General features: G+C 71.5%; 104 protein-coding genes and 6 pseudogenes (2 of these 110 only partly in view). 45 read left to right on the forward strand and 65 right to left on the reverse strand.

All coding sequences use genetic code 11. The features are described from left to right. The 5 genes and pseudogenes from Phou_RS10005 to Phou_RS55410 form a co-directional block, all read right to left on the reverse strand. Positions 1 to 108: the 5' end (the start) of a DUF3291 domain-containing protein gene (locus tag Phou_RS10005; RefSeq protein WP_218578928.1), read on the reverse strand. The gene continues 387 nt to the left of window position 1, outside the view; the window shows 108 of its 495 coding nt (coding positions 1-108); it begins with the start codon at positions 106 to 108; the stop codon falls past the left edge of the window. 7 nt (positions 109 to 115) lie between these two features. Beyond that, complete coding sequence (locus tag Phou_RS10010; RefSeq protein WP_173055567.1) at positions 116 to 769, reverse strand: helix-turn-helix transcriptional regulator; 654 nt, start codon at positions 767 to 769, stop codon at positions 116 to 118. A gap of 38 nt (positions 770 to 807) precedes the next feature. Beyond that, a pseudogene (locus Phou_RS10020) lies at positions 808 to 1502 on the reverse strand (alpha/beta fold hydrolase). Positions 1503 to 1533: 31 nt separating this feature from the next. Beyond that, a pseudogene (locus Phou_RS55405) lies at positions 1534 to 3118 on the reverse strand (DNA translocase FtsK); the annotation flags it as partial. Between the two features lie 170 nt (positions 3119 to 3288). Beyond that, positions 3289 to 3991, reverse strand: a pseudogene (locus tag Phou_RS55410) (DNA translocase FtsK 4TM domain-containing protein); the annotation flags it as partial. Positions 3992 to 4252: 261 nt separating this feature from the next. Between Phou_RS55410 and Phou_RS10030 the strand changes: the two are divergent. From Phou_RS10030 to Phou_RS10045, 4 genes are all read left to right on the forward strand, one after another. Beyond that, entirely contained in the window at positions 4253 to 4690 is a 438-nt protein-coding gene (locus Phou_RS10030) for a type III secretion system chaperone family protein (RefSeq protein ID WP_173055573.1), read from the forward strand. 246 nt (positions 4691 to 4936) lie between these two features. After that, positions 4937 to 6754: an HSP90 family protein gene (locus Phou_RS10035; protein WP_173055575.1), complete on the forward strand. Its 1818-nt coding sequence runs from the start codon at positions 4937 to 4939 to the stop codon at positions 6752 to 6754. Between the two features lie 70 nt (positions 6755 to 6824). Continuing rightward, on the forward strand, positions 6825 to 8000 hold the full coding sequence (locus Phou_RS10040) for a hypothetical protein (RefSeq protein WP_173055577.1): 1176 nt from the start codon (positions 6825 to 6827) through the stop codon (positions 7998 to 8000). After that, on the forward strand, positions 7988 to 8392 hold the full coding sequence (locus Phou_RS10045) for a type III secretion system chaperone family protein (protein ID WP_173055579.1): 405 nt from the start codon (positions 7988 to 7990) through the stop codon (positions 8390 to 8392). The genes Phou_RS10040 and Phou_RS10045 overlap by 13 nt, the downstream gene beginning before the upstream one ends. On the opposite strand, the gene Phou_RS10050 is transcribed toward Phou_RS10045, so the two are convergent. The 9 genes from Phou_RS10050 to thyX all read right to left on the reverse strand — a co-directional run bounded on the left by Phou_RS10050 (position 8349) and on the right by thyX (position 16769). Further along, positions 8349 to 8780, reverse strand: a complete 432-nt coding sequence (locus Phou_RS10050) for a DUF2784 domain-containing protein (protein WP_173055581.1) — start codon at positions 8778 to 8780, stop codon at positions 8349 to 8351. The genes Phou_RS10045 and Phou_RS10050 overlap by 44 nt on opposite strands. A gap of 290 nt (positions 8781 to 9070) precedes the next feature. After that, positions 9071 to 10600 carry a S1 family peptidase gene (locus tag Phou_RS10055; RefSeq protein ID WP_173055583.1) on the reverse strand — a complete coding sequence of 510 codons (1530 nt, stop codon included), beginning with the start codon at positions 10598 to 10600 and terminating at the stop codon, positions 9071 to 9073. Between the two features lie 124 nt (positions 10601 to 10724). Next, entirely contained in the window at positions 10725 to 10913 is a 189-nt protein-coding gene (locus Phou_RS10060; protein WP_173055585.1) for a DUF397 domain-containing protein, read from the reverse strand. Positions 10914 to 11024: 111 nt separating this feature from the next. Next, positions 11025 to 11222, reverse strand: a complete 198-nt coding sequence (locus Phou_RS10065) for a DUF397 domain-containing protein (RefSeq protein WP_173055587.1) — start codon at positions 11220 to 11222, stop codon at positions 11025 to 11027. Between the two features lie 96 nt (positions 11223 to 11318). After that, the gene (locus Phou_RS10070) at positions 11319 to 12239 is read right to left on the reverse strand and encodes a helix-turn-helix domain-containing protein (protein WP_308784436.1); all 921 of its coding nucleotides are present in this window, start codon (positions 12237 to 12239) and stop codon (positions 11319 to 11321) included. A 208-nt stretch (positions 12240 to 12447) separates the two neighbouring features. Continuing rightward, positions 12448 to 13272, reverse strand: coding sequence for a hypothetical protein (locus Phou_RS10075; protein WP_173055592.1), 825 nt, complete (start codon positions 13270 to 13272; stop codon positions 12448 to 12450). 106 nt (positions 13273 to 13378) lie between these two features. Then, positions 13379 to 15067 (reverse strand): ribonuclease J, encoded by a 1689-nt coding sequence (locus Phou_RS10080; protein ID WP_173055594.1) that lies wholly within the window; start codon positions 15065 to 15067, stop codon positions 13379 to 13381. Next, positions 15064 to 15957, reverse strand: coding sequence for a 4-hydroxy-tetrahydrodipicolinate synthase (dapA, locus tag Phou_RS10085; RefSeq protein WP_173055596.1), 894 nt, complete (start codon positions 15955 to 15957; stop codon positions 15064 to 15066). Before dapA ends, Phou_RS10080 begins: the two co-directional genes overlap by 4 nt. Before the next feature lie 59 nt (positions 15958 to 16016). Further along, positions 16017 to 16769: an FAD-dependent thymidylate synthase gene (gene thyX, locus Phou_RS10090; RefSeq protein ID WP_173055598.1), complete on the reverse strand. Its 753-nt coding sequence runs from the start codon at positions 16767 to 16769 to the stop codon at positions 16017 to 16019. Between the two features lie 94 nt (positions 16770 to 16863). Between thyX and Phou_RS10095 the strand changes: the two genes are divergently transcribed. Both Phou_RS10095 and Phou_RS10100 read left to right on the forward strand, forming a co-directional pair. Next, entirely contained in the window at positions 16864 to 17340 is a 477-nt protein-coding gene (locus Phou_RS10095; protein WP_173055600.1) for a toxin-antitoxin system HicB family antitoxin, read from the forward strand. Between the two features lie 11 nt (positions 17341 to 17351). Beyond that, positions 17352 to 18158 (forward strand): DUF4097 family beta strand repeat-containing protein, encoded by an 807-nt coding sequence (locus Phou_RS10100; RefSeq protein WP_173055602.1) that lies wholly within the window; start codon positions 17352 to 17354, stop codon positions 18156 to 18158. Between the two features lie 130 nt (positions 18159 to 18288). Here the strand turns inward: Phou_RS10100 and Phou_RS10105 are convergent, their stop codons facing one another. Then, positions 18289 to 18786 (reverse strand): DUF2752 domain-containing protein, encoded by a 498-nt coding sequence (locus Phou_RS10105; protein ID WP_246273467.1) that lies wholly within the window; start codon positions 18784 to 18786, stop codon positions 18289 to 18291. 4 nt (positions 18787 to 18790) lie between these two features. Beyond that, positions 18791 to 19996: a winged helix-turn-helix domain-containing protein gene (locus Phou_RS10110; RefSeq protein WP_173055604.1), complete on the reverse strand. Its 1206-nt coding sequence runs from the start codon at positions 19994 to 19996 to the stop codon at positions 18791 to 18793. A 112-nt stretch (positions 19997 to 20108) separates the two neighbouring features. On the opposite strand from Phou_RS10110, the gene Phou_RS10115 reads away from it, so the two are divergent. After that, positions 20109 to 20912, forward strand: a complete 804-nt coding sequence (locus tag Phou_RS10115; protein WP_246273469.1) for a bifunctional DNA primase/polymerase — start codon at positions 20109 to 20111, stop codon at positions 20910 to 20912. Between the two features lie 44 nt (positions 20913 to 20956). After that, positions 20957 to 21508 carry a GNAT family N-acetyltransferase gene (locus Phou_RS10120; RefSeq protein WP_173055608.1) on the forward strand — a complete coding sequence of 184 codons (552 nt, stop codon included), beginning with the start codon at positions 20957 to 20959 and terminating at the stop codon, positions 21506 to 21508. Positions 21509 to 21517: 9 nt separating this feature from the next. Here Phou_RS10120 and Phou_RS10125 read toward each other — a convergent pair whose 3' ends face one another. The 4 genes from Phou_RS10125 to Phou_RS10140 all read right to left on the reverse strand — a co-directional run bounded on the left by Phou_RS10125 (position 21518) and on the right by Phou_RS10140 (position 25581). Beyond that, entirely contained in the window at positions 21518 to 22354 is an 837-nt protein-coding gene (locus Phou_RS10125) for a carbohydrate ABC transporter permease (RefSeq protein WP_173055610.1), read from the reverse strand. Continuing rightward, complete coding sequence (locus Phou_RS10130) at positions 22351 to 23361, reverse strand: carbohydrate ABC transporter permease (RefSeq protein ID WP_173055612.1); 1011 nt, start codon at positions 23359 to 23361, stop codon at positions 22351 to 22353. Before Phou_RS10130 ends, Phou_RS10125 begins: the two co-directional genes overlap by 4 nt. Further along, positions 23358 to 24311: a sugar ABC transporter substrate-binding protein gene (locus Phou_RS10135; RefSeq protein WP_246273470.1), complete on the reverse strand. Its 954-nt coding sequence runs from the start codon at positions 24309 to 24311 to the stop codon at positions 23358 to 23360. The genes Phou_RS10130 and Phou_RS10135 overlap by 4 nt, the downstream gene beginning before the upstream one ends. A gap of 298 nt (positions 24312 to 24609) precedes the next feature. Further along, positions 24610 to 25581: a substrate-binding domain-containing protein gene (locus Phou_RS10140; RefSeq protein ID WP_173055614.1), complete on the reverse strand. Its 972-nt coding sequence runs from the start codon at positions 25579 to 25581 to the stop codon at positions 24610 to 24612. Between the two features lie 131 nt (positions 25582 to 25712). Here Phou_RS10140 and Phou_RS10145 point away from each other — a divergent pair, with 131 nt between their 5' ends. Next, entirely contained in the window at positions 25713 to 27710 is a 1998-nt protein-coding gene (locus Phou_RS10145) for an amylo-alpha-1,6-glucosidase (protein ID WP_173055616.1), read from the forward strand. A 521-nt stretch (positions 27711 to 28231) separates the two neighbouring features. Here Phou_RS10145 and dapB read toward each other — a convergent pair. From dapB to Phou_RS10175, 6 genes are all read right to left on the reverse strand, one after another. Then, complete coding sequence (dapB, locus tag Phou_RS10150) at positions 28232 to 28993, reverse strand: 4-hydroxy-tetrahydrodipicolinate reductase (RefSeq protein ID WP_173055618.1); 762 nt, start codon at positions 28991 to 28993, stop codon at positions 28232 to 28234. 30 nt (positions 28994 to 29023) lie between these two features. After that, on the reverse strand, positions 29024 to 29935 hold the full coding sequence (locus tag Phou_RS10155) for an acetylxylan esterase (RefSeq protein ID WP_173055620.1): 912 nt from the start codon (positions 29933 to 29935) through the stop codon (positions 29024 to 29026). A gap of 79 nt (positions 29936 to 30014) precedes the next feature. Further along, the gene (locus tag Phou_RS10160) at positions 30015 to 31271 is read right to left on the reverse strand and encodes a M16 family metallopeptidase (protein WP_173055622.1); all 1257 of its coding nucleotides are present in this window, start codon (positions 31269 to 31271) and stop codon (positions 30015 to 30017) included. Next, on the reverse strand, positions 31271 to 33625 hold the full coding sequence (locus Phou_RS10165) for a polyribonucleotide nucleotidyltransferase (RefSeq protein ID WP_173055624.1): 2355 nt from the start codon (positions 33623 to 33625) through the stop codon (positions 31271 to 31273). The genes Phou_RS10160 and Phou_RS10165 overlap by 1 nt, the downstream gene beginning before the upstream one ends. 190 nt (positions 33626 to 33815) lie before the next feature. Continuing rightward, positions 33816 to 34085: a 30S ribosomal protein S15 gene (gene rpsO / locus Phou_RS10170; RefSeq protein ID WP_173042930.1), complete on the reverse strand. Its 270-nt coding sequence runs from the start codon at positions 34083 to 34085 to the stop codon at positions 33816 to 33818. A gap of 111 nt (positions 34086 to 34196) precedes the next feature. Then, positions 34197 to 35123: a bifunctional riboflavin kinase/FAD synthetase gene (locus Phou_RS10175; protein WP_173055626.1), complete on the reverse strand. Its 927-nt coding sequence runs from the start codon at positions 35121 to 35123 to the stop codon at positions 34197 to 34199. A gap of 74 nt (positions 35124 to 35197) precedes the next feature. Here Phou_RS10175 and Phou_RS10180 point away from each other — a divergent pair, with 74 nt between their 5' ends. Continuing rightward, positions 35198 to 38194 carry an NACHT domain-containing protein gene (locus Phou_RS10180; RefSeq protein ID WP_173055629.1) on the forward strand — a complete coding sequence of 999 codons (2997 nt, stop codon included), beginning with the start codon at positions 35198 to 35200 and terminating at the stop codon, positions 38192 to 38194. Here the strand turns inward: Phou_RS10180 and truB are convergent. The 10 genes and pseudogenes from truB to rimP all read right to left on the reverse strand — a co-directional run bounded on the left by truB (position 38181) and on the right by rimP (position 48392). Beyond that, on the reverse strand, positions 38181 to 39065 hold the full coding sequence (gene truB, locus Phou_RS10185; protein WP_173055631.1) for a tRNA pseudouridine(55) synthase TruB: 885 nt from the start codon (positions 39063 to 39065) through the stop codon (positions 38181 to 38183). The genes Phou_RS10180 and truB overlap by 14 nt on opposite strands. Positions 39066 to 39100: 35 nt before the next feature. Next, positions 39101 to 40402 carry an MATE family efflux transporter gene (locus Phou_RS10190; RefSeq protein ID WP_173055633.1) on the reverse strand — a complete coding sequence of 434 codons (1302 nt, stop codon included), beginning with the start codon at positions 40400 to 40402 and terminating at the stop codon, positions 39101 to 39103. A gap of 41 nt (positions 40403 to 40443) precedes the next feature. Then, positions 40444 to 40866 (reverse strand): hypothetical protein, encoded by a 423-nt coding sequence (locus Phou_RS10195; RefSeq protein ID WP_173055635.1) that lies wholly within the window; start codon positions 40864 to 40866, stop codon positions 40444 to 40446. A 423-nt stretch (positions 40867 to 41289) separates the two neighbouring features. Next, the gene (locus Phou_RS10200) at positions 41290 to 42342 is read right to left on the reverse strand and encodes a DHH family phosphoesterase (RefSeq protein ID WP_173055637.1); all 1053 of its coding nucleotides are present in this window, start codon (positions 42340 to 42342) and stop codon (positions 41290 to 41292) included. Continuing rightward, a complete protein-coding gene (gene rbfA, locus Phou_RS10205; RefSeq protein WP_173055639.1) occupies positions 42339 to 42824 on the reverse strand; it encodes a 30S ribosome-binding factor RbfA in 486 nt (161 codons plus the stop codon). Before rbfA ends, Phou_RS10200 begins: the two co-directional genes overlap by 4 nt. 95 nt (positions 42825 to 42919) lie before the next feature. Further along, positions 42920 to 43213: a DUF503 domain-containing protein gene (locus tag Phou_RS10210; protein ID WP_173055641.1), complete on the reverse strand. Its 294-nt coding sequence runs from the start codon at positions 43211 to 43213 to the stop codon at positions 42920 to 42922. 75 nt (positions 43214 to 43288) lie between these two features. Beyond that, the gene (infB, locus tag Phou_RS10215; RefSeq protein WP_173055643.1) at positions 43289 to 46318 is read right to left on the reverse strand and encodes a translation initiation factor IF-2; all 3030 of its coding nucleotides are present in this window, start codon (positions 46316 to 46318) and stop codon (positions 43289 to 43291) included. A gap of 106 nt (positions 46319 to 46424) precedes the next feature. Continuing rightward, on the reverse strand, positions 46425 to 46724 hold the full coding sequence (locus Phou_RS10220) for a YlxR family protein (RefSeq protein WP_371872100.1): 300 nt from the start codon (positions 46722 to 46724) through the stop codon (positions 46425 to 46427). A gap of 35 nt (positions 46725 to 46759) precedes the next feature. Then, positions 46760 to 47793: pseudogene (nusA, locus tag Phou_RS10225) on the reverse strand (transcription termination factor NusA). Next, positions 47790 to 48392, reverse strand: coding sequence for a ribosome maturation factor RimP (gene rimP / locus Phou_RS10230; protein ID WP_173055647.1), 603 nt, complete (start codon positions 48390 to 48392; stop codon positions 47790 to 47792). The pseudogene nusA and the gene rimP overlap by 4 nt, the downstream one beginning before the upstream one ends. 235 nt (positions 48393 to 48627) lie before the next feature. On the opposite strand from rimP, the gene Phou_RS10235 reads away from it, so the two are divergent. The 7 genes and pseudogenes from Phou_RS10235 (at position 48628) to Phou_RS10265 (ending at position 54511) form a co-directional block, all read left to right on the forward strand. Continuing rightward, a complete protein-coding gene (locus Phou_RS10235; protein WP_173055649.1) occupies positions 48628 to 49131 on the forward strand; it encodes a hypothetical protein in 504 nt (167 codons plus the stop codon). Next, complete coding sequence (locus Phou_RS10240; protein ID WP_173055651.1) at positions 49128 to 49553, forward strand: ferritin-like domain-containing protein; 426 nt, start codon at positions 49128 to 49130, stop codon at positions 49551 to 49553. The genes Phou_RS10235 and Phou_RS10240 overlap by 4 nt, the downstream gene beginning before the upstream one ends. Positions 49554 to 49601: 48 nt before the next feature. Then, positions 49602 to 50197 (forward strand): annotated as a pseudogene (locus tag Phou_RS10245) (PadR family transcriptional regulator). Then, positions 50194 to 50907, forward strand: a complete 714-nt coding sequence (locus Phou_RS10250) for an ABC transporter ATP-binding protein (protein ID WP_173055653.1) — start codon at positions 50194 to 50196, stop codon at positions 50905 to 50907. Before Phou_RS10245 ends, Phou_RS10250 begins: the two are co-directional and overlap by 4 nt. Then, a complete protein-coding gene (locus Phou_RS10255) occupies positions 50904 to 51923 on the forward strand; it encodes a hypothetical protein (RefSeq protein WP_173055655.1) in 1020 nt (339 codons plus the stop codon). The genes Phou_RS10250 and Phou_RS10255 overlap by 4 nt, the downstream gene beginning before the upstream one ends. Beyond that, positions 51869 to 53644 (forward strand): FtsX-like permease family protein, encoded by a 1776-nt coding sequence (locus Phou_RS10260; RefSeq protein WP_173055657.1) that lies wholly within the window; start codon positions 51869 to 51871, stop codon positions 53642 to 53644. The genes Phou_RS10255 and Phou_RS10260 overlap by 55 nt, the downstream gene beginning before the upstream one ends. Positions 53645 to 53797: 153 nt before the next feature. After that, the gene (locus tag Phou_RS10265; RefSeq protein ID WP_246273472.1) at positions 53798 to 54511 is read left to right on the forward strand and encodes a nucleotidyltransferase domain-containing protein; all 714 of its coding nucleotides are present in this window, start codon (positions 53798 to 53800) and stop codon (positions 54509 to 54511) included. Here the strand turns inward: Phou_RS10265 and Phou_RS10270 are convergent, their stop codons facing one another. The 10 genes and pseudogenes from Phou_RS10270 to Phou_RS10315 all read right to left on the reverse strand — a co-directional run bounded on the left by Phou_RS10270 (position 54512) and on the right by Phou_RS10315 (position 64526). Then, positions 54512 to 55225, reverse strand: a complete 714-nt coding sequence (locus Phou_RS10270; RefSeq protein ID WP_173055661.1) for a VIT1/CCC1 transporter family protein — start codon at positions 55223 to 55225, stop codon at positions 54512 to 54514. Beyond that, positions 55222 to 56082 carry a type I methionyl aminopeptidase gene (gene map, locus Phou_RS10275; protein WP_173055663.1) on the reverse strand — a complete coding sequence of 287 codons (861 nt, stop codon included), beginning with the start codon at positions 56080 to 56082 and terminating at the stop codon, positions 55222 to 55224. The genes Phou_RS10270 and map overlap by 4 nt, the downstream gene beginning before the upstream one ends. A gap of 31 nt (positions 56083 to 56113) precedes the next feature. Continuing rightward, positions 56114 to 56824, reverse strand: a complete 711-nt coding sequence (locus tag Phou_RS10280) for a gamma-glutamyl-gamma-aminobutyrate hydrolase family protein (RefSeq protein ID WP_173055665.1) — start codon at positions 56822 to 56824, stop codon at positions 56114 to 56116. A 10-nt stretch (positions 56825 to 56834) separates the two neighbouring features. Next, positions 56835 to 57506: a gamma-glutamyl-gamma-aminobutyrate hydrolase family protein gene (locus Phou_RS10285; RefSeq protein ID WP_173055667.1), complete on the reverse strand. Its 672-nt coding sequence runs from the start codon at positions 57504 to 57506 to the stop codon at positions 56835 to 56837. Between the two features lie 16 nt (positions 57507 to 57522). Continuing rightward, entirely contained in the window at positions 57523 to 58287 is a 765-nt protein-coding gene (locus tag Phou_RS10290) for a 3-oxoacyl-ACP reductase (protein ID WP_173055669.1), read from the reverse strand. 82 nt (positions 58288 to 58369) lie between these two features. Next, a pseudogene (locus Phou_RS10295) lies at positions 58370 to 59709 on the reverse strand (aldehyde dehydrogenase family protein). Positions 59710 to 59720: 11 nt separating this feature from the next. After that, positions 59721 to 61121, reverse strand: coding sequence for a glutamine synthetase family protein (locus tag Phou_RS10300; protein ID WP_173055671.1), 1401 nt, complete (start codon positions 61119 to 61121; stop codon positions 59721 to 59723). 38 nt (positions 61122 to 61159) lie between these two features. Continuing rightward, on the reverse strand, positions 61160 to 61981 hold the full coding sequence (locus tag Phou_RS10305) for a FadR/GntR family transcriptional regulator (RefSeq protein ID WP_173055673.1): 822 nt from the start codon (positions 61979 to 61981) through the stop codon (positions 61160 to 61162). A 3-nt stretch (positions 61982 to 61984) separates the two neighbouring features. Further along, positions 61985 to 63559, reverse strand: a complete 1575-nt coding sequence (locus Phou_RS10310) for an amino acid permease (protein WP_173055675.1) — start codon at positions 63557 to 63559, stop codon at positions 61985 to 61987. Positions 63560 to 63578: 19 nt separating this feature from the next. Continuing rightward, positions 63579 to 64526 carry a choline/ethanolamine kinase family protein gene (locus Phou_RS10315; protein WP_173055677.1) on the reverse strand — a complete coding sequence of 316 codons (948 nt, stop codon included), beginning with the start codon at positions 64524 to 64526 and terminating at the stop codon, positions 63579 to 63581. A gap of 107 nt (positions 64527 to 64633) precedes the next feature. On the opposite strand from Phou_RS10315, the gene Phou_RS10320 reads away from it, so the two are divergent. Further along, positions 64634 to 67048, forward strand: coding sequence for a GcvT family protein (locus Phou_RS10320; RefSeq protein ID WP_173055679.1), 2415 nt, complete (start codon positions 64634 to 64636; stop codon positions 67046 to 67048). On the opposite strand, the gene Phou_RS10325 is transcribed toward Phou_RS10320, so the two are convergent. Beyond that, the gene (locus Phou_RS10325; RefSeq protein WP_173055681.1) at positions 67041 to 67970 is read right to left on the reverse strand and encodes an NADP-dependent oxidoreductase; all 930 of its coding nucleotides are present in this window, start codon (positions 67968 to 67970) and stop codon (positions 67041 to 67043) included. The genes Phou_RS10320 and Phou_RS10325 overlap by 8 nt on opposite strands. Before the next feature lie 72 nt (positions 67971 to 68042). Here Phou_RS10325 and Phou_RS10330 point away from each other — a divergent pair, with 72 nt between their 5' ends. Beyond that, positions 68043 to 69038, forward strand: a complete 996-nt coding sequence (locus Phou_RS10330; protein ID WP_173055683.1) for a GlxA family transcriptional regulator — start codon at positions 68043 to 68045, stop codon at positions 69036 to 69038. Between the two features lie 272 nt (positions 69039 to 69310). Here the strand turns inward: Phou_RS10330 and Phou_RS10335 are convergent, their stop codons facing one another. After that, positions 69311 to 69580, reverse strand: coding sequence for a hypothetical protein (locus tag Phou_RS10335; protein ID WP_173055685.1), 270 nt, complete (start codon positions 69578 to 69580; stop codon positions 69311 to 69313). Positions 69581 to 69742: 162 nt separating this feature from the next. Next, a complete protein-coding gene (locus Phou_RS10340; protein ID WP_173055687.1) occupies positions 69743 to 70177 on the reverse strand; it encodes a VOC family protein in 435 nt (144 codons plus the stop codon). 173 nt (positions 70178 to 70350) lie between these two features. Between Phou_RS10340 and Phou_RS10345 the strand changes: the two genes are divergently transcribed. The 3 genes from Phou_RS10345 (at position 70351) to Phou_RS10355 (ending at position 73973) form a co-directional block, all read left to right on the forward strand. After that, a complete protein-coding gene (locus tag Phou_RS10345; RefSeq protein ID WP_173055689.1) occupies positions 70351 to 71940 on the forward strand; it encodes an ArnT family glycosyltransferase in 1590 nt (529 codons plus the stop codon). A 60-nt stretch (positions 71941 to 72000) separates the two neighbouring features. Beyond that, complete coding sequence (locus Phou_RS10350) at positions 72001 to 72780, forward strand: alpha/beta fold hydrolase (RefSeq protein ID WP_173055691.1); 780 nt, start codon at positions 72001 to 72003, stop codon at positions 72778 to 72780. 182 nt (positions 72781 to 72962) lie between these two features. Further along, positions 72963 to 73973 (forward strand): winged helix-turn-helix domain-containing protein, encoded by a 1011-nt coding sequence (locus tag Phou_RS10355; RefSeq protein ID WP_173055693.1) that lies wholly within the window; start codon positions 72963 to 72965, stop codon positions 73971 to 73973. Here Phou_RS10355 and Phou_RS10360 read toward each other — a convergent pair. After that, on the reverse strand, positions 73961 to 74692 hold the full coding sequence (locus Phou_RS10360; protein WP_173055695.1) for a hypothetical protein: 732 nt from the start codon (positions 74690 to 74692) through the stop codon (positions 73961 to 73963). The two genes, Phou_RS10355 and Phou_RS10360, sit on opposite strands and share 13 nt — an antisense overlap. Positions 74693 to 75063: 371 nt before the next feature. On the opposite strand from Phou_RS10360, the gene Phou_RS10365 reads away from it, so the two are divergent. Together Phou_RS10365 and Phou_RS10370 are read left to right on the forward strand one after the other, a co-directional pair. After that, complete coding sequence (locus Phou_RS10365) at positions 75064 to 77139, forward strand: HEAT repeat domain-containing protein (protein ID WP_173055698.1); 2076 nt, start codon at positions 75064 to 75066, stop codon at positions 77137 to 77139. Positions 77140 to 77142: 3 nt separating this feature from the next. Further along, a complete protein-coding gene (locus Phou_RS10370; protein ID WP_173055700.1) occupies positions 77143 to 78357 on the forward strand; it encodes a hypothetical protein in 1215 nt (404 codons plus the stop codon). A gap of 124 nt (positions 78358 to 78481) precedes the next feature. Here Phou_RS10370 and Phou_RS10375 read toward each other — a convergent pair whose 3' ends face one another. The 9 genes from Phou_RS10375 to Phou_RS10415 all read right to left on the reverse strand — a co-directional run bounded on the left by Phou_RS10375 (position 78482) and on the right by Phou_RS10415 (position 89388). Next, positions 78482 to 80335 carry a serine/threonine protein kinase gene (locus Phou_RS10375; protein ID WP_246273473.1) on the reverse strand — a complete coding sequence of 618 codons (1854 nt, stop codon included), beginning with the start codon at positions 80333 to 80335 and terminating at the stop codon, positions 78482 to 78484. A 114-nt stretch (positions 80336 to 80449) separates the two neighbouring features. After that, positions 80450 to 82669: a putative bifunctional diguanylate cyclase/phosphodiesterase gene (locus Phou_RS10380; RefSeq protein ID WP_173055704.1), complete on the reverse strand. Its 2220-nt coding sequence runs from the start codon at positions 82667 to 82669 to the stop codon at positions 80450 to 80452. Then, positions 82599 to 83417, reverse strand: coding sequence for an SAM-dependent methyltransferase (locus Phou_RS10385; RefSeq protein ID WP_173055706.1), 819 nt, complete (start codon positions 83415 to 83417; stop codon positions 82599 to 82601). Before Phou_RS10385 ends, Phou_RS10380 begins: the two co-directional genes overlap by 71 nt. 50 nt (positions 83418 to 83467) lie before the next feature. Continuing rightward, positions 83468 to 84661: a 3-oxoadipyl-CoA thiolase gene (gene pcaF, locus Phou_RS10390; RefSeq protein WP_173055708.1), complete on the reverse strand. Its 1194-nt coding sequence runs from the start codon at positions 84659 to 84661 to the stop codon at positions 83468 to 83470. Position 84662: 1 nt separating this feature from the next. Then, on the reverse strand, positions 84663 to 86093 hold the full coding sequence (locus Phou_RS10395) for a benzaldehyde dehydrogenase (RefSeq protein WP_173055710.1): 1431 nt from the start codon (positions 86091 to 86093) through the stop codon (positions 84663 to 84665). After that, on the reverse strand, positions 86047 to 86877 hold the full coding sequence (locus Phou_RS10400) for an ABC transporter ATP-binding protein (RefSeq protein WP_173055712.1): 831 nt from the start codon (positions 86875 to 86877) through the stop codon (positions 86047 to 86049). Before Phou_RS10400 ends, Phou_RS10395 begins: the two co-directional genes overlap by 47 nt. Before the next feature lie 14 nt (positions 86878 to 86891). Beyond that, on the reverse strand, positions 86892 to 87671 hold the full coding sequence (locus tag Phou_RS10405; protein ID WP_173055715.1) for an ABC transporter permease: 780 nt from the start codon (positions 87669 to 87671) through the stop codon (positions 86892 to 86894). Next, the gene (locus Phou_RS10410) at positions 87668 to 88453 is read right to left on the reverse strand and encodes an ABC transporter permease (protein WP_173055717.1); all 786 of its coding nucleotides are present in this window, start codon (positions 88451 to 88453) and stop codon (positions 87668 to 87670) included. The genes Phou_RS10405 and Phou_RS10410 overlap by 4 nt, the downstream gene beginning before the upstream one ends. After that, positions 88450 to 89388, reverse strand: a complete 939-nt coding sequence (locus Phou_RS10415; RefSeq protein ID WP_246273474.1) for an ABC transporter substrate-binding protein — start codon at positions 89386 to 89388, stop codon at positions 88450 to 88452. Before Phou_RS10415 ends, Phou_RS10410 begins: the two co-directional genes overlap by 4 nt. Before the next feature lie 223 nt (positions 89389 to 89611). On the opposite strand from Phou_RS10415, the gene Phou_RS10420 reads away from it, so the two are divergent. The 12 genes from Phou_RS10420 to Phou_RS10475 all read left to right on the forward strand — a co-directional run bounded on the left by Phou_RS10420 (position 89612) and on the right by Phou_RS10475 (position 98183). Then, entirely contained in the window at positions 89612 to 90430 is an 819-nt protein-coding gene (locus tag Phou_RS10420) for a CoA transferase subunit A (protein ID WP_173055721.1), read from the forward strand. Beyond that, entirely contained in the window at positions 90427 to 91176 is a 750-nt protein-coding gene (locus tag Phou_RS10425) for a CoA-transferase subunit beta (protein ID WP_246273475.1), read from the forward strand. The genes Phou_RS10420 and Phou_RS10425 overlap by 4 nt, the downstream gene beginning before the upstream one ends. A 116-nt stretch (positions 91177 to 91292) precedes the next feature. Further along, a complete protein-coding gene (pcaH, locus tag Phou_RS10430; RefSeq protein ID WP_371872176.1) occupies positions 91293 to 91916 on the forward strand; it encodes a protocatechuate 3,4-dioxygenase subunit beta in 624 nt (207 codons plus the stop codon). Further along, a complete protein-coding gene (pcaG, locus tag Phou_RS10435) occupies positions 91913 to 92461 on the forward strand; it encodes a protocatechuate 3,4-dioxygenase subunit alpha (RefSeq protein ID WP_173055723.1) in 549 nt (182 codons plus the stop codon). The genes pcaH and pcaG overlap by 4 nt, the downstream gene beginning before the upstream one ends. Continuing rightward, positions 92436 to 93731 carry a lyase family protein gene (locus Phou_RS10440; RefSeq protein ID WP_173055725.1) on the forward strand — a complete coding sequence of 432 codons (1296 nt, stop codon included), beginning with the start codon at positions 92436 to 92438 and terminating at the stop codon, positions 93729 to 93731. Before pcaG ends, Phou_RS10440 begins: the two co-directional genes overlap by 26 nt. Next, positions 93728 to 94492 carry a 3-oxoadipate enol-lactonase gene (pcaD, locus tag Phou_RS10445; RefSeq protein WP_173055727.1) on the forward strand — a complete coding sequence of 255 codons (765 nt, stop codon included), beginning with the start codon at positions 93728 to 93730 and terminating at the stop codon, positions 94490 to 94492. Before Phou_RS10440 ends, pcaD begins: the two co-directional genes overlap by 4 nt. Next, a complete protein-coding gene (gene pcaC, locus Phou_RS10450; protein ID WP_246273476.1) occupies positions 94489 to 94866 on the forward strand; it encodes a 4-carboxymuconolactone decarboxylase in 378 nt (125 codons plus the stop codon). Before pcaD ends, pcaC begins: the two co-directional genes overlap by 4 nt. Continuing rightward, on the forward strand, positions 94863 to 95666 hold the full coding sequence (locus Phou_RS10455; protein WP_173055729.1) for an IclR family transcriptional regulator domain-containing protein: 804 nt from the start codon (positions 94863 to 94865) through the stop codon (positions 95664 to 95666). Before pcaC ends, Phou_RS10455 begins: the two co-directional genes overlap by 4 nt. A gap of 633 nt (positions 95667 to 96299) precedes the next feature. After that, a complete protein-coding gene (locus tag Phou_RS10460) occupies positions 96300 to 96626 on the forward strand; it encodes a hypothetical protein (protein WP_173055731.1) in 327 nt (108 codons plus the stop codon). Continuing rightward, complete coding sequence (locus Phou_RS10465) at positions 96623 to 97027, forward strand: PIN domain-containing protein (RefSeq protein WP_173055733.1); 405 nt, start codon at positions 96623 to 96625, stop codon at positions 97025 to 97027. Before Phou_RS10460 ends, Phou_RS10465 begins: the two co-directional genes overlap by 4 nt. Positions 97028 to 97087: 60 nt before the next feature. Next, positions 97088 to 97657 (forward strand): RipA family octameric membrane protein, encoded by a 570-nt coding sequence (locus Phou_RS10470; RefSeq protein WP_173055735.1) that lies wholly within the window; start codon positions 97088 to 97090, stop codon positions 97655 to 97657. 88 nt (positions 97658 to 97745) lie between these two features. Beyond that, positions 97746 to 98183 carry a TIR domain-containing protein gene (locus Phou_RS10475; RefSeq protein ID WP_173055737.1) on the forward strand — a complete coding sequence of 146 codons (438 nt, stop codon included), beginning with the start codon at positions 97746 to 97748 and terminating at the stop codon, positions 98181 to 98183. 30 nt (positions 98184 to 98213) lie between these two features. On the opposite strand, the gene Phou_RS10480 is transcribed toward Phou_RS10475, so the two are convergent. Genes Phou_RS10480 through Phou_RS10490 form a run of 3 tightly spaced genes read right to left on the reverse strand, consistent with a single transcriptional unit; the run spans position 98214 to position 100244 of the window. Further along, positions 98214 to 99032, reverse strand: coding sequence for an ABC transporter permease (locus tag Phou_RS10480; protein WP_173055739.1), 819 nt, complete (start codon positions 99030 to 99032; stop codon positions 98214 to 98216). Beyond that, positions 98992 to 99798: an ABC transporter ATP-binding protein gene (locus Phou_RS10485; protein ID WP_173055741.1), complete on the reverse strand. Its 807-nt coding sequence runs from the start codon at positions 99796 to 99798 to the stop codon at positions 98992 to 98994. Before Phou_RS10485 ends, Phou_RS10480 begins: the two co-directional genes overlap by 41 nt. Beyond that, positions 99795 to 100244: a MarR family winged helix-turn-helix transcriptional regulator gene (locus Phou_RS10490; protein WP_218578933.1), complete on the reverse strand. Its 450-nt coding sequence runs from the start codon at positions 100242 to 100244 to the stop codon at positions 99795 to 99797. The genes Phou_RS10485 and Phou_RS10490 overlap by 4 nt, the downstream gene beginning before the upstream one ends. Before the next feature lie 697 nt (positions 100245 to 100941). Between Phou_RS10490 and Phou_RS10495 the strand changes: the two genes are divergently transcribed. The 7 genes from Phou_RS10495 to Phou_RS10525 all read left to right on the forward strand — a co-directional run bounded on the left by Phou_RS10495 (position 100942) and on the right by Phou_RS10525 (position 109243). Then, on the forward strand, positions 100942 to 101493 hold the full coding sequence (locus Phou_RS10495) for a response regulator transcription factor (protein WP_218578935.1): 552 nt from the start codon (positions 100942 to 100944) through the stop codon (positions 101491 to 101493). A gap of 117 nt (positions 101494 to 101610) precedes the next feature. Next, entirely contained in the window at positions 101611 to 103095 is a 1485-nt protein-coding gene (locus Phou_RS10500) for an amidohydrolase family protein (protein ID WP_173055743.1), read from the forward strand. After that, positions 103092 to 104240 carry an N-acetyl sugar amidotransferase gene (locus Phou_RS10505; RefSeq protein ID WP_173055752.1) on the forward strand — a complete coding sequence of 383 codons (1149 nt, stop codon included), beginning with the start codon at positions 103092 to 103094 and terminating at the stop codon, positions 104238 to 104240. Before Phou_RS10500 ends, Phou_RS10505 begins: the two co-directional genes overlap by 4 nt. Positions 104241 to 104272: 32 nt before the next feature. Further along, positions 104273 to 106348, forward strand: coding sequence for an ATP-binding protein (locus tag Phou_RS10510; protein WP_173055754.1), 2076 nt, complete (start codon positions 104273 to 104275; stop codon positions 106346 to 106348). Then, positions 106345 to 107337, forward strand: coding sequence for a guanitoxin biosynthesis L-enduracididine beta-hydroxylase GntD (gntD, locus tag Phou_RS10515; protein ID WP_173055756.1), 993 nt, complete (start codon positions 106345 to 106347; stop codon positions 107335 to 107337). The genes Phou_RS10510 and gntD overlap by 4 nt, the downstream gene beginning before the upstream one ends. Beyond that, on the forward strand, positions 107334 to 108143 hold the full coding sequence (locus Phou_RS10520; RefSeq protein ID WP_173055758.1) for an acetoacetate decarboxylase family protein: 810 nt from the start codon (positions 107334 to 107336) through the stop codon (positions 108141 to 108143). The genes gntD and Phou_RS10520 overlap by 4 nt, the downstream gene beginning before the upstream one ends. Then, the gene (locus tag Phou_RS10525; protein WP_173055760.1) at positions 108140 to 109243 is read left to right on the forward strand and encodes a citrate/2-methylcitrate synthase; all 1104 of its coding nucleotides are present in this window, start codon (positions 108140 to 108142) and stop codon (positions 109241 to 109243) included. The genes Phou_RS10520 and Phou_RS10525 overlap by 4 nt, the downstream gene beginning before the upstream one ends. Here the strand turns inward: Phou_RS10525 and Phou_RS10530 are convergent. Both Phou_RS10530 and Phou_RS10535 read right to left on the reverse strand, forming a co-directional pair. Beyond that, positions 109229 to 110422, reverse strand: a complete 1194-nt coding sequence (locus tag Phou_RS10530; RefSeq protein WP_173055762.1) for an acyl-CoA dehydrogenase family protein — start codon at positions 110420 to 110422, stop codon at positions 109229 to 109231. The two genes, Phou_RS10525 and Phou_RS10530, sit on opposite strands and share 15 nt — an antisense overlap. Positions 110423 to 110424: 2 nt before the next feature. Continuing rightward, entirely contained in the window at positions 110425 to 111540 is a 1116-nt protein-coding gene (locus Phou_RS10535; protein WP_173055764.1) for an aminotransferase class I/II-fold pyridoxal phosphate-dependent enzyme, read from the reverse strand. Between the two features lie 148 nt (positions 111541 to 111688). On the opposite strand from Phou_RS10535, the gene argS reads away from it, so the two are divergent. Next, positions 111689 to 113347, forward strand: coding sequence for an arginine--tRNA ligase (gene argS / locus Phou_RS10540; protein WP_173055767.1), 1659 nt, complete (start codon positions 111689 to 111691; stop codon positions 113345 to 113347). A 16-nt stretch (positions 113348 to 113363) separates the two neighbouring features. Here the strand turns inward: argS and Phou_RS10545 are convergent, their stop codons facing one another. Further along, a complete protein-coding gene (locus Phou_RS10545) occupies positions 113364 to 114362 on the reverse strand; it encodes a GSCFA domain-containing protein (RefSeq protein ID WP_173055769.1) in 999 nt (332 codons plus the stop codon). A 186-nt stretch (positions 114363 to 114548) separates the two neighbouring features. On the opposite strand from Phou_RS10545, the gene Phou_RS10550 reads away from it, so the two are divergent. Further along, positions 114549 to 115343: the start of a radical SAM protein gene (locus tag Phou_RS10550; RefSeq protein WP_173055777.1), read on the forward strand. Its footprint extends 1191 nt past the window's final position; the window shows 795 of its 1986 coding nt (coding positions 1-795); the start codon lies at positions 114549 to 114551; its stop codon lies off the right edge, out of view.

A 115343-nucleotide genomic window follows, 5' to 3' on the forward strand; every position in this document is an offset into this window, starting at 1 on the left:
GCGTGCGTTGATGAGCGCGAGCTCGTCGACGAAGCCCGCCATGGAGGGGTCGTCGAGCGGCGCGCGGGGATAGGCGACGTTGAGCTGGGCCAAGTGATATTCGCTCACGGCCGTACTATAAATCATCGCTCTTGTTTTTAGAAAGGCTCACGCAGCAGTGGTCCGGCACCGGATCCAGCCGGGCCGACCAGCCCTCCGCGGCGGCGCCCTCCAGCACTCCCTCGACGAGCGCCAGGTTCATGCCGCAGACCAGCGGCGGGAAGCGCTGGGCGAGCTGGTGGAAGGGGCAGTTGCGCAGGCGTACCAGCGAATCGTCGGTCTCGGGCTGGTAGCCGCGGCCGGCGAGCACCTCGACGGGGTCGGCGCCCACCCCGGCGGCCGCTCCCGCCTCCCGCCCGCGCCGGCGGGCGACGTCGTAGGCCGCCGCGTCGGCGCCGGCGCGCTCGATGCCCTCGGCGAGCAGCTCGGCGGCGGACAGGTAGGACCGCGGCGGCACGCTCACGGCACGCTCGCCGGCCGCCCGCCGGTAGAGCTTCGCGGGCCGCCCGGCACCCGGCCCGGAACGCCCGCTCCGCCGCGCGAACGACACCTCCAGCAGGCCGGCGTCGACGAGCTTGTCGAGATGGAACGCGGCGAGCGTGCGGCCGACCCCGAGTGCCGTGGCGACCTCGTCCCGCCCCAGCGGCTCGGCGCCGGCCTCGGCCACCACCTGGTACGCCGACCGCCGCACAGGGTCGGTCAGCAGCGCCAACGCCTCTAAATCCTCCACAAATTGACAATAGAGGGTGCGAGGCCCCTTGCGGCAGGTCAGGCGTTGGCCGCCGCGGTCGCGAGCAGCCGCGCGAGCTCGTCCGGCCGGGTGAGCATCGGCCAGTGTCCCGAGTCGATGTCGACGAGGTCGAGGTGCTTGGCCTTGGCCAGCTCGGGCGCGTCACCGCCGTCGATCCATCCGCGCGCCTGCTCCGGCGTGAACTCGGGGCACACGACAAGCACCGGCACGTCGTACCGCCGCTCGTCGGTCAGCCGCACCACGCCGCGGGCCACGGCCTCGGGCACCGGGATGGCGGCGGCGGCGAACCGCTGCCTGGCCTGCTCGTCGAGGTCGGCGGCGTCCGCCCCTCGAACGGGCCCCAGCCGGGAAAGGGCATGGCGCCTGCCTCGATCGGGAGGAAGTCGGCGTAGACCTCCCCGTCGCCGGACGGGAAGCCGCCGATGAGCGCGACCGTGGCCACCCGCTCGGGCCGTGCGTCGGCGGCCAGCCAGGCCAGCGTGCAGGCGGCCGAGTGCCCCACCACCATCGGCCTTCCGGACGCCGAGTCGACGGCGGCGAGCACGGCCGCCACCTGGTCGTCGAACGTCGCGGAGCCGGATCCGTCGCCCTGTCCCGGGAGGGTGAGCGGGATGGGGCGGTGGCCGAGCGGCTCGAGTGCGGAGGCGACACCGTCCCAGGCGGATCCGTCGAGCCAGAGGCCGGCGATCAAAACAATGTCCATGGCCGTCACGCTAGAACGGGTTCCGGACGTTTCGCTTCCGCTACTCGGGACGGAGCTGGGCCAGCGCCTCTTCCAGCTCGTCGGGCTTGACGAGCACGTCGCGCGCCTTGGAGCCCTCGCTCGGGCCGACGATGCCTCGGGTCTCCATCAGGTCCATCAGGCGGCCCGCCTTGGCGAAGCCGACCCGCAGCTTGCGCTGCAGCATCGAGGTCGAGCCGAACTGCGAGGTGACGACGAGCTCGATCGCCTGCACGAGCAGGTCGAGGTCGTCGCCGATATCCTCGTCGATCTTCTTCTTCGGGTCCTGCACGGGGCCAGCACGTCCGGCCGGAACTCCGGCTCGCGCTGGTCCTTGCAGAACTTCACCACGTCGGTGATCTCGGACTCGTTGACCCACGCGCCCTGGATGCGGATCGGCTTCGAGGCACCCATCGGCAGGAACAGGCCGTCGCCGCGGCCGATCAGCTTTTCCGCGCCGGGCTGGTCGAGGATGACCCGCGAGTCGGCCAGCGACGAGGTCGCGAACGCCAGGCGGGACGGCACGTTGGCCTTGATCAGGCCGGTGACGACGTCGACCGAGGGGCGCTGGGTGGCCAGCACCAGGTGGATGCCGGCAGCGCGGGCCAGCTGGGTGATCCGGACGACCGAGTCCTCCACGTCGCGCGGCGCGACCATCATCAGGTCCGCCAGCTCGTCGACGATGACCAGCAGGTACGGGTACGGGCGGATCTCCCGCTCGCTGCCCGGCGGCGGCTTGACCTGCCCGCCGCGTACCTTGCGGTTGTAGTCGTCGATGTGGCGCACGCCGGCGGCGGCCAGGTCGTCGTACCGCATGTCCATCTCGCGGACGACCCAGTCGAGCGAGTCGGCGGCCTTCTTCGGGTTGGTGATGATCGGCGTGACGAGGTGCGGGATGCCCTCGTACGCGGTCATCTCCACCCGCTTCGGGTCGATCAGGATCAGCCGCACCTCGTCCGGCGTCGCGCGGGTCAGGATCGAGACGAGCAGCGAGTTGAGGCAGGACGACTTGCCCGCACCGGTCGCGCCGGCGATCAGGATGTGGGGCATCTTCGCCAGGTTGGCCACCACGTAGCCACCCTCGATGTCCTTGCCGAGCGCCACCAGCATGGGGTGGTGGTCGGACGTGGCGGCGCGGGACCTGAGCACGTCGCCGAGCGCCACGTCTTCGCGGTCGGAGTTGGGGATCTCCACCCCGACCGCGCTCTTGCCCGGAATCGGGCTGAGGATCCGCACATCGGGGGACTTCACCGCGTACGCGATATTGCGCGACAGCTGCGTGATCCGCTCGACCTTGACGCCGTGGCCCAGCTCCACCTCGTACCTGGTGACCGTCGGCCCGCGGGTGAAGCCGGTGACCGCCGCGTCCACGTCGAACTGCTCGAACACGCCCTGCAGCGCGGCGATGACCTCGTCGTTTGCCTTGCTGCGGCTCTTGGCCGCCGCACCCTGCTTGAGCAGGTTGGGCGGGGCAGCTTGTAGTCGCCGGCCATGCCGGTGATGGCCAGCTGCTCGGCGCGGGTCGGCGGCGGCGAGTGCTCGGGCGGCTCGACGACCTTGCGGGCGGCCGGCACCGAGGCCGGTGGCTTGCGGGGCAGGAGCACCGTGTCGTGGACGATCTCCTCCTCGCCCGGCTCCCCGGACTCCTGGGGGTCGTCGGCCTTGCTCGCCACCCGGCGGCGGCTGCTGGACCGGCGCCGCACCGGCGGGGCCTCTTCCTCCTCTTCCTCCACCTCGTCTTCGTCGTCGGAGGAGGGCGGCAGCGGCCGGCCGAGGAGCGAGCCGACGAGCAGGCCCAGCCGCTCGGGGACCTTGTTGATCGGGGTAGCCGTGATCACCAGCAGGCCGAAGAGGAGCAGCAGGACGAGCAGCGGCATCGCCACCCACTCGGTCACCGCCCGCTCGAGCAGGCCGCCCACGCCGGCGCCGATCAGCCCGCCCGCGTAGTCGCGCTGGGCGTTGTCGATCGGGTCCTGCGCCAGGTGCAGCAGGCCGGCCGCGGACAGGATGAGCGCGGACCAGCCGACCAGGCCGCGGCCGCGGTGCTCAGGGTCGCTCTGCTCGCGCATGAGGCGGATCGCGGCGACCAGCAGCAGCAGGGGCAGCGCGGCGGCGATGGCGCCGAGGAAGAGCCGCACGGAGTCGGCCACCCGCTCACCGACCGGTCCGGCGCCGGAGAACCAGACGGCGACACCGGTCAGGATCGACAGGCCCAGCAGAAGCAGGCCGCCGCCGTCACGGCGGTGCTCGGGGTCCAGCTCGCGGGCGGTGGCGGCTTGGCGGCCGACGCCCCGGACCAGCCATCCGACGCTGTGTGCGAGGCCCATCCAGACCGCACGGACACCGCGGCCGACCAGAATGGCCGGGCTGGTCGTCGAGGTGCGGCGCCGGGTGCGGGAGGTCTGCCGGGCGCGACCACTCGCGGCGCGAGCGGTGGACGCGCCGCGCCGCCGACTCGCCTGGGTCGCGCGGCCAGCCATAGGCCCTAGGATCACACGGTAGCCACAAGGTACGACGGAAGCGCGCCCGGGGTGGCGTGTCATTTTTGGGCGCGGCGCCGGGCTGGTTGGGGGCCCAGCGGCGGGTTGGCCGGCTCGATCCAGGCGGGACATCTCGCGCCCGGGGGCTTTGATCCGGCGTTGGCACCGCCGTCGTATCGTGCCCCGGGGACTTGGGCACCGCTCGCCACGCGGTGAGCGACACCGGAAGACTGCAGCCACATCCGAAGGGACATTTCTCGCATGCCATCCGACGGCGAGGTGCAGACCCTCGCGCCGCTCACCAACGAGCTGATCGCGCAGGTGTTGAGCGCCCGCGAATACAACTTCGGCACTGACGACGACGGCGATATCGGCGGAATGTGGGACGACAACCTCATCTGGTTCTTCCGCCGCGGCTCCCAGGGCGAGATGCTCCAGGTGCGCACGCTCGCCGCGACCGAGTTCACCGTCGACGACGTGCCGCGCCTCTACGCGTTCTGCAACGAGTGGAACCACGACCGCCTGTGGCCGAAGGCGTTCGTCCACGTCAACGACGACGGCACCGTCCGCGTCTTCGGCGAGGTCACCACCGACCTCGAGCGCGGGGTCTCCCACCACCAGCTCGACCAGCTCATCGGCTGCGGCATCTCGACCGGCTGCCAGCTGGCCGAAGCCGCCGCGAGTCTGAAGGCACCGTGAGCGAGCGAGTTGGCGCGGCGGCGTCTGGACGGAGCCACCCCGCCGACGAAGTCGGGGTTTCGGGGTGGCGGAGGAAGACGTCGCCTCCAGCGCCGCACGAGCGAGCGAACCAGGGGGCACAGTGAGCGAGCGAGTTGGCGCGGCGGCGTCTGGACGGAGCCACCCCGCCGACGAAGTCGGGGTTTCGGGGTGGCGGAGGAAGACGTCGCCTCCAGCGCCGCACGAGCGAGCGAACCAGGGGGCACAGTGAGCGAGCGAGTTGGCGAGCATCGCTTCCAGGTTGACCTTCGCGGCGTGGTCGACCTGCTCAGCCACCACCTGTACGCGAGCCCGCGCGTCTTCGTACGCGAGCTGTTGCAGAACGGCACCGACGCGATCACCGCGCGTCGCGCCGCGGACCCGGAGGCCCCGGCCGGCCGCGTGGTCATCGAGCCGCTGCCCGGCGGCGCGCTGCGCGTGACCGACAACGGCATCGGGCTCACCGAGGCGGAGGTGCACACGTTCCTGGCCAGCGTCGGGCGCACCTCCAAGCGCGACGACCTGGGCTTCGCCCGGCAGGACTACCTCGGCCAGTTCGGCATCGGCCTGCTGTCCTGCTTCATGGTCGCGGACGCGATCGAGGTGGTCTCCCGCTCGGCCAAGGGCGGTGACGCGGTCAGCTGGACCGGGTACTCCGACGGCCGCTACACGGTCGGCACCGCCGAGGCCGCGGAGGTCGGCACGACGGTCACCCTCCGCCCGCGCACCGGCGCGGAGCACTGGCTGACCCCGGCCACCGTGCGCGAGCTCGCGTCGTCGTACGCCCACCTGCTGGATGTCGAGGTCACCGTCGGTGGCGAGCGGATCACCGAGCCGCAGGCTCCGTGGGAGGTCACCTACGACGATCCGGAGGTACGCCGCGCGGCGCTCCTGGAGTACGGCGCGAAGCTGCTCGGCAGCCGCCCGATGGAGGTCATCGACCTCGGCGTGCCCGAGGCGGGGCTGCGCGGCGTCGGCTTCGTGCTCGCCTCGCCGGCCCAGGTCGGGCAGGGCGGCCACCGCGTGTACCTCAAGCGCATGCTGCTCAGCGAGGACGCGTCCAAGCTGGTGCCGGAGTGGGCGTTCTTCGTGCGGTGCGTGGTCGACACGAGCATGCTGCGGCCGACCGCGAGCCGCGAGGCGCTGTACGAGGACGATCTGCTCTCCACGGTGCGCGTCGGGCTCGGCGAGCAGATCCGCACCTGGCTGCTGGACCTGTCGGTCAACGACCCCGACCGGCTGGCCGCGTTCCTGCGCGTGCACCACCTGGGCGTCAAGGCGCTCGCGGTGCGCGACGACGAGATGCTCAAGCTCGTCGACGCGTGGCTGCCGTTCGAGACGAGCCGGGGCACGATGCCGCTTCGGGTCTTCCGCCGCGGGCTGTCGATGATCCGGTACGTGGAGACGGTCGACGAGTTCCGCTCGCTGGCCGCGATCGCCAGTGCCGCCGGCACGCCGGTGGTCAACGCCGGCTACGCGTACGACACCGAGATCCTGGAGCGACTGTCCAGGGTGGACACCGAGGCGCGGGTGCGCCGCCTCGACCCCGGTGAGCTCGCCGCGCGGCTGGACCCGCTGCCGCCGGGCCAGGAGGCGCTGGTGGCACCGTTCCTGGAGACCGCGCGGGCGGTGCTGCGCGAGCTGGACTGCGTCCCGCAGATCCGCCAGTTCGACCCGGTGACGATGCCCGCCCTGTACGTGATGAGCCAGAAGGCGCGCACCCAGGACACCGTGCGGCGCAGCATCGAGGCGGTCGACGAGCTGTGGTCGGACGTGCTCTCGGCGTTCAACGACGTGACCGTGGAGCACCGGCCGGAGCTGGTCTTCAACTGGCGCCACCCGCTGATCCGGAAGATCACGTCGTACCCGCCGGGGCCCGCGCTGCGCCACGCCGTCGAGGCCCTGTACGGGCAGGCGCTGCTGGCCGGCCACCACCCGCTGCGCGCGGTCGACACGGCGGCGCTGAACCGGTCGTTCCTGGCGTTGCTGGATCGCGCCTTCACCGACATTCCTTCGCTTCCCTCGTCTGATCCGGAGAAGACATGAGCGAGCTTGCGAGCGAATCATCTGACCCAGCGATTCTGTGGCGGCGGACCGCAGGTATAGGGGAGACCGAATGACCACCACGCATGAGCTGCAGGAAGCCCTCGAAGAGGCGCGTGACCTGCCCGACGGCGACGGCAAGATCGCCGAGCTGGAGCGCATCGCGGCGCACGCCGACGCCGCCGGTGACGTGCGGCTGGGCTACGACGCCCGGATCGACCTGATCGACGCGTACAACAACCACACCGAGCGGTGGCGCATGCTGCCCGCGTTCGGGTGGTGCCTGGCGGCGTACGACCGCGACCCCTCGATGTTCGAGGAGTGGGACGGCGAGCAGCTGCGCTGGTACCACAAGTGGGCGGTCGCCACGCTGCGCAGCACGCCGCGCGTGGGGCTGGCGCAGACGCAGGCCGCGCTCGACGACATGGAGCGGCGCTTCCGGGCCGGCGGGCACAGCATGCAGACCATCTACAACCTCCGTTGCAAGATCGCCGACCACATCGGTGACGAGCCGGAGGCGCGCAAGTGGTTCGACCTGTGGCGCACCGCCGAGCGGGACGAAAACAGCGACTGCGCCGGCTGCGACCCCTCCCGCCAGGCCGAGCTGCTGGCCGGCTGGGGCGAGTGGAACGACGCCGTCCAGACCGTCGAGCCCGTGCTCAGCGGCGTGCTGGGCTGTGCCGAGCAGCCGGAGAAGGCGCTCGTCGCGGTGCTCATGCCGTACCTGAAGCTGGGCCGCTACGAGGAGGCGGCGAAGGCGCACGTGCGGGCGTACCGCCGCCACCGCCACGAGCGCGACGCCTTCTCGTTCCTGCCCGAGCACATGCGCTTCTGCGTGCTGACCGGCAACGTCGACCGGGCGGTCGACATCCTCGCCGAGCACCTGAGCTGGCTCGACCGGCCGTACGACGACGCTTCGGCGATGGAGTTCGCCGCGATCGGCGCGCTGGTGTGCCGGCTGGCCGCTCCGACCGGGCGGATCGTGCACCGGCCGGCTTTCGAGAGCCGTCCCGAGGCCGACCTCACGCTGGAGCAGCTCGGCGCCGACCTGGCCGCGCAGGCCCGCGAGATCGCCGGCCAGTTCGACGCCCGCAACGGCACCGACCACCAGTCCCGCCGCATGGCGCAGTGGATGTCCGCCGAGCCGATGCTGGAGAGCCTGGAGCTGCCGCCGGACCAGCCCACCCCGTCGTACATGACCGAGCCCGGCCTGCCCCCGAGGGGCGCGACGAGATCGTGGCGCCGCTGAGCGTGCAGGGCATCACGGCAGCCCTGGACGACCGCGGCGACCGCTACTACGTCGACGAGGACGGCACCATCGGCGGGCAGTGGGGCAAGGGCATGGTCACGTTCGACCGGATGGGCGAGCAGGGCGAGATCCTCCACGTGCGCGTGGTGGCTCAGCGCCGCCTGCCGGCCGACCGCCTCATGGAGGCGTACGCGTTCTGCAACGCCTGGAACCACGACAAGCTGCTGCCCAAGGCGTACGTGCACGACACCGGCCAAGGCGACCTCATCCTGGCCGGCGATATCACCACCGACCTGGAGCACGGCGTGGCGGCTCCCCAGCTGGGGGTGCTGCTGCACGCGGCGATCGTTACGAGCGCCCAGTTCGCCGACGAGGTGGCCGACCTGCCGTAGCCTGCACCACCGCCACGGCGCCGTCCCCGCGGGGGCGGCGCCGTCGCATTACCACCACGAACCCGACCCACGACCCGACGACCGCGGTGGCGGCCAGCACCTGCATCAGGGTGGTGAACCGCTCGGGGTAGACGACGCCTTCGATGTACCGGTCGATGAAGCCCCTGGTCAGTCCCGGCTCCCCCGCCTGCCGGCGGGACCAGTCCTCGGCGTAGGTGAGGGGGCAGGTCAGGCGCGCCGCGATCACCACGAAACCCCACGCCCCGGCGGCCAGGTGCAGCCAGATGGTGCGCGGCCATCGCCAGGCCAGGAAACCACCCACGACCACATAGGCCACGAACGCGAAGTGCAGCCCGAGGATCGCGGTGGTGAGCACGCGGTACCCCACCCGGCCAGCGTATGCCGCCCTTGCGCCGCCGCCCTGGTGTCGCGTACCTAGAAAGATTCAAAGACTGGATGCCGGCGCCCCGTACCTGGGCGCCGGCATCCGGCCCGCCCGCTCACCGCCGGCCCGAGATGGCGGTGTACGGGCTCTTTCCGTGACCGCCGCGGCGGCCGAGGAGGCGCGGTCCGCTCGCGGCGCGCCGCGGGCCCGGCTGGCAGGGGCCGGATGTGCCCGCAGCGCCTTGCTGAGATTCTTGTCGCGCCGCCCCCGCGACCGGGGGCGGCGCGCCTGGGTCATGGGGTGGAGAACCCCAACGTGTAGTCACCCGATCCGGTCTTTGACTGCACGCGGTACCGGTAGGTGCCCGCGTCGCCGTTGAAGGTCAGCGTCTCGTCCGCGTCGGGGCCGGTCGCGCGGGCCACGGTCTGCCAGGCACGGCCGTTCCAGCGCTGGAGGGACAGGTCGAAGTCGGCGCCGTCCGGGCCGTCGAGGCAGGCGGTCTGGCGCCCGGCGCCGGTGCGGAAGAAGCGGCCGTTCGGCTGGGACTGGCGGGCGCCGGTCCGGCTCAGCGCGCCGGCCACCGCGACCTCCTCGTCGGCGCACGCGCTGGTCGCCGGGGGCTCGGGCGCGGGCGGTTCGCTGGCCGGCGGGGTGCCGGTCGCGGGCGGTGGGGCCACCTCGCCGGTGGAGGTGACGAGGGTCAGCTGGTTGATCTGGAGGATCTCGGCCAGCGGCTGGAAGAACGTGGTGCCGCCCACCGTGCAGTTGCCCGAGCCGCCCGAGGTCACGCCCTGCGCCTGGTCGCCGGACATCCACGAGCCGCCCGAGTCGCCGGGCTCGGCGCACACGTCGGTGCGGGTCAGGCCGGTCACCGTGCCCTCGGGGTAGTTGACCGTCGCGTTCTTGGCCTGCACCACGCCGCAGAAGGTGCCGGTCGTGGAGCCGGAGCGGCAGATCGAGGCGCCGACCGGCGCTTCCTCCGCGCCCGCCACGGTGATCTCGCCGCCGTTGAAGTCGTTGACGACGGGACGCGGCGTCCAGTCACCGTTGACCTCGACCACGCCCCAGTCGTCGCCGGGGAAGGACGACGCCGCGAACGTGCCCTGCGCCTGCTGGTTGAAGCCCGTCGTCGTGGCACCGACCTGTCCACAGTGGCCGGCGGTCACGAAGCCGCCGACGACCGAGAAGCCGATCGAGCAGCGGGCGGCGTTGTTGATGAAGAACGGGTCGGCGCCGCGCACGTCGAAGAAGGGTGTCGGAGCCTCCTCCGTCGTCACCACCCGCACGCTGGAGGCCGGCGCGCCCGCGCCGCTCGCGAACTCGCGGGCCGCCGCCTCGCCGCCCTTGTTGGCGAGCACGACGACGGTGTTGGTGGCGACGTCCACGTACCAGCCGGGGAGGTTGGGCGTGGCCGCCTCCGAGCTCTGGTCGAGCGCGCGCTTGACCGTGTCGAGGTCGGCGGCGCTGCGGCTGACCACCTTGACCTCGGCGCCAGCGGCGCGCACCTTGCTGGCGAGCGCGGGGTCGGTCACCGCCACGGTCAGCGTGGTGGCGTCCTTGTTCAGCCAGGCACCGCCCCACGCGTCGGCCGCGGCGGCCTTGAGCTCGGCGATGGTACGGCCGGCAGCGCGCTCGGACGTCAACCGCGTCCGCGCCTGCGTCTGCGTCAGACCGAGGTCGCGCTGGAGCGCCGAGAGCATCTCGGGCTCGGGCGCGCCGGGCGCCGCGCCTCTCGTGGTCGCCACCGCCGGGATCGTCACCGCTGCCGCGGCTCCGGCTGTGGCCACCACCAGGCCTATGGTCAACGCCCGTCTGCGGTCCATCCGCAACACCTCCCACATAGCCGTACTGAACCGGCAAATCGGGGTACGGCCAGAGAGCTAGACGCGGATGAATGGGGAGCCGGTGGTGGATCTCACACGGAAACCGGGGAAAGTAGTGAACTGATCACTCTACGCGCTGATGCAGCCAGGCCACGAAAGTGATCCATTGCCGGGCCGAGAAGATCAGCCGCGGCCCATTCGGATCTTTTCCATCGCGAACCACCACCTCGTCCTTCTTTTGTGCAACTTCCACACACGCATTTGACTCGCAGTGCGCACTCCTGTGCCATTGAAGGCGTTCGGTGTCTGCCATCACCGACTCCGCTCTATGCAGGGGCATCCTCACGATACGTAATCGTCAGACCGAAAGGAAGAGGCGGCATCTTCGGCAGGCTCGCCGCTGATGCCGCCCCTCCATCAGGACTCAGTCGAACTGGAAGTCGCCGTCGTGCACACCACCCACGAAGGCGTCCCACTCAGCCCTGGTGAAGAGCAACGTCGGCCCATCTGGACGCTTCGAGTCGCGGATGGCGATGTCGCGGCCGGACTCGGCCACCTCGACACATGTGTTTGTGTCGCACCGCCCGCTCTTGCGCCAGACCAGCTCGGCGGTCTGCTCCATTCGGTTCTCCTCGGATTAGGTAAACAGAGAGTGTGTTACCCCCGGCCACGGGCGTCCGCGACACTGTTCTCGAGGATTACCGGGGCCGAAGCTTATCTAGCCGCCGCTATATCGCTCGCCGAGCATCTGCTCCGCGCGCGCAGCAATCAGGCTTGCCGACTCCGATTCGCTCAGCGACTCCTGCCAGAGGTGCTCGAAATAGCCGCGGTGGCGCATAAGCGCTTCGCCAGCGTGCACGACCTCGTCGAGAAGCAAAGTCTCCCGGTAGAGAACCGCATTTTCCTCATCGCCGAAATCGCAGATGAGAAAGGGGCCGAGCATCGCGACAAGCGCCCCCTTGGCGAACGGCACGACGCGAACCCGCACGTCCGGGCGGCTCATGATGGCGAGGAGCTGGCGCAGCTGCTCCGCCATCACCTCGACGCCACCCACGGGGCGGTGCAGGAGGGACTCGTCGAAGATGAAGTAGATTTCCGGCGGGTCGGCGCGGTTGAGCAGCTGCTCGCCACGGCGCAGCCGGGTCTCCAGCCGCGCTTCGCGGATGAGCGGGGCGAGCTCCGGCGCCCAGAAATCGAGCACGGCGCTCGCATACGCCCGAGTCTGGAACGGGCCGTGCACAAGCGTCGGCTGAAAGATGCGAATCGCTGTCGCTTCTGTCTCAAATTGCAGGAGCTGAAGCATCGGCGCGGTCAGGTGCTCGCGGTAGCGCGGCTCGTCCCACCATCCCCGCTGCCGCGACGAACGGGAGGCGCGCACCAACTCGTCGATCAGCCCGTCGTCATCGACGCCGAACAACTCCAGTAGCGCGAGCAGATCCGTCTTGGAGACGGTGACATCACCCTTTTCGATGCGGTTGACCTTGCTCAGCGACCAGTCAAGCTCATCAGCCACGTGCTGTTGGGTGAAACCTCTTGCCTCGCGTGCCGCGCGCAACGCGAGACGAACACGGCGGCGTGCGACCGCGGGCGGCTCAGGCGACGTCATGATCCAACCAGTGAGGTGGAGCAAACCTGCCATGTGGCAGATTGCGGTTCCGCCACAAGACACGATGCAGGACGTTACACGTGTCACTTCGGACACGCCAGGACGACACAGACGACTTTGCGGACGGCTAGTGCGCTGACCGCCAACCGTGGACCGGCTTCGCCGGCCGGGTGAACGTCGATGGCCACCGCACTAGAAAGCGACAGGTGCCGCCAGTATGGGCGGCACCTGGCCGAGATCGCTATGCGGTTGAGCCCACTCGCTCGCGGCCAATGCGGACCGCGACCGTGGCGAGTGCGGCTCCGCAGAGCGCGGCCAACGACCAGAGAAAAGCGCTTCCCAGCGTCACCGCCACCGCTCGGTGATCACCATCCGGCACCAGTGGCTGGAGCGCGACGGACACGGCGACGAGCATCGCCGGCCCGCTCACCGCGCCGATCACGGGGTGCGGGTCGGCGCGGCGGGCGGCCCACCAGCCCAGCAGCGCCGCCAGCAGTACGGCGAGTGCCACCAGCCGCACTCCCGGATCGGTGAGCGCCGGCACGGGCACGATGTGGTCCGTGCCCGGCCGGTGGTGTTCGTACGTGATCACCCCGGCCGCCACCGTGCACCAGATCCAGGCGACCCAGACGACGGCGGATCGACCGGCTCCCGGCCACCGCTGGATCGCCAGCGCCATCAGGCCGCCAAGGGCGGCGCCGATCACCACCGCTCGCGCCGCCTCCGCACCGGCGTCGAAGGCTGCCTGTGCCCTGGCCGCGGGCCCGGTCGCCAATCGCATCGCGGCCAGCGATCCCAGCACGGCCGCCGCCGTGACCAGGTGCCGCCACCGCAGATGCCGCGACAGCGGCGCGGCCACTGCGGCCCCCACCAGCACGGCACTCGTCGTGCACCAGGCTACGACGATCAACTGCGCCGGCCAGGCCGGGTTGCCGTACGACGCGTCGGTGGCGTGAAACGCCTGCTCCGGGTAGTAGACCCGGGTCCGCCCAGCCAGCCACAGCTGGGCCGACGCCACCGCGGCGGCCGACAACCCGGCTAGCGCGGCGGCGCCCAGCAGCCTCACAGCGCGTGCCAGGCCCTGCTTCGAAAAGCCTTGCCCGGACGGCGACCGACGGCGCCGGATCGCCGCCTGGATCCCGCCTCGCCTCGACACATCTGTTGAGACCGGCCTAGACCTCGACCACCGTCGGGACGATCATCGGGCGGCGGCGGTAGGCCTCGTTGACCCAGCGGCCGACCACGCGCCGCACGATCTGCTGGAGCTGGTGCGGGTCGGTGACGCCTTCCAGCGCGGCCCGGTCGAGTGCCTCCGTGATCAGCGGGATGACCGCGTTGAAGGCGGCCGGGTCCTCCGAGAAGCCCTTGGCCGACACCGTCGGACCGCCCACCACCTTGCCGGTCACCGAGTCGACCACGACCGTCGCCGCGATGAAGCCGCCGTCGCCGAGGATGCGGCGCTCGGTGAGCAGCGACTCCCCCACGTCGCCGACGGCGAGGCCGTCCACGTACACGTAGCGGCTCTTGACGTGGCCCACGAGCCGCGCACGGCCCTCGACAAGGTCGACCACGTCGCCGTCCTCGCACAGGACGACGCGGTCGGCCGGCACCCCCGACTCGATGCCCAGCCGGGCGTGCGCGCGCAGGTGCCGCCACTCTCCGTGTACGGGCATGAGGTTGCTCGGCCGCACGACGTTGAGCAGGTAGAGCAGCTCGCCGGCGGGCGAGTGGCCGGAGACGTGCACCTTGGCCACGTCTTTGTGGATCACGTTGGCGCCGGCGCGGGAGAGCTGGTTGATCACGCGGTACACGGAGGTCTCGTTGCCCGGCACCAGCGAGCTGGCCAGCACCACCGTGTCGCCCGGCGCGACCGTGATGTGCCGGTGGTCGCCGATCGCCATGCGGCCCAGCGCGCTCATCGGCTCACCCTGCGAGCCGGTCGACATCAGCACGATCTGGTCCGGCGGGAGCGTGGTCGCCTCCTCCAGGCCGACCACCAGGCCGCCCGGGATGCGCAGCAGGCCGAGGTCGCGGGCGATGCCCATGTTGCGGACCATGGAGCGGCCGATGAAGGCCACCTTCCGCTCGTACTCGTACGCCGAGTCGAGCACCTGCTGCACGCGGTGCACGTGCGAGGCGAAGCTGGCCACGATGATCCGGCCGGTGGCCTTCGCGAAGATCGAGTCGAGCACCGGCCCGATGTCGCGCTCCGGGGTGACGAAGCCCGGGATCTCCGCGTTTGTCGAGTCGGACAGCAGCAGGTCGACGCCCTCGGAGCCGAGCCGCGCGAAGCCTGCGAGGTCGGTGATCCGCCCGTCCAGCGGCAGCTGGTCCATCTTGAAGTCACCGGTGTGCAGCACGAGCCCCGCCGGGGTGCGGATGGCCACCGCGAGCGCGTCCGGGATCGAGTGGTTGACCGCGAAGAACTCGCACTCGAACGGCCCCAGCGGCTCGCGCCGCCCCTCGCGCACCGTCAGCGTGTACGGCTCGATGCGCCGCTCGGCCAGCTTCGCCTCGACCAATGCGAGCGTGAACTGCGACCCCACCAGCGGGATGTCCGGCTTGTGCGCGAGCAGGTACGGCACGGCGCCGATGTGGTCCTCGTGGCCGTGGGTGAGCACGATGGCCTGCACGTCTTCGAGCCGGTCGAGGATCGGCGTGAAGTCGGGCAGGATCAGGTCGACGCCCGGCTGCTCCACGTCGGGGAAGAGCACACCGCAGTCGACGACGAGCAGCTTCCCGTCGTACTCGAACACTGTCATGTTGCGCCCGATCGCGCCGAGGCCGCCCAGCGGCATCACGCGCAGGCCACCCGCGGGTAGCGGCGGAGGAAACTCCATCTCGGCGTGCGCCCCGGTCATAGAGGAAGCCCCGCGGCCCCGAAGTCTTCGCGCAGCTGCGCCATGTCCGCCTCGGTGGCGTCGACCAGCGGCGAGCGCACCGGACCGGCGGGCATCCCCTTGGCGGCCAGCGCCCCCTTGACCAGGATCGTGCCGGGGCTGCGGAAGATGCCCGTGAAGATCGGCATGAGGCGCTGGTGCAGGCTGAGCGCGCCCGCGACGTCGCCCCGCTCGTAGGACTGGATCATCTCCTGGGCGTAAACGCCGCTGAAGTGTGTCGACGTACCGACCAGGCCGACAGCGCCGATCGCGAGCAGTGGGAGCGTGAGCGCGTCCTCCCCCGAGTAGTACGCCAGGTCGGTGCGCTGGGTGACCCACGACGTCGCGATGAGGTCGCCCTTTGCGTCCTTGACGCCGACGATGCGCGGATGCTCGGCGAGGCGCACCATCGTCTCGGTCGCGATCGGTATGCCGGCGCGGTGCGGGATGTCATAGACGAGCATGGGCAGGCCGGTCGCGTCGGCCACGGCGGTGAAGTGGCGCAGCACGCCGGCCTGCGGCGGCTTGTTGTAGTACGGCGTGACGACCAGCAAGCCGTGCGCGCCCGCCTTTTCCGCTCCGGCCGCGAGCTCGATCGTGTGTGACGTGTCGTTGGTGCCTACGCCAGCGACCACCTTCGCGCGGTCGCCAACGGCTTCCACCACCGCCCGTATGAGCTGCTCTTTTTCCCCGTCGGAGGTGGTCGGCGACTCGCCAGTGGTGCCGTTGATCACCAGCGCGTCGTTGGCCTGCTCGTCCACCAGGTAGGTGGCGAGGCGGGCCGCTCCCTCAACGTCGAGCGAGCCGTCGGCGCGGAACGGGCTCACCATCGCGGTGAGCAACCGCCCGAAGGGTCGGTGGTCGTGCGTCATGCTTGACAACCTAGCGGACCCGCCCTGACCGGCCGAAGGGTTACGCCCGGTCGACGGCCTTATGACACCTGCGCGTACGGGCTCGACGCGATCTCGGTCCCGTCCGCTAGCCGCGAGATGGTGAAGTCGGCGAACACGTTGGGTGCGACGCCCTGCAACTGGCGCAGGCACTCGACCGCCAGTGCGCGGATCTCCACGTCGGCGCTCTCGGTCGCGCGCATCCCGACGAAGTGCCGCCAGGCGCGGTAGTTACCGGTCACCACGATCCGCGTCTCGGTCGCGTTGGGCAGCACGGCGCGGGCGGCCTGGCGGGCCTGCTTGCGGCGCAGCGTGCCGTTTTCCACGTCGGCGAACTTGCGCTCCAGCCCTTCCAGCAGCTCGTTGTAGGCGCGCAGGCTCGCCTCGGTCGCCTCGGCGAAGAGCTTGTGCAGCTCGGGGTCGTCGGCGATCACGTCGGGCTCGACCATCGCGGCCTCGCGCTCAGGCACATACCGCTGGGAGAGCTGCGAGTAGGAGAAGTGGCGGTGCCGGATCAGCTCGTGCGTGAACGAGCGGGACACCCCGGTGAAGTAGAAGGTCACCGAACCGTGCTCCAGCACCGACAGGTGACCCACCTCGAGGATGTGGGCGAGATAGCCCTCGTTGGTGGCGGTGACGGGGTTGGGCTTTTTCCACGACTGGTAGCAGGCGCGGCCGGCGAACTCGGCGAGCGCCTGACCCCCATCCGCGTCGGTCGACCACGGCACGTCGTCCGGCGCCTCGAAATGCGTCCAAGCGATGAGTTTGACCTGGGGCGGGACTACTTCCGGCATGGCCGCGAGCCTAGACCACCCCACCGACATCATCAGCACCGCCGTTTCACCACCGCGGCTTGCTATGACATCACGATGGTGTCATAGTGACGTCATGGACCTGGCACCGTACCTGGAGTCGCTGCGGCGAGACCTCGCCGCCACCGCCGCACCGGGCGGGCCTGACGTGGCCCGCACGGCTGACCTGCTCACCGGCGCGCTGGACGCGTCGATGCGGCTGTGCCTCCTGGAAGTGCTCTCCGACGCGGCGGACGAGATCACCACCAAGCTCCCGGCGGCGACCGTCGAGGTGCGGCTGCGCGGTGGCCAGGCCGATTTCGTGGTGACGCCGACTGACGTCGCACCCGCACCATCCATGACGCCACCCGAGCCATCCGGTGACGTCGCGCGGATCACCCTGCGCCTGCCCGAGTCGCTCAAGGACACGGCCGAGCGGGCCGCGGCCGCGGAGGGCGTCTCGGTCAACACCTGGCTGGTCCGCGCCGTGCAGGCCGCCGCGCAGGGCGGTCCGCCCACTCCACCGACCCGTGGCCCGACCGGCCGCCGGATCACCGGCTACGGCCGCGCCTGAGAGGAGCAGAAATGCCCGAGTTCACGACCCCTCGACCCGTCACCGCCGTCGTCAAGCTGCCCGGCGGAGCACTGGAGATCACCGCGGAGGAGCGCGACAGCGCCGTGGTCGACGTCCAGCCGTACGACGACCGTCCCGCCTCGCACGAAGCCGCCGAGCGCACCACCGTCGAGATGCACGGCGACACGCTGACCGTCTCGGCACCCGACGGCGGCTGGCTTGCCCGCCACCCGGCGGCGCTGCTGATCACGATCCGGGTGCCGCTGGACAGCCGGCTGCGCCTCAAGACCGCCTCCGCCGACGCCGCCTGCCGCGGCCGTTTCTCCGCCGTGGACGCGACCGGCGCCTCCGGCGACATCTACGTCGAGCACGTCACCGGCGACGCCAAGGTGAAGATCGCCAGCGGCGACGTCACGGCCGGCCGGGTCGACGGCGAGCTGCAGGTCAGCGGCGCGGCCGGCGACGTCACGGCACAGCACGTCGGCGGCCCGATCGACACGAGCGTGGCCAGCGGCAGCATCGAGATCGGCTCGGCCGGCGCGGGCGTAAAGGCCAAGACCGCCTCCGGCCACGTCCGGATCGGCGCGGCCCGGCGCGGCACGGTCAAGGTCCGCACCGCGAGCGGCGACGTCGCGGTCGGCGTGCGCACCGGCACCGGCGTGTGGCTCGACCTCGGCACGCTCTCCGGCCGCACCACGAACGACCTTGACATGACCGGCGGCGACGGCGGCGGGTCCGGCCACGAGCTGAGCGTCGAGGTCCAGACGGTCAGCGGCGACATCGAAATCAGCCGCGCACCAGCCGAGGCCGCGGCGTGAGTGCGCCGCCGCCCGCCCAGATCCCTTGACAGATCAGGCGAGCTACCGCGATGTCCGCGGTGGTCCGGACCGTTGCTCCCGCGGCCTCACCCTCCGCGGTGGCCAAGCCCAGAACCAAACCCCGGTCCGCCTAGACGTAGAACCAGGTGAACGGGGCCCACGGCAGGTTGCGCAGGATGCTGAAGCCCAGCCACACCGACAGGAACACGCCGATCATCGTGGGCGTGATGCGCAGCTTGGGCAGCGTCTTGCCGAAGACCCGCTTGCCGGCCCAGGCCACGTACACATACAGCAGGAACGGCACCGCGAAGATGAACAGCGCGTGGTGCCGGGCGGCGGCCGGGAGATCGCCGTTAATCATGTACCAGAAGGCGCGGGTGCCGCCGCACCCCGGGCAGTCGAGGCCCGTGGTGAGCTTGAGCAGGCAGGTCGGTGGCGCGTCGGCCGTCGACTCGGTCGGGTTGGCGATCGTCACGTAGCCGGTCGCGGCCGCCAGGCAGCCGAGCACCGCCACGGGGGCCAGCCACCGCGGTGACCGGGCCATCAGGCGGGTCAACCGGCCCGGTGGCGGCGGCACGAAATAGTGCGGGGGCGGCGGCGCGGATGTGGGGTCGGCCACGCTGGTCACCGGTTCACCGTACACCGAGGGCGCTTTTCAGCTTCAGGTCTCCACCCTCGGGCGGTGCCACCTCGGCGAGGCCCAGCCACCCCGCGAGCCGGTGCAGCTCGGCAGCGAGCGCCTCGGCGGTCGTGTCGTGGTCGGCGCCCGGCTCCAGCCACGCGGCCGGGATCCGCAGCACGCCGGCCTTGCGGTCGGCCTTGAGGTCGACGCGCGCGGTGAACCGGTCGCCCTGCAGGAACGGCAGCACGTAGTAGCCGTGGACCCGCTTGTGCGCGGGCGTGTAGATCTCGATGCGGTAGGTGAAGTCGAAGAGCCGCTCGGTGCGCGCCCGCTCCCAGACCAGCGGGTCGAACGGGCTGACCAGCGTGTCGCCCCGCACCCAGCGGGGCAGCTTTGCGTCGGCGTGCAGGTAGGCCGGCTGCCGCCAGCCGCGCACCTCGACCGGGACCAGCACGCCCTCCTCGACGAGCTCGGGGATCGCGGCCCGCGCGCCGGCCACCGGCAGCCGGAAGTAGTCGCGCAGCTCGAACTCCGCCGCCACGCCCAGCGAGCGGGCGGCCACCGCGACAAGCTCGCGGTATGCCTCGTCGGGCGTGGGTGTGGGCGCGGCCAGCACCGCGGCCGGCAGCACCCGCTCGGGCAGGTCATACACCCTGGCGAAGCTGCCGTTGCGCCGGGCGGCGACCACCTCGCCGGCCCAGAAGAGGAACTCCAACGCCCGCTTGACGGACGACCAGTTCCACCCCCAGTTGCCCTTTTCCCGCGGCGCCTCGTGCTCGATCTCGGCGGCGGTGAGCGGCCCGTTGACCGCGACCTCGTCGCGCACCCACGCGACGAGCGCGGGGTCCTCGTCGGCGATGCGCCGCACGTTTCCCCACGCGTGCGCGGCGGCCATGCGCCACCGCAGCGCGGGGTGCAGGGCGATGGGGATCAGCGAGGCCTCATGCCCCCAGTACTCGAAAAGCTCCGGGGGTCGCCCGTAGGCCGCACGGTCGAGCAGTGCCGTCGGGTAGGGCCCCAGCCGGCTGTAGAGCGGGAGGTAGTGGGCGCGCTGAAGCACGTTGACGGAGTCGATCTGGAGCAGGCCGGTGCGCGACAGCACACGGCGCAGGTGCCGCATCGTCACCGGCCCGGACGGCACCGGGTCGGCGAACCCCTGCGCGGCCAGCGCGATGCGGCGGGCCTGCGCGATCGACAAAGACTCTGGAACGGCCATCGGGTCGAACGCTAACCCACCGGTACGACATCTCCGCTCCGTGCTCGGACCATCGACGCTTAGTACATGTGTTCGATAGAATGTGGCGCATGGAGCCGCTGGAGGGCGCGTTGTGGTACGCGTCAGCGGGCGTGCCCGTCCTCCCCTGCACACCGGCCTCGGCGGTGGCCGCTGCTCGTGCCGCCGCCCGCACTGCGACCGCCCGGGCAAGCACCCGCGGTGGCACCCGCGCCTGATCACCGCCGGCCTGCACGAGGCCAGCACCGATCCGGAGCGGGTGCGCCGCTGGTGGGCCGCCTGGCCGGAGGCAAACGTGGGGCTGCGCACCGGCGTCGCCGTTGACGTGTGCGATGTGGACACGCCGGCCGGCCTGCACCTGCTGCGCGACCTCATCGGCGACGCGCTGGAGACGCCGCTGGTGCAGACCGGCTCGGGCGGCCTCCACCTGTACTTCGCGGCCAGCGGCGCGCCCAACCGCGTGCGCCTGCTGCCCGGCGTCGACTGGCGCGGCGAGGGTGGCTACGTGGTCGCCCCACCGTCCACACACGGCAACGGCATGCGCTACCGGTGGATCAGCCACGGCCCCGCGCCGCCCTGCCCGCCCGCGCTGCTGCGCCTTGTCATCCCGCCACCGCCGCCACCGCCGGCGGTGGTGCGCCGCCCGGGGCGGTATGCGGCCGCCGCGCTCGACAACGAGGTCACGCGCGTGCGCTTCGCGCAGGTCGGTGAGCGCAACAACACGCTGTACCGCGCCGCGCGCAGCCTCGGCCGGCTGGTGGCCTCGGGACTGCTCGACCCGTACGACGTGGTGAGCGCGCTGACCCCCGCCGCGCTCGCCGCCGGGCTGGGCTCCGCCGAGACCGCCCGTACCATCCACTCGGGCCTGACCGCGGGCCGCGGACGGCGGGTTGCCTGACCTACCGCGAGCGGCCGTTACCCACCTCCGTAGGCTGGTCACTCATGGCCACGGGGTTCGTCCGGCCGGCCCGTCCCGAGGACGCCGGCGAGATCGCACGCATCCAGCTCTCGACCTGGCGGACGGCGTACCGCAAGGTGCTGCCCGCCCGCGCGCTCGACCGGCTCGACGAGGCGTGGATCGCCGAGCAGTGGCGCGCCGCGATCGAGGCGCCGCCGTCGGCGCGGCACCGGGTGCTGGTCGCGTTCGAGCAGGCGGAGACCACCTACCTGGTCGGTTTCGCCGCCTCGGGCCCGGCCGACGAGCAGGCGCTGGCCCCCGACGAGCCGCCCTTGGGCGCGGACGTCGCCGCCTTCACCGACCTGCTTGTCGAGCCGCGCTGGGGACGCCGCGGCCACGGCAGCCGCCTGCTGGCGGCGAGCGTCGACCTGTGGCGCGAAGACACCCTGGCGACCGCGGTGGCCTGGGTCTACGACGGCGACCCGGCCACCCGCAAGTTTCTCGGCTCGGCCGGCTGGGAGCCTGACGGCGCCACCCGCGCGCTCGACGTCGACGACCAGCTCATCCCCCAGCACCGCCTCCACACGAGCCTCTGACGAGATCCCTCAGCCCTTCTCGGCGCCTTCCGTCGCGCCGCGGACGAAGTAGCGCTGGAAGATCACGAAGATGATGGCGACCGGGATCGTGGCCAGCAGGGCCGCGCCGAGCTTCAGCGGGTACTGCGTGCCCGTGCCCAGCGAGCCGCTGACCAGGTCGGCCAGGCCGCGCGGGAGGGTGAAGAGGTCGGGGTCCTGTACGGCGACGAGGGTGTGCGGAAACTCGTTCCACGAGCCCTGGAACGACAGGATCGTCAGCGTGATCAGCGCCGGCCTGGCCATCGGCAGCACCACCGACCAGTACGTGCGGAAGACGCTCGCGCCGTCGATGCGCGCCGCCTCCTCCATGCTGGCCGGCACCGACTCGAAGAACTGCTTCATGATGAACACGCCGGCCGCGTCCACGATGATCGGCAGGATCAGCGCCGTGTAGCTGTCGTAGATGCCCAGCTGGTTGAGCACGAGAAACTTGGGGATCAGCAGCACGACGCCGGGCACCGCCATCACCGCGATGACGCCCGCGAAGATCGCCCGCCGGCCACCGAAGCGCAGGCGGGCCAGCGCGTAGCCGGCCAGCGAGTCGAAGAACACGCGGCCGACGGTGAGCACGACGGTGACGAGCAGCGAGTTGCCCAGCCAGAGGGGGAAGTTGGTGCCCTCGAAGATCCGTTCGAAGCCGGCGAACGAGACCGGGTTGGGCACCGGCGAGAGCGGGTTGTCCGCCGCGTCCGGTTCGGTCTTGAAGGAGTTGGCCAGCTGGATCACGAAGGGGTACAGGAAGACCAGCGCGAAGAAGATCAGGATGGAGTACCCGACGAACGTGTTGACGAGCCCGCGCGGCTTCACGACGACCTCCGCTCGCGCAGCAGCCACCGCTGCAGCAGTGTCATCGCCACGATGATGAGAAACAGCACGAAGGAGATCGCCGCGCCCCGGCCGTACTCGAAGTCCTTGAAAGCCGTGCGGTACGACAGGAACGCCGGCGTCAGCGTGGTCTTCGCCGGGTTGCCCTGGCTCATCACGTAGATCTGGTCGAAGACCTGCCAGGTGCCGATCAGCCCCAGGGTGAGCACCAGGAAGAGGGTCGGCCGCAGCATCGGGAGCGTGACGTACCGCAGCCGCTGCCACGAGTTGGCCCCGTCGATGAGGCTTGCCTCCTCCACCTGCTGCGGCATCTGCTGCAGGGCGGCGAGAAACATCAGCATGAACGTGCCGGACGTGGTCCACACGACCAACGCGATGATCGCGCACATCGCCACGCTCGGGCCGGAAAGCCAGTCCCACCAGGTGAGGCCCAGCACGCCGTGGTTCGAAAGGGCACCGGGCGCGCTGTTGACGCCCACGGTGTCCAGCAGCAGGTGGATGAGGCCGCGCGAGTCGTCGAACCACACCGGCCCGTCGATACCCACCCCGGCGAGCAGCGCGTTGACCGCGCCGGAGTTGGCGAAGATGAACAGGAACACCACGCTGATCGCCACCGAGCTGGTGACCGACGGGAAGTAGAACGCGGTGCGGAAGAAGCTCTTGCCCTTGAGCATCCGCTGGTTGACCACGAGCGCGAGGCCGAGCGCCAGCGCCGTCTGTACCGGCACGACGAGCGCCACGTAGTACAGGTTGTTGCGGATGCTCGTCATGAAGTCCTGGCGGGGCAGGCCGTCCTCAGTGAACAGCGACGTGTAGTTGTCGCCGCCCACGAAGGGCACACCGGACCGGAACGGGCTGCCTTGCCCGTTCCAGCCGGTCAGGCTCACCCACAGCGCCATCACGATGGGCAGCAGCAGGAAGACGCCCAGGATCAGCACCACGGGGGCGACGAAGAGCCACCCCGCCAGGGTTTCGTTGCGCGTTCTCATTGCCCAAGTGCCGACTCGGTGTTCTTCTGCACCCGGGTCAGCAGCGCCTTGGGGTCACCGCTCGCCAGGCCCTGCAGCCCGGTGTCGAAGTCGGCGAGCACGCTGTCCATCTTGGGCGCGTTGACCGGACCCTGCGCGTAGGCGGCGCCGTCGATGAACGCCTTGTCCGCCGGGTACTCCTGGGTGAACTGGCCGCCGGCGGACTGGCGGGACGGCATCACGCCGAACGCCTTGGCGTACGCCATCTGCTGCTCGGCCGTGGTCATCGCCTCGACGAACTTGACCGCCGCGTCCTTGTTCTTGCTCTTCGCCGCGATGCCCCAGCAGTTGGTGAACGACAGCGTGCCCTGGCCCTTGGGGCCGGCGGGGAGGGGGTGCGCGGTGTACTTCACGTTCGGGAAGTCGGCCTGCAGCGCTCCCTTGATCCAGTTGCCTTCGATGGTCATCGCCGCCTTGCCCTTGCCGAACGCCTCGCCCGCCCAACCGGCGTCCAGCGCCTTCGGGTACTGGGCGTACTTGTTCTTCAGCAGCCCCTGGACGTACTGCAGGGCCTGGAGGTTTTCCGGGCTGTCGGCGGTGGCCGTCTTGCCGTCGGCGCTGGTGATCCAGCCGCCGGCCTGCACCATGAACGCGCCGATGCGGTCACGCGTGTCGCCGAGCGCCAGCGGTACCGTGCCGCTGGTCTTGATCTTCTGGGAGACGGCGGTGAGCTGGTCCCACGTGGTGGGGATGTCCGCCTCGGTGAGGCCGGCCTTGCTCCACAGGTCGGTGTTGACCACGAGGGCGAGGGTGGAAAAGTCTTTGGGCGCGCAGTAGAGCTTGCCGTCGTACGTGAACGTGGTGCGCAGGCTCTCGTAGAAGTCGTCCGGGTTACTGATCTTGTCGCCGTACGGCTCCAGCGCGCCCACGCTCGCGTAGTCGGCGAAGCGGCCGGCGTCCACATAGAACACGTCGGGCGGGCTGTCCCCGCGAACGCCTGGCCGAGCTGCTGGGTCAGGTCCTGCGCCGGCGTGACGGTGGCGGTGTTGCCGGACGAGCTGGCCCACTTCGCCGCGGCCTCCTGCACGGCGGTGGTCTCGGCCTGCCCGGACGAGCCGATGAGGATCTGCAGCGAGACCGGCCCGGACTGCTGCTGGGTTTCCGAGGAGTCGTCGTCGAAGCCACTGCCACAAGCGGCGCCGGCCAGCACCGCGCCGGCCGCCATCGCGGCGAGAACTGTCCTACGTATGGGTTTCACGTCGGTCTCCTTCAGGCTGACTGCCGGATCACGAGGGAAGGTTGGAGGAGCACGGGACGCGGCGCGGTGCCCCCGTCGAGCACGCCGGCGAGAAGGTCGACACAGCGGGCGGCCGCCTCGGCGAGCGGCTGCGCGACGCTGGTGAGCCCGAGCACGCGGGCGACGGGCGTGTCGTCGAAGCCGGCGACCGCGACGCCGGGCGGCGCGACCGCGTAGGCTCCGGCGGCCAGCGAGTCGCTCGCGCACACCAGGGCGGTGGGTGGGTCCGATATGGACAGCAGGTCGCGAGCGGCCGCCTCGCCCTCGGCCACACCGTCCACTGTGGTGCGGTGGAGGTGGGCCTGCTCGCGCCCGACGGCGCCGGCCCAGCCGGAGCGGCGGTCGTCGCCGACGCCGGAGCCTTCCGGCCAGCCGATGAAGCCGATCCGCCGGTGTCCGGCCGCGAGCAGGTGCCGCGTGGCGGCGGCGGTGCCGGCCGCGCCGTCGACGTCGACCCAGGGGTGGCTGTCCTGCGCTCCCCAGGGGCGGCCGAACGTCACGAACGGCACGCCCCGCTCGGCCAGCCACGACGTGCGCACGTCGCCGTGGTGGGTGCTGGTGAGCACGAAGCCGTCCAGCTCGTACGTGGCGAGCAGGTCGTCGTAGGTGGCGATCTCGGCCTGGTCGTCGGCGGCGGCGTAGAGCAGGATGCGGTATCCCGCCGGAGCCGCCGCCTCGGTCAGCCCGTGCAGGAAACGGTCGAGGACCGAGCCGTTGATCCCGTCGTGGGTCGGCTCGATCCGCACGGCCAGCAGGTGCGACCGGCCTGTGCGCATGAGCCGGGCGGCCTGGTTGGCTCGGTAGCCGAGGACGGCGATCGCCTCGCGCACGCGCTCCCGCGTCTCCTCGCGGACCAGATGCGGGGTGTTGAGCACGTTGGAGACCGTCTGCCGGGACACGTTGGCGTGCGCGGCAACCGTAGCGATCGTCACCTTATCGGCCATTCGTACCTTCTATCCTCTTGAACGTTCAAAGCGGTGTAGGGCATGATTGGATCGTTCAAGTTTCTGGGTTGTTTCGCACTTTGCTCTGCGCAGGCCGATCTGTCAAGACTGAGCACAGGAGGTAGCCGCTCGTGCCGGATCGCAAGCTGCAACCGCTGCTACACGACCTCGTCACCACGACGGTGGCGCCGACGACCGTGCTCAGCGGGGGCGGTGGGCAGGTCAGCGGCACCGGCGTCGAAGGCGTCTTCCACGCCGACACCCGCGTGCTCGCCGAGGCCCGGCTGCTGGTCGACGGCCGCGAGCCGGACGCGATCGGGCACACGGCGGCCGGGCCGGGCGCCACCCGGTTCGTCTCGCTCGTGCGCTGGCTCGGCACCCGCATCGCCGACCCCACCGTGCGGATCGACCGGACCCGCCGGGTGCGGCCGGGCGGCGTGGCCGAGGAGATCGTGGTCTCCTCGACCGCCGACGTGCCCGTCCACGCCACCGTGACGCTCGACCTGGCCTGCGACCTCGCGCCGATGGACGTGGTCAAGTCCGGCGGCACGGCGGCGCGCCTCGCCCCGGTGGAGCCGCTGGTGTGGCGCGCCGACGGGGTGACGGTGCGGGTGACCGGCGACGGCGCCGTCGACGCCGAACGCCTCACCTGGAGCGTCGACCTTCCGACCCGCGGGAGCGTCACGCTGCGCTGGCAGATGGCCGTCGACGATCCACGCGCCATGGTCGCCGCGCCCTCCGGCCCGGTCGAGTGGTCCCGCCCCGAGGTCACCGCCGACGACCACCGCCTGGTCCGCCTGCTCGACCGCTCGCTCGACGACCTGGCCTCGCTGCGGCTGGCCGATGGCGGCGACACGTACCTGGGCGCGGGCGTGCCCTGGTTTCTCACGCTCTTCGGGCGGGACAGCATCTGGGCCGCGCGCATGCTGCTCCCGCTCGGCACCGAGCTGGCCGCCGGAACGCTACGGGTGCTCGCCCGGCGGCAGGGCGCCCGCGAGGACGACCGCTCCGGCGAGGCACCCGGCAAGATCATGCACGAGCTGCGCCGCCACGACACCCGCCACCAGGGCGAGCAGATCGAGCTTCCCGCGGCGTACTACGGGACTGTCGACGCCACCCCGCTCTGGGTCAGCCTGCTGCACGACGCCTGGCGGTGGGGCATGCCGGCCGAAGAGGTGGCCGCGCTGATCCCGCACGTCGAGGTGGCACTGGGTTGGCTGGGCACACACACCGACTTCGTGCGCTACGTGGACCGCAGCGGCCGCGGCCTGGCCAACCAGGGCTGGAAGGACTCCGGCGACGCGGTGCGCTTCCGCGACGGCCGCCACGCCGAGCCGCCGATCGCGCTGGCCGAGGTGCAGGGCTACACCTACCAGGCGGCCCTGCACGGCGCCGCGCTGCTGGACGCCTTCGACCGCCCCGGCGCCGACCGCTGGCGTGAGCACGCGGGGGCACTGGCCGAGCGCTTCCGCGCGCGGTACTGGGTGGACGGTCCACAGGGGACGTACCCGGCGCTGGCGCTGGACCGCGACGGCCGCCCGGTGGACGCGCTGACCAGCAACATCGGGCACCTGCTCGGCACCGGCCTGCTCACCGCCAAAGAGTCCACGGCGGTGGCCGAGGCACTCGCCTCCCCCGCCCTCTCCGGCGGCTTCGGGTTGCGCACGATGTCCACACAGGACGCCGGATACAGCCCGCTGTCGTACCACTGCGGCTCGATCTGGGCACACGACACCGCGATCGTGCTGGCCGGCCTGGCCCGCGAGGGCTTCGGGCCGGCGGCGGCGCGGCTCGCCGACGGCCTCCTGACGGCCGGCGAGGCGTTCGGCTACCGTCTCCCCGAGCTCTACGGCGGCGACGACCGTACCGACTTCGCCCGCCCGATGCCCTACCCCGCCGCCTGCCGCCCGCAAGCCTGGTCCGCGGCGGCCGCTGTCGTCGTGCTGCACGCCGCGCTCGGCATCTACCCCGACATCCCCGCCGGCCGCGTCACCCTCCGCCCGTCCCTCCCGCTGGGCGCCGTGCACGCCCGCGGCCTGCAAATCGCCAGCCACAGGGTGGAAGCCTCCGTCGACGCCGCCGGCCACGCCCGCCTGACCGGCCTCCCAACCAACCTGACAATCCATTAGCGGGCTACCGCGACGTCCGCGGTGTTCCGGTCGCTCAGCTTGTTTTGATCAAGGCTGTGGTCTGCTCTTTCTCGACAGGTGGCGAGCAAGGGCCGGGTTCGTGGCGCTGCTGCGGCGCAGCCACCGAACGAAGCTCGGCCGGTGATCCCGGCCGTTGTGGAGCGCCCGGGTGCGGCCAAGACCGTGATCAACCCGACGTCAGAGGCGGCCGCAGGCCCCGGGGTAAGGCTCGGGGGCCGCGGAGGGTGAGGCCGCGGGAGCAACGGTCTGGACCACGACGGGCATCGCGGTAGCTCGGATCTGTTTTGGGTTGCCCTCACAAGAGCGCCGACGGCCCTGGGTGCGTGCTCAGGAGGCGGAGGCGACCTTCCACAGATGGCCGTCGGGGTCGGCCAGCGACGACGAGCCCTCGCGAGGGTGAGCAGCGCAAACCGGGGATGTCCTGCGTTACCGTCCCGCCCGGGCCGTCGGCGTAGAAGGTCTTCGCCCGCCGCGCATGATCGTGGTTACCGCGAACGACATCAGCTGTCCAGAAGCGGGGCCAGCCCGACCGTCAGGCCGGGGTGCTCGCGCACGTAGCGGACGGCCAGCAGCACGCCGGGCATGAAGGACGCCCGGTCGTACGAGTCGTGGCGGATCGTCAGCGTCTCGCCCGTCGTGCCGAACAGCACCTCCTGGTGGGCGACCAGGCCGGCCGCGCGCACCGAGTGGACGCGGACACCGTCGAGGTCGGCACCGCGCGCGCCGGCCACCTCGTCCTTGGTGGCGTCGGGCATGGCGGCCAGGCCGGCGGCGGCCCGCGCCTCGGCCACCAGGCGGGCGGTGTGGCTGGCGGTACCGCTCGGCGCGTCCACCTTGCCCGGGTGGTGCTGCTCGATGATCTCGACGGACTGGAAGTAGCGGGCGGCGCGGGCGGCGAACTCCATCATCAGCACCGCGCCGACGCCGAAGTTGGGCGCGATGACCACGCCGACCTCGGGCTTGTGCTGAAGCCAGGCGCGCACCCGCTCCAGGCGCTGCTCGGTGAAGCCGCTCGTGCCCACCACGCAGTTGATGCCCTGGTCGATGCACCAGTGCAGGTGGTCCATCACCACGTCGGGGTTGGTGAAGTCGACGACGACCTCCGCACCCGCGTCCGAGGCGTTGAACAGCCAGTCGCCCTGGTCGATCATCGCGACCAGCTCGAGGTCGTCCGCGCCGTCGACGGCCTTGCAGACCTCCACGCCCATGCGGCCGCGGGCGCCGAGCACGCCGACACGGATGGGTTCGGGCTTCTCACTCACGGGGAGAAACTTAACCCACGACGGCACACCTCACGCGAAGAAGGCCGCCAGCTCACGGTCGCGTGCCGCGCGCTCGGTGGACTCGGTCGGGTACGGCATGTGTCCGGCGCTGAGCACGTAGAGCCGCTTCGGGCCGGCGAGGGCGTGGTAGACGGCGAACTGCCCGATCGGCGGTACGGCCGGGTCGCGGCGGGCCACCGAGACGAACGTCGGGATGCGGATGCGGGTCGCGGCGGTCGCGGCGTCGAAGTAGCCGAGCACGTCGCGTACCTGCGGCTCGCGCGCCACCAGCCGCCGCACCGCCTCTCCGCTCCCGGTGCAGGGCACGGCCAGCCGCAGCGGGTGGTGGCCGAAGCTGGGCAGGTAGAAGTGGGCGCGGCGGAAGCGGTCGTCCCACGGCAGGGCCAGCGCGCCGATGCCGCCACCGAAGCTGCCGCCGTTGTAGTCCAGCCGCTCGATGCCCGGAAACCGCTCCAGCAGCACCGAGGCCGAGCGCCACACGTCGGCGGCGCAGAAGCGGTGCACGTACGTCTGGCGCGAGCCGATGCCGTGCAGCACGTGCTCGGCGGTCACCGGCGGGATCGTGGGTGACAGGCTGCGCGGCAGTCCCGGCGCACACGGGAAGATCTTCGCGGCCGAGGGCGCCGGCGCGTACTCGTCGGGGCCGTCCGGGCGGCCCTGGTAGCCGTGGCTCACCACCATGCCGTGGGTCACGTCGGTGGTCCGCGGGTACGTGAGCCAGGCGAACGCCCGCTCGCCTGTGGACGAGTCGAACGTCAGCTCTTCGACCCGCCGGCCGAGGCGGGCGTCGTCGTACCGCCGGTGGACCCGCCAGCACAGTGGCGGTGTGGTCAGTTCCTCGCGCGTGGCGCGCCAGAACGCGTCGAAGTCGGCAGGCTCTGGCGGTGGTGCGGGAGGCTCGGGGAGGGGCCCGTCGCTCATCGCGATCTATGGTGCCGCCCCGCCACGAGTGGGCTCAAGGCCCTGATAGATAGACCACGATCAGGGCACCAAAATGCCCCTATACCGGCCCAATAACCGCCAGCGAGGTGGGTCGGGTCAGCAGATCGGTGGCAAGTGAGTTCACCTGGTCGAGGGTCACGGCGTCGACGCGGGCGAGCAGCTCGTCGACGGAAAGCACCCCGCCGTACAGCAGCTCGCCCTTGGCCAGCCGGCTCATCCGCGAGCCGGTGTCCTCAAGGCCCAGCACGTACGACCCCTTGGACATGCCCTTGCCGCGGGCCAGCTCCGCCTCGGTGAAGCCCTTCGCCGCCACCTCCGCCAGCTCGGCCCGGGTCAGCTCCAGCACCTCGTCGACCTTGCCCGGCGCGCAGCCGGCGTAGACCGCGAAGAGGCCGGTGTCCGCGTACTGGCTGGAGTACGAGTAGACCGAGTACGCCAGGCCACGCTTTTCCCGGATCTCCTGGAACAGGCGGCTGGACATGCCGCCGCCGAGCACGTTGTTGAGCACGCCGAGCGCGAACCGCCGCTCGTCGAGCCGCCCGATGCCGGGGCAGCCGAGCACGAGGTGCGCCTGCTCGGTGTCCTTACCGCGTACCACGGTGTCCGGCGCCTGTGTCGGGACGGCGGCCACCGGCCGCAGCGGCGACGGCGTGCCCCCACCGGCCAGGTCGAGGTTGCTCCGCACCAGCTCGACCACGACGTCGTGGTCGAGGTTGCCGGCGGCGGCGACCACAATGGACGGTGCCAGGTACCGGTCGTGGTAGAAGCCCTCGATCTGCGCGCGGGTCATCGGCGCGATCGTCTCGGCGGTGCCGGAGATCAGCCGGCCCAGCGGGTGCGCGCCGTAGACGGCCTCGGCGAAGACGTCGTGCACCTCGTCGCCGGGCTCGTCGTCGTGCATGGCGATCTCTTCGAGGATCACGCCGCGCTCGGTCTCCACGTCGGCCGCATCCAGCACCGAGTGGGAGACCAGGTCGCACATCACGTCGATGGCGAGCGGCAGGTCCTCGTCGAGGACCCGCGCGTAGTAGCAGGTGTACTCCTTGGTGGTGAACGCGTTGGTCTCGCCGCCCACCGCCTCGATCTGGGCCGAGATGTCCAGCGCGCTGCGCCGCTCGGTGCCCTTGAAGAGCAGGTGCTCCAGGAAGTGCGACACGCCGGCCTGCTCGGGTGCCTCGTCGCGGGAGCCGATGCCGACCCACACGCCGAACGAGACGCTCCGCATCGACGGGATCGCCTCGGTCAGCACCCTAAGGCCCGAGGGCAGCACGGTACGTCGTACCGTACTGCCCCCGTCCCTGTTGTCCAGCGTCATCAGCGGCGGTGCCGGCGCCGGCGTGGGCCGCCTTCGCTGTCGCCCTCACCCTCGCGCTCGCCGCGGCTCGGGCCACGGTCGCCGCCGTCGCGGTCACCGCGGTCGCGCGGACCCCGGTCGCCACCGCGAGCCGGCGGCCGGTCGCCACCGTCGGCCTCGGCCGGGGCCTCTTCGCCCTCGGCGCGCACCTTGTCCAGGTAGATCTTGCCGCGCTGGTCGATGTCGGCGATCTGCACCTCGACCTTGTCACCGACGTTGAGGTAGTCCTCGACCTTTTCGACCCGCTTGCCGTTGCCCACCTTGGAGATGTGCAGCAGGCCGTCGCGGCCGGGCAGCAGCGAGATGAACGCGCCGAACGCGGCCGTCTTCACCACCGTGCCGAGGAACTTGTCGCCCACCTTGGGCAGCGTCGGGTTGGCGATCGCGTTGATCCGCTCGACGGCGGCCTCGGCCGAGGGGCCGTTGGTCGCGCCGACGTAGATCGTGCCGTCGTCCTCGATGGAGATCTCGGCGCCGGTCTCGTCCTGGATCGCGTTGATCGTCTGGCCCTTCGGCCCGATCACCATGCCGATCTTGTCAACCGGGATCTTGACGGTGGTGACCCGCGGCGCGTACTCGGACATCGTGGCCGGCGCCTCGATGGCCTCCTGCATCACGTCGAGGATCGTCTGCCGCGCGTCGTGGGCCTGCTGCAGCGCGGCGGCAAGCACGTCGGACGGGATGCCGTCGAGCTTGGTGTCGAGCTGGAGCGCGGTCACGAACTCCCGCGTGCCGGCGACCTTGAAGTCCATGTCGCCGTACGCGTCCTCGGCGCCGAGGATGTCGGTGAGGCTCACGTACTGCGTCTTGCCCTCGACCTCGTCCGAGATCAGACCCATCGCGATGCCCGCGACCGGCGCCTTGAGCGGCACGCCGGCGGACAGCAGCGACATGGTCGAGGCGCAGACCGAACCCATCGAGGTCGAACCGTTGGACCCGAGGGCCTCGGAGACCTGGCGGATCGCGTACGGGAACTCCTCGCGGCTGGGCAGCACCGGGATCAGCGCCCGCTCGGCCAGCGCGCCGTGGCCGATCTCGCGGCGCTTGGGGGCGCCGACGCGGCCGGTCTCACCCGTCGAGTACGGCGGGAAGTTGTAGTTGTGCATGTAGCGCTTGTGCTTTTCCGGCGACAGCGTGTCGAGCTGCTGCTCCATGCGGAGCATGTTGAGCGTGGTGACGCCGAGGATCTGCGTCTCGCCCCGCTCGAACAGCGCCGAGCCGTGCACCCGAGGCAGCACCTCGGTCTCGGCGGTCAGCGGCCGGATGTCGCGCGGGCCGCGGCCGTCGATGCGCACCTGGTCGCGGAGCACGCGGGTGCGCACCTCCGACTTGACCAGCGAGCGGAACGCCGGGGAGATCTCCTTCTCCCGGCCTTCGTACTGCGGGGCGACGACCTCGAACGCCTTGTCCTTGATGCGGTCGAGGGCCTCCTCGCGCTCCGCCTTGCCGGCGATCTTCAGCGCTTCGGTGACCTCACCGCGGACCGCGCTGGAGACCGTCTCGAAGACGTCGTCCTGGTAGTCGAGGAAGACCGGGAACTCGGCGACCGGCTTGGCGGCCGACTCGGCGATCTCGCTCTGCGCGCGGCACAGCTCGCGGATCGCCGGCTTGGACGCCTCGAGGCCACCCGCGACGACCTCTTCGGTCGGGGCGGTGCCGCCAGCCGCGACAAGGCCGACCGTGTGCTCGGTGGCCTCCGCCTCGACCATCATGATCGCGACGTCGCCGTCGGGCAGGACCCGGCCGGCGACGACCATGTCGAACGTGGCCCGCGCCAGCTCCTCGTGGGTCGGGAACGCCACCCACTGGCCGTCGACGTGCGCCATCCGCGTAGCACCGATCGGGCCGGAGAACGGCAGGCCGGAGAGCTTGGTGGACAGCGAGGCGGCGTTGATCGCCACCACGTCGTACGGGTGGGCCGGGTCGAGCGCCAGGACCGTCTCGACGACCTGGACCTCGTTGCGCAGGCCCTTGACGAAGCTCGGGCGCAGCGGCCGGTCGATCAGGCGGCACGTGAGGATCGCGTCCTCGCTGGGCCGGCCCTCGCGCCGGAAGAACGAGCCGGGGATCCGACCCGCCGCGTACATGCGCTCTTCGACGTCGACCGTCAGCGGGAAGAAGTCGTACTGCTCCTTCGGCTGCTTGCTCGCGGTCGTCGCGGAGAGGACGACGGTGTCGCCGAGCTGGGCGATCACCGAGCCGGCGGCCTGCTTGGCCAGCCGGCCGGTGGAGAAGGTGATCTCACGGGTGCCGAACGACCCGTTGTCGATCACTGCGGTGCTTTTCTGGTTGCCGAGGCTGTTGTGCTCGGTCATGTTCTGGACGCACTCCTCTTCGATCGTGGGGGCCACAACCGTGGGAGCTGCTCAGACGGGCCGGTCTTCGATCGAAGCGCCCGGGGCCGGCGTGCGGCGGCCCGGGGGCCACTACCGAGGACCGGTGCGTCGATCCGCTCCCGGGCCCCTCTTGTGGTGAGGGAGCGACTCGCGCCGCTCCCCCGTCAGTTCACCGCCGCAAACCGAGCCGTTCGATGATCGACCGGTAGCGGTTGATGTCCTTCTTCGCCATGTAGTTCAGGAGGCGGCGGCGACGACCCACCAGAAGCAGCAGACCACGACGGCTGTGGTGGTCGTGCTTGTGCACCTTGAGGTGCTCGGTGAGCTCGGCGATCCGCTTGGTGAGCACCGCGACCTGCACTTCCGGGGAACCGGTGTCCCCCTCGACAGTCGCGTACTCTTCCCTGATCTTGGCCTTTGCTTGCTGGTCGAGCGCCATTTTCTCCCTGTTCTGTGGGCTTGTCCCAGTCCGGGCCCGCGGCGTCGTGCAGGCACACCGAACAGAACGTCGTAACACGACGTCCCGGTAACACTACCAGCCCGTGGGACGCTACTTGCGGAGCAGTGTCCGGGTCTGGGCCACATCCTCCTTGATCTGGGCAATCAAGGGCTCGACCCCGTCGTACTTCACCTGGCCGCGCAGGTTGGCGACAAGATCAAGGCCGAGGCGCTCGCCGTAGAGGTCGCCGTCGAAGTCCAGGATGTGCGCCTCCACCCGCCGGTCCTCACCCGAAAAGGTGGGGTTGGTGCCGACCGAGGCCGCGGCCGGCAGGCGCTCACTGCCGCGGATCACCCATCCGGCGTACACGCCGTCGGCCGGCACCGCCGTGTGAGTGCCGGTGAGGAAGTTGGCGGTGGGGAAGCCGAGCTGGCGGCCACGCTGGTCGCCCCGGACGATCACACCCTCCACCCGGTGCGGGCGGCCGAGCGCCTCGGCGGCCGCGGCCACGTCGCCGGCGGCCACGCAGGCCCGGATGTAGGTCGAGGAGAAGACCGTGTGACCGCTGGCCACGAGCGGCGAGTCCTCCACCGCGAAGCCCCACCGGCGGCCCAGCTCGCGCAGCAGCGCCCCGTCGCCGGCCGCCTTGTGGCCGAAGCGGAAGTTGTCACCCACGACGACCGCGGCCGCGTGCAGGTGCTCCACAAGCACGTCGTGGACGAACGCCTCGGGCGAGAGCCGGGAGAACTCCAGCGTGAACGGCACCACGCACAGCACGTCGACGTCCAGCTCGGCGATCAGCTCCGCCTTGCGCCGCGGCTCGGTGAGCACCGCGGGGTGGGTGCCCGGCCGGACCACCTCGGACGGGTGCGGGTCGAAGGTCAACACCACCGCCTGGAGGCCGGCCTCACGGGCCCGCTTCACCGCGTGCCCGATGGTCGCCTGGTGTCCCCTGTGGACACCGTCGAACACGCCGATCGTGACCACCGAACGCCCGAACCCGCTGGGCACCGCGTTGTACCCCCGCCACCTCTCCATGCCGACAGCTTAGGCCGGATGGTGCCGCCACCAGCGCGTGTGCGTCATCACTGTGTCTGTGGCACCCTCGGCGCGTGCCCGGTCTTGAGCTTGCCGCGATTTCCCTCGGCGCGGCGGTGGCGCGAGCCGCCTGCGGCGTCTGGCTCGGCGACCACCGGATGGCGGCCGAAGGCGGCGCCAGCGTGATCGACCAGGCGGCCGAGCGGCTGACCAGCGCCCGCGAGCGGCGCCGCTTCCACCGCATCTGGGAGGAGGCCGCCGAGCTGGTCGCCGAGCGCCTGCTCGCCCTCCGGGAGCTGCGCGACCTGCCGCCCAACGAGCAGGAGGCGGCGATCCTGGCCGTGCGCGAGACGTTCGAGAAGGCCGCGCTCACCGAGGAGGACCTGTTCAAGCAGGACCTCGACGCCGGCTACCTGGACCGCTACCTGCGCGCCCAGGATCCCGGGCGACCGGTCCGCGCGGGGCTCGCGGAGGGCGCGGTACGGCTGTACGACCTGGTGCTGCGCGAGTGCGCGGCGTACGCGATCGAGGCCGCGCACGCCTTGCCCGGCGCCGGGCTCGCCGGGATGGCCGAGCTGCTGCGCCGCGACCGTCAGATCCTCGACGAGATCGGCGCCGTGCTGGAGCGCCTGCCCGAGCGGCGCGGACCGCACGACTTCGAGCGCGACTACTGCCAGCTCGTGGCCAACCGGCTCGACCAGGTGGAGTTCTTCGGCGTGACGCTCTCCGAGTCCAGCCGGCGCTACCCGCTCTCGGTCGCGTACCTCAGCCTGACCGCGCGGGCCGCGCGGGCGCCGGACGACCTGCTCGCCGCCGACCAGGTCGAGCGGGTACTGGCCCGGTCCGACCGGCTCTTCATCCGCGGCCAGGCCGGCACCGGCAAGACCACGCTGCTGCACTGGATCGCCGTGCACAGCGCCCGTGACTCCTTTCCGGACCGGCTCGCCGCCTGGAACGGCACCGTGCCGTTCTTCCTGCCCCTGCGCCGGTACGTCTCCTCCGAGCTGCCCGGGCCCGAGGCGTTCCTGCAGGAGGTCGGCCGGCACATCGCGCTGGAAATGGCGCCGGGCTGGGTGCATCGGCAGCTGCGCACCGGCCGCGCGATCGTGCTGCTCGACGGCGTGGACGAGCTGGCCGAGACCCGCCGAGACGAGGTCAAGCGCTGGCTGACCGACCTCATCGCCGCGTTTCCGCGGGCCCGCTACGTGGTCACCTCCAGGCCGGCGGCGACGCCCGAGGACTGGCTGGCCGCGGCCGGCTTCCTGGCCGCGGAGCTCGAGCCGATGACCCCCACGCAGGTACGGGCGTTCACGCACCGCTGGCACGAGGCGATCCGCAGCGGATGCACCACCGAGCCGGAGCGCGCCGAGGTCGTCGAGCAGGAGGAAGGGCTGCTCAACGCCCTCGACCACCACCGGCACCTGCGCCAGCTCGCCGGGTACCCGCTGCTGTGCGCGCTCCTCTGCGCCCTGCACCGGGACCGGCGCGGTCAGCTGCCCGGCAACCGCATGGAGCTGTACGAGATCGCGCTGCACATGCTCCTGGAGCGGCGCGACCGGGAACGCCGGGTCGAGACCCAGCCGGTGGTCGGGCGCACCGAGCAGATGCTGCTGCTCAGCGACCTCGCGTACTGGCTGATCCGCAACGGCTGGTCGGACGCCGCGCGGGCCGACGCGATCGACCGGCTGGCCGCGAAGCTGCGGGCGATGCCCCAGGTCAAGGCCGAGCCGGCGCAGGTCTACCGGGTCCTGCTGGAGCGCACCGGCCTGCTGCGCGAGCAGGTCGAGGGCCGGGTGGACTTCGTGCACCGCTCGTTCGAGGAGTACCTCGCCGCCAAGCAGGCGGTCGACGAGGGCGACTTCGGCGTGCTGCAGGCGCACGCGCACGAGTCGCAGTGGCACGAGGTCGTGGTCATGGCCGCCGGTCACGCGAGCGCCGCGGGCCGGGAGGCGCTGCTCGGCGGCCTGCTGGCACGCGGTCGCGACCGCCAGACCCCGCGCGCCCACCGCGACCTGCTGAGCCTTGTCGCGCTCGCCTGCCTGGAGACCTCGCCGGAGCGCTCCCCCGAGCTGGAACAGAACATCCGCGACGCCACCGCCAAGCTTGTGCCGCCGCAGGGCGAGGCGGCGGCGCGGGCGCTCGGTCGCGCCGGACCGTTCGCGATCGACCTGCTGATGGCGTCCGTGCCCAACAACGAGTACGCCGAGGTGCTCACGATCGAGGCGGTACGCGAGTCCGGCGACCCGGCCGCGCTCCCGCTCCTGGCCCGCTTCGGCCCCGACACGCGGCACAGCGTCGTGGACGCGCTCGTGCGGGCCTGGCCGCACTTCGACCCGCAGGAGTACGCCGCACGCGTCCTGGCCGACTCACCGCTGCACGCCGGGGAGCTGACCGTCAACGACGCGCGCCTGCTGCCCGCACTGCGCTGGCTGCGCCGGCTGACCCACCTGACGGTGGCCACGGCATCGCCGGACGGGGTGGCCTTCGTCCGCGACCTGCCGGCCCTGCGGGCGCTGGAGGTCGCCGCGGCACCGGGACCGCTGGACCTTGCGCCCCTCGCCGGCCTGGCCGACCTCACGACGCTGGTCGTGGCCGGCGACGTGACGAACGTGCGCGTGCTGACCGAGCTGCCGCTGCGTGAGCTGGCGATCGGCGCGCCCGGCTTCTACCGCCTCGGCGGTGCCGAGCTGGCCGCGCTGCAGATGCTCACGCTCTACCACGTCGCCTCCGTCCAGCCGCTCGGCGCCGCGGTGCTGCCCGCGTTGACCCGGCTCGACCTCCACCTCGCGGACGGCTGGTCCGAGGAGGCGCTTCCGGTACCGGCGCGCCTGGACCGGCTCGCCCTGCACTTCGCGACCCCGCCGAACCTGCGCGCCCTTCGTGCGGTAACCGGCCCGGTGCTGGCCCTGCACCACCACGGCCGCGGACCGCTCGACCTCAGTGAGCTGGCCGGACGGGAAAACGTACGGGTGCACCTCTACCGCCGCAGCGCCGAGGTGCTCGGTGAGGCGACGCTCGGCGCGGGCAGCCTGGTGCGCAGCGCCTGGGAAGACGGCGTTACGAGCCGGTGAAGACCACCTCGGGGCGGGCGCGGCCCTCGCGTTCCCGCACGATCGCGAGCAGCGCGCCGTCCGGGGCGAAGACGGCGTAAGGGCCCTCGATCCCGGCCCGGTCCAGCGGCCCGCCGTGCGACAGCGTCTTCGCCTCGTCCACAGTGGCCTCCCGCGCCGTGAAGAACCGGCGGGCGGCGTCCGCGAGGGGCAGGTTGACCACCTCGGGTGCGACCTTCTCCAGCTCCTCCAATGTGGAGGACTCGGCGAGCGTGAAGCCGCCCACCGCGGTGCGCCGCAGCGCGGTCAGGTGCCCGCCCACCCCCAGGCCGGCGCCGAGGTCGCGGGCGATCGCCCGCACGTACGTGCCGGAGGAGCACGCCACCTCCACGTCGACGTCGACCAGGTCGGGAGCCGGCCGCCGGATCGCCAGGAGGTCGAGGCGCGAGATGGTCACCGGTCGGGCGGCGAGCGTGACCTGCTCGCCTTCGCGCACCCGCTTGTACGCCCGCTTGCCGTCGATCTTGATCGCACTGACCGCGCTCGGCACCTGCTCGATCTCGCCGGTGAGCGCGGCCAGCCCGCCGCGGATCGCGTCGTCGGTGACGTCGCCGGCGGGAGTGGTGGCCACGACCTCGCCTTCGGCGTCGTCGGTGACCGTGGTCTGCCCGAGCCGGATCGTGCCGGTGTAGCCCTTTGTCGAGCCGATCACGAACGTCAGCAGGCGCGTCGCCTTGCCCACGCCGATGACCAGCACGCCGGTCGCCATCGGGTCGAGCGTGCCGCCGTGCCCGACCCGCCGGGTGCGGGCCAGCCGCCGCACGCGGGCGACCACGTCGTGCGACGTCATGCCGCCGGCCTTGTCCACGATCACCAGACCGTCCACACTCACGGCCGCCAGCCTGCCAGACGGCGCCGCGGCCGGGCTCAGCGCACCGCGCCGACCACCGCCCACGCGCCGGAACGCATCCGCGCCAGCAAGGTGACCAGGCGCAACACGATGAAGAGGGACAGCCCGGCCCAGATGCCGCCCAGCCCGGCGTCCAGCGCGTAGGCGAGCCACACCACCGGCAGGAAGCCGCCCAGCGCGGCCAGGATCGTGACGTTGCGCAGGTAGCGGGCGTCGCCGGCGCCGATGAGCACGCCGTCGAGGGCGTACACGACGCCGGCCAGCGGCAGCAGCGCGACGAACCACGGCCACGCCACCATCGCCTGGTCGTGTACCGCCGGGTCGTTGCTGAACCAGCCCGGCACCACACCCGCGCCGGCCCCGATCACCACCGCGAAGCCGGCGCCGCACACGCCGCCGATCAGCGCGATCCGCTTCCCCAGGTCGCGCGCCTCGCGGTCGTGCCCGGCACCCAGCGCGGCGCCGACCAGCGACTGCGCGGCGATCGCCACCGCATCGAGCGCGAGCGCGCAGAAGAACCACAGCTGCACGGTGATCTGGTGCGCCGCGACCACCGCGGTGCCGAAGCGGGCGGCCACCGCGGTCGCGGACAGGAAACACGCCTGGAACGCCGAGCCGCGGATCAGCAGGTCGCGGCCGAGCACGAGCTGCTGGCCGATCACCGCGGGGCGCGGGCGCAGCGGCACCCGCTCGGCGACGAGAGCCCGCGCGAACAGCACGCCGGCGAGGGTCTGCGCCACCACGTTCGCAACGGCTGACCCGGTCAGGCCGAGGCCCGCCGGGTACACGAGGATCGGGCAGAGCACGGCGGAGAGCACGTTGGCGCCGAGCACGTAGAACAGCGGACGCCGGGTGTCCTGCACGCCGCGCATCCAGCCGTTGCCGGCGGCGGCGAGGAGCAGGCCCGGCGCGCCCAGCGCCGCGATCCGCAGCCAGTCCGCGGCGGCACCGGCCACCTCCGAGTCACCGCCGCCGAGGGCTCGGGCCAGCGGGCCGGCCGACACCTGCGCGACAACCGCCAGGGCGAGCCCGACGCCGAACGCGAGCCACGACGCCTGTACCCCCTCGGCCACCGCCGCGGCACGGTCGCCGGCACCGAAGCGGCGGGCGGAGCGGCCGGTCGTGCCGTAGGCCATCACCGTGCCGAGCCACGCGGCCACCGACATCACGGTGCCGCCGATCGCGACCGCGGCCAGCGGGACGCTGCCCAGGTGGCCCACGACCGCGGTGTCGACGAGCACGTAGAGCGGCTCGGCGGCAAGCACGATCAGCGCGGGCCAGGCGAGGGCGGCGATGCGGCGCAGGGAGTACGGAGCCATCGCCCGCCATCCTGACACCCGTCGCGTAATGACCGCAACGTCTAGTGGTGCTTACCTCGGACGAGCGAGCGCGGCTCACCGTGTGCGGCGATGTCGGCGCGCGTGGTCTCGATGAGCTCGCGGGACAGGCGCCAGCCGGCGACCTGCTCGGCGAACCGGACGCCCGACGTGCGGGCGACGACAGTCCAGGGCATGCCGAATCCCACGCGCAACAAGGTGACGATCGGCAGCAGCAGGAGCAGGATGAGCCACTCGGCCACGAAGACGGCGGCCACGAGGATGACCGGCAGGATGACCACCAGAACGGCGACGCCGATGGCGATCAGCAGCCCGATGGGCTCGTCACCGGTGATACCGGGCACGTCAGGGAAGCTGCTCTTGCCCATGTCACGGCCGCGGGGCCGCCAGGGCAACCAGCGCCGGCCGACCCACCACCGCCGGCCGTCAGGGCCTTCGATCCGCATGCCCTCGAATGGTGCCAAGGGCATTCAAGCGGGGTGACTGTCTACTGGCGCGTGTCCATGGAGGTCTGCAGGGCGCGGCGGGCCTGCTCGCGCTCGTCTTCGGTGCTCTGCGGCTTGGGCTTGGAAGCCATGGGAAAGGGTCCTTCCAGGGCGTGTGCGGCACGCGACTGCGCGCGCCCACACGTGCGGGCGGTCGTGCGGTGCGCCGAGACAGCCCTCCGGGATCGCCGGAACGGCAGTGGCGCGAGCCCGGGTCGGTCTGACCCTGGAGGCAAACACCGGTCGTGCGCGGCGATGGTTGAAACGGCACGCGCGAGCCGGTACGCAACGTCAACCAAGTTAGCGTTAAGTCAGATGAACGCGCGCTAGGTTCCCGGGATACGGACGGGTAGCAGCAGGAAACGCTGAGTTGCCGGAGCAGGCTCACAGCTCCGCGCGGATGGCCCCGATCACGTCCTCCACCGAACCCCGTCCGGTGAAGCCCGCCGCCAGCCGGTGCCCACCGCCGCCCAGCGCCACCGCCACCCGGCTCACGTCGACAGCGCCCTTGCTGCGCATCGAGACCGCCCACTCGGCCGGGCCGACCTGCTTGATCACACAGCTCACGTCGGCCTCGGCGGCGCACCGTACGGAGTCGATGAGCGCCTCCAGCACGTACGCCTTCTGGCCGTGGCGAGCAAGGTCGTCCAGCGTCGCGTACGTCCACACGAGCCCCACCCCGCCGGCCGCGTCGGGCTCGAGCTGGGCGCGCTGCAGCACGTCGCCGTAGAGCCGCACCGCGCCGAACGGCCGGGTGTCGAAGATCCGCCGGGAGATGTCGCCGGGGCTGATGCCGGTCGCGAGCAGCCGCGCCGCCATCTCGTGTACCGCCGGGGTGGTCATGTCGAAGCGGAACGAGCCGGTGTCGGTGGCCAGCGCCACGTACAGGCACTGGGCGATCTCCGCGTCGAGCGGCACCTCCAGGCGGCTGAGCAGTCCTTCCGCCACCACCGAGGTGGCCGCGGCACCCGGGTCGACCAGGTGGATGCCACCGAACCGGGTGTTGGACGCGTGGTGGTCGAGCACCACCGCCGTGCCCGCCGTCTGGAGCCGGTCGACGAGCGCGCCGAGCCGCGAGGCGCTGGCCGCGTCGAAGCAGATGAACAGGTCGGGCGCCGGGTGCGCCGCGTCGGCCGGCACCAGCAGGTCGAGGCCGGGCAGCCAGCGGAACGGCTCGGGCACCTCGGGCGGCCCGCCGTAGCCACCGGTGGGGGATCCCTGGGTCGCGCCCGGGAACGTCGCCTGCAGCTGGGTGATCCCCAGCCGCCGCAACCCCAGCGCCGTGCCGAGCATGCTGCCCAGCGCGTCGCCGTCCGGGTTGACGTGGCAGACCAGCAGCACCGTGCCGCCCGCGGGCACGCCGTGCACGGCGGCCACGGCCGCGGCCCAGTCAGCGGCGGTCGGCTCGGCGGCCGCCACTTCCACCACGGAGGTCACGGTCGGTCCCGCGGATCGTCCGCGGCCTCGTCCGGCTCGTCGGCCTCGTCTGCCTCGTCCTCATCGGACTCTTCCTTGTACGGGTTGGACTCCCCCGCGTACTCCGCGCCGGCCGCGATCCGCTGCACCTCGGCGTCCGCCGTGCGCGCCTGGGCGAGCAGGTCGTCGATGTGCTTGGCGTGGTCCTGCACGTCGTCGTGGATGAACGTGAGGGTCGGCGAGTGGCGCAGCCCCATCGCCTTGCCCACCGTGCTGCGCACGAGGCCCTTGGCGCTGTCGAGGGCGGCCGCCGTGCCCGCCTGCGCGGCGGCGTCACCGAGCACGGTGTAGAAGACCGTGGCGTCGCGCAGGTCAGCGGTGATCCGGGCATCGGTGATGGTGATCATGCCGAGGCGAGGATCCTTGATCTGGGTGCGCACCACCGACGCCACCAGCTCCCGCACCCGCTCCGCGTGCCGGCGTACCTTGGCCGGGTCCGTCATCTCGCCACCTCCGGAAGCTCCATTTGCGCGCACCCGGCCTGGCGGCCGGAGACACCCGCCAACCCCTGCACATTACCCGTGTGAGCAGCTCAAAATCAGTCCTCGTCGCCGTGTAGCCGGCGCCTCACGGACAGCAGTTCGATCTCCGGGCGCCCGGCGATGAGCCGCTCGCAGGAGTCGAGCACCTCGCTCACGTGGCCGGCGTCGGCGGCGACCGCGGCCACCCCGATCTCCGCCCGCCCGTGCCGGTCGAGCGCGCCCACCTCGGCCGCGGAGACCTCGAACTTGCGCAGCGCGGCGACGATCGGCCGCACGTAGGAGCGCTTGGCCTTCAACGAACGTGAGTCCCCCGGCAGGAGCACGTCAAACACAGCGGTTCCGGTATACACGCGCAGAGAACTTACTGGGCGGACGCGAAGCGCCCCGCCGGCGGGTGCCGGCGGGGCGCCTGTCACACGTTCGCGTTACGAACGCGTCTTCTCGCGCATCTCGAACGTCTCGATGATGTCGTCGACCTGGATGTTGTTGTAGCCCTGCAGCGTCAGACCACACTCGAAGCCCTCGCGGACCTCGGTCGCGTCGTCCTTGAACCGCTTGAGCGAGCTGATCGTGACGTTGTCCGCCACCACGGCCCCGTCGCGGATGAGCCGCGCCTTGGCGTTGCGCCGCAGCAGGCCCGACCGGACGATACAACCCGCGATGTTGCCGACCTTGGACGAGCGGAAGACCTCGCGGACCTCCGCCGTGCCGAGCTCGACCTCTTCGTACTCGGGCTTGAGCAGGCCCTTGAGCGCCGCCTCGATCTCCTCGATGGCCTGGTAGATGACCGTGTAGTACCGGATCTCCACGCCCTCGCGGTCGGCGATCTCACGGACCTTGTTGGAGGCCCGCACGTTGAAGCCGATGATCGTCGCGGCCTCGGACGAGGCACTGGCGAGCATGACGTTGCTCTCGGTGATCGCGCCGACGCCCCGGTCGAGGATCTTGAGCTGAACCTCTTCGGGGATGTCGAGCTTGAACAGCGCATCCTCCAGGGCCTCCACCGAACCGGAGACGTCGCCCTTGAGGATGAGGTTGAGCGTGGTCTTCTCGCCCTCCTTGATCTGCTCCATGAGGTTTTCGAGCGTGACCCGGCCACGGGAGTTGGCGAAGCTCGCCGCCCGCCGCCGTGCCTGGCGCTGCTCAGCGATCTGGCGCACGGTGCGGTCGTCGGTCGCGGCCAGGAACGTGTCACCCGCGCCCGGCACGGCCGTGAGGCCGAGCACCAGCACCGGACGGGACGGACCCGCCTCGGTGACCGCCTTGCCGTTTTCGTCGAGCATGGCGCGGACGCGGCCGTGCGCCCCACCGGCGACGATCGAGTCGCCGGCGCGGAGCGTGCCCTTCTGCACCAGCACCGTGGCCACCGCACCCCGGCCCTTGTCGAGGTGCGCCTCGATGGCAACACCCTGGGCGGGCCCGTCGATCGGAGCGGTGAGCTCCAGCGACGCGTCGGCGGTCAGCAGCACGGCCTCGAGCAGCTCGTCGATGCCGATGCCGGGCTTGGCCGCGACGTTGACGAACATCGTGTCGCCGCCGTACTCCTCGGCCACCAGCCCGTACTCGGTGAGCTGCTGGCGCACCTTGTCCGGGTTGGCCTCCGGCTTGTCGACCTTGTTGACCGCGACCACGATCGGGACCTCGGCCGCCTTGGCGTGGTTGAGCGCCTCGATCGTCTGCGGCATGACGCCGTCGTCGGCCGCGACCACCAGGATGACGATGTCGGTCACCTGGGCACCACGGGCACGCATGGCGGTGAACGCCTCGTGACCCGGGGTGTCGATGAAGGTGATCGCCCGCTCGTTGCCGTCGTGCTCGACCATGACCTGGTAGGCACCGATGTGCTGGGTGATGCCGCCGGCCTCGCCCTCGATCACGTTGGTCTTGCGGATCGCGTCGAGCAGCTTCGTCTTACCGTGGTCGACGTGACCCATGACGGTCACGACCGGCGGCCGGCTGACCAGCCGGTCCTCGTCGACAGCCGCGTCGAGGTCGATGTTGAACTGCGCGAGCAGCTCGCGGTCCTCGTCTTCGGGGCTGACGATCTGCACGTCGAAGCCGAGGTGCTCACCGAGCAGCAACAGCGTGTCGTCGGAGACCGACTGCGTCGCCGTCACCATCTCGCCCAGGTTGAACATCTCCTGGACCAGCGAACCCGGGTTGGCGTTGATCTTGTCGGCGAAGTCGGAGAGCGACGCGCCGCGCGAGAGCCGGACGACCTGACCCTGACCGCGCGGAGCACCAGAGCTCATCTGCGGCGCGGACAGGTTGTCGAACTCTTGACGACGCTGCTTCTTCGACTTCCGACCGCGGGTCGGCTTGCCGCCGGGACGCCCGAAGGCACCCGCCGCACCGCCGCCGCGACCGCGACCGCCGCCACCGGGGCGACCGGCACCGCCGGCACCGGCCGGCGCACCGCCACCGCGGAAGCCACCGCCGCCGCCACCGGGGGCGCCGCCGCCACCGCGGAAGCCGCCACCGCCGCCACCGCCACCGGGACCGCCACCGCTACGGAAGCCGCCACCGCCGCCACCGCCGCCGGGACCGCCACCGCTACGGAAGCCGCCGCCACCGCCACCGCCACGGCCGCCACCACCGGGACCGCCGGGACCACGACCGCCGCCACCGGGACCGCCGGGGCCGCTGGGACGACCGGGCCGCTGCGTCGGCATGGACGCGGGGCTCGGACGCGGCGGCATCGAGGCCGGGCTGGGACGGGGTGGCATCGAGGCCGGGTTGGGACGGGGGCCACCGCTGCCGCTGGCCGCGGGGCGCTGACCGCTGGGCGTGATGCCGAACGGGTTGTTGCCACCGCTGCGCGGCGGGCGCGGGCCGGGACGGCCAGCACCACCCGGGCTCGGCGCCGACGAAGGCGCGGGCCGACCGGCAGCCGGGGAGCCGGGCCGCGGTGGCACCGCACCCGGACCGGGCTTGGGCCGGGTCGCACCGTCGGCCGGGGGCTCCCGGCGCGCGGTGTCACGCTGCTTGGCCGCCTGCTGGGCAGCCTTGACCGCCGCCTCCTGGTCGCGCTTGAGCCGCGCCGCACGCTCCTCGGCCGCGGCGACCTCGATGTCGTGGGCGCTCGCGGGCTTGGCGACGGGGGCGGGCTGGGGCGGATTGGGGGCGGGGCTCTTGGGTCGGGCCGCGGGCCCGGGTGCCGGCGCCGGTGTAGACCGGCGGGGCGGTGCCGGACGTGCCGAGACCTTCTGGGGCGCCGGGGCCGGGGCGGCGGGGGCCGCCGACGAAGCAGCCGGAGCCGACGGGGCGGCCGGAGCCGACGACGGGGCTTGCGATTGTGCGACGAACGCACCGCGCAGCCGCCGGGCGACCGGCGCCTCCACAGTGCTCGACGCGGACTTGACGAACTCGCCCATTTCTTTCAGCTTGGCGAGCACGGTCTTGCTTTCGACCCCGAGCTCTTTCGCAAGCTCGTGTACGCGGGCCTTGCCTGCCACTGCACTCCTCACTCCGAGGTCGTGCGGGCGGCACCCGCGCGACCTCACTCCTGCACTTGAAGCCTGGTCATTTCAGCGACTTCATCGTGTGCTCATGTCGGTCGTCCTACCTTGCTCTTTGCGACCCCCGACCGGTCTGATGACCGGTCGTAGTGGCTACCGCACGGATGTGCTCGGCCAGCGAACCGCTGTCCAGGACACCGGTGACTCGCAACGCACGCCCGAAAGCGCGACGCCGCTCCGCCAGCGCGAAGCAAGCCGGATCAGGATGCAGGTGAGCTCCCCGACCCGGCAGTCTACGGCCCGGATCCGCCATGAGGCTGTGGCCAGCCTCACTGGGAACCGCGACAACCCGCAGCAAATCGGTGGCCAGTGTCCGCTGCCGGCAACCCACGCAGGTGCGCACCGGCCGCGCACGCCGTACCAACAGAGAGTCTACCCCTACGCCTCGGCGACCGCGCCGCCCGGCTCGGTCGCATGATCGCCCCCGGCGGGGCGCGCCGGCTCGTTGTCGGGGCGGATGTCGATCCGCCAGCCGGTGAGGCGCGCTGCCAGCCGGGCGTTCTGTCCTTCCCGGCCGATCGCGAGGGAGAGCTGGAAGTCCGGCACGGTCACCCGGGCGGTGCGCGTAGCGGCGTCGATGACCTCCACACGCAGCGCCTTCGCGGGCGAGAGCGCGTTGCCGACGAAGTGCGCGGGGTCTTCCGACCAGTCAATGATGTCGATCTTTTCGCCGTGCAGCTCGCTCATCACCGCCCGGACCCGCTGGCCCATCGGGCCGATGCAGGCGCCCTTGGCGTTGACACCGGACGCGGCCGAGCGCACGGCGATCTTGGTGCGGTGACCCGCCTCGCGGGCAATCGCGGCGATCTCCACCGTGCCGTCGGCGATCTCCGGCACCTCCAGCGCGAAGAGCTTCTTCACGAGGTTGGGGTGCGACCGGGACAGCGTGATCTGCGGGCCGCGGAAGCCCTTGGCCACGTGCACGACCACGCAGCGGATCCGCTGGCCGTGCGCGTAGATCTCACCGGGCACCTGCTCGGAGTGCGGCAGTACCGCCTCCAGCTTGCCCAGGTCGACGGTGACGATGCCCTTCTCCGAGCGGGCCTCGTGCGCCTGGACCACACCGGTCACCAGGTCGCCGTCGCGCCCGACGTACTCACCGAAGTGCACCTCGTCCGTGGCCTCGCGCAGCCGCTGCAGGATGACCTGCTTGGCGGTCATCGCGGCGATGCGGCCGAAGTCGTGGGGGTGTCGTCCCACTCGCGCACCACGGTGCCGTCCGAGTCCAGCTCCTGCGCGTACACGAGCGCGGCGCCGGTCTTCCGGTCGATCTCCACCCGCGCGTGCGCCTCGGCACCCTCCGTGTGGCGGTACGCGGTCAGCAGCGCGGTCTCGATCGCCGCGAGGATCGTGTCGAACGGGATCTCCCGCTCCCGCTCGAGGGCGCGCAGCGCCGCGAGGTCGATGTTCACCTCTCCTCGTCCTCCTCGTCGATCTCGTCGTCCTCATCCGCACCCTCGACCTCGCCCCAGTGGGTGAACTCCAGCTGCACCCGGCCGGGCCCGAGGTCGGCGTGGGCCACCTCCTGGACGGTGCCGTCGACGTCGAGCGTTACGCCCTCGTCGCCGGCGGACTTGATCCGCGCGGTGACCTGACGGCCGGCCGCGCTCACCTTGACAAGCCGCCCCACGTTGCGCCGCCAATGGCGGGGCAGGGTCAGCGGGCGGTCCACGCCGCGCGAGCTGATCTCCAGCTCGTACTCGCCGGGCAGCAGGTCTCCCTCGGCCTCCTCGGCCGCGTCGAGCGCCGCCGAGATGGCCCGCGAGACGTCGGCGATGTCGTCGAGGCTGACGCCCCGATCGCCGTCGATCGTCACCCGGACCACGTGCCGGCGCCCGGCCCGGGAGACCGCCAGGTCCTCCAGGTCGTAACCGGCGCCGGCCACCACCGGCCGCACCACGGCGTCGACCCGTTCCTTGGACACCCGCGGCTGCGGGCTCCGCTCCCCCGCCGGCGGGCGGCGGCGGCCGTCGGGGCTCCGGGGTGGAGTGGTGCGACCACGCTGAGTCATCAGGCGCACCTCTCTCCGTCACTCGGGCCACCCGGTCAGACCCTTTCGGGCCTGGTTAGGCGGCCATGCCTCCTTGCCACCGGACCAAAGAGCGTCCGGTGGCTGCGCAGAGCGTAACGCGCCGGAGCGCTTTGGGGACCGCCGCCGCACCGACCTTCCACCCCCGGTCACCCACCGCGGGGGTTTCCGGGAGTGGGGTAACCGGCCGCTGGCGGGCGTACGGCAGACTTTGGCCGTGCGGAGCAGGCTTGAAGATCTACAGCCGTCCCGCCGCGGAGTGCTGGCCGCGGCGGTGGGGGCCGTCGCGCTGTACCCGATCTCGGGGTGCGGCCTCTTCGGCGACGAAGAGGACAAGGCGCAACCCCCGGCACCGGACCCGCTCGCTCCGCTGCTCGCCGAGGCGCTGTCCCTCGCCGGCCAGCACGAGGCCGCGATAGCCGCGTTTCCGGTGCTCGCCGGCCGGCTGGCGCCGGTCGCCGAGGCACACCGGGAGCACGCGGCCGCGCTGTTCAAGGTGATCAAGGCGCCGCGGCCAACCCCGTCCACCTCCCCGGACGCCTCCGCCAGCCCTTCGGCACCGGCCGGCGACGCGAAGAGCACGCTCGCCGCGCTGCGCAGCGCCGAGCAGAAGGGTCAGAAGTCGGCAGCGCAGGCCTGCCAGTCCGCGCCCGCCGACCGGGCCGCCCTGCTCGGCTCGATCGCGGCGGCCCGCGCGACACACCTGGAGGTGGTCCGATGAGCTCCGAGGCACTGGCCACCGCGCTCGACGCCGAGCACGCCGCGATCTTCGCGTACGGGCCGATCGGAGTCCGCCTCGACACCGCGTCGGCCGCCGACGCCCGGCAGGCCGAGGCCACGCACCGCGCCCGCCGGGACGCGCTGGTGCTGCGGCTGACCGCGCTCGGGACGACACCACCGCCCGCGGCACCGAGCTACACGCTGCCGTACCCGGTCACCGACCGGGCCGCCGCGCTCAAGCTGGCCACCGAGATCGAGGAGCGCACCGCCGCGGTGTGGCGGGCGGCCCTGCCGGAGACCACCGAGGACGACCGGGCCAGCGCCCTCGCCGCGCTCACCGACTGCGCGGTCCGGGCCACCCGCTGGCGGCGCCGCGCCGGGATCAGCCCGGCGACGGTCCCCTTCCCCGGCCGGGTGACCTGACCTCGGGGGTCTTGCCCACTCCATACCGAGTATGCATACTCGGTAGCCATGTCCATCCGTCACGGTCTCCTGGCGCTGCTCGAGCGCGGCCCTATGTACGGCTACCAGCTCCGCGCCGCTTTCGAAGAGTCGACCGGCACCACGTGGCCGCTGAACATCGGGCAGGTCTACACGACCCTGTCCCGGCTGGAACGGGACGGCCTGGTGCGCCCGCTGCCGGAAAACGACGGGGGCAGCGGCCGTACGAGATCACCGATCCGGGCCGGACCGAGCTGGCGCAGTGGTTCGCCACGCCGATCAGCCGTACCGACCGGCCACGTGACGAGCTGGCGATCAAGCTCGCGCTGGCGCTCACCACGCCCGGCGTCGACGTACGCGCGGTGGTGCAGACCCAGCGGACCGCCACGATGCGGGCGCTGCAGGAGTACACCCGCCTCAAGACCCGCGACAGCGACGCCGCCGACCTGCCGTGGCGGCTCGTGCTCGACGCGATGATCTTCCAGGCCGAGGCGGAGATCCGGTGGCTGGACCACTGCGAGGCGAGCCTCATGCGCTATCCGCCACCAGCGCCGAAGCCACCATCCACCAAGCCCTCCCCGGCCGACCGGCTCGATCCCGACCACAGCGAGGTGACATCGTCATGATCCTCGAACTGCGCGACGTGCACCGCACCCACGGCAGCGGCGCGGCGGCGGTACACGCGCTGCGCGGCGTCACGCTCGGCCTGCGCCCCGGCGAGCTGATGGCCGTCATGGGCCCCTCCGGCTCCGGCAAGTCCACGCTGCTCAACCTCGCCGGCGGCCTCGACCGCCCCACCGAGGGCGGCGTGTACGTCGAGGGCAAGCTCCTCGGCGAGCTCTCCAAGCGGCAGCTTGCCGCGCTGCGCCGCCGCTCGGTCGGCTACGTCTTCCAGGACCTCAACCTGCTGCCCAGCCTCACCGCCGCGGAAAACGTCGCGCTGCCGCTGGAGCTGGACGGGATGAGCGTGCGCAAGTCCCGCCGCCTCGCCGCGGCCGCCCTGGACGAGGTGGGCCTCGGCGACCTCGGCCCCCGCTTCCCCGACGACATGTCCGGCGGCCAGCAGCAGCGGGTGGCGATCGCCCGCGCGCTTGTCGGCGACCGCCGCCTCGTACTGGCCGACGAGCCCACCGGCGCGCTCGACTCGCAGACCGGCGAGGCCGTGCTGCGGCTGCTGCGGGCGCGGGTCGACGCGGGCGCCGCCGGCGTGCTGGTGACACACGAGGCGCGGCACGCCGGCTGGGCCGACCGGGTGGTCTTCCTGCGCGACGGCGTCGTCGTGGACACCTCCGGTCCGCTCGCCCAGCCCGAGGAGCTGCTGGAGCCGGTTCCGTGAACTCCTGGCTGACCGCGCTGCGCATCGCGCGGCGCGAAGCGCGCCGGGCCAAGGGCCGCTCGGCGCTGGTGATCGCGATGATCGCGCTGCCGGTGCTGGCGCTGACGTTCGCCGCGGCGTCGTACGACATGTTCAAGCTGCGACCGGGCGAGCGGGCGGACCGCGAGATGGGCACCGCCGACGCCCGGCTGCTGTGGGAGTACGACGGCGCCGTCGCGCAGGACCCGCGCGGCGACGGATGGAGCGCCGAAGGTGACCCGCACCAGACGGCCCGTACCGAGCAGGAGATCCTGGCCGCGCTGCCCGCCGGCAGCCGGATCATCCGCTCGCTGGAGAGCTACACCGAGCTGCGCACCGCCAGCGGCATCGGCACCCTCAACTCCCGCGGGATCGACGTGCGCGACCCGCTCGCCGCCGGCCTCGTCGACCTCCTCGACGGCCGGGCACCGGCGAACGCCGGCGAGGTCGCCATCAACGCGGCAGCCGCCGACCGGCTCGGCGCGGGCATCGGCGACACGATCCAGAGCGCCGACCGCGCGAAGTCCTGGACGGTCACCGGGCTTGTCGAGCTTCCCGCCTCCCTGTCGGAAAACGTCGTCTTCCTCCCCGACGCCATACCCGGCGGCGGCGCCATGTCCTCGGGCAGCGGCACCGGCTGGCTCTGGGACGCACCCGGCCCGGTCAGCTGGGGCGAGGTCAAGCAGCTCAACGCGCGGGGCATGGTCGTCTTCTCCCGCGACGTGTTCCTGCATCCGCCGCCGGCCTCGGAGACGCCCGAGATGTTCCGCTCCTCGGGTGTGGACGCCGAGGCGATCGGGATCGGCGGCCTTGTCGCCGGCCTGGCGATCCTGGAGATCGTGCTGCTGGCCGGGCCGGCCTTCGCGGTGGGCGCGCGCCGCCGCCGGCGCGACCTCGGCCTTGTCGCCGCCAATGGGGTACCCCGGCACACCTGCGCCGCATCGTGCTCGCCGACGGCATCGTGCTGGGCACGCTCGGCGCCGCCGCGGGCCTGGTGATCGGCGTGGTGGCCGCGTTCCTCAGCCGCCCGCTGGTCGAGCTGTACCTGGTCAACTACCGGGCCGGCGGCTACCGCGTGTTTCCGCTCGCGCTCGCCGGCATCGCCGCGCTGGCCGTCGGCACCGGGCTGCTCGCCGCGATCGTGCCAGCGTTCACCGCGGCCCGCGGCGACGTCGTCGCGGCCCTGACCGGGCGGCGCGGCAGCATCCGCTCGCGCAAGCGCTGGCTGGTCGCCGGCCTCGCGCTGGCCGGGATCGGCGCGACCGCGACGTTCATCGGCGCCCGCGGCACGGACATCAACCTCGTGCTGGCCGGCCTCATCGTCGGCGAGATCGGCCTGGTGCTCTGCACGCCGGCCCTGGTGGGGCTCTTGGCGCGGTTCGGCCGGATCCTGCCGCTGGCGCCGCGCATCGCGCTGCGCGACACCGCCCGCAACCGGGCGGCCTCGGCGCCGGCCATCGCCGCGGTGATGGCGGCCGTGGCGGGCAGCGTCGCGCTCGGTGTGGTGCTCACCGCCGACCAGGAGCGCAACGACGCCAACTACCTGGCCGGCCTGCCCACCGGAAACGCGCTCATTCAGGTCCAGTACGGCCATCCCTCGGCGGAACCGGGAACGCCGCAGCGGGTGCCGGACATGGATCGCATGGCGAGCCTCGTCCGCAACACGTTCCCCGTCGTGTCCACGGTCCCGATCAACGAGATCGCCTGCCCCGCCGGCACACCGGATGAGGTCTACTGTGGACTCAACCCGCGCATGCCCCCGGAGCGGGTGTGCCCGTACGCCGAGATGGCCGGCTCGCTCAGCGCCGCCGACCAGCGCAAGGCCCGCCAGGACCCGCGCTGCGCGCAGACCTCCGGCTGGTCCAGCGTCGGGTACGGCGCGTCGGTCGCCACGCCGGACGCGCTGCCTGGGCTGACCGGCGCGACCGGCGACGACCTGGCCAAGGCCCGCGAGACCCTGGCCGCGGGCGGAGTGGTGGTCAGCGACCCGCGCCTGATCGTCAACGGCAAGATCACCCTGGAGATCTACGACGCGCGGCAGGGGGACGGCACCACCACGCCGCAGGAGCGCGACAAGATCCCCACCCTCGTGGTACCCGCGCACGTGGTCACCACCGGCCTGCCGGCGCACGGCGCGGTGATCTTCTCCAGCGGCGCGGTCGCCGCGGCCAAGTTCGTCGAGCGCCCGGCCGGCCTCGTGGTCTCCAACAGCCGGACGCCCACCCGGGCCGAGGAGGACCGGCTCACAGCCGTGCTGCGTGAGCTGGACCAGGCGCTGTACGTGTCGGTGGAGCGCGGCCCGTACCGCAACTCCGACCCGACGCTGCTGATCCTCGCCGCGGCGGCCGGGGTGATCACGCTCGGCGCGGCCGGCATCGCCACCGGCCTGGCCGCCGCCGACGGCCGCTCCGACCTGGCCACGCTCGCGGCGGTCGGCGCGAGTCCGGGGGTACGGCGCAGGCTGTCGCTGAGCCAGTCGGGGGTGATCGCCGGGCTCGGTACGGTGCTGGGGGTGGCCGCCGGGCTCGGCGTCTCCGCCGCCGTGCTCTACGCCTACAACCAGGCCGGTGCCGACCGGTGGCCGGTCGAGCCGTCGTACCCGGTGGATGTGCCGTGGAGCAGCCTCGCGGTCGTCGGCGTGGTGCCGCTCGTGGCGATGCTCGGCGCCGGCCTGCTCACCCGCTCCCGGCTGCCGATCGAGGCCCGGCGCGCCACCTGACCCGGTAGCTCCCGGACTCGTGCCACAGATACGTCCGGCGGGCCCACCCGGGCCCGCCGGCCGGCACGATCGTCCGTATGAAGCGATGGGCCGGACCAACCAGGTGAACTTAGCGCTACCAAACGAACACGGTGATGACGGAGAATGATCGCCGTGGCGGAGCCGAACCCGTATCTCGCGAATCCCCGCTGGGTCGTCGCGGAACAGGTGGCCGACGCGGCCCGGCGCCGATATCCGGCCGGTGTGCTGGCGATCGGCGTGCACGGGTCACTGGCACACGGCGACGACACCGAGACCAGCGACGTCGACATGGTCGTGGTCACCTACAAGGCGGGAGCCGGGCCGCGGCCGGTGACCCGCCGGGTGGACGGGATCCTCGTCGACCTGGGCGTGGTGGCCGCCGACGAGTACCTGCAGCACGCCCGAACCCTGTCCACGTCGTGGCCGGTGGCCGCGGACCGGTACGTCACGACGCGCGCCATCTACGACCCGAACGGGTGGCTGGAGCGCCTCCGCGACACCCACCTCGGCCGGCTGGCGGAGGCCAAGTCGCTGGAGTTCACGACGCTCGCGCGCGAGGCGTGGTGCCGGGCCTCCTCAGCGCACGCGCGGGCGGTGCGGCTCACCCAGTGGTACGAGACGGACTCCGCGATGCTGATGATCGGCGAGGCGCGCCTGTCCGCGTCGATGGTGGTGGGGCTGCTGACCCGCACGTACTTTCGCAACAGCGCCGACGCGGTCAAGCGCACCGGCCTGGCCGGCGTCGACATGACCGAGCTCGGCATGATCCTGCGCGACCAGGCCAAGGAGCTGGCCAACCGCGGCCGCCCCGTGGACGCGACGGTGAGCCAGATCTTCGACGCGTGATCAGGCCGCGTTGACGCCGATCAGGCTGCCGATCACGTAGGTGGCTCCGGCCGCCGCCGCGCCGAGCAGCAGCTGCCGCAGCCCGCTGCCCCACCACGACCGGTTGGTGAAGCGGGCGACGAGCGCGCCGGCCACGAAGAGCCCCACGCCGCCGACGCCGAGCGCCAGCCACAGCTGCTCGAAGCCGAGCAGGTACGTGACCAGCGGCACCAGGGCACCGACCGAGAAGCACACGAACGAGGAGACGGCCGCGGTCCACGGGCTGGGGCGCTCGTCCGGGTCGACGCCGAGCTCCTCGCGGGCGTGCACCCGCAGCGCCTCCTCCGGGTTGCGCTGCAGGACGGCGGCCACCTCCTCGGCCAGCTCCCGCGGCAGGCCCCGGGCGGTCCAGGTCTGCACCAGCTCGTGCGCCTCCGCCTCCGGAAACCGCTCCAGCTCCCGCCGCTCCTTGGCGACCTCGGCGGCCACCTGCTCGTTCTGGGTGCGCACGCTCGTGTACTCGCCGAGACCCATCGAGATCGCGCCGGCCACCAGCCCGGCCACGCCGGTGAGGACGATGCTTCGCGCGGAGACCCCGCCGCCGCCGACGCCGGCGATCAGCGCGATGTTGGTGACCAGGCCGTCCATCGCGCCGAACACGGCCGGGCGCAGCCAGCCGCCGGAGACGTCGGCGTGGTGGTCCGGGTTGAGCGCGGCCGGCGTGTCCCCGGTCACGGCAGGGTCAGGATCTCGTACCCGTCGTCGGTCACCACGATCGTGTGCTCGAACTGGGCGGTCCACTTCAGATCCTTGGTGACGACCGTCCAGCCGTCCCGCCACATCGTGTACTCGTGGGTGCCCAACGTGATCATCGGCTCGATGGTGAACGTCATGCCCGGCTCCATGACCACGTCGAGCTGCGGGTTGTCGTAGTGCGGCACGTACAGGCCACTGTGGAACGACTCGCCGATGCCGTGCCCGGTGAAGTCGCGCACCACGCCGTACCCGAAGCGGCGCGCGTATGCCTCGATGACCCGGCCCACCGCGTTGAGCGGGCGGCCCGGCGCGACCGCCCGGATGCCCCGCATCATCGCCTCGTGGGTGCGCTCGACGAGCAGCCGCGCCTCCTCGGACACCTCGCCCACCAGGAATGTGGCGTCGGTGTCGCCGTGCACACCGCCGATGAACGCGGTCACGTCGACGTTGATGATGTCGCCGTCTTCGAGCACGGTGCTGTCCGGGATGCCGTGGCAGATCACCTCGTTGAGGCTTGTGCAGCACGACTTCGGGAAGCCTTTGTAGCCGAGCGTCGAGGGGTAGGCGCCGTGGTCGCAGAGGAACTCGTGCACGACCTTGTCGATCTCGTCGGTGGTGACGCCCGGCTTGCACTGCTCACCGGCGAGCTGCGTCGCCTGCGCGGCGAGCCGGCCGGCGATCCGCATCTTGTCGATCGTCTCGGGTGTCTGCACGTGCGAGCCGCGCCACTCCTTGGGCCGCTTCTTCCCCACGTACTCCGGGCGGGGAATGCTGGCGGGCACCTGGCGCCACGGCGAGATCTGTCCTGGCACGAGTGGGGCACGTACGGCGCTCATGGCCTCCACCCTAACGCCGGGCGTGGCCGCCTTATCGGAACGCCATCTTGCGGGCGTTGGCCGCCTGCACGAAGGCGTCGAAGACCCGGAAGTCGTCGGTGTCCTCGGGGTGCCACTGCACGCCGAGCACGAACGTGCGGCTCGGGTCCTCGACCACCTCGACGAGGTCGTCGTCGGGGCACCAGCCGACCGGGGTGAGCCCGCCCGGGTCCCGCACGCCCTGGTGGTGGTACGAGTTGACGGTCACCTCGCCGCCGAGGATGCCGTGCGCGCGCGAGCCCGGCAGCAGGCGCACCGGGTGGTGGCCGAACTTGGGGCCGCTGAGGGGCCGGTGACCATCGTGTCCGAGCACGTCGGGCAGGTGCTGGTGCAGCCGCCCGCCGTACGCCACGGCCATCAGCTGCATGCCCCGGCACACGCCGAGCACGGGCACGTCGGCGGCGAGCGCCGCGCGGAGCAGGAGCAGCTCGGCCCCGTCGCGCTGCGGCTTGACCTTGGTGGTCGGATGGGGTGCCTCGCCGTAGAGGGCGGGGTCGACGTCCGAGCCGCCGGTGAACATGATCCCGTCGATGCCGTCCAACACGTCGGAGTCGGGTGCGTCCGGCGTGATCAGGACCGCCCGACCGCCGCTCTCGTGGATGGCGTGCACGTACGACATCGGCAGCACCGCGGAGAACGTGTCATTGAGCCCGAAGCGCGCATCCTCGCCGTACGTGGTCAAACCAATCAGCGGCCGCCCCATACGGATCAACTTAGCGCGAGGCGTCCACCAACGCCCGGAACGGCCGGATGTCCCCATCCGCCTCGGGATGCCACTGGACGCCCAGCAGGAAGGGGCGGGCCGGGTCCTCGATCGCCTCGATCGTGCCGTCGTCTGCCCAGCCGGTGACCGTGAGCCGCCCCGGGTCGGCGACGCCCTGGTGGTGGTAGGAGTTGACCTCGCCGTCGCCGTCCATGATCCGGTCGACGAGGCTACCCGGGACGAAGCGGGCGCCGTGCGAGCCGTACTGACCGAGGGCGGGGCGGTGCTTGTCGTGGCCCACGACGTCGGGCAGGTGCTGGTGCAGCCGCCCGCCGTGCGCCACCGCGAGCAGCTGCATCCCCCGGCACACGCCCAGGATCGGCAGGTCGGCGCCGGCCAGCGCGAACTCCCCCGCGTCGCGCTCGGGCCGGCTGTCGGTGCGCGGGTGGGCCTCGGCTCCGTACCGGGAGGCGTCGATGTCCGGCCCGCCGGCCAGCACGAGCCCGTCGAGCACGCGCAGGATCTCGGCGCCGTCCGGGTCCGGTGGGATGACGATCGCCCGCCCGCCGGCCTCCTCGACCGCGCGCACATAGGTGTACGGCAGGAGAGCGGCCGGCACGTCGTGCCACACGCCCCAGGCGGCGGGCTCGACGTACGAGGTGATACCGATGATCGGCCGCATCAAGATTGTTTCTACCCTAGATCGGCGTCACGTACGCCCCGGTGATGCCGCCATCGACCACAAACTGGGACGCTGTGACGAACGACGCGTCGTCGCTGGCCAGAAACGCGACCGCGGCGGCGATCTCCTCGGGCTGGGCGAAGCGCCCCATCGGCACGTGCACCAGGCGCCGGGCGGCCCGCTTCGGGTCCTTGGCGAACAGCTCCATCAGCATCGGCGTGGCGACCGGCCCGGGGCACAGCGCGTTGACCCGGATCCCCTCGCGGGCGAACTGCACGCCCAGCTCGCGGCTCATCGCGAGCACGCCGCCCTTGCTCGCCGTGTACGCGATCTGGCTGGTCGCCGCGCCCATCAGCGCGACGAACGAGGCGGTGTTGATGATCGAGCCCTTGCCCTGGCGCTGCATGTGCGGGATGGCGTACTTGCAGCACAGGTACACGCTCGTGGTGTTGACCCGGATCACCCGCTCCCACGCCTCCAGCCCGGTGACCAGGATCGAGTCGTCGTCCGGCGGCGAGATGCCGGCGTTGTTGAACGCGATGTCCACCCGCCCGTGCCGCGCCGCCACGCCGTCGAAGAGGGCCCGCACGGCCGCCTCGTCGGTCACGTCACAGGCGACGAACTCACCCGCCACCTCCCCGGCGACCGCCTTGCCGGAGTCTTCGTCGACGTCGACGCAGACCACAAGCGCACCCTCGGCGTGCAACCGCCGGGCGGTGGCCAGCCCGATCCCGCTGCCAGCTCCGGTCACCACCGCGACACGGTCGGCCAGACGCTCCACGCCTACCACGCTCCGCCCCTCGGCGCTCGTCCGCCGTCGTGGCCGAGGCCCTTAGCCTCAGGACTCCCGCTCATATCACTCCCTAAGCCGCGATAAAGACATTTTTCACATCGGTGAACGCGTGCAACGCGTCAGGGCCCAGCTCACGCCCGAGGCCGGACTGCTTCATGCCGCCGAACGGGGTCCAGTAGCGCACCGAGGAGTTGGAGTTGACGCTCAGGTTGCCGGACTCGACGCCCCGCGCGACCCGGATGGCCCGCCCCACGTCGCGGGTCCAGATCGAGCCGGACAGCCCGTACTCGGTGTCGTTGGCCAGCCGGATCGCGTCGTCCTCGGTGTCGAAGGCCAGCACCGACACGACCGGGCCGAAGATCTCCTCCCGCCAGTGCCGCTCGGCCGGCGAGTCGGCCAGCAGGACGGTCGGCGGGTACCAGTAGCCCTCCCCGTCCGGCGCGGAGCCGCTGAAGGCCACCTTCGCACCGTCTACATAGGAGGAGACAGTGGCCCGCTGCCCGGCCGAGATGAGCGGGCCCATCTGCGCGGTCTCGAGCGCCGGATCCTCCACCCGGAAGGCGCGCACCGCGGGCTCCAGCAGCGCCAGGAACTCCTCGTACACCGAGCGCTGGACCAGGATCCGCGACCGTGCGCAGCAGTCCTGGCCGGCGTTGTCGAACACCGCGGCCGGCGCGGCGGCGGCCGCGGCCGCGAGATCGGCGTCCGCGAAGACCAGGTTGGCGCTCTTGCCACCGAGCTCGAGCGTCACCCGCTTGACCTGCTCCGCGCAGCCCGCCATGATCCGCTTGCCCACCTCGGTGGACCCGGTGAAGCACACCTTGCGCACCGCCGGGTGGGTCACGAACCGCTCCCCCACGACCGAGCCCTTGCCGGGTACGACCGTGAGGACGCCCTCCGGCAGGCCCGCCGAAAGCGCCAGCTCGCCGAGGCGCATGGCGGTCAGCGGGGTCAGCTCGGCCGGCTTGAGCACCACCGTGTTGCCGGCGGCCAGCGCGGGCGCGAAGCCCCAGCCGGCGATCGGCATCGGGAAGTTCCACGGGACGATCACGCCGACCACGCCCAGCGGCTCGTGGAACGTCACGTCGAGCCCGCCCGGCACCGGGATCTGGTGCCCGGTCAGCCGCTCCGGTGCGCCCGCGTAGTAGTCGAGCACGTCGCGGACGTTGCCCGCCTCCCAGCGGGCATTGCCGATCGTGTGGCCGGCGCTGGTCACCTCCAGCTGGGCCAGCTCCTCCAGATGCGCGTCGACCTCCGCGGCGAAGCGCCGCAGCAGCCGGGACCGGTCGCCGGGCGAGACCTGGCGCCAGGAGTCGAACGCCCCCTCGAGCGCTCGATGGCGGCGTCGGTCTCCTCGGTCGATGACGACGGAACCGTCGCCACGACCTGCCCGGTCGCCGGGTTGTGCACATCTGTCGTCGTCACAGCCGTTCGAACCCCCGGTACAGCTCCCAATCCGTTACCGCGGCGTCGAAGGCGGCCAGCTCGACCCGCGCGTTGTTGGCGTAGTGGGCGACCACGTCGTCCCCGAACGCCTCGCGCGCGACCGCGGAAGTTTCCCACAGCTCAACCGCGTCGCGCAGTGACGCCGGCACCCGAGGGGCGTCCGCGTCCTCGTAGGCGTTGCCGCTGTACGCCCCTTCGAGGGCCAGCTCGTTTTCGATGCCGTGCACCGCACCGGCGACGAGCGCGGCGATGGCCAGGTACGGGTTGACGTCCGCGCCCGGCACCCGGTTTTCCACGCGCAGCGAGTGGCCGCCGTGTCCCACCAGGCGCAGCGCGCAGGTGCGGTTGTCGGTGCCCCAGCGCACGGCCGTGGGAGCGAACGAGCCGGGCTGGTACCGCTTGTAGGAGTTGATGTTCGGAGCGTAGAAGAGGCTCAGCTCGCGCATCGTGGCCAGCAGCCCGGCGATGGCCCGCTCACCAACAGCGGAAAGATGCGCCCTCCCGCCGCTCCCGGCCGCTGGGCCTGACCCGTCGCCGACCATCGCCGCGCCACCCGCGGAGGTACGCAGCGAGAAGTGGATATGGCAGGAGTTGCCCTCGCGCTGGTTGGGCTTCGCCATGAAGGTGATCGACATCCCCTCCTGGGCGGCGATCTCCTTGGCCCCGTTTTTGTAGATGACGTGGTTGTCCGCGCAGGTGAGCGCGGACGCGTACCGGAACGCGATCTCGTGCTGTCCCAGGTTGCACTCGCCCTTGGCGCTTTCCGGCACCAGCCCCGCGCCGGCCATGTCGTTGCGGATGCGGCGCAGCAGCGGCTCGACCCGGGCCGTGCCGAGCAGCGAGTAGTCGATGTTGTATAGGTTGGCCGGGTTCAGGTCGCGGTAGCCGCGCCGCCACGCGTCCTCGTACGAGTCGCGGTAGAGCACGAACTCGAGCTCGGTGCCGGCGTACGCGCTCAGCCCGTGCGCGGCCAGCCGGTCGAGCTGGCGGCGCAGGATCTGCCGCGGGGAGGCCAGCACCTCGCCGGAGCCGTCGAGCCACTGCAGGTCGGCCAGCAGCATCGCGGTGCCCGGCTGCCACGGCACCCGGCGCAGCGTGGAAAGGTCGGGCGCCATCGCGAAGTCCCCGTATCCCCGCTCCCACGAGGACATGGCATATCCGTCCACTGTGTTCATGTCGACGTCGACGGCGAGCAGGTAGTTGCACCCTTCGCTGCCGTGCGCGACCACCTCGTCGAGGAAGTAGCGGGCGTGGAACCGCTTGCCCTGCAACCGCCCCTGCATGTCGGTGAGCGCGAGCACGACCGTGTCGATCTGACCGGAATCCACCGCCACGCGGAGCTCCTCCAGCGAGAGTGCTGGCCTGCCTGCCGTCATGAGAGCGCCTCCGGAAAAGGTTCGTAGTAATACCAATATCAGGTCAGGAGCCCCAGCAACAGCTCCGCCGTACCGTCGCAGTGCTCTTCCATGAGCGAGCGCGCGCCGGCCGGGTCTCCGGCGAGGATCGCGTCGACGATGCGGCTGTGCTGGTCGTCGGAGTGGTCCAGGTTGCGCTTGATGACCGGGATGGCGGCGAGCAGCCGGTCCAGCGTGAGCTGGACATCGGCGACCGCGGCCGCCAGCGACGGGCTGCCGCTGGCCCCGGCGATCGCCAGGTGCAGGCGCGAGTCGGCCACGCGCCGCGTGCCCGGTTCGCGGTCGCGGGAGGCGGTCAGGCACGCCACGAGGTGCTGCCGCTCGGCGGCGGAGAGGGCGCGGCTGGCGGCCAGCCCGGCCCCGCCCGGCTCCACCACCCGCCGGAAGTCCAGCGCGTCGTGCAGCGTGTCGCCCATCTCGCGGGCGAGGTCGGCCGCGGCGCCCCGGCGAGCCAGCGGCGTGACGCTCGCCGCCGGCACCGCCTTGCGGCCGGGCCTGCCCCGCGGCTGGGCCGGCGGCCGTCCCGCCCGGGAGACGACGAACGTGCCGCCGGTGCGCCCGCGCCGGGACTCCAGGTAGCCGGCCTCCCGGAGCGCGCGAATCGCCTCGCGGAGCGTGACCCGGCTGACCTGGAGCTTTTCGGCGAGCTCGCGCTCGGCCGGCAGCCGCTCTCCCTCAGCCACCAGCCCGAGCTTGATCGCCTGGGCCAGCCGGGACACCGTGATCTCGAACGCGTTGCCGCCGCGCACGGGTCGCCACAGGGGCATGGCTGTGCTGCTGAACTCCTGTCCCGGCAGCGAGGTGACCCCGTCGCTCGGCATCGATCACCCCTCAGTGCTAGCCGCCTCGACCTCTGCCTCGTCGATCGTACGGCGCGGTCCGGTGAACCATTTGCGGGCCGAGGCGTACCACCAGACCGCCACGAGCAGCAGCAGGCCGCCGACCGCGATCGGCGCGTAGTTCACCGACGACCAGCTGAAGTCGTCGTTGCCGGGCACGCCCGCCGGGACGATCGGCATGATGAAGTACAGGCAGATCACGGCGATCTCGATGACCGCGATCCAGCCGAGCACCTTGTACTTGCGGCCCAGCGTCCACGGCCCGGGCACGAAGCGGTCGCCCATCCGCAGGCGCAGCGCGATCGGGATGAGGAACGCGAGGTAGAGGCCGATGACCGCGACCGAGACGACCGCGTAGAACGCGACCGGGATGCCGGCCGGGCTCTTGTACAGCGCCGGCAGGGTGAGGATCAGGCCGGCGACGGTCGCGCCGATGATGGCGTTGACCGGCGTACCGTTCCGGTCCACCTTGGACCACAGCCGCCAGCCCGGCACGGCGCGGTCGCGGCTGAAGGCGTACGTCATCCGGGACATGCTCGTCACGCAGCTCATGCCGCAGAAGAACTGGCCGATCGTGGAGATGATGATGACGGCCTTGAAGAAGAATGGCGTGAGCGCGCTTTCGAAGATGGCGCCGGAGAAGCCGCCGGCCTCGTTTATGGCGTCCACATTGGTCGCCGCGAACAGGAACGACAGCAGCAGGATCCAGCCGCCGATCGCGGAGTAGAAGATGGACCGCCAGAGCCCCTTCGCGGCCGCGGTCGAGGCACCCTTGGTCTCCTCGGACACGTGCGCGCAGGCGTCGAAGCCGGTGATCGTGTACTGGGTGAGCAGGAAGCCCAGCGGCAGGATGTAGAACCAGAACGTCAGCCCGTTGTTGTCGCCGCCGGCGAAGCCCGAGTTGTTGAACTTCTCGGTGAAGACGAACTGCATGCTCTGGTGGTTGTCCGGCACGAAGACGAGGATCAGCACGACCGCCGCGGCGCCGACCACGTGCCACCACACCGAGACGTTCTGCAGGATGTCGATGATCTGGTGGCCGAAGATGTTGATGATGCCGTGCAGCGTCAGGATGATGACGAAGAGCAGGAAGGCCTGGTTGAGCGTGCCGGCCCAGCCTTCGAACAGCGCCGAGAGGGTCAGGTTCAGGAAGGTGGCACAGCCGTAGTCGACCGACGCGGTGACCGCGACCAGGCCGATCAGGTTGAGCCACCCGGTGAACCAGCCGTGCACCGGCTTGCCCATCTTCGAGGCCCACCAGTAGATGCCGCCCGCTGTCGGGTACGCCGACACGAGCTCGGACATGCAGAAACCGATGATCAGGATGAACAGCGAGATGAGCGGCCAGCCCCAGCTGATAGCGACCGGGCCGCCGTTGTTCCACGCCTGGCCGAAGGTGGTGAAGCAGCCGGCCAGGATCGAGATGATGGAGAACGAGATGGCGAAGTTGGAGAAGCCGCTCCACTTGCGGCGCAGCTCCTGCTTGTACCCGAGTTCGGCAAGGCGATGGGCGTCGTCGTCCATGGGGTGCTCGGCCGTCGCCGGCGCGGTGGTTGCCATGAGGGTCTCCCTATATCGGCTAGGGATGGAGTGAGGCGCGGCCCGCGGCCGCGCGCAGGAGCGTGCCCAGCGCGGGATCGTCCATGTCCCGGCAGGCCTGGCCCCACTTGTCGGTCGCCTCGGCCCAGTAGTCGAATGTCGACTCCGGGTCACGCAGCAGGCCGTGATGCACGGTGAACCACAGCGTCCAGGTGACGTTGGAGAGTAGGAGGTTCAGCCGTACCCGGGCGATCAGCGCGGCCGTCGTCTCGGCGCCGAAGTAGGCGGCGGTGAGGTCCGCCGTCTGATCCGGGTCGAAGTCGGCCTCGGCCGCGATGTCGCCCAACTCGAACGAGGGGTCGTTGTTTCCGGACAGCTGGTAGTCGACGATCCGGATCCGGCCGCCGACGTCGATGAAGTTTTCCGCCAGAAGGTCGTTGTGACAGGGCAAGGTCGGCATCGGTAGGACAGCCAGCGCCGACCGCACGTGCTCCACGATGGACAGCCGCTCCAGGTAACCGTCGGGCAGCGGCAGGTCGTTGTGGCGGCACACGTCCAGCAGCTCGTACAGCTTGCCGATGATGTCGAAGTCGCTGCCGAAGCGGGGCCCGGCGTGCAGGCGTCGGCAGGCGGCCGCGATTCGCGGAATCGCGCTCGCCTCCCGGACCGACGCCGGGTCCAGCGTGCGTCCCGGCAGGAACTCCAGCACCAGCGCGGGAACGTCGGGCAGTACCTCGTAGACCCGGGCACCGGCGCCCGACTCCGCCGCCAACCGAGTATTTTCGATCTCCAACGGCGGGGGCACCCCCAACCCCGCCGCGGAGACCGCGGGCTCGAGCACGCGCAGCACGTAGCTGCGGCCCCTCACGTCGACCCGCCAAATGTGGTGCGAAAGGCCGCCCGTCAGCGGCCTGTGGGTGACCGGCTGGCCAGCCCACATCGAGACGCGCCCCAGCACGTCTTCGACATGGACCGTCCGTGCACCCATGGCTGAGTTTCAGCCCGTGGGCTGAGGAGCGTCAATACACCCCCGGTTAAGTTTTGAGTGGCCGCTCAGCTCTTTTGGTCTGACCAATTAGGTGATACGACTCACGTGTGCGGACTGAAGCGCGGGTGGTCGTGGTGGGCGGCGGCGTCGCCGGCTGCAGCGTGGCGTACCACCTGGCCCGGCTCGGCTGGACCGACGTGGTGGTGCTGGAGCAGCACGAGCTGACCGAGGGCACGACCTGGCACTCGGCCGGCTTCGTCGGCCAGCTCCGCTCCACCGTCAGCCAGACCCGCATGATCATGTACTCCTCGTCCCTCTACGCCGAGCTGCGTGAACGCACCGGACTGGACCCCGGCTGGCGCGGTGTCGGCGGGCTGCGGCTGGCCACCACGCCGGAGCGCGAGCAGGAGCTGCTGCGGCAGGTCAGCGCCGCCACGACGTACGGGCTGGAGATGGAGCTGCTCTCCCCGGCGCAGGCCCTCTCCCTCCTGCCCATGCTCGACGTCTCCGACGTGCGGTCGGCTGGCTGGCTGCCGGGCGACGGCTACCTGCGTCCGGAGCCGCTCGCCGCGGCGCTCGCGGCCGGCGCGCACCAGCTCGGCGTGGGGTTCCACACGGGGGTGCGGGTCACCGGCGTCGAGGTCGAGCGGGGCCGGGTGCGGGCGGTACAGACGGACAAGGGCCGCATCGCCACCGACGTGGTCGTCGACGCGGCCGGCGCGGCGGCCGGGCACGTGGGGCGACTGGCGGGTGTGGCCATCCCGATCGTGCCCATCAAGCACCAGTACGTGGTGTCGTCCTCATTGGACGGCGCCGACCTGCCCGGCATCCCGACCGTGCGCGACCCGGACCACATCGTCTACTTCCGCGGCGAGGGCGACGGGCTGCTGGTCGGCGGGTACATCCGCACTCCGGAGGTGTGCTGGCCGGAGGATGGTTCACCGCCGCTGGCCACCGCGCGCACGCTCTTCCCGCCCGACCTGGCGAAGTTCGAGGAGTCGTGGGCAAACGCGGGCCGCCGCGTTCCAGCCCTGCGGGCGGCGCGGATCGACCGGGTGGTGCACGGGCCGGAGGCCTTCACGCCGGACGGCGAGTTTCTGCTCGGCGAGACGGCCGTGGGCGGCTTCTGGGTGGCGGCCGGCTTCTGCGTGCACGGGCTGGCGGCGGCCGGCGGGGTCGGCAAGGTGCTGGCCGAGTGGATCGTGGACGGCCAGCCCGAGTTCGACGTGTCCCACATGGACATCCGCCGCTTCGGCGGGCATGCGGCGAGCCGCTCCTGGGCCACCGCGAAGGCGCTGGACGCGTACTCCCGCTATTACGACGTGGTGTACCCGTACACCGAATGGTCCGCCGGGCGCCCATTGCGCCGCTCCGCGACCTGGCCGCGGTTGGAGCCGCTGGGCGCCGCCCTCGGCGAGAAGGCCGGGTGGGAGAGGGTCAACTGGTTCGCGCCGCCGCCGGCTTTCGTGCCCTCGGCCCCCCGCCCGACCGGTTGGGCTGGGCAGGTCTGGTCGCCGGCCATCGAGGCGGAGTGCCGCGCGACGGCGGAGGCGGCCGGCCTGTTCGACCAGTCGTCGTTCGCCAAGCTTGACGTGCACGGCCCGGCCTCCTTCCTGCAGCGGATGTGCGCCGCCGATGTCGACCGTCCGGTGGGGACGGTGGTCTACACCCAGCTGCTCAACGCCCGCGCCGGCATCGAGGCGGACCTCACTGTCACCCGGCTCGGCGAGACACACTTCCGGATCGTGACGAGCACCGCGTCGGGCGTACGCGACCTGGCCTGGCTGCGCCGGCACGCGCCCGACGGGGTCAGCGTCGAGGACGTCACCGGCGGGTACGGGTGCCTGTGCCTGTGGGGCCCGGCCGCCCGGGACATCCTGCAGCCGCTGGTCGACGAGGCGCTCGACTTCCGGTTCATGCGGGCACGGCGGCTGACCATCGGCCCGGTGCCGGTGCTCGCCCAGCGGGTCACGTTCGTCGGTGAGTTCGGCTGGGAGCTCTACACACCGACCGAGTACACGCTGACGCTGTGGGACCTGCTGCTGTCGACCGGCGGCCCGTCCGGGCTCACCCCCGCCGGCTACCGGGCGATCGACGCGATGCGGCTGGAGAAGGGGTACCGCGTCTGGGGTTCCGACATCACCCCGGAGACCACCCCCGACGAAGCCGGCCTCGGTTTTGCGGTCCGGACCGAGACCGACTTCCTCGGCCGCGACGCGCTGCTGGCCGCCCGCGCCGCCGGCGGACCGGACCGGCGCCTGCGCTGCCTTGTGCTGGACGATCCCCGCACCGTCTGCCTGGGCACCGAACCGGTCCGCGTGGACGGCCGTCCCTGCGGCCGCGTCACCTCCGGCGGCTACGGCTACCGCGTCGGCGCCTCCATCGCGTACGCCTACCTGCCGTCCACAGTGGATGTCGGCACCAAGGTGGAGGTGGGCGTCTTCGGCTCGTGGCAGAGCGCGGAGGTCCGCTCCGACCCGCTCTACGACCCGAGGAACACCCGCGTCCGCGGCGTCAGGTAACGGTCAGGACGATCTTGCCGGTGGCGCGGCCGCGCTCGCCGAGCTCGTGCGCCTTCGCGGCCTCCTCCAGCGGAAACGTGGTGGCGATCGTGACGTTCAGGTCGCCGGACCCGGCGAGGGCGGCCACCTCACGCATGCCGGCGTGGTCGGCTTCCACGACCATGAACGCCGCGCGCCTGCCGGCTGCCCGCGCCGGACCGGCCAGCGCCGCCTCGGCGGGTGAGGCGAGGGAGACGACGAGCCCGCCCGGCTTGAGCACGCGCAGGGAACGCGGACCGTACGGCCCGCCGATCGTGTCCACGACCACGTCGACGTCGCGGACGGCGGTGGTGAAGTCCTCGCTCGTGTAGTCGACCAGCTGGTCGGCACCGAGCCCCTTGACGAAATCGTGCTTGGCACCGCTGGCCGTGCCGATCACCTCCGCGCCGAGCCGTTTGGCGATCTGCACCGCGACGTGGCCGACGCCGCCCGCCGCGGCGTGCACGAGGACGCGCTGCCCCGGCCGCACCCCCGCGGTGTCGGTCAGTGCCTGCCACGCGGTCAGCGCGACCATCGGCAGGCCGGCGGCCTCCACATGGGACAGCCGCGACGGCTTGCCGACCAGGTGGCGGGCCGGGCAGACAAGATATTCGGCGTACGCCCCGGCCGGCCGCGGCTGCCACGGCATGCCGAACACCTCGTCGCCGGGCTCGTGCAGGGTCACTCCCGGGCCGACCGCCTCGACGACGCCCGAGACGTCCCAGCCCAGCCGGATCGGCCGGCCGGCAAGGCCACCGGTGGCGCGGTGCCAGAAGTCGGTCGGGTTCACCCCCGCCGCGTACACCCGTACCAGCACCTCGCCGAAGCCCGGCTCCGGGCGCGGCACCTCGACCACTTTCAGCACCTCAGGCCCGCCGAGGACGTCCTGACCAATCGCTCGCATACCCGGCAGCCTGCCGGCCCGGGAGCCGGACGGACCAGTGGCCAGATCGACATCATGTGGAAGGATCTGGCCATGCACCGCGTCGCCGTACTCGCCCTCGACGGCGTCTATCCGTTCGAGCTGAGCATCCCCAAGCGCATCTTCGGCACCGCCACCGACCCGCACGGCCACCCGCTCTACGACGTGACCACCTTCAGCCTCGACGGCCGGCCGGTCGCGACGGACGCCGACTTCACCATCGCCGTCGAACACGACGCCGGCCTGCTGACCACCGCGGACACGCTGGTCATCCCACCGTTCGCCGGCTGCGACCAGGTCGACCACGACTGGCTGCCCGAGCCCCTCGCCACCGCACTGGCCCACCGCCGGCCAGGCACCCGCATCGTCTCGATCTGCACCGCCGCCTATGTGCTGGCCGCCGCCGGCATCCTGGACGGCCGCCCGGCCACCACCCACTGGAACCAGGCCCGCCACTTCCAGCAGACGTTCCCCGCGATCGACCTGCGCCCCGACGTGCTCTTCGTGGACGACGGCGACGTCCTCACCGCCGCCGGCGTCGCGGCCGGCATCGACCTCTGCCTGCACCTGGTCCGCCGCGACCACGGCAGCGAGGTGGCCAACCGCGTCGCCCGGCTCTGCATCGTGCCGCCCTGGCGCGACGGCGGGCAGGCGCAGTTCGTGCACCGTCCGGTACCCGAGCCGGACATCGCCACCACCACCGCGCTCCGGCAATGGGCACTGGACCGGCTGCACCAGCCGCTCACTCTGTCCACATTGGCCGCCGAAGCGCGCATGAGCGTGCGCACCCTGAGCCGGCGCTTCCGCGACGAGGTCGGAATGACCCCGGGGCAGTGGCTCACCCAGCAACGGATCCAGCACGCGCGCCACCTGCTGGAAACGACCGACCTGCCGGTGGACCGGGTGGCCACCGAGGCCGGCATGGGCACCGGCGCCTCCCTGCGCCAGCACCTGACCGCCGCCGTCGGACTGTCCCCCACCGCGTACCGCCATCGCTTCCGCGGCACACCCGCTCCGGTGCCGTTCCAGGCCGGTTCCAGCGCGCGCTGACATCGTCCTCCCACGCGGCGGCGACGGCCGCCGGACGACAATCTGCTGACCGCGACCGCCGGTCCTGCCTCAGCCGAGGATCAGCCCTGTAACCAGGGCGAGCATGGGCTCTACAACGCGTGCCTGACGATCGCCTACGCCGGCGGCAGCCGATGGAACGTCCACGCCGGCTACGACGGTCACATGCCCAAACGAACCGCCGACGACCTCGTGGCTTGCCCAGGCGGTTTCTCCATCTTCGCGGAGCTGTGGGGCTGGGACGGCGGCCACCCTTACAACGACCACCTCGGGTACATCCCGCTCCTGCCCGGCTGGCCGTTGCCGCCGGCACCGCGGGTGGCCGCGACAAGCTCCGTGCGCTCGGCGGCAGACCAGGCCAGCGCTTCGCCTGCGGTACACGGGCTTTCGGGCCGCACGCCCGGAAGCGGGTCGGTGAGCGGGATCGTGTTCCAGGTGTGCGCGCGGGCGGCGAAGGACGCCCTGGACTCCGTCACGTACCAGTGGCCGTGGCGGGCCAACCGGGTGGTGAGGTGCCGGATCACCGGCCAGCCAGGACCGCCTTACGACGCCGGCCCGGCACCGGCCGGACCTCGGGCGCCAGGATCTCCACCGAGCCGAGCAGTCTCACCTGCATTGGAAGGCCCACCCCTAGCCGCAGATGCGCCCGATAGTGAGCGGTCTGGTTATCCCAAGTCGAAAGATTCTCAGTCGAGGCAGAACTCGTTGCCTTCGACGTCCTGCATCACGAGGCACGACTCGTTTTCCTCGTCGGCGAGCATCAGGCGCTGGCGGACAGCGCCGAGGGCGACGAGTCGTGCGCATTCGGCCTCTAGTGCGGCCACGCGCTCTTCACCCACGAGGCCGGTGCCGACGCGGACATCGAGATGCACCCGGTTCTTGACGACCTTGCCCTCGGGAACGCGCTGGAAATACAGTCGGGGACCCACACCGGTGGGATCGACACACGCGAAGGCCGAGTCCTGCTTCTCGGGCGGAAGCGAGCGGTTGTAATCGTCCCAGGTCTGGAACTCGTCGGGCGGCGGCGGCACCACGTACCCCAATACCTCGCACCAGAACCGAGCGACACGCTCAGGCTCCGCGCAGTCGAAGGTGACCTGGACCTGCTTGACCGACGCCATCGGTCCACCATAGGGGCAGGGTCGTTCGCCGCCCACTATATTCAGGAGTCGTGCAGCCGGTCGCCGTAGATTCTGATTCCGCTCCCTCCCCCGAGCCGCCCGCCGACCCCCCAGCCCCTGCCGAGGCCGGTCGCTCCTGGGCGGTCTGGAGGTGGGCCGCTGTCGGCCTCGTCGTGCTGGTCGGGATCGCCGGGCAGGTGCGGGTCTGGGCGAGCGATCGTGGCCTCTGGGGCGACGAGATCTACATCGCGGTAAACCTGCGGGGTAAGAGCTGGTGGGAGCTGACCGGCCCGCTGGCGTACTCGCAGATCGCCCCGCCCGGCTGGCTGTTCGAGAGCAAGTTCTTCTATCACGCGCTCGGCGGAGACGAGCAGTCCTTGCGGTTTGCCGGGCTGCTCGGCGCGGCGACCACGCTCATCCTGACCGCGTTCCTCGCCCGGCGGGCGATCGGTTGGGGCGGCGCCGTGCTCGCCAGCGCGCTGGTCGCCCTCAGCCCGGGGATGCTCTACTACGCCGGAGAGCTCAAGCAGTACTCGACCGAGGCGGCCGCCGCGATGCTGCTGCTGCTGGCGATGGGGCTGTTCGTCGAGTACGACCAGCGATCGACGAACCCGCGCCGGCGCTGGCTGCACGCCGCCGCGCTCGCCGTGACCGGCCTGGTGGTCGCGCCGTTCAGCTACAGCGCCATCATCGTGGTCGCGGGCGCGACCGCCGGCGGCGTGCTTGTCCTGCTGCTGTCCCGCCGTCGCGGCACCGCGCTGGCGCTCGGCCTTGCCGTGACACCCGCGCTGGCGGTGGTGGCGCTCATGGTCTGGCGGCGTATGCAGTACACGATCCCGGGCAACCAGTACCAGATCTTCCCCAAGGGCTTCCCGGCCGAAAACGCGGGTCCGTCCGAGTTTGTGGCGTGGCTGCCGCGGATGTGGTCGGGCTTCGCGGACGACCCGCTGGGTTGGCGGTACCCCCTCGTCTTGCTCGTGCTCGTGGTCGCCGGCCTGGTGGCGATGGTGCTGCGCGGCAAGGCGATCTGGGCCGGCCTGATCGGCGGCCTGGGCGTCGCGGCGCTCGGCGCGGCCGCGCTCCGCGCCTACCCCTGGGAAGGCCGGATCGCCGTCTACCTGCTGGCGCCGATGCTTGTGGCGGCGGCGGCCGGTGTTGACGCGGCGGTCCGGGTGGTTCTGCACACGGCGCGGACCCTGCGCTCCGGCGAGCGCTCGTGGCGGCCGGTGGCGGCACTGGTGGCCGCAGCGGTGGCCATCGTCATGACGGGCGTGGCGGCGACGCCGTCGTTCGCCGACGGGGTGCATCAGGCGCGCGAGCCGCGCTACCGCGATCAGGGCCGCGACATCCTCAACGAGGTCGCCGCCCGGCTGCAGCCGGGTGACGTGATCATCTTCTACCGGTTCAGCCGGCCCATCGCCGACTGGTACGGGCGTGGCGGCCGCGATCTGCCGATACCCGGTTTCTTCCGGATGACCAGTGCCGACGCCTGCCAAGCGGGCTCGGTGGACGCGGCGCTGGCTGGCGCGAAGCGGGTGTGGTTCGTGCGGGCGGCCCGCTTCTCCGGCGACCCGGTCGACTACTTCGTCCGGATCGTCGACGCCCTCGAAGAGCGCGGCCGGGTGGTCGACTCCCACCTCTGGACCCCGTCAGAGCCCGACTCGACCGGCTGGACGCTGATCGACCTGACCGCGCCGCCCGACCCCGGCCGGACGACCCCGCCGCCGGATCCCGCCTACGCGTGCCTGGACTTCATCAAGTAGGACCCACGATCACGTGTGACCACCCGTGAGCTCCATGCGACCTCCGCCGACGGAACCCGAGTGGCGGCGATCGACCAGGGCCGGAGGCGGGGCGCCACGGTCCTGATCGTTCATCCCGGGTCGAGCGATGCCTCGTCGTGGGAAGGGGTCGCGGTCAAGCTGTCCCACCGGTTCCGGGTCGTCCGGATCCACCGCCGGCTGTACGCCGCGGGCGGTGCGGCGTTGGCGGGCCACACGATGGCGACCGAGGTCGACGACCTGCTGGCCGTCGGCGCGCTCCTGGAGGGGCCACTGGTGCTGGTGGGTCACTCGTCCGGCGCGGTGGTGGCCCTCGAGGCGGCGCTGGCCCGGCCGGCTCTGTTCGCCGCGATGTTGCTCTACGAGCCGCCGGTGGCGGTCACCAGCCCGCTGGGCGGCGAGGCGGTGCTACGCGCGCGAGCGGCTCTGGACGCCGGCCACCCGGGGCGGGCCATGGCCATCCATCTACGGGAGATTGTCCAGGCGCCCAGGTGGCTGGTCCGGGCCGTCCGGCTGAGTCCTTCGACCTGGCGCCGGCTGCGGGCGTTCGCACCGGCGCAGATCACCGACGACGAAGCGATCGAGGCGCTGGGGGTCGGCGTTGACCGCTACGCCGGCGTGGACGTCCCCACCTGCCTGCTCGGCGGCGACCGTAGCCCCACGAACCTCCGCCAGCGCCTTGACGCGCTGGCGGAGGTCCTGCCCCGCCTGCAGTCGGTCGAGATCCTCCGCGGCCAGGGCCACGCCGCACATCTCACCGCACCCACGGAAGTGGCCTGGACGATCGAAGACCTCGCCGAGACCGTTTTGGGCCGGCGCTGACGAGCGGTTAGTAGTTTCGCGTCTGGACGGGCGCGGCGTGGCTGCGCCCGTTTATTCGACGGTGGCGAAAAGACCCAGGTCAACTGCGTGAATCAGAAAAGCCAGCTTGTGTGATCTGGATAGAGTGGCGTGCCGCACCACTGGGAATTGGTGGCTCAAGCCTCATCGGGGGTGACGGGGCGATGCGGATCCATTTCACCGGCCACGACCTTGCGCAGACTTTTCTCCTCGACGGTTATGACGCGATGTGGGAGCTGGTAAACAGCCTGCAGGCACTACAGGGCGGCTACGGCCGTACCACGTTCGGCGCGTGGCGACGGCGGGTGGCGGAAGACCTGCGGCGCAGCGGTCTGGCCCGAGTGGTCCGGCACCAGCTGTTCCCCGTCGCGCCGCACGCCGCGTACTTTCCCGATCTGCTCACGCCGCCGGTCGGCAGGCTGGGCCCGGCCGCCGGGATCGACGCGGTACTGCACACGCCGGCCCGACGCTGGGCAGCCGAGCTTGGCCGGCTCGGTGGCGCAGCTGGCGCCGGCGCGTGGCTGGACGGCTTGCGGGCCGGCGGCCGGCGGGCGCTGGGCGAGCTCGGCGCCACGTTGGCGGCGTACTACCGCTGCGCGGTCTCGCCTCACCTGGAAGCCATCGCCGGCAGCGTCCACGACGACCTCGCGGCGCGCCGCGGTGCTGCCCAGGACGGCGGCGTCGAGGCGCTGCTCACGACGTTTCGGCCCATGATGCGGTGGGATCCGCCGGTGCTTGAGGTACCGAGCCACCCGTCCAGGCGGGACATCCATCTGGAGGGACGCGGCCTGGTCCTGGTGCCGTCGTACTTCTGCCGGCTTCACCCGCTGACCATCTTCGACCCGGAGCTGCCGCAGGTGCTGGTCTACCCGGTGGCGCACCGATCCTCGCCGCCGCGCCTTGCCGCGAGCCACGAGGCGTTGGTCCGGCTGCTCGGCGAGACCCGCGCCCTTGTGCTGCTGGCGGCCTTCGGCGGGGCCACAAACGGCGAGTTGGCCCGGCGGATCGGCGTGTCCACGGCCGCGGTCAGCCACCACACCACCGTCCTGCGCGACGCCGGCCTGCTGGTCAGCCACCGGCGCGGCAACACGATCCGGCACTCGACGAGCCGCCTCGGCGCCGCGATGATCCGGCACGATCCTGACCGTCCCGCCGCGGAGACTCAGGCCGGATGAGCCCGCGGAGGGGTGGAGAGGTCACCGCTCACCCGGGAGAGGAACGCGTCGAGCGGCTCGGCGGATGTCCACCACGAGCTGTAGTAGTCGCGGAACGAACTCACGGACGAGGGCGCGTCGAGCCGGTGGCCGCTCATGAAGGATCCTTCCGAGGTCAGAAGGATCAGGACGGCCTTCTCGTCGATGATGGCGATGTTGATCGCGTCGACGTCGCCGTCGAGGGGGACGACGCGGGCGTGGTAGTTGGCGACGCCGCGCATCTCCTGCTGGTGCTGCACCAGCCAGCGAAGCATCTCGCCGCGGTAGGGCTCGGTCGAGGGCACGCCGATGATCCGGTGAAACGAGGCTCCGGGGTTGCGCTTCGTCCACTGCACGACGTCCCGGAAGTACTGCTTCGCCGCGGGCGACTGGAAGCTCGGCGGTGGGGTCCTGCGCACGTAGCTGGTGTAGATGCGCCGCTCGGCTGACTGCACCAGCCGGCTGAACGAGGTGAAGAACTCGTCGCTGTGGTTGTAGTGGGTGAAGGTGGACGGCTTCTGGTTGTCCCGGATCTCCATGAGCAGCGACAGGACGATGTAGAGCGCGGCGAAGATCAACGGGATCTGCCACTTGACGTCCCATGCGAGCAGGTTGGCCAGGACTGAGCCGCCGACCACGACCGGGAGCGAGATCAGGAGCGCCTTGCGCTCGACAGACTGGACGTCAACCTTTCGGCGCACCGAATCCCTCCGCGAGTTGAGGTGGGTCGCCGAAGCGTACCGCCGGCGGACAACGGGCGGGCCCGCGCGCATTCGACCTCGGCGGCGGCGCGTCTGTCGTACCGCCGACAGTGGACACTCGCGCCCGGAAAAGCATGATCTGCGCTTGATAGAGTCGTGGCTGCCCGGCGCTCCCCCTCTGACGCCCTCCATACGGACATGCCATGACGAATTCCCCGTCCGCATTCATCCAGTGGCTGACGAACGCTTTGCGGCTGATCGATTCGGATGACGTTTCTCTGCATATCCGGCGGCAGTCGGAAACCGTTCTCGAAGCGTCTTTGGCCTCCGCTCTCCGCATAGACGAGGCGCGCCAGGGCGTTCGAGAATTCATGCTCCTGGCCGTCGACAAGGGCGGCGGGCCGGTCGAGCACTCCGATGTGGAGCGCTTCTGCCTCGAGCACTCGTCCCGGGTCGGCGTGCTCGGTTCCTTCCTGCTCTCCACCGGCACGCCCGACGAGCGGGCCAGAGAAGCCCTGGCAAACAGTCCCGTCGTGTTCGTGTCGGTCGCGGGCCACGAGGAAAACACCGAGCCGACGCCGGAGAGCGTCGCCAACTTCTCCCAGCTCCTGCTCGGCGCCGTCTCGGTCAACTCCGCCGTCAAGCGCCTGGCTGAGCTGGAGCGCGGCGCGACCGCGGATGCTGCCGCCAGCACCGAGGACCCGCTCCACAGTGCCTACCTGGCGCTGCTGGTGCTCTACCACTCGGAGCTGGAGTTTCTCGCCGACGGCAGGGGCGGCCGCAGCACGGTCGCCGTGTCGGGGTCGGGGGTCGAGACGGCGATGTCGGCCGGCTACGCCCTGCAGATCCATCCCCGCGACGGGCGGCAGGAGCGCGTGTTCCTCCCCAGCGCGGCCGAGATCGAGCGAGGGATCTCGCTCGCGGGGACGGCCTACGAGCTGTCGTTGCGGGCGGAGCGGACCGGCGGCGACGAGCCGCTGGCGCGGATGCTCAGTCACGTCTCGCGGCAGTTCATCTCGTACTATCTCGCCTGGGCCGACGGCCGACGCCACGAGCTTCCGTTCGCGGAGCTGCGCGAGCAGTTCGAGGCCTTCGTCGGCGAGCCGCACATCTCGATCCTCACGGGACAGCTAGCCGACTTCCGGCCGCCGCAGCAGGTGACGTTTCTGGAGATGCTCCGGCACCTGCGCGCCCGGGCTGCGACGGCCGACCTGCTCGACGCCCTCGACTCGATGGTCCCGAAGGTCCAGGAGGTGTGCCTGAAGACCCTCGCGGACTTCGGCACCCTCGACGACCTCGCACCGCTGGAGCCGTTTCTCCGGTCCCGGCGCGAGTCGCTGCGAGACGCGGCGCTCGACGTGATCGGAAAGCTCGGCGGGGACGCGGCGGCGCTACATCTCATCCAGCTGCTCAACACCGACACGGTGCCACTGACGGAGTCGGTCCTGCAGGCGATCGCGCGCACGCGCTCCGTCCTCGGGCTGGGCGCCCTCATCGACTTCGGCTCGGGGCGGCGGGAGGTCGAGCTGCCGGTGCTCAAGGCCGTCGAGTCCTGCCTCGACGCAGTCGACGTGGACGCCGTGCGCGGTGACGGCGCGCGGTACCTGGCGCCCGAGGTGCTCGAACGCTACGTCGCCCTCCTCTTCGACGCCGATACCGACCCGGCCAAGCGGCTGGCCCTCAAGCTGGCCGCCGCGTACCAGCTTCCCGCCGGCGTCGAGTACATCGAAAAGGCCCTCGCGGACGAGTCGCTGGTGACCCGGTTGCGCGCCATCCAGGTGGTGCCACTTGTTGCTTCGGACCGGCTCGTCCAGGCCATGACGGACTCCCTGGCCAGCCTGCCCGAAGACTACGAGACGCAGAAGCTGGTGACGTGGATGACCACGAACCTGGGCGTGCGGCACGGGCGCGACGGGCCGGCGGGCGAGCTCGGCGCCACCTCGGACCTGGACCTGCACCGGGCCGTCGCCACCTCGCTCTCCAAAGTGGACAGCGACCTGGCGCGGGCCCGCCTGGAGGAGCTGCCGGCCGCCGTGCCCGACGACGAGTCCGGCGACGCGGAGCAGCACGACTGGCAGAGCGTGCCGCTGATGAACTCCGTCTTCGCCTGTCCGAACGGGCTGACCATCTGGGTGGCGCACAGCACCCGCGAGCGCGAGGCCGACGGCGTGGCTTTCGCGACCCTAATTCACGGCAACACCTTTGACGACGCCATGCGCGTGCCTGAGGCGGCAAACATGCTCAGCGGCGGCATGAGCATGACACAGGGCACCGAGACGGAAATCCTGGAGGACGTGGTATTTCCGTGTCTGCGCGGCGAGCAGCCGCGCTTTCCCACCTCCGTCGGGATGGGCGAGTTCGTGCGGACGACCGTCGAGGGCGGCAAGACCGTTGTCGAAGACCGGACCGACCTGCACGACCCTGACAGTCGCGATCGGGCGGGGTGAGCCATGCTGAAGCGCAAAGAGCTGGCCTGCATGTACTTCCCCTACGCCGACCCGAGGCCCACACCGGCCCTGCTGTCCGCCGCGTTGCTCTTCGACACGATCTACTTCCTCGAGCTCAACTTCTTCCGCCCGCCGAGCACCGACGGCGCCGGCCCGCGTGACAGCCGCCTCTCCCAGGAGCTGCGGGATCTGCGCTGCTTCGCCGAGATCGGCCCGGACCTGCTGGGTTTCAACTCGTCGGTCAGCCCCGGCCGCGCCGTGATGGACGCGGGCATCCGCACGGAGATACAGGCGAGCATCAGCGACGACCTCAACAACGAAGGGCTGAGGCGACTCGCGGACGACAGTGGCAAGGTGCATTGGTACCTGCCCAACGGCCAATACCTGTTCTGGTCCGGGCTGGGCATCATCTTCGACTACCTCAGAAACAGCCAGGGGGAGCTGGCACCGGTACCCGAGATCCTGGCCACGCGCCCGAAGTCCTATGAGGAAGTCCTTGGCGCGTGGGGATACGGGACCGAGATCCGGTCCTTCGAGGAGGCGAGGCTGCGCGACCCTTCGGGCGAGCTGATGGTGCGGCTCCCCTTCCTGGCGGCCGAGTCCCTCATGATGACCGTCGCCCTGCACGCCTGCCGGGAGATGGGTCTGGTGCCATTCACCGACAGCGCGTTGCACCAGCGGTTTCTGACCAAGAAGATGAGCCATCTCGCCAGCCGGTTCGGCGACGACGCCGACCTGCTTCCGGATCTCTCGCCGGCCTACTCCCGAGTCGGCACGAAGCTGATCGAGCTGAGCCTTCCCCGCGTCGAAAACCTCACCCCGGCCCGGGTGCTCCAGCTGCGCGACAAATGCGCCGACCAGCTGTCCCGCTTTCGGCAGGAGCTGCTCAAGATGGCCGCCGAGATCGAGGTCAACGCCTGGGAGCCCGCGTTCGAGCGGCACCTGAACAGATACGTCGACGCGAACGTGCGTCCCGCGCTGCTCGACCTGGAAAACAAGCTGCGCGACCTGCGCCGCGACCTCGGGCTCGTGATCCTCGAAAAGTCGGCGACCACGGCCCCGCTGCCCTTTCTCGTGAGCATCTTCACCGGCATGCCGGTCGAGTGGGTGCTGCCGGCGAGCGTGGGCGTCGTCTCCCTTAAAGAAGTGCTCTCCTACCTGTCAAACCAGTCGAAGCTGAAACGCAACGGGCTGAGCTTCCTCCTGACCCTCACCTGAAACAGGCCCAGTGCGGTGACCACTAACGTTTCTGGGTCCGCCCGCTGCGCGGGCGGACCCAGAAGCCCTGCGCCTGGCAGGGCCTGGTTCGCCGGGGAACCCGGCGAACCACAGTGTCACCGCACTAGCCGGTGAAAGTGCGGACCTCGACATTGCTGAAGGCGACCGTAAAAGGCGGCTCGTGGTCCTGCGTCTCCGGGTAGATGCCGAGCACCACCCGGCCCACTGTGAATGTGCTGTCCTGGACCGTGCCCACCTGCTGGCCGTCGCGTTCAAGTGTGATTGTCGTGCCCTGCATCGAGATGCCCACGCGGGTCGCCGTGTCCAGCGGGATCGGCGTGGTAAACGGCATTGTCCGCAGCGGCAGCACCTTTTTGCCGTCTTCGACGCCGTGGGTGCTCACGTGGAATGCCTCCGGGCAGATGCGCACGAGATAGCCGGCCTTGCCCACGAAGCGAAACCACATCGCCGCGCACGCACCCTCGTCGCGCAGGCGCACGTCCACCGTCATCGAAAAGTCGGTGAACGGGTCCATCGGGCCCGGGCAGCGGTACGGGCCCTGCTTGTCGCGGGTGATCACCAGGGCGTCTTCGAACGTGCAGGTGGTGAGCTCGCCCTGGTCTTCGCGCAGCAGCCACAGCTTGGGCTTGTCCAGCGGGTCCTGCATGACGACCTCGCTGGCGGGCGGTGACGGGGAGGGCGTCGCGGGGGCGGTGGTCGTAGGCGCGGGGGCGGCGGAGGTGGCGGTGGTTGCCGAGCCGGACGGGGTGCCGCCGTCGCCGAAGGGCAGCACGCCGCTCGCGATGCCGGCCACGGTCAGCGAGGTCACGAGCACGGCCAGTGCCATCGCGACGTTCGCGATGCGACCCCAGCGGCTCCCACCCCTGGCCGCGGGCGCGGGCGGTGGCGGTGGCGTCGCCTCCCGGGTAGAGGCAGACCACGCCGCCGGCCTGGTGGCCGGTGCCGCGACGGGGGCCACCTCCGTCTCACCGGCGGCGACGGTTTCAAGCTCCGGGGGTACGGCCGCCGCCGTCATCGCGTGCTCCGGACGCTGCTCGGTCGCCGCCTGCGCCTCCTCGGCCGCGAGCAGCAGTCCCGGCTGCCGCGCCAGGGCGGCGGCCACGGCGGGTTGGCGGTCGGGACCGGCGGCCAGCAGCAGGTCGAGCAGCTCGCGGGCGGTGGGGCGGGCGGCCGGGTCCTTCGCGAGCGTGCGCTCGACAAGGTCACGCAGCGGCGGCACGAGGCCGGTCAGGTCGGGCGGCTGGGTCAGGATGCGGGCGGCGACGACCGGCGGTGACTCGGCCGCGAAAGGGGTACGGCCGGTGCCCGCGTAGGCCAGCACCGCACCCCAGGCGAACACGTCCGCCGCCGGCGTGATGACCGCGCTCGCGTTGTCGCCGAAGCGTTCCGGCGCCATGTACGCCACCGTGCCCAGCCACTGGTTCGTCGCGGTGTGCTGGCTCGTCGGCTCGACCGTCCGCGCGATGCCGAAGTCGATGACCTTCGGGCTGCCGGGCGGGAGCAGAACGTTGCTGGGCTTGAGATCGCGGTGGATGACGCCGGCGCCGTGGATGGCGGTGAGCGCGGTGGCCATGCCGATGGCGAGCGCGTGCAGGTTGGCGGGGCTGAGCGGGCCGCGCTCGGCGACCACCGCGGAAAGGCTGGGGCCGTCGACGTACTCGACGACGAGGTAGGGCCGCTCGTGGTCGGGGTCGGCGTCGAGCACCTCGGCGGTGCAGAAAGGCGGCACCTGGCGAGCCCGGTTGACCTCGCTGCGGAAGCGGCGGCGGAACTCCTCGTCGACCTCCAGGTCGGCGCGGATCATCTTGATCGCCACCTGCCGGCCGTCGGCGGCACGGGCGAGAAAGACGACTCCCATGCCGCCCTCGCCGAGCCGGCCAACCAGCTCGTACCGCCCCAGCTTGCGCGGGTCGCCCTTGCGCAATGGCGCAGCACGCGACCCTGATTCCCCGCTCACGGCCGTCCTCGCTCCCCCTGGATCGGCTCCGACCTCCACGGAACCGTGCCAACCAGCCGACAGCATCCCATTCAGGCGGCGATCACGACACCCCCGGAGCGCGCTTCTGCCTCTTCAGCGGGTTGACCGCAACCGCGCCGTGATGTCGTCGGCGGATGTGGCGCCGCCGAAGAGCAGTCCCTGCCCGGTGTCGCACTCCAGCGCCCGCAGCAGCTCGGCCTGCTGGGCCGTCTCGACCGCCTCCGCCGTCACGGTGAGGCCGAGGGCGTGCGCCAGCCGTACCAGCGCGTCGACGATCCGCTCGTCGGCCATGCTCGCCGAGTCGACGACGCCACCCGCGCGCAGCCCTTCGATGAACGGCCCGGCGAGCTTGAGCGAATGGATCGGCAGCCGCCGCAGGTAGGCGAGGTTGGAGTAGCCGGTGCCGAAGTCGTCGATGGCGATCCGCACGCCCGTGTCGGCGAGCCCGCGCAGCGAGCGCACCGGCTCGCCAGCCGTAGGCATCACGGCGCTTTCGGTGAGCTCCAGCTGGAGCTGGCCGGCCGGCAGCCCGGTGCGGGCCAGCACGCCGGCCACCTCTTCGACGATGCCGGGCGCGTTCGCCTGGCGTACGGCGAGGTTGACGCTCACCACGAGCGGCGCGTCGGGAAACTCGCGGTACCACCACGCGCCCTGTTCGCACGCCTGCTCCAGCACCCACCGTCCAAGTCGGACGATCATGCCGGTCTCCTCGGCCAGCCCGATGAACCGGTCCGGGGGCACCATGCCCAGCTCCGGGTGGCGCCACCGCACGAGCGCCTCGACCGCGCGCAGCCGCCCGCTCTCCAGTCCCACGATCGGCTGGTACTCCAATGTGAACTCACCCCGGTCGAGCGCGCCGGGCAGTGCGGCCGCGAGCGCCGCGCGGGCCAGCTGGTGTGCGCCGCGCACCGGGTCGAACAGCGCCCACTGCCCCCGCCCGTCGGCCTTGGCCCAGTAAAGCGTGGTGTCGGCGGCCTTCATCATCTCGGTAGGGCTTGTGCCGTCGACCTCCCGCTCCACGATGCCGATGCTGGCGGTGACCGAGAGCGGCTGGTGCGAGTCGATCTTCACGGGCTCGGCCACGGCGGCGAGGGCCGCCTCGGCGACCTCGATGGCCGCGTCGGTGCCGGTGGAGTCCTCGACCAGGATCACGAACTCGTCGCCGCCCATCCGCGCGACAAGGTGGCCGCGCGCCGAGACCGAGGCGGCCAGCCGCCGCGCGACGACAACGAGCAGCTCGTCGCCGACGTAGTGGCCGAGGCTGTCGTTGACCGCCTTGAAGCCGTCGAGGTCGAGGAAGCAGACGCCCACCCGGCTGGCGGCGCCGTCGAAGACCGCGGCGAGCCGTTCGAAGAAGAGGGTGCGGTTGGGCAAGCCGGTGAGCGGGTCGTGGAGGGCCTGGAAGCGCAGGCGCTCCTGCAGCTCGTACCGGTCGGTGATGTCCTCGACCATGGCGACGGTGAAGCGCGGCTGGCCGTCCTCGTCGCGGATGAGCGAGACGGCCAGCTCGGTCCAGAGGATCGTGCGGTCCTTGCGGTAGTACCGCTTTTCCACCCGAGCCCCGTCGCGCTTGCCCTCGATCATCTCCTTGTACATGTCCCACATGCCCGGCGCGTCGTCCGGGTAGAAGAGATCGGCGACGTTGATCTCGAGCATCTCGTCGACGGTGTACCCGAGCATGTCGGCGAACGCCTGGTTGACGTCGATGATCCGCCCGTCCATGTCGGCGATGCCGATCCCGATCGCCGCGCCGGCGAAGACCGCCCGGAAGCGGGCTTCGCTGGCCCGCAGGTCATGCTCGATCTGGTTGCGCGCGGACCAGACCGCGCGGCCGATGCGTTCCTGCTGGGTGAACGTGCGGTCGCGCAGGCCGCGCGCGTAGCCGGCGGCCAGCGCGGCCTGAAGCGCCACCGCGCGGTCGGCGTGCACGCGCCCGTCCGCCGGCACGACAAGCTCCAGAAACCGCCGCCCGAAGGTGAGCAGCGTCTGGTCCAGAAACTCCGGGGCGGTGAAGTGCGCGTCGACGAGCGCCCGCCCGACTGCGTGCGCGGGTGCGGTGGTGAACGGCTCGGCCACCAGCGCCTCGGCCAGCCGCTGGGTGTGGCTGTGCAGCATGCGCTCGGTCTCGTCCGGGCTCATCGGCACATAGCCGAGCGCCGCCCCGGCACGCGCCCACAGGTGCGCGTACCGCTCCACTCCCTCCGCGTCGAACCGGTCGATCGTCGCCTCCAGCGCGTCCCGGTCAGCCGGTCGCCCGGTCGTTGCGGCCGACGCCGCCGAAGGCGCCGAACCGCTCCGGGTGTTCGTCCACATCTCCCGGCGACTCCGGCCGCCACAACGGCAGGTGTACGAGCCCGGGGTCGATGAGCGTGAAGTCGCCGAAGTACGACGTGATCTCGGCGTGGGAACGCAGTGTGATCTCGGTGGCGGTGCGCTTGGAGAGCTGCTGCGCGTCGAGCATCTCCTGCGGCTGGTCCTCGAACGTCGAGTGGGAGATCACCAGGTAGCTGCCCGGCCCGACGGCCGCCCGGAGCGTGGCGATGACCTCGGCCGGGCGGTCGGCGTCGGGCAGGAAGTGGACCACGCCGCCGAGCAGCACCGCGATGGGGCGGTCGAAGTCGAGCAGGTCGAGCTTGCGGGTCGCGGCGAGGATGCGCTCGGGGTCGCGCAGGTCGCCTTCGAGCACCGCGGTCTGCTTGTCACCCTCCAAAATGGAGCGACTGTGCATGACGGCCACCGGGTCGATGTCCACGTACACGACGCGGGAGGCGGGGTTGGCCGCCTGGGCGACCTCGTGCACGTTGCCGACCGTCGGGATGCCGGAGCCGATGTCGAGGTACTGGTCGACGCCCTCGGCCGCGACGGCGCGCACCGCGCGGCGCAGGAACGACCGGCCGGCCCGCATCGTGTCGGCGAGGTTGGGCGTGAGGCTGGCGATCTGCTCGGCGAGGCGGCGGTCGATCTCGAAGTTGTGCGCCCCGCCGAGGAAGTAGTCGTACACCCGGGCCGCGCTCGGACGGCTCAGGTCGATTTCCGTCGAGAGGTCGCGCGGCTGTTCCATGATCCGCCTTCGGGGTCCGGCCGTGAGAGAAGTTCGCGATCACCCTACCGCTAGGGCGCCTCCAGCAGGAGAGAGATCCCCTGGCCAACCCCTATGCACATGGTGCACAACGCCCGACGCGTCCCACGTTGTCCCAGCTCGACCGCTGCGGTCAGGGCAAGCCGCGCACCGCTCGCCCCGAGCGGGTGGCCGAGCGCTATCGCGCCGCCGTTGGGGTTGACGTGGTCGGCGTCGACAGGCAGGCCCAGCTCGCGCAGCACGGCCACCGCCTGTGCGGCGAACGCCTCGTTGAGCTCCACCACATCGACGTCCGCGATCCCCAGGCCGTGCCGGTCCAGCAGCTTGCGGGTGGCCGGCACCGGCCCCATACCCATGATCCGCGGAGGCACGCCCGCGCTCGCGCCGCCGACCACGCGGGCCAGCGGCGTCAGCCCGTACCGCTCGACCGCCTGCTCGCTGGCCACCAGCAGCGCGGCCGCGCCGTCGTTGACCGGTGAGGCGTTGCCCGCGGTGACGGTGCCCCCCTCGCGGAACGGGGTTGGGAGCGCGGCCAGCCGCTCGAGCGACGTCTCCCGCGGCGGCTCGTCCACCTCGACGGCGCGGGTGGCGCCGCGCCCCGCCGGTACCTCGATCGGGGCGATCTCGAGCGCCAGCCGCCCGCGCGACTTCGCCGCCCGCTCCTGCGACCGCAGCGCGAACTCGTCCTGTGCTTCACGGCTCACGCTGTACTCGGCGGCCACGTTTTCCGCCGTCTCGGGCATCGAGTCGACACCCCAGCCGTCGCGCATCAGCTTGTTGACGAACCGCCAGCCGATCGTGGTGTCGAAGATCTCGACGTTACGGGAGAACGCGCTGCCCGCCTTCGGCATCACGAACGGCGCCCGGCTCATGCTCTCCACGCCGCCGGCCACCACGAGGTGCGCCTCGCCCGCGCGGATCGCCCGCGCGGCGGTGGCGACGGCGTCGAGGCCGGACCCGCAGAGCCGGTTGACGGTCGTGCCGGACACCTGCTCCGGCAGGCCGCCCAGGAGCAGGGCCATGCGGGCCACGTTGCGGTTGTCCTCGCCGGCCTGGTTGGCGCAGCCGAGCACGACGTCGTCGACCGCCGCCCAGTCCACGGACGGCTGCTTGCGGGTCAGCTCCCGAACGACGTGCGCCGCGAGGTCGTCCGGCCGCACACCAGACAGCGAACCGCCATACTTTCCGAACGGTGTACGGACACCGTCAACAATGAACGCCTGCATCTCAGAAAGGATATGTCGGTACGTCGCCACGGACAGTTACCCAGCGGGTCTCGGTGAACGCCTCGACGTTGGCGGCCGCACCGCCGAAGCGGGCACCCGTCCCCGAGGCGCCGACCCCGCCGAAGGGCACGTTCGCCTCGTCGTTGACCGTCTGGTCGTTGATGTGCACGATGCCCGTGGGAATGCGGTCGGCCAGCGCCAGTCCCTTTGTCACGTCGCGGGTGATGATGCCGAGCGAGAGGCCGTACTCGGTGCCGGACGCGAGCGACGCCGCCTCGTCCAGGCTGCCGAAGCGGGCGACCGGCGCGACAGGGCCGAAGACCTCCTCGGCGTAGGCCGGCATCTCCGGCGTGACCTCGGCGAGCACCGTCGGGCGGTAGAACAGCCCGGTGAACGTGCCGCCGGCCGCGAGCCGCGCGCCCCGCTCCACGCTGCCGGTCACCAGCGCGTGGATCTTGTCGCGCTGACCGGCGTCGATGACCGGGCCGAGCTCCAGCGCGTCGGCCTTCTTCGCCAGGCGCTCCACGTACTCGTCGTAGATCGACTCGTGCACCAGGTGGCGGCCGGTGGTCATGCAGATCTGGCCCTGGTGGTTGAACGAGCCCCACGCGCCGGCCGATATCGCCCGGTCGAGGTCGGCGTCGTCGAGGACCACCAGCGCCGAGTTGCCGCCCAGCTCCAGGTGCACGCGGGTCAGGTTGGCGGCGGCCACCTCGCCCACCCGGCGGCCGGCGCGCGTGGATCCGGTGAACGACACGACGCGTACCCGCGGGTCCGCGATGACCGCCTCGCCCACGTCGGGGCCGCCTGGCAGCACGTGCAGCAGGCCCTCGGGCAGCCCGGCCGCGGCGAAGATGCCGGCTAGCAGCAGGCCGCCGCTGACCGCGGTGCGCGGGTCGGGCTTGAGCAGGACCGCGTTGCCGAGCGCGAGCGCGGGCGCGACCGAGCGGATCGACAGGATCAGCGGGAAGTTGAAGGGCGAGATGACACCGACCACGCCGGCCGGCACCCGCCGCGCCATGCTGAGGCGCCCGTCGAGGCTGGGCAGCAGCTCGCCGTACGGGCGGGAGGGCAGCGCCGCCGCCTCGTAGCACTCCTGCGCGGCCACGCCGATCTCGAAGTCGCCCTTTGGCGGAACGGCGCCGGTCTCGCGCACGATCCAGTCACGCACCTCTTGGGCGTTCTCCTGCCACAGGTCACCCGCCTTGCGCAGCACGGCGGCACGCGCGGGGTGTGGCAGGGCCGCCCACTCCACCTGTGCGGCGGCCGCGGCGCGGGCCGCGGCGCCCACGTCGGCCGGGGTGGCGATGCCCACGCGGCCGAGCTCCGTACCGGTGGCCGGCTCGACCACGGCCGCGTCGCCGCCGTCGCCGGAAATCCAGCCGTTACTGAAGAACCTGCTTTGCCAGGTCGGTTGGTCGAGCAACATCATGACTCCCCACTGTGGACTCTCTCTTGGCGGCCTGGATCTGCGCGTACACGTGGGAGCGCAGCTCCGTGAAACGGCTGTCTGACCGCGTGGTCAGCTGGTCGCGCCGGTCGGGCAGGTCGACGTCGAGCTCCTCGCGCACCACGGTGGGCGAGGAGGACAGGATGATCACACGTTGCCCGAGGTAGACCGCCTCGTCGATGTCGTGTGTGACGAACAGGATCGTGACGCCCAGCTTGCGCCACAGGTCGCGGATCAGATCCTCCAGGTCCGCCCGGGTCTGCGCGTCGACGGCCGCGAACGGCTCGTCCATCAAAAGCACATCCGGTTGGTACGCGACCGCACGCGCGATCGCCACCCGCTGCTGCATGCCGCCGGACAGCTGCCACGGGTACGCGTGGTGGGCGTCGGAAAGGCCCACGGACTCCAGCGCCTGCGCCACGAGGTCCTGCCGCAGCTTGCGCGCCACGCGCTTGTTGCGCAGCGGCAGGTCCACGTTGTCCCGCACGCTCATCCACGGAAACAGGCTGCGCCCGTACTCCTGGAATACAACGGCCATGCCCGGCGGCGGCCCGCTGACCACCTTGTCCCGCAGCCGCACCTCGCCAGCGGTCGGCGTCAACAGCCCGGCCATGCACTTGAGCAGCGTGGTCTTGCCGCAGCCGGACGGGCCCACCAGGCACACGAGGTCGCCCGCGTCGAGGCCGAACGTCAGGTCGCGTACCGCTTCGACCGGGCGCTGGCGGCCTTCGTACACCTTCTTGAGGCCGCGGACGTCGAGCAGCATCGTGCGTTGTCCTTTCAGGACGGTCCGCGCTGGGCGCGGCGCTGGCCGTGGTACCAGGCCAGTGCCCGGCTCTCCACGAGTCGAAAGAGGACGGACAGGGCGAGGCCGAGCAGGCCCAGCAGCAGGATGCCGCTCCACATGTCGGGAATCGCGAAGCTGCGCTGGAACTGCACGATGGTGAAGCCGAGCCCGTTGCTGGCGGCGAACATCTCGCTGATGACCATAAGGATGATGCCGATCGACAGTGCCTGCCGCATGCCGGCCGCGATCTGCGGGCTGGCCGAGCGGAGCACGAGGTGGCGCACGCGGTTGGCGCCGGTGATGCCGTACGACCGGCAGGTGTCCGCGAGAACGCTGTCGACGGCCCGGACGCCCTCGACGGTGTTGAGCAGGATCGGCCACACGCAGCCCGCCGCGATGACCACGACCTTCATCGTGTCACCGATTCCGGCGAAGAGCATGATGACCGGCACCAGAACCGGCGGCGGGATGGCCCGGAAGAACTCCAGCACCGGCTCCAGCACGGCCCGTACCCGGCGGCTGCCGCCGACCAGCAGGCCCAGGGCCACGCCGGCGAACACGGCGATCGTGTAGCCGACGGCGAGGCGGATCAGGCTGGGCAGCACGTCGGCGCGGATGCGGTCCCACGTCCAGACGTCGGGGAAGGTCTGCAGGATCTCGCGCAGCGGCGGCACGTAGAAGTTGTCGCTGCCCTCGGTGGCGACCCACCAGATGGCGAACAGGACGGCCGGCAGCGCGACCGCCAGCCCGACCTTCGTGAGGACGCGGCTCATATCAGGACCTCCCCGCGCACGGACTGGTGCCAGGAGAGCAGGAGCCGCTCGACGCCGCGGGCGGCGAGGTTGATGGCCACGCCGAGCAGGCCGGTGACGGCGATCAGCGCGTACATGTTCGCCACCGCGTTGGAGCTCTGCGCGACGGCGATGCGGCTGCCGAGCCCCGGCGCGCCGATGACCAGCTCGGCGGTGATCGCGAGCACGAGGGCCACCGCGGCGGCCAGGCGGATGCCGGTCATCACGTACGGCAGGGCGGTGGGCCACAGCACGTACCGCACGCGGTACCAGGGGCTGAACCCGAAGCTGCGCGCGGTCTCCTCGGCGACCGGGTCGACGTCCTGCACCCCGTAGAGCACCTGGATCAGCACCTGCCAGAACGAGGCGTACACGACGAGCATGAGCGTGGACTGGATCTCCGTGCCGTAGAGCAGGACGGCGAGCGGGATCAGCGCGACCGACGGGATCGGTCGCAGGAACTCGATCGTCGAGGCGGTCAGCGCCCGCAGCACGGGGACCGCCCCGATCACGATGCCGACCACGATGCCGGCGACCACGGCGATGGTCAGCCCGATCGCCCAGGCCAGCAGGGTGTCCCACAGCGCGGCCCAAAAGGCGCCCTCGGCGAGCTCGTCGCCGAGCGCGGCGGCGATGCGGTGCGTGGGCGGCAGGTAGTCCGCCGACACCACCCCGGTGTACGGCAGCAGCTCCACGAGCAGGAGGAGGCCGGTGAGCCCGGAGAGTCCCAGGATCACCGGCGTCGCCCGTACCGCTCGTGTCATGGCAACAGCTGGCTGAGGTCGGGCGTCTTGTCACCGAAGACGCCGTCGTTCTTGCCCAGCGTCGCCAGCGTCTCGATCGACGCCTTGTTTATCTCGGTCGGCCACTGCGGCAGCGTGATCGCGTCGCGGGTCTTCTGGTCGATCTGCGTGTACGTGCCCAGCACCTGCCGCACCTCGTCGGCATGCGCGGAGGCGTAGGTCAGCGACTCGTTCATCGCCTCGGTGAAGCGCTTGACCAGGTCGGGGTTTTCCTGCATGAGCTTGTTGGAGGCGAAGTAGGTGGCGACGGTGAGGTCGGGCGCGGCGTCCACGTAGTTCCACGCGACGACCCGGCCGCCCTGTGCCTTGATGACCGACAGGGACGGCTCGACCACCCAGGCCGCGTCGACCTGGCCCTCGGCGAGCGCGGCCGGCATCTGCGGGAAGCCGATCTCGACGAAGCTGATCGTGCTGGGGTCGCCGCCGGCCTTGCGGACCGACTCGCGCACGGTGGTGTCGCCGATGTTCTTCAGCGTGTTGACCGCGACCTTCTTGCCGGCCAGGTCCTTGGCGGACTGGATCGGGCTGTCGCCCTTGACGGTCACGCCACCGAAGTCGCCACCGTCCTTGCCGGTCGAGGCCACACCGTTGGCCACTACCTTGATCGGCACGCCCTGGGTCTGCGCGAGCATCAGCGACGTCACGTTGCTGAAGCCGAACTGGAACTGGCCGCTGAGCACGCCCGGCACGATCGCGGCCCCACCCTGGCCGCTTTCCATCGTGAGGTCGATGCCGCGGCTGGAGAAGAAGCCCTTCTCCTTACCGAGGTAGATCGGTGCGACGTCGACGATCGGAATCACGCCGACCGTGACTTTGGTGGGACTGCCTTCGTCGGCGGGGCTCGACGGGGAGTCGGACGACCCGCATGCCGCGGCGCCCAGCAGGGCTGCGACCACAGAAAGGACTGCGAAGGACCGGCGCAAGGGGACCTCCGGGAGTGCGTACGGTATACGAACGGCGGTTCTCATCGTGAACGTACGGCGTGACCACGCTCACGTCAACGCCACGGTTCTGAAGTATGGAGTGACTCGTTGACAGCGCTCTGCCACGGTCGTAGCGTGCGGATTGCGAACTAAAGTTCTAGCACCGCACAGGTACGCATAGGTCGAGGAAGGTCGTATGGGGGTCATAGCCTCGCTGCCCGACGCGATCGCCGAGTTGGTCCGCGACGGGGCGACCGTGGCCCTGGAGGGGTTCACGCACCTCATCCCGGTGGCGGCCGGACACGAGATCATCCGGCAGGGGCGGCGCGATCTCACGCTGGTGCGGATGACGCCGGACGTCGTCTACGACCAGATGATCGGCGCCGGGTGTGCCCGCAAGCTCGTCTTCTCCTGGGCCGGTAACCCCGGCGTCGGCTCCCTGCACCGCTTCCGCGACGCCGTGCAGCGCGGCTGGCCGGCGCCGCTGGAGATCGAGGAGCACAGCCACGCCGGCATGGCCAACCGGTACGTGGCCGGCGCGACAGGGCTGCCGTTCGCGGTGCTGCGGGGGTACGTCGGCACGGACCTGCCCGCGCAGACCGCGACCATCAAGCCGATCACGTGCCCGTTCACCGGCGAGGTGCTCACCGCCGTGCCGGCCCTCAACCCCGACGTCGGCATCGTGCACGCCCAGCGGGCCGACCGCGCGGGCAACGTGCAGATGTGGGGCATCACGGGCGTACACAAGGAGGTCGTGCTCGCCTCGCGCCGCTCGCTGGTGACCGTCGAGGAGATCGTCGACGAGCTCGACCCGCGCCCCGGCGCGGTGATCCTGCCCACCTGGGCGGTCAGCTACGTCGCCGAGGTGCCCGGCGGCGCCCACCCGTCGTACGCGATGGGCTACAGCGAGCGGGACAACGAGTACTACCAGGCGTGGGACGCGATAAGCCGCGACCGGGAGACGTTCACGGCCTGGCTGAAGGAGCACGTCCTGGATCGGGTACGGGTCACGTGAGCTGGTCCGCTGACGAGATGATGACCGTCGCGGCGGCGCGCGCGCTGCGCGACGGCGACCGCTGCTTCGTGGGCATCGGCCGGCCCAGCACCGCTGCCAACCTGGCCCGCCGCACGCACGCGCCCAACCTGGTGCTCATCTACGAGTCCGGCACGATCGGCGCCAAGCCGGCCACGCTCCCGCTGTCGATCGGTGACGGCGTGCTGGCCGAGACCGCCGACGCGGTCGTCTCGGTGCCGGAGATCTTCAACTACTGGCTGCAGCCCGGCCGGGTCGACGTGGGCTTTCTCGGCGCGGCGCAGATCGACCGGTACGGCAACATCAACACCACGGTGATCGGCGAGGACTACCGCGACCCGCGGGTGCGCCTGCCCGGCGCCGGCGGCGCGCCGGAGATCGCCGCCTCCTGCCGCGAGGTCATCGTGATCGTCAAGCACAGCCCGCGCACGTTCGTGGAGCGGGTCGACTTCGTCACGTCGGTCGGATATGGCGGCGGGCCGGGCGACCGCGGCAAACTCGGCCTGACCGGCCGCGGCCCGGTGCTGGTCATCACCGACCTGGGCGTGCTGGAGCCGGACCCGCGCACCGCCGAGCTCACGCTCACCCAGGTGCACCCCGGCGTCGAGCCGGCGCACGCGGTCGAGGCCACCGGCTGGCCGCTGGCCGTCGCGCCGTCGCTGCGCGTCACGCCCGACCCGAGCGCGGCGGAGTTGTCCGCGCTGCGGCTGCTGGAACGGCAAGATTGACTCTGTGAGGAGGCCTTCGCCATGACCGCCGCTGGCCGGCTCGCCGTGCCCGGGTACCGCCCGGACGGCACCGGCACCCACCCCCACTGCTGTCGCCCGGCTACAAGTCGACCCTCCTGCGCGCCCCCGCCCAGGCGCCGCTGCTGCTGCCGCACACGCTCACCGAGGTCACCGGGCCGCTGCTGGGCGAGGGGCGGGTCACCGCCGCCGACGCCGACCTCACCCACCACGCCGGTGGCGAGGCGCAGGGCCAGCGGATCATCGTGCACGGGCAGGTGCGCGACAGCGACGGCCGGCCGGTGCCGGACACGCTCGTCGAGGTGTGGCAGGCCAACGCCGGCGGCCGCTACCTGCACAAGTGGGACCAGCACGACAGCCCGATCGACCCGCACTTCCTCGGGGTGGGCCGGGCGCTGACCGACTCGGTGGGGCGCTACCGCTTCGTCACCATCAAGCCCGGCGCGTACCCGTGGCGCAACCACTTCAACGCCTGGCGGCCGGCGCACATCCACTTCTCGGTCTTCGGCCGCGCGTTCACCCAGCGGCTGGTCACCCAGATGTACTTCCCCGACGACCCACTCTTCCCGCACGACCCCATCTACAACTCGGTGCCCGAGGCGGCCAGGCACCGCATGGTGTCCCGCTTCGACCTGGCCGAGACGGTCGAGGAGTGGGCGCTGGGCTTCGAGTTCGACATCGTCCTACGTGGACGCGAGGCGACCCCGATGGAGGAGTCGTGAACACCACGCCTTCGCAGACCGTCGGGCCGTACCTGTCGATCGGACTGCCCTGGCCGGACGGGCCGGACGTGGTCGCCGAGGGCGTGGCGGGCGCACTGTGGCTGCACGGTGTGGTCACCGACGGCGCGGGTGAGCCGATCCCGGACGCGCTCATCGAGACCTGGCAGGCAGATCCCGACGGCCGCTTCGACCACCCCGACGACCCACGCGGCGCGGTCGCCGGCTTCCGGGGCTTCGGCCGCTGCCCGACCGACGACAGTGGACGGTACGGGATACGCACCCTCAAGCCGGGACCGGTGCCCGGCCCGGACGGCGCCCCGCAGGCACCGCACATCGACGTGTCGGTCTTCGCCCGCGGGCTGCTGCACCGGGTCGTCACCCGGATCTACTTCGCGGACGAGCAGCGGGCGAACGCGGCCGACGCCGTGCTGGCGAGCGTGCCCGAGGCACGGCGGGCCACGCTGCTGGCGGTGCCGGACCAGACCGGCTACCGGTTCGACATCCGCTTGCAGGGCGACGATGAGACAGTCTTCTTCGCGATCTGACCCGCCGGGCCTCTTCGACGGCGTGCTCGCCGCCGGCCCGGTGCGCGAGGCGACCGGCGATCAGGCGTGGCTGAGGGCGATGCTGGAGGTCGAGGCGGCACTGGCCGCGGCCGGCGGCGCACCTCCGGAGGCGGTCGAGCAGATCAAGGCCGCTGACCTCGACGTCTCCGCCCTCGGCGCCGCGGCCGCCGAGTCGGGCAACCCGGTCGTGCCGCTGGTCCGCGCGCTGCGGGCGGCCGTCTCCCCCGCCTCGGCCCACCACGTGCACCGCGGCGCCACCAGCCAGGACATCCTCGACTCGGCCGCGATGCTCATCGCCCGGCAGGCGCTGGGCCTGATCGTCGCCGACCTGTCCACCGCGGCCAGCGCCGCCGCCGGGCTCGCGCAGGCACACCGGGACACCCCGGTCGCCGCGCGCACGCTGATGCAGCAGGCGCTGCCGACCACGTTCGGGCTCGTGGCGGCCGGCTGGATGGACGCCCTGGACGGTGCCGCCGACCGGCTCGCCGCGCTGCGGGACACCGGCCTGGCCGTCCAACTGGGCGGCGCGGCCGGCACGCTCGCCGCCTTCGGCTCACCGTCCATCGTGGAACGGGTGGCGGCGCTGCTGGGCCTGCCCGCGCCCGCCTTGCCGTGGCACGCCGACCGCACGCGCGTCGCGGACCTCGCCGGCGCGCTCGGCACCGCGTGCGGCGTGGTCGGAAAGGTGGCCGGCGACGTCGTGCTGTACGCACAGACCGAGGTCGGTGAGCTCGCCGAGGGGCAGCCGGGCGGCTCGTCCAGCATGCCGCACAAGCAAAACCCGGTCGCCGCCATCTCGGCCCGCGCGTGCGCCGCACAGGCACCCGGCCTGGTCGCCACGCTGCTGGGGTCCATGGGGCACGAGCACCAGCGGGCGGCCGGCGCGTGGCACGCGGAGTGGGCGCCGTTGACCGGGCTGCTGCGCTCGGCCGGCTCGGCCGCGCACTGGCTGGCTCGCTGCCTGGCGCACCTGCGCGCCGACCCCGCCCGGATGCGGGCCAACCTCGACCTGACCGGGGGCGCGCTGCTGGCGGAGCGGGTCAGCGCCGCGCTCGCGCCGAAGCTGGGCGCCAGCCAGGCACACGACCTTGTCCGCGAGGCGGTCGCCAGCGGGCGCCCGCTCGCCGAGGCGCTGTCCGGCCACGTGGAGGCGGCCGAGCTGGCCGCTCTGCTGGACCCGGCGTCGTACCTGGGTGCCGCGCCGGCGCTGACCGACCGCGCACTCAAACGGCACGGGCAGCGGCAATGACCGTCTACTCCATCGTGGATGGTCCGGCCGGCGCGCCGGTGCTCGTGCTCGCCAACTCGCTCGGCACCACAGTGGACATGTGGGAGCCGCAGCTGCCCGCGCTGGCGCGGCGTTTCCGCGTGGTCCGTTTCGACACGCGTGGGCACGGTCGCTCGGCGGTGCCGCATGGCCCGTACACAATCGGGGATCTTGGTGGCGATGTGCTGGCGCTGCTCGACGAGCTCGGAGTCGCGCGGGCCCATTTTTGTGGTCTTTCCCTGGGCGGCATGGTCGGCATGTGGCTGGCGGCGCACGCGCCGCAGCGGATCGACCGCCTGGTGCTGTGCTGCACGTCGGCGCGGCCGGCGGCGCCCGAGTCTTGGGCGCGGCGCGCGGCCACGGTACGGGCCGAGGGCACCGCGGCGATCGCCGAGGTGGTGGTGAGCCGGTGGCTGACGCCGGAGTACGCGCACCGCGAGCCGGAGCTGGTCGCCCGGCTGCGCGCGATGCTCGCCGCCACACCCGCCGAGGGGTACGCGTCCTGCTGCGACGTCATCCAGACGCTCGACCTCACCCCGGTGCTGCCCCGCATCACGGCGCCGACGCTGGTCCTGCACGGCGCCGACGACCCGGCGATCCTGCCCTCGCACGGCGCGGACATCGCGGCGGCCGTGCCGGGCGCGCGGCTCGCGCTGGTGCGCGAGGCCGCCCATCTGGCCAATGTGGAGCAGGTCGACGTGGTGACCGCGCTGATCGTCGACCATCTGGGGGGGCGCAAGTGACTGACTTCGAACGCGGAATGGGCGTGCGCCGCGAGGTGCTCGGCGACGCGCACGTCGACCGCGCGATCGCCGGCACGACGCCGCTGACCGCACCGTTCCAGGAGTTCATCACCCGGTACGCATGGGGTGCGGTGTGGGGCCGCGACGGGCTGGACCGCCGCACCCGCAGCTGCGTCACGCTCGCCGTGCTGGCTGCCCTGCGGTGCGAGGAGGAGCTGGCCATGCATGTACGCGCGGCCCGCCGAAACGGCCTCACCGCCGCCGAGATCGGCGAGGTGCTGCTCCACACGGCCGTCTACGCTGGTGTGCCGGCCGCGAACAGCGCGCTGGCGGTGGCACAGCGTGTGCTCGACGAGCTTGAGGGGGATGCGTGACGGACGTGGGGCGGGAGGCCCACTTCGTGCAGTCGCTGGAGCGCGGGTTGGCCGTCATCCGCGCGTTCGACGCCGAGCACCCTGAGCTGACGCTCAGCGAGGTGGCGCGCATCTGCGACCTGACCCGCGCCGCCGCCCGCCGCTTCCTGCTGACCCTCACCGATCTGGGGTATGTGCGCACCGACGGCCGCCTCTTCAGCCTCACGCCGCGGGTGCTGGAGCTGGGCTACGCGTTCTTGTCGAGCCTCTCGCTGCCGGAGGTGGCCGAGCCGCACCTGGAGCGCCTGGTCGCCCAGGTGCACGAGTCGTCATCGGTGTGCGTGCTGGACGGCGACGACGTGGTCTACGTCGCCCGCGTACCCACCTCCCGCATCATGACCGTCGCGATCAACGTGGGCACACGCTTCCCGGCGTACGCCACGTCGATGGGCCGCGTGCTGCTGGCCGGGCTGCCCGACGAGGACCTGGAGGGGTACCTCGATCGGGTGAAACTGTCCCGCCTCACCGCCCGCACGGTGGCCACGCCCGCCGCGCTGCGCACGGAGCTGCGCAAGGTGCGCGCCCAGGGCTACGCGATCGTCGACCAGGAGCTCGAGGAGGGCTTGCGCTCGGTCGCCGCCCCGATCCGCGACCGCGCGGGCGCCGTCATCGGCGCGGCCAACGTTTCGGTGCACGCCAGCCGCAACTCGGTGGAGTCCATCCGCCGTGACCTGCTCCCCCACCTGCTCGCCACGGTGGCGAAGATCGACGCGGATCTGCGGATCGCCAACCCGCGCCGCACCCGCCACCGCGTCGGCTGACCTCCAAGATTGGGTCTCGGTCCGGACCGCGTGGCTGAGCCCACCGTCAGCGGACGTGGCCCTGCTTGGTGGGCAGCTCATGTCCTGCGCAGAGCACGATCACGCGGAGGGCGACGTGCGACCGGGGACGGGGACCTTGGCCACCGCGGAGGGTGAGGCCGCGGGAGCAACGGTCCGGACCACCGCGGACGCCGCGGTAGCTCACATCTGGATCTTGTTTGGTCGGCGGCCGCTTACCGGCGCAGGCCTCCTCGACGCGATGAGTCGCGCCGGCGGGTGGCCAGCACCGCCGCCGGCGGCGTGGACGGGATGGCTGCCCTCTTCGCCGGCGGCGGCGCCACTGGTATTGCCCGCACTCGGCCCGCGCCACTCTCCGCCAGCGCGCAATTTGCATCCGACGTGAATACGCCACCTGGCGGACGTACGCGAAGCCCGCTCGGGAAAGGATGAAGTCCAAGCCGCTGAGAGAGCGGGACCGATGAGAGAAGTCCCAGCCCGCGTACTGCCAAGGGGCTGCGCCGGCTGGCCGACAAGGGGTGCGTGTGAGCGCACCCCATCGGTAGGTTGGGGGTGCAGTCCTTGATCGGCGTTCGCGGGGCTGCGCATGTCGGACCGCAGTCGTAGCCTCCCCGCATGCGAATTACGTACCCCGATTCCACGCCACCCCACGCGCAGTCGGTCGAGGATCGCGCCAGGGCGTTGGCCCTCGTGGAGCGGATCTGCGGCCCGCTGGACGTGGCGACCCGCCGGACCGGCGCTGTCCTGCAGGCGCACGGGGCCGCCCTGGCTTGGGTGCGGGAGACGACCGGGCGTTACCCCTCTCCCCGACCGGTCGCGGATGCCATCCAGCAGACGGCGGCCCGCCTCCGCGACGTCGCCGACGACCGCGATCCACACCAGGTTCTTCTCCGCGTCGCCGAAGAGGCTCTGGCCGAGCACATGGCCGCACGGTCTTCGTGAGCGAGCAGACGGGCTTCGTGCTCGACGATCTCGCGCTCGTCGCGGGCCTCACCGGCACGGCCGGCGAGCATCCCCGCCGGGGCCTGTCGTGGCTGATCCACAGCGCGGTGGTGGGCGGGTCCAAGCTCGACGTCCCGGCGCTCTGCCTGGCCGAGGCGACCACCGCCCACCATTCCATCGCCGCGCATGTGGCCGACCTTGTCGCGTCGGCTCCGCCGGGCGCCGTGACAGTGCGCGAGCTGATCCGCGATGCGACGCTCGACGCCGTGCGGACCGCCGATCCCTCGCTCGACTGGGCAGGGACGCACGCGGCGCTCCGCGCGCTCGGCACCGACCAGCCGGTCGTGACACTGGCCCCCGAGCGCTACGAGGGGCTCGGCATCGACGTGGTGCCGCTTTGATCGTCGGCAGTTGATGTCGTGGGAGGGCGGTAGGGTCGCGGTGGGTAGGGAGGGCCGCCGATGACGCAGCAGCCGGTGCCGCAGCAGCCGGTGCCGCAGCAGCCGGTGCCGCAGCAGCCGGTGCCGCCGGAGCCGGTTTCGTTCGAAGAGTTTCGCCTCTACCACGCGACCACGGAGCGGGTGACCGACCGGCGGCTCGCGCTGAACCGGTGGAACTACTCGATCCTCGTCGCCACGCTCCTCGCGATCGGCGGCGTCCTCACGTGGTCCACGTCCCGCCCGTCGTATGTGCTGGTCGGGCTCGGCGGCGTGCTCGTGCTGTCGGTGGCGGCGATCCTGCTGTGCACGTACTGGATCCAGCAGATCAGCGACTTCAAGTCGCTCAACGCGGCAAAGTTCCGCATCCTCAACGAGATGGCCCCGCTGATCGTCTTCGACGGGCCGAGCGGGCCGTCCGCCGCCCGGTCTTACCGCCCGTTCGAGCGCGAGTGGGAAGACCTCCAGGACCAGCAGGCGGTCAGCAAGGTCCCGACCGGCCGGCTGCGCCACACGTTGGCGCTGAGCTCCTCGGGTGCCGAATATTTCATCCCGAGGGCGTTCCGGGTGCTCTTCGCGGGATCCTGGTGGTGACGGTAGCGTTCGCGGTGATCAGCCATGACGCCGTGTTCGACCAGATCTCGCCGTTCAGTGGCACCGGCGCGGACGGAGGGGATGCACCGTGACACCCATCGTCTACGTGATCATGCCGGTGGGTTCCGACCCGGCGTACGAGCGCCGCCGCGCCGCCATCGAGCGGGTCACGGCCACGCTGGGGCTGGCAGCGCTGCTGCCGGCCGACCGGTTGCACGCGGAAATGCCGTTCGACCTCGACCACGCCCGCCGCGACCTGCGTCGCGCGCGGGTGGTGGTGGCCGACCTGACGCTGGAGCGGCCGAGCTGCTACTACGAGGTGGGGCTGGCCCAGGCGCTCAGCCGGCGCGTGGTGCTCGTCGCCGAGCGCGGCACCGCGATCCACCAGGCGCACGACCGCGACAAGGTGATCTTCTACGACTCGCTGGACGACCTGTCGGCCAAGCTGACCAAGGTGCTGCGCCCGATCGCCACGGCGGCGGCCAAGGCCACGACGAAGGCTCCGGCAAAGGCGGCCGGCATCTAGGCGCGGTCGCTCGGTCAGTACAGCTCGAACCTATTTGGCCAGGCGGTTGAGCAGCCCACTCGCGATGCCGATCGCCACGGCGGCCGAGCCCACCAGCACCAGGTAGTCGAGCCAGAGGCGGGCCGGTGTGCCGATCAGCAGGCCGCGCAGGGCCTCGACCTGGTAGCTGAGCGGGTTGGCGTGGTTGATTGCCTGGAGCCAGCCGGGCATGAGGGAGACCGGGTAGAGGGCGTTCGAGGCGAAGAAGAGCGGCATCATGATGGCCTGGCCGATGCCCATCATGCGGTCGCGGGAGAGCACCAGGCCGGCGATGATGATGGACAGGCAGCAGAAGAACGCCGAGCCGAGCAGCACCGCCACGACGACGCCGAGCAGCCGCAGCGGGTTCATCGACAGGCTGACGCCGAGCAGGGCCGAGAGCACCAGCACGACCAGCACCTGGCTCAACGCCCGCATCCCCGCCGCGAATGCCTTGCCGGTCACCAACGCGGCCCGTGGGGTCGGGGTCACCATCAGCTTGGCGAGGATGCCGGCGTCGCGGTCCCAGATGATCTGGATGCCGTAGAAGATCGAGATGAAGAGCGCGGACTGGGCGATCACGCCGGGCGTGAGGTAGTCGAGGTACGGCACGTCGCCGGTCGGGATGGCCTTGATCTTCGTGAACGTGACGCCGAAGACCAGCAGCCACAGCGCCGGCTGCACGCACCGGAAGAGCAGCTCCGCCTTGTCCCGCCGCATCTTCTGCAGCTCGACGAGGCACATCGCGCCCACCCGCGCGAACAGCATCCGGATGCTGCCGCTCCAGGTCTCAACCGAGGCGCGCGGCAGTGCGTCGAGTCTGGCGGACATTGCGGAATCCCTTCGTCTCGTCGTCCCAGTCGTCACCCGCGTACACCCGGAAGACCTCGTCGAGGGTGGCCGGGCCGGCGGCGTCGAGGCTGGCGACCAGCTCGGCCGGCGTGCCCACAGCCCGGATGTGGCCGCGGTGCATCAGCGCCACGCGGTCGCAGGACTGCTCGGCCTCGTCCATGTAGTGGGTGGTGACCAGCACTGTCATGCCCGTCTCGCGGCGCACCTGCGCGATCCGCTCCCACACGCCGGCCCGCGCGACGGGGTCGAGGCCGATCGTGGGCTCGTCCAGCACGAGCAGCTGTGGCGAGCTGACCAGCGCCTGCGCCAACTCCAAGCGGCGGACCATGCCACCGGAGTACGTGCCGGCGGGCCGGCGGGCCGCCTCGGTCAGCCCCATCGCGGCGATCGCCTCGTCGACCCGGGCGGAGCGCTCGCGCCGGGGCACGTCGTAGAGCCGGGCGAACAGGCTGACGTTTTCCCGGCCGGTGAGGGCGCCGTCGGCGGAGAGAAGCTGCGGCACGTACCCGATAAGGCGCCGCACCGCGATCCGCCGCCGCCGCACGTCGAGCCCGAAGACGGTCACCGTCTCGCGTGGCACCGGCAGCAGCGTGGTTATCGCGCGGATGGTGGTGGTCTTGCCCGCCCCGTTGGGCCCGAGCAGGCCGAAGATCTCGCCCGGTGTGACGTCGAGGTCGATGCCGTCGACCGCCACCGTGTCACCGAACGCGTACCGCAGCCCGCGGACGCTCACCGCCTCAGTCATGCCGGCCCCTCCTCGTCACGAACCTGCTCCAGCAGGCGGTGCAGCGCGGGCAGCGCGGCCGCGACCGCTTGGCGGTCGGGCTCGTCGAGCCGCTCCATCGCTCGTGCCACAAGCTCCGCCCGCGCCGCGCGCCAGTCGTCGAGCCGGTCGCGGGCGGCGGGTGTGAGGAACAGCCGCGCGGCCCGCCGGTCCGCGGGGTCGGTCTCACGGGCGAGAAGGCCGGCGTCCACGAGGACGTTGACAAGCCCGCTCACCGAGTTGTCCGCGAGGTGCAGGGCGCGGGCCGCGGCCGCCACGCCGGTGCCCGGGTTTTCCTCGATCGCGATCAGCAGCTCCACCTGCGCCGCCGGCAGCCGGAGCGGCCGTGACGCCCCCAGCCGGCGCCGCACGACCCGCCGCATGCCGGCGAGCACCTGCATCAGCTCGCCGGCCACCTTGGTGTCCACGCTCCCCAAAATACCTCGGTTACCGAGGTATCGCACCACCAGCGTCGATAGTCCCAACCCGCAGGACACAGCACCCCGAACCCGGCAATGACCTGCAGATTCAATCCGCGCACAAGCGCGAGTCAATAGATGTGCGCCCACCTTGGCCATTCCGTCTTCGTCATCACAATGCGTATTCATGACTTGCGATCTGATAAGACTTCGCGAACCAGCCGGGCCGACCACTTGCGACATGCGGACCGAAACTTTCGAACGCCGCACGCCACCTCACACCCCCGTCAGCGGCAACCGGCTCGCCCACGCGAGGCAATCCCCGCCCGCCGCGACGTCTCCGCGCGGCCAGAGCTATGACCAGGTAACTCCTCGCCAAACCGCTGACGCTCAGATCTACAGCACAGCGCGCGCGGCCGACTTTGACAGGCGCCGAGACGCGCCTTGTCCCCAAAAGTGGGCACTCCGCCTGCGTCCCATTGTGCTAGATTCATCGATCATTACCAGTGTCGCTGGTTCCGGAAGACGTGCGAAACGATCTTCCGGAGCGGCTACTGACAGTGATGCAATGACCATCGATACACAGGGGGTGCCTCGCACCGCCCGGAGGCGGTTATAAACGACTTCTTGATCGCGGACCATTTCGGGGGCAAGGTTGATCCGGGTCGATATCATCGATAGTTCTCCAGTATTTCTGGTTGGGTTGGTGCAGATCCTTTCGGAAAGTGGAATCAAAGTCCTGGGTGCCAGGACATCGCCTGACGAGAAGGTTTCCTGGCTGGCTGACGCCGTCCTGGTCGATCCGGACGCGTTGTCTCCGCCGGACGACATGGAATACCTCTTACACCTCGCGAGGACGACGTCGGTGGTCGTCCTCACCTCCCGCTCGCCGGCCGAGCACGAGCGATACCTACGGGTTGGCGCCTCAGCGGTGGTCAGCAAGCGGGAGCCGGGCCAAGCCCTGGTCAACGCGGTGAGGGCGGTAACGGCGGGTTCGGCGGCGGCACCGCACGGTGCAAACGGCGCGCCGGCCGCGGAGCGGCTCGAGCCGCCGGTCCAGCACCTGTCCGAGCGTGAGGAGCAGGTGTTGCGGCAGATCTCCCAAGGCTTGACCCATGGGCAGATCGCCACCCGGCTCGGCATCAGTCAGCACACCGTCGATACGTACGTCAAACGCATCCGCGCCAAACTCGGCGCCGGCAACAAAGCGGAGCTAACCCGGGCGGCGCTGCTCGGAAACGTCGTCGACGCCTCTTAAAAGCACCTGCGCGCGCATTCGGCGGGCCAGTCCCGCGAACGGGGTACTGGTCCCGCCGAGCCGAGGTTGCGACCGTTCTCGTTGCGACAGCCACGGGCATAGATGCGAGGAGACCAGATGCCAGCGGTTGGAACGTCCGCCTCCGCGCAGGTCAGGGCTCGGCTGAGCCACCCGGTAGTGGATTGTGACGGGCATTGGACCGAGCCCATCCCGCTGTGGGCCGAGTACGTCAGGAAGCTTGCCGGCTCCAGCGCTGCCGACACGTTCACGCGGATGCAGCGCGGCCGGGGCGACGCCTGGTACTCGATGACGCCGCAGGAGCGGCTCCGCCAGCGGTACTGGCGACCAGCCTGGTGGGGCTTCCCCGGTAACACGCTGGACCGCGCCACCGCGATGCTGCCGGAGCTGATGTACCAGCGGCTGGACGACTTCGGCATCGACCTGGCCCTCATCCTGCCCACCCGGGGAAACACGCCCGACTACATCCCCGACCCCGCGCTGCGCAGTGCCGTGGTGCGCGCGGCGAACATCATGCACGCCGAGGTCTTCGAAAAGTACGGCGACCGCATGCTGCCCGCCGCCACCATCGCCACCAACACGCCGGAGGAGGGCATCGAGGAGGCCGAGTTCGCGGTCAAGCAGCTCGGCCTGCGGGTCGTGGTGCTCAACGGAAGCCTGCGGCGCACGGTCCCGGCCTTCGAACGCGACGGTGCCGACCCGGCCGCACTGCCGTACTACATCGACAACCTCGCGCTCGACAGCCCGCACGACTACGACGGCCTGTGGGCCAAGCTGGCGGAGCTGCGGGTCGCGCCGATGACGCACAGCGGCAGCCGCGGCTGGGTCGACCGCTCCTCGGTGACCAACGACGTGTTCAACCACATGGGTCATTTCGCGCAGGCGGCTAACTGCTTCGCCCGCGCCCTGTACCTCGGTGGCGTGCCACGGCGGTTTCCCACGTTGAAGTTCGCCTTCCTCGAAGGTGGCGTCGCCTGGGCCCGCAGCCTCTGCGCCGACCTGATCGGGCACTGGGAAAAGCGCAACGAGCGCGCGCTGCTCGAGCACCTCAGCCCGGCAAACCTCGACCTCGCCATGCTGACCGAGCTCATCGTCAAGCACGGCGGCCCGTGGATGGCCGAGCACGTCGACGCGTTGCTGGCCAACCTTGACGTGCTGTTTCCCGGCACGAGCGTCGAGGAGCTCGTCGCGCGGGAGACCGACCTCGACGACTTCGCCGCCATCGGTGTCACGTCCGCCGAGGAGGTGGGCGAGACCTTCGCGCGAAACTTCTACTTCGGCTGCGAGTCCGACGATCCGCTGGTGTCGGTGGCGTTCGACACCCGGCTCGGGCCGGCGTTGAAGCCCTTCTTCAGCTCGGACGTCTCGCACTTCGACGTCACCGACATGACCGAGGTGCTGGCCGAGGCGCACGAGCTGACCGAGCACGGCCTGCTCGACGCCGACCAGTTCCGCCGGTTCGTCTTCAGCAACACGGTCGAGCTGCACGGCGGCACCAACCCCGACTTCTTCCGGGGCACCGTGGTGCAGGCGGAAGCCGAGGCCGAGCTCGCCCGGCTCAGCGCACCCGGTGAGGTTTCGTGACGGCCACGGACGACGTCGTGTGCACCCGTTGCGGACTTCCCGCGACACGGCGCACCGTCACCCTCGACCAGGACACCGTCTGTTCGGTGTGCCGGCACCACGAGGTGAAGCACACGGGTATCGACTGGGCCGAGCGGGCGGCGTCTCTTGCCGCGCTCGCCGACGAGGTTCGCGGGCGTGGGCAGTACGACGCGGTCGTGCCGTTCGGCGGTGGCAAGGACGGCGCGTTCGTCCTGTACCACCTCGTCCGCGAGCTTGGCCTGCGCTGCCTCGCGGTGACGGTGGACAACCGCTTCCTGCGCCCTCGGGCATGGGGAAACTGCCAGGCGGTGCTGGACGGGCTCGGGGTGGACCAGGTCATCTACCGCCCGCCGATGCCGCTCGTCAAACGCCTGATGCGGGTGGGCCTCGACCTGGCCGGCACCGTGTGCTGGCACTGCAACGCGGCGATCGCGGCGGTGCCGGTACGCACCGCGCTGCGGCTGGGCGTGCCCCTGCTCGTACACGCGCACAGCGTCGCCGAGTACCACAGCTACACCGGCCGCACCTACGCGGACGCGCCCACCGGCGACGTCGTCGACGCCGAGTGGTACGAGATGGTCACCGGCCTGACCTTCGACAAGGTGGCCGCCGCACTGTCCGATGTGGATCCCGCAGAGCTGGAGCCGTTTCGGCTGCCGGACGACGCCGAGGTGCGGGCCGCCGGCTTGCGCACCATCTTCCTGAGCAACTACCTGCGGTGGGACGAGCGGCGCCAGGTCGGTGTCATCGAGGAACAGCTCGGCTGGTCGCGTGACGTCCAGGAGGGCATCCCGGCCGGCTTCGAGTACGAGAAGATCGACTGCTTCCTCGTCGGCACGCGGGACTACCTCCGCTACATCCAGGAGGGGTACGGCCGTGGTGCCCGCCTCGGCGCGATGGAGGTACGGCTGGGTCGGATGTCCCGGGCCGAGGCCGAGGCGCTCGGCAGGGAAACGGACGGTCGGCGGCCGGCGAGTCTCGACACGGTGCTCGGCATGCTCGCCATCGACGAGGAGGAGCTACTCGACGCGGCGGACGCCTACACGACGCCGGGACGCGAGTTCGACCTGGAGTCCGTGCGGCGCGGCGAGCCGCTGCCGGACGCCGCGGCGATGCCGCGATGACCGCACGGCCGGAAGCGAACGGATCGCCGCCCGTGGAGTGGGACGACGCGCCGGCCGCCACCGGGCCCGCGGACGTGCTGCCCTTCAGCGCGATCGTCGGCCAGCCGGCCATGCGGGCAGCGCTGATGCTCAACGTGGTCGATCCGTCGATCGGCGGGGTGCTGATCGGCGGCGAGCCCGGCACCGGGAAGTCGACCGCCGTGCACGGGCTGCGCGCGCTGCTGCCACCGATCGAGGTGGTCGCCGGCTGCCCGTTCAACTGCCCACCGACCGGCGCGGGGCCGCGCTGCCCCGCCTGCCGGGACCGGCTCGCCGAGGCCGGCCGCCTGCCGGTCGCGCGGCGGCCGGTGCCGCTGGTCTCCTTGCCCATCGGCGCCACCGAAGACCGGCTGCTCGGCACGCTCAACCTCGACGCCGCCCTGCGACACGGCCAGCGGCGACTGTCGCCCGGCCTGCTCGCGGCCGCACACCGCGGCATCCTGTACCTGGACGAGGCGAACCTTGTCGCCGACCACCTGCTCGACGCCCTGCTGGACGCCGCGAGCTCGGGCTGGCACCGGATCGAGCGGGACGGGGTCTCCGCCGCCCACGCGGCCCGGTTTTCGCTCGTCGGCACCATGAACCCGAGCGAGGGCAACCTCCGGCCGCAGATCCTGGACCGGTTCGGGCTGAGCGTCACCGCCGAAGTGCTGCATGACCAGGCCAGCCGGGTGGCGGTGCTCCTGCGGCGGCTTGAGTCGCAGGACGCCTCGCAGCGGCGGTACGCGGACGCCGACGCCGCGCTGGCCGCCAGGCTGCAGCGGGCCCGCGCCATCCTGTCCCGCGTGAGCTGCACCCGGTCGACGCTGGAGTCCGTGGCCGCGCTCGTCGTCCGGGCCGGTGTCGCGAGCCATCGCGCCGACCTCGTGATCGTCCGCACCGCCCTGGCGAACGCGGCGCTCGGCGGGCGCCCGGCCGTCACCCCCCAGGACGTGGCGGTCGCGGCCACCCTGGCTCTCGGGCACCGGGTGGCCGACGACGGTGCGCGGCTCGCGGCCGCGGTGACCGCGCTCGTCGGCGAGGAGGCGGGCAGCGCCGACGAGATCATCCGCCGCTGGGCCGAACCGGCGGACCTGCTCGACGGAGCGGACCGGGACTCGCCCCAGCCCCCGGCTGACAACACGCCTGGCGGCCGCGACGGCCCGGATCGCGCCGCCGGAAACGGCGCGATGCCCGGTCACAGCCTGAACGGCGGGACCGCCGCCGTGGTCGCGGGCGGGTCGGAGCCCTTCCTGGCGCCCGACCCCGGCCGGCCGCCCGCCGCCGCTCCGCACGGGTGGACCGCCGTCCTGGACGCACCCACGCCCAGCCGCGATCTGCTGGCGCTGTCCCGGCGTCGGGTCGCCCACCCGCTTGCCGTACGCGCCCGCGGAAGGGCGGGGGGCGTGCCGGCGGGCACCGCACAGCGCGGGCCGATCTCGCTGCCGCTCTCCATCGTGGCGGCCACGCTCCGGCAGGCCGCGTCGCCGACCGCGCTCGGTCCGGATCGCCGGCTCGAACTGGGCCCCGGTGACCTGGTCCGGTCCGCTCACGCCGGGCGGCCGCGCCTCGCCACGGTGGGGGTGCTCGACTCGTCGTGGTCGATGGCGATGGACGGCCTCTTCGCCGAGGCACGGCAGATCATGTCCGGCCTGTTCGCCGCGGCGCCGCGCGGCGACCGCGTCGCGCTGGTGGTCGCCGGCGGGGCGAACGCCCACGTCGCCGTGCCGTTCGCCCGGACGCCGGAGGCGGCGCTCGACGTTGTGCGCCGGCTGCGGCCACGCGGCCGCACTCCGCTTGTCGACGGCCTGCGCCGCGCCGTCGAGCTGTGCGGCAAGCGGTGGTTGTTCCGCAACGGCGGGATGGCACCGGCGGTGGTGATGGTGACCGACGGCCGTGGAGACCACGGGCGCGCGGACGACGAGGTGGCCCGGCTCGTAGCGACGGTTCGCCGGCTCGCACTGCCCGGGGTGATCGTGGTGCCGGCCACCGCCGGCTTCAGCTGGCGGAGCGAGAGCGCCACCCAGGCGCTGGCCCGCCGGCTCGGCTGGCGGCTCGTGGTGGCGGCACCGGCGGGAGGCCCGACGTGAGCGGCTGGCATCCGTACGTTGTCGACCTGACCGGCGACGCGGCCGCCGCGGCCCTGGCGCTGGCCGGCGACGCCGCCCGCGAGTACGGCACCGTCGAGAGCCCGGACCTGCAGGCAGAGGCGCTCACGATCGCTCAGGAGCTGCCCCGCGACGTACGCCGGGCGCTGAACGCGTTTCGACTCTCCGAACCCTCCTGCGTATGTCTCGTCCGCGGCCTTCCCGTCGACGACGCGGCGCTCGGGCCGACCCCGCGGACCAGGGCGGAGCGCGAACGCGGTGGCCAAACCGCCGCGGAGGTCTTCTTCTACCTGTGTGCCGCGCTGCTCGGCGACCCGATCGCGTGGTCCACCAAGCACAGCGGGCGGATCATGCACACGATCGCGCCCCTGCCCGAAGACGAGGACGAGCAACTCGCATCCAGCAGCACGACGCCGCTGACCTGGCACACCGAGGACGCGTTCCACCCGCTGCGCGCCGACTACGTGGCCCTGCTGTGCCTGCGCAACCCGGACGGTGTACCGACCACCGTCGGCTGCGTGGACAACCTCACCCTGCCGCCGCGGGTGCGGGAGGTGTTGTCGCAGCCCCGCTTCACCATCACGCCCGACGGCTCCCAGCTTGCCAGCGGCGGGATGGCCGCGATGGCCGCAAACCCGGAGCCGGTGCCGCTGCTCTTCGGCGCCCAGGACGCGCCGTACCTGCGACTGGACCAGTTCTACACGCGACCCCTCGACAGCGACGCCGAGGCGCGGTCGGCGCTTGACTCGCTGCTCGCCGCCACCGACGCGAGCCTTTCCCGGTACGCCCTGCGCCCCGGTGAAGTGTGCATTGTGGACAACTACCGGGCGGTGCACGGCCGGGACAGCTTCCGGGCGCGTTACGACGGTACCGACCGCTGGCTGCGGCGCCTCAACATCGCCCGCGACCTTCGCCGCTCCCGGGCCCTGCGGGCCGCGCCGGCGGTACGCGTGCTCGGCACCAGCGCATGAACGGAGACGACGACACCGTGCACCTCGCCGGATACACCCTGCCGCTGTCGCCATCGGGCCGCTCGGCGCTGGTACCGCCGCCGCCCTGGCACTTCTCCGGGGACGTCCTGGCGGTGGAGTACCTTGCCGACCCGGCCGCGGTGCGGTCGTTCCTCCCGCCCGGCATCACCCCGGCGGACCCGCCCGGACTCGCCTTCGCGATCTTCGGCGACTGGCAGTCCTGCACAGACCAGGGTGCGGAGCTCACCGACCCGGTCCGCAGCCAGTACCGGGAGTTCTACGTCGCGCTCGCCGGGCAGTGGGAGGGCGACCTGGTTGCCCGTTGCCCGTTCTGCTGGGTGGACCAGGACTTTTCGCTCGTCCGCGGGCTCATCCAGGGGTACCCCAAGAAGCTGGGCCGGATCGGCATCACCCGCCTCTTCGACGTCGGCCGGGCCACCCCCGGCCTGCTCCCCGGCGCTGTGTTCGGCGCGAGCCTCGCCGGCGCCGACCGCCGGCTGGTCGAGGCGGAGGTGACGCTGCGCGGGCCCGGTGAGGCGCCACCGCTGATGTCCGCACCCCTCGTCCACACCCGGCTGTTTCCGGCCTGGACGCCGGACGGGGCACCGGTCGAAGAGCTCGTGACCGGCGGCAGCACCGACCTGACCATCGCAAACGTGTGGACCGGCGACGCGACCCTCTCGTTCTTCGAGTCGCCGGTCGACGAGCTGGCCCTCCTGCGACCCGTCGAAGTGCTGCGGGGCTACCGGTTCAGCTTCGCCGAGACGATCGTCGGCGGGCGCCTCCTGTCCGGTACCGCGCGATGAGCGCCTTCCAGTCCGGCCTCGAAGGCGTCGTCGTCGCGCAGACGGAGATCAGCGAGGTCGACGGCGAGCGCGGCCGGCTGATCTACCGTGGCGGCAATCTCATCGAGGGGGTGTGGCAGCGCAACGTCCCCGAGATCGCCCACCTCCTCTGGTACGGCCGGTTTCCCACCGCCGCGGAGCTTGCCGATTTGGAGCGCGTGCTCGCCAGCCGCCGTGCGCTCAACCCGGCTGCCCGGGCCGCGCTCGCCGGCCTGCCGGTCGATGCCGACCCGATGGACGCGCTGCGCACCCTGCTGTCCGCCGCCGGCGCCGGCCCGGGTTGCCCGTCCCCGTCGATCGACCAGGCGAAGACCATCACCGCGCAGGCCGCTACCGCGCTGGCGGCGTTCTGGCGGCACCGGCGCGGGCTGCCGCCGGTGGAGCCCTGCGCCGAGCTCGGCCACGCCGAAAACCTGCTCTACATGATGCGCGGCGAGCGGCCGACCGCGGACGAGGTGCGGTGGCTCGAGGCGTACCTGGTCATCACGGCGGACCACGCGCTCAGCCCGTCCACGTTCACGGCCCAGATCGTGGGCTCGGCCGGCGGCGACCTGTGGTCGGCGATCGTCGCGGCGATCAGCACGCTCAAGGGGCCGGCGCACGGCGGTGCCATCGCGGCCGCGACGGCCATGCTCGCCGACGCCGGCACGCCGGAGAACGCCGAGCGGTTCGTGGTGGACCTGTTGGACCGCGGCGGCCGGCTGATGGGATTCGGCCACCGCGAGTACCGCGTCTACGACCCGCGGGCCCGGCTGCTGGGGGCGGTCTGCCGGGAGGCCAACCCCGCCTTCCACGAGGTGGCCTCGGCGGTGGAGGAGGCCGCGCTGCGCGAGCTGGCCCGCCGGTACCCGCACCGCCCCAACTTCACCAATGTCGACTTCTTCGCCGGTGGCATCCTGTCGCGGCTCGGCTTCGACCCGGACTTCTTCGCGTGCGTGTTCGCCGCGGCGCGGGTGGTCGGGTGGTCGGCGCACGTGGTGGAGTACCTGGACCGCGGTGGGCGGATCATCAGCCCGAAGTCGGAGTGGATCGGCCCGGAGCCGGCCTCAGATCCGGGTTGAGTCGATCGCCTCACCGGCCAGCAGCCCGCCGGCCAGCGCGTAGAACTCCGGTCCCACGCCCGCGTGCTGCGTGATCGTGTACATGTCGCGCAGGTGGCGCTGCACGGACGCGCCGTCGTACACGCCGACCGAGCCGCTGCACCGGTACGCGACGTCGACCACCTCGGCGGCCACCGCGACGACCCGCGAGCTCGTCGCCCGCAGCCGGGCCCGGTCGAGCAGCGAAAACAGGTGACCCGCGCTGGCCAGGTGCCACATCTCTGCGGCGTCGGCGTACAGCAGCGCGCGTGCGGCGCGCAGGCTGGCGTCGGCTTCGCCGAGCCGGTGTTGAAACAGCGGAGCCGCGGCGAGCCGCTGCCCGCCGTACGCGGCGCGCTTGCCGGCCCGGGCCACGGCGGCGACGTCGTCGAGCGCGGCGCCGGCGATGCCGAGCGCCACCGCGGCGATGAAGAGCCCGAGCTGCGCGACCGACGGAATCTCGAAGACCGTGCCGGGCACGGTGGGCGCCCCGCCGAACAGCCGGCATGTGCGTTCGGGCGGGCACAGGACGCCGTCCAGCCGCACGTCGTGGCTGCCGGTCCCGCGCAGGCCGAGCGCCTGCCAGGTGTCGACGACCTCGGCGTCGCGGACCGGGGTGAGAGCCAGGCGCAGCTCGGGCGCGCCACCGGCGTCGAGCACGGGGGCACCTTCGCCGGTGACCACCCGGCTGTGTGTGATCAGCCAGCTGCTGTGCTCGCATCCGCTGGCGAACGGCCACTGTCCCCGGATGAGGTATCCCCCGGCGGCCACGGTGGCGGTGCCCTTCGGCGCGTGGGAGCCGGCCGAGATGACGTCGGGGCCGTCCGCGTAGACGGCCCGGAAGGTGTCCGCGGGAAACAGCGAGAAGACGATGATGTTGCTTGCCGCGATCATGACGTTCCACCCGGTCGAGCCGTCCGCTCTGGACAGTTCCTCGACGACGGCGAGTGCCTGGTCGACGCGGAGCTCGTCCCCGCCGTACTCCTTCGGCAGGAGCATCCGGAAGCATCCGGCCGAGGTGAGGTCGGCCAGGACGTCGGGCGGGAGGCGGCGGGCCGCCTCGATCGCGGCGGCGCGTTCGGACAGGGCGGGCGCCAGGTCCCGCACGTTGGCGAGGGTCGGCGACGCCGGCAGCGGTGACCCGGAGGCGGTGGCGTTCACGGCTACCGCGTCCTGGTGGCCTCTGCCAGGTGCGCCAGCGCGGTGTCCACGTCGACGGTGTTGCGGGCCAGCGCCAGGCGCAGGTAGCGACCGCCCTCGCCCGGTCGCGCCCAGTGGAACTGCTGGCAGGGCAGCAGATGGATGCCACTGCCGCGGAGCAGGCCCAACACGCGGCTGGCCGCCTCGGCGGAGTCGAACCGCAGGCGGCAGACGCTCACCCGTGCGTCCGGATCGGCGACGGCGACGCCGGGCAGGTCGGCAACGGCCGCCGTGACCCGGGACCGGTTGGTCGCGATGAGCTCGTGCAGGGCGCCCATTCCACTCGCCGCGGCGTCGAGCGACAGGGTCTCCACGAGCTTGAGCACAAGTGGGGAGACGCTGAGCAGTACCTCGCTGAGCGCGTGCGCCACGGCTTCCCGGAGGTCATCGCTGACCGCGAGGAAGCCCAGCTTCAGCTCGGCCATCGGCCAGATCTTGCCGGTGTCCTCGATGACGATGTACGACACACCGGACCGGTCGAGGATCTCGTAGGTGTCGTACTGGGCGCGCACGTCGAAGCCGCGGAAGGACGTGTCGAGGCACAGCAGGATGCCGTTGACCTTGCAGGCCTCGGCGAGCGTCTTCAGGGCGGCGCTGTCCAGGTACCAGCCGGTCGGGTTGTTGGGCGTGGTGACGAACAGGGAGGTCGCACCCTGCTGGACGATCTCGTCGAGCGCGGGCGGCGCGCAGTCGTCCTCCCCCACCGGCAGCACGGTCACGCTCCGGCGGAGCAAATCCGAGATGTTGTCGAAGGTCGGGTGCAACAGCGCCAGGCGGTGCTGCCGCTGGGCGAGCACGTTGCCCACCACCATCGTGGCGACCGAGGAGGAATAGACGCTGAACACCCGGCCGTCGGCGATTGGCGCGCGGTGCTGACCGAGCATCGCGAAGAAAGCCCGCTGCGCGTGTTCCTCAATGTGGTCCGCGGGGAGGGCCAGCGCCACCTCGAACAGTTCCGGCAGCGCGTGAATGATCTTCCATTGTTCGTCGGTCGGGTCCTGGCGCGGGTGGCCGTCCGCCATGTTGAGATGTGAGACGAGTGCCTGTTGCTCAAGTTCGGTGAGATTGAGCACGCGCATTCCCCTATTGGACGATGAAGGCCCTGGGGCCAAAGAGTAGTTTCGATGCGACAAGAGGTGCCGTCCCGTGAAAGCGGGACGCCCGGCGGCGCGTGGGGCGGCGTGGTGGCGCGTCGGGGGTAACAGTGACTTTGGGTAACATGGTCGCGTGATGCCAACCCAGCTTGCTGAAGCCGTTCATGGTGCCGCGGCGGCGGTCCTCGCCGAGCGGGGCTTGGACCAGTCGGTCCTGCCCGACCAAGCGACCGTGAGCCGCACCAAGCGACCCGAGCACGGCGACTACGCCTCGAACATCGCGATGCAGGTGTCCAAGGGCGTGGGTGTGCCGCCGCGAGAGCTGGCCGGCGACATCGCCAGCCATCTGGCGAACTACCCGGGTGTGCGCGGCGTCGAGGTGGCAGGTCCCGGGTTCCTCAACATCTGGGTGGCGGCCGCTGCGGCGGGTGGGGTGGTCCGGGAGATCGTGCGCCAGGGCGATGCCTACGGCCGCACCGAGACGCTGGCAAACGACCGCGTCAACCTGGAGTTCGTTTCGGCCAACCCGACCGGCCCGATCCACGTCGGCGGGGTGCGCTGGGCGGCGGTGGGCGACGCGCTGGCGCGGCTGATGCGTGCTGCCGGTGCTGATGTGGTCACTGAGTACTACTTCAACGACGCCGGCGCGCAGATCGATCGGTTCGCCCGCTCGTTGATGGCCGCCGCCAAGGGCGAGGCGGTCCCCGAGGACGGGTACGTCGGCGACTACATCGGCGAGATCGCCGCGGCGGTCGTGGAGCGGCGGCCGGACGTGCTGAGCCTGCCCGAGCCGGAGGCGCAGGAGGTCTTCCGCGTCGAGGGCTGCGCCTTGATGTTCGACGAGGTGAAGGCGTCGCTGACCGAGTTCGGCCTCACGTTCGACGTGTTCTTCAACGAGCAGACGCTGCACGAGCGGGGCGAGGTGCAGGCGGCGTACGACCTGCTGACCGAGCGCGGCTACGTGTACCCGAAGGACGGCGCGTTCTGGCTGCGCACGACGGCCTTCGGTGACGACAAGGACCGCGTCATCCGCAAGTCGAACGGCAACTGGGGCTACATCGCGGCCGACTGCGCTTACTACCTGGACAAGCGCCGCCGCGGGTTCGAAAAGGTGATCCTGGTGCTCGGCGCCGACCACCACGGCTACGTCGGCCGGCTGCGGGCGATGGTCGCGTGCTTCGGCGAAGACCCGGACCGCCACCTGGAGCTGATCATCGGCCAGCTCGTCAACCTGACCCGCGACGGCAAGCCGGTCCGGCTGTCCAAGCGGGCTGGCACGCTCGTTACTCTCCGCGACATTATCGACGCTATCGGTGTTGACGCGGCGCGGTACGCGCTGGCCCGCTACTCGGTCGACTCCGCCATCGACCTCGACCTCGACCTGTGGACGCGGCGCTCCAACGACAACCCCGTCTTCTACGTGCAGTACGCCCACGCCCGCATGGCGAGCGTGCTGCGCACAGCGGCCGAACGGGGCGTCTCGCGCGGCGACGACTTCGACCCGTCGCTGCTCGTGCACGAGCGCGAGGGCGACCTCGTGCGCGCGCTTGCCGCGTTTCCCAGCGTGGTCGGGATGGCGGCGGAGCTGCGCGAGCCGCACCGGGTGGCCCGCTACCTGGAGGAGCTGGCCGGCACGTACCACAAGTTCTACGACACCTGCCGGGTGCTGCCGCACGACGACGAGGAGCCGACCGACCTCAACCGGGCGCGGCTGTGGCTCGTCGAGGCCACCGGCACCGTGCTCGCCAACGGCCTGTGGCTGCTCGGCGTCTCCGCGCCGGACCGGATGTAGCCCGAGGGCTTCAGGTTCACGCGCCCCGAAGGTACGTCTCGGTGAACACCTGGACGACCGTGTCGACCATCGCGCGGGTCACGTGCGAGCCGTCCGGCAGCCGGCTGAACTCGGGGTCGGCGCCGGTGACAAGCTCGTAGCTCGGGAAGTAGTGCACGTCGGGGTGGCGGAACGCCCATGCCTCCGCCACCGCGCGCAGCACCGCCTTCGAGTAGGTGTTCGCGACGATCACGTCCCGGCCGGTGAAGGTACACCGCATCGTCACCGGTGACACCGTGACGACGATGTCCGGCCCGCCGGTGCCGCCGGCCGGGTGCAGCAGCTCGTAGATCCGCTCCAGGTTGCGCAGGTTTTCGCCGTAGTCGGTGACCTCGAACTGGTACCGGTCCGGGTGCAGCTCGCGCATCTGGGCGGTTGGCGCGCCGTTGAGGTAGTAGCCGGTCAGCTGGTCCCGCCAGACCTCCACGAGGCCGAGGGTGACGACGACGACCCGCGCCCGCGCGATCCGGGCGGTGAGCGTGTCGTGCTGCCGGCGCCGCCGCAACGTGCCGTCCAGGTCGACGAGCTCCAGCGCGTGGTGGGCGTGCGGGTCCACGACAAGGCCGCCGTCCAGGCGGACCAGCCCCGCGTCGGGAAACTGCGCGGCCGGGTCAAGCGCCCATTCGATGGCCTGCACCATCGAATGCGTGTGGTACTTGTTCGTCACGTGATCGGGGCGCCCGACCTCACCGTCCGGCATCCGCTCACCGGCGAACTCGCGGCCCAGGCTCAGCACCGGATAACCGCCGGCGTCCAGCGCGTACTCGATGTTTCGCGCGAAGCACGAACCGATGCAGAAGACCGGGTCGTCACGGCGCAGGTGGAAATCCGCCGGGATGGTGAGCCGAGGTATCCGCTCGCGCAACCGCACACCCGCCGGTGGATGGGGATACGGCTCGTCGTCGTACCAGTACGCGGCCGGATTTTCCGCCAAGCGCCGGAAGGCATCGTCGGCCGTCAAACGCAGCAGTGCCAAGACGTCCTCTTCCGGATGCGGTCGCCGGGCAGCGGGCTACGAGTCAACGTACCGACAGCGGCGCGGGGTCCGGCGTAACCAAAACTCGGGGCAGTCGCACGACCTCCCGCTCTGGTTACGGTCCATCCCGATGGATATCCGCTGCCGGCTCCGAACCCGGACCGCGTTCCCGGAGGGAGGCGGACCATGCCGGACAGTCATCTAGTCCCCCGCTACGAGGCCGACAAGGGCCATGTGCGATTCGCCGACGATGTCGTCTTCCACGTCCGCAGCGGCGCCATCGGTACCGCGGACGGACCCTGCACCTGCGCACAGGACGAGCCGATCTTCCATCCCGCGGGGTACCGCGAGGCCGTCCCTCAGCTGCAGCTGTCCCTCACCGACGCGTGCAACATGGGCTGTACCTACTGCTCCTTCCGCGACCGCGTGCACGCCGACGGCAAGCCTGTACGGATGCCGATGCCCGTGGTGCGGCAGGCGGTCGACTTCTTCCGGCGCGAGGTCGTCGACGACCAGACGCGGTACAGCCGGGTCGACTTCGGCCTGGCCGGCGAGACGATGCTGGTACGGCACCTGCATGAACAGGTGCAGGAGACGGTCATCGCGGGGCTTGAAGGCTCGCCGGTCGCCACCGTCTGGAGTGGACCCAACGTCACCAACGGCACGCTCTCCATGGACGCGGACCTCGCCGACCAGCTCGGACCGCCGCAGGACATCAGCCTTGACGGGCCGCGGGAGGTGCACGACCGCGTCCGCTTCTACACCAACGACCGTGGCGGCACCTACGACGACGTGCGTCCGGTGCTGGACCGGGTGCTCGCCCGCCATCCCGACATGGGTGTCTCGTCGGTGCTGACCGCGTACTGCACGGACTTCGCCAGCATCTTCTCCCACCTCTACGACGACGTGGGCGCGCGAAACATCTACATGAAGCCGGTCAACGCCAGCCACGACAAGGACTACGCGCTCAACCGCACGACT

Origin of the sequence: Phytohabitans houttuyneae, assembly GCF_011764425.1 — a bacterium.
GTDB classification, from domain to species: Bacteria; Actinomycetota; Actinomycetes; order Mycobacteriales; family Micromonosporaceae; genus Phytohabitans; species Phytohabitans houttuyneae.

Coding starts and splice junctions, on each gene's coding strand:
- Phou_RS10030 (WP_173055573.1), top strand. CDS start 4,253: ATGCCATCCGACGGCGAGGTGCAGACCCTCGCGCCGCTCACCAACGAG.
- Phou_RS10040 (WP_173055577.1), top strand. CDS start 6,825: ATGACCACCACGCATGAGCTGCAGGAAGCCCTCGAAGAGGCGCGTGAC.
- Phou_RS10055 (WP_173055583.1), bottom strand. CDS start 10,600: ATGGACCGCAGACGGGCGTTGACCATAGGCCTGGTGGTGGCCACAGCC.
- Phou_RS10060 (WP_173055585.1), bottom strand. CDS start 10,913: ATGGCAGACACCGAACGCCTTCAATGGCACAGGAGTGCGCACTGCGAG.
- Phou_RS10065 (WP_173055587.1), bottom strand. CDS start 11,222: ATGGAGCAGACCGCCGAGCTGGTCTGGCGCAAGAGCGGGCGGTGCGAC.
- Phou_RS10070 (WP_308784436.1), bottom strand. CDS start 12,239: ATGGCAGGTTTGCTCCACCTCACTGGTTGGATCATGACGTCGCCTGAG.
- Phou_RS10080 (WP_173055594.1), bottom strand. CDS start 15,067: ATGACCGGGGCGCACGCCGAGATGGAGTTTCCTCCGCCGCTACCCGCG.
- dapA (WP_173055596.1), bottom strand. CDS start 15,957: ATGACGCACGACCACCGACCCTTCGGGCGGTTGCTCACCGCGATGGTG.
- thyX (WP_173055598.1), bottom strand. CDS start 16,769: ATGCCGGAAGTAGTCCCGCCCCAGGTCAAACTCATCGCTTGGACGCAT.
- Phou_RS10095 (WP_173055600.1), top strand. CDS start 16,864: ATGGACCTGGCACCGTACCTGGAGTCGCTGCGGCGAGACCTCGCCGCC.
- Phou_RS10100 (WP_173055602.1), top strand. CDS start 17,352: ATGCCCGAGTTCACGACCCCTCGACCCGTCACCGCCGTCGTCAAGCTG.
- Phou_RS10110 (WP_173055604.1), bottom strand. CDS start 19,996: ATGGCCGTTCCAGAGTCTTTGTCGATCGCGCAGGCCCGCCGCATCGCG.
- Phou_RS10120 (WP_173055608.1), top strand. CDS start 20,957: ATGGCCACGGGGTTCGTCCGGCCGGCCCGTCCCGAGGACGCCGGCGAG.
- Phou_RS10130 (WP_173055612.1), bottom strand. CDS start 23,361: ATGAGAACGCGCAACGAAACCCTGGCGGGGTGGCTCTTCGTCGCCCCC.
- Phou_RS10140 (WP_173055614.1), bottom strand. CDS start 25,581: ATGGCCGATAAGGTGACGATCGCTACGGTTGCCGCGCACGCCAACGTG.
- Phou_RS10155 (WP_173055620.1), bottom strand. CDS start 29,935: ATGAGCGACGGGCCCCTCCCCGAGCCTCCCGCACCACCGCCAGAGCCT.
- Phou_RS10160 (WP_173055622.1), bottom strand. CDS start 31,271: ATGACGCTGGACAACAGGGACGGGGGCAGTACGGTACGACGTACCGTG.
- Phou_RS10165 (WP_173055624.1), bottom strand. CDS start 33,625: ATGACCGAGCACAACAGCCTCGGCAACCAGAAAAGCACCGCAGTGATC.
- rpsO (WP_173042930.1), bottom strand. CDS start 34,085: ATGGCGCTCGACCAGCAAGCAAAGGCCAAGATCAGGGAAGAGTACGCG.
- Phou_RS10175 (WP_173055626.1), bottom strand. CDS start 35,123: ATGGAGAGGTGGCGGGGGTACAACGCGGTGCCCAGCGGGTTCGGGCGT.
- Phou_RS10190 (WP_173055633.1), bottom strand. CDS start 40,402: ATGGCTCCGTACTCCCTGCGCCGCATCGCCGCCCTCGCCTGGCCCGCG.
- Phou_RS10195 (WP_173055635.1), bottom strand. CDS start 40,866: ATGCGGATCGAAGGCCCTGACGGCCGGCGGTGGTGGGTCGGCCGGCGC.
- rbfA (WP_173055639.1), bottom strand. CDS start 42,824: ATGACGGACCCGGCCAAGGTACGCCGGCACGCGGAGCGGGTGCGGGAG.
- rimP (WP_173055647.1), bottom strand. CDS start 48,392: ATGACTCAGCGTGGTCGCACCACTCCACCCCGGAGCCCCGACGGCCGC.
- Phou_RS10240 (WP_173055651.1), top strand. CDS start 49,128: ATGAGCTCCGAGGCACTGGCCACCGCGCTCGACGCCGAGCACGCCGCG.
- Phou_RS10250 (WP_173055653.1), top strand. CDS start 50,194: ATGATCCTCGAACTGCGCGACGTGCACCGCACCCACGGCAGCGGCGCG.
- map (WP_173055663.1), bottom strand. CDS start 56,082: ATGAGCGCCGTACGTGCCCCACTCGTGCCAGGACAGATCTCGCCGTGG.
- Phou_RS10280 (WP_173055665.1), bottom strand. CDS start 56,824: ATGGGGCGGCCGCTGATTGGTTTGACCACGTACGGCGAGGATGCGCGC.
- Phou_RS10285 (WP_173055667.1), bottom strand. CDS start 57,506: ATGCGGCCGATCATCGGTATCACCTCGTACGTCGAGCCCGCCGCCTGG.
- Phou_RS10300 (WP_173055671.1), bottom strand. CDS start 61,121: ATGACGGCAGGCAGGCCAGCACTCTCGCTGGAGGAGCTCCGCGTGGCG.
- Phou_RS10305 (WP_173055673.1), bottom strand. CDS start 61,981: ATGCCGAGCGACGGGGTCACCTCGCTGCCGGGACAGGAGTTCAGCAGC.
- Phou_RS10310 (WP_173055675.1), bottom strand. CDS start 63,559: ATGGCAACCACCGCGCCGGCGACGGCCGAGCACCCCATGGACGACGAC.
- Phou_RS10315 (WP_173055677.1), bottom strand. CDS start 64,526: ATGGGTGCACGGACGGTCCATGTCGAAGACGTGCTGGGGCGCGTCTCG.
- Phou_RS10325 (WP_173055681.1), bottom strand. CDS start 67,970: ATGCGAGCGATTGGTCAGGACGTCCTCGGCGGGCCTGAGGTGCTGAAA.
- Phou_RS10330 (WP_173055683.1), top strand. CDS start 68,043: ATGCACCGCGTCGCCGTACTCGCCCTCGACGGCGTCTATCCGTTCGAG.
- Phou_RS10340 (WP_173055687.1), bottom strand. CDS start 70,177: ATGGCGTCGGTCAAGCAGGTCCAGGTCACCTTCGACTGCGCGGAGCCT.
- Phou_RS10355 (WP_173055693.1), top strand. CDS start 72,963: ATGCGGATCCATTTCACCGGCCACGACCTTGCGCAGACTTTTCTCCTC.
- Phou_RS10365 (WP_173055698.1), top strand. CDS start 75,064: ATGCTCCTGGCCGTCGACAAGGGCGGCGGGCCGGTCGAGCACTCCGAT.
- Phou_RS10370 (WP_173055700.1), top strand. CDS start 77,143: ATGCTGAAGCGCAAAGAGCTGGCCTGCATGTACTTCCCCTACGCCGAC.
- Phou_RS10380 (WP_173055704.1), bottom strand. CDS start 82,669: ATGTGGACGAACACCCGGAGCGGTTCGGCGCCTTCGGCGGCGTCGGCC.
- Phou_RS10385 (WP_173055706.1), bottom strand. CDS start 83,417: ATGGAACAGCCGCGCGACCTCTCGACGGAAATCGACCTGAGCCGTCCG.
- pcaF (WP_173055708.1), bottom strand. CDS start 84,661: ATGCAGGCGTTCATTGTTGACGGTGTCCGTACACCGTTCGGAAAGTAT.
- Phou_RS10395 (WP_173055710.1), bottom strand. CDS start 86,093: ATGATGTTGCTCGACCAACCGACCTGGCAAAGCAGGTTCTTCAGTAAC.
- Phou_RS10400 (WP_173055712.1), bottom strand. CDS start 86,877: ATGCTGCTCGACGTCCGCGGCCTCAAGAAGGTGTACGAAGGCCGCCAG.
- Phou_RS10405 (WP_173055715.1), bottom strand. CDS start 87,671: ATGAGCCGCGTCCTCACGAAGGTCGGGCTGGCGGTCGCGCTGCCGGCC.
- Phou_RS10410 (WP_173055717.1), bottom strand. CDS start 88,453: ATGACACGAGCGGTACGGGCGACGCCGGTGATCCTGGGACTCTCCGGG.
- Phou_RS10420 (WP_173055721.1), top strand. CDS start 89,612: ATGGGGGTCATAGCCTCGCTGCCCGACGCGATCGCCGAGTTGGTCCGC.
- Phou_RS10440 (WP_173055725.1), top strand. CDS start 92,436: ATGAGACAGTCTTCTTCGCGATCTGACCCGCCGGGCCTCTTCGACGGC.
- pcaD (WP_173055727.1), top strand. CDS start 93,728: ATGACCGTCTACTCCATCGTGGATGGTCCGGCCGGCGCGCCGGTGCTC.
- Phou_RS10460 (WP_173055731.1), top strand. CDS start 96,300: ATGCGAATTACGTACCCCGATTCCACGCCACCCCACGCGCAGTCGGTC.
- Phou_RS10470 (WP_173055735.1), top strand. CDS start 97,088: ATGACGCAGCAGCCGGTGCCGCAGCAGCCGGTGCCGCAGCAGCCGGTG.
- Phou_RS10480 (WP_173055739.1), bottom strand. CDS start 99,032: ATGTCCGCCAGACTCGACGCACTGCCGCGCGCCTCGGTTGAGACCTGG.
- Phou_RS10485 (WP_173055741.1), bottom strand. CDS start 99,798: ATGACTGAGGCGGTGAGCGTCCGCGGGCTGCGGTACGCGTTCGGTGAC.
- Phou_RS10500 (WP_173055743.1), top strand. CDS start 101,611: ATGCCAGCGGTTGGAACGTCCGCCTCCGCGCAGGTCAGGGCTCGGCTG.
- Phou_RS10520 (WP_173055758.1), top strand. CDS start 107,334: ATGAACGGAGACGACGACACCGTGCACCTCGCCGGATACACCCTGCCG.
- Phou_RS10525 (WP_173055760.1), top strand. CDS start 108,140: ATGAGCGCCTTCCAGTCCGGCCTCGAAGGCGTCGTCGTCGCGCAGACG.
- Phou_RS10535 (WP_173055764.1), bottom strand. CDS start 111,540: ATGCGCGTGCTCAATCTCACCGAACTTGAGCAACAGGCACTCGTCTCA.